The organism is Dysosmobacter sp. Marseille-Q4140 (genome assembly GCA_018228705.1).
Taxonomy (GTDB): domain Bacteria; phylum Bacillota; class Clostridia; order Oscillospirales; family Oscillospiraceae; genus Oscillibacter.
In genome coordinates this window covers 2270137-2385479 of sequence record CP073694.1, presented here as the reverse complement: position 1 = coordinate 2385479, position 115343 = coordinate 2270137, and the positions used below count along the sequence as shown (strand labels likewise).

Below are 115343 nucleotides of genomic sequence, written 5' to 3'. Positions count from 1 at the left end.
CGCGACGAGATGCGCTTCGACTCCCTGGACGCCCTGAAGGCCCGGATCGCCGCCGACGCGGAGACCACCCGGCGCTATTTTGAACACGCATAAAGCCGCAGGAGGCCGGTCCTTTCGGACCGGCCTCCTGTTTTTTGGTCTGTTCAGATCAGGGCCACCGTCAGCCACGCCAGGCCGATGCCGCCCGCGCCCAGCAGCGTGTACACCGCCGGGTTCAGCCGCCACAGGCGGCTGAACTTCCCGTGCTCGCCGCCCGCGTAGTTCCGGGCCACCCGCTTGGCCTCCTCCACCAGCTCCCGGGCGCTGACGCCCTCGCCGGCGGCGTCGTTGCGCACAATGAAGATCGCCTGTTCAAAATACCGCTGGTCCGGGGAGTCCAGCACCACGACCCGTCTGGAAATACCTTTCACCATCCGCTCTCAAGCCTCCTGTTTGCTCACAGTTTTGATGATTCCAGTTTGCCGCGGCGGCAGGAGAATTATACCGCTGTCACACCTTTTTTACAGCGCCCTCCTTCGCCCGGTACAGCACCTGGATGCCGCAGTCGTCCTGGAGGCCCTCCCGGCGGACGCTTTCGCTGAGGATCAGCCCAGCCAATACCTGGGGGTCCTCCCCTTCCCAGCCGGCCAGCAGGTCCATGAGCCACTCGTCCCGGCCCGGGTCCGCCACGCCGTCGCTGATGAGCACCGCAAAGCCGCCGGGCTCCAGTGTCGCCCGGGTCACGTCCGGCACCGCCGGTGATCCCCGCAGCCCCGCCGGCAGGGTGCCGCCGGTGACCCGACGGACCACGCCGCCCTTTTTCAGGTAGCTGGGGGCGGCGCCGTACTTGTAGAACACCGCCTCCCCGGTCTCCGGGCGGCAGGTGAGCAGGTCGATGGTGGTGAAGCTGCCGGTGTCCGCCCCCCGGAGGGCCATGGCGGAGTTGAGGGTCTTGAGGGCCGCCTCCGGCTCAATGCCTGCCTCCAGGAACTGCTCCACCAGGCGGCAGGTCAGGGCCGACTCCTTCCGGGCGGCCTCGCCGCTGCCCATGCCGTCGGCCAGCAGCAGGCACAAAAGGCCCGTCCCCGTGCGGAAGGACACCACCGTGTCCCCGCACACCAGCTCCCCCTCCTTGGGCCGCAGGGCCGCGCCGATACGGCAGGCGGCCTCCGCCTCGCCGGAGACAGGTACCTCCCCCAGTCCCGCGGCGGTGGCGGTCAGCAGCTCGCTGAGCTGGGCGTACTGGCCCCGGGCGCTGCGGCGGGTCTCCTCCAGCTGCCGCCGGTACTGCCGCCGCAGCAGAAAGGCCGAGAGCTCCCCGTTGACGGCGGTGAGAAAGTCCGGCAGATGGACGCAGCGGTCGGCAAAGTAGCCGGGGAAGTCCTTGGGCAGGGCCCGTCCCCGCTCCAGGAGGAAGGGCGTGGCGTCGTTGAGGGCGTTGAAGGTGCCGGTGTACTCCCGCTGCCAGCACAGCTCGCACAGGGCACAGCCACGGCACACCTTCTCCGCCGCCCGGTCGAAGATGATGGCGGGGTTTTCCTCCGTGGAGACCGGGGTCCCCCGGCCCATGCTGTCATACAGGTCCCGCAGCACCGCCGCCGTCCGGGTCAGCTGCTGCTTCATCCGCTCCAGAGGGGCCGGTCCCCCCTCCGCCGCCTCAGGCCGCTTGACCCGCTTGCCGCCGAACACCCGGCCCGGCAGCAGCAAAAAGAGCGCCGTGCCCACGGCGGACTCCAGCAGCAGCGGCACGGCCAGGGCGTCGTGCACCGGCAGCAGCGCCGCCAGCACCGCCCCCAGAAAGGCCAGGGCCGCCCCGCCCCGGCGATGTCCGGTCCGGCTGCCCGCCGCCATGCCCGCAAGACCGTAGGCCGCGCCGAAGAGGACGCTGCCGCCGCCGGAGAGGAAGTCCGCGGTGAGCCCTGCGCCCAGACCCGCCGCCGCGCCGGCCAGGGTGCCCCGCTGGTAGGCGGTATACAGCAGCAGGGCGCACAGCAGCGCCCGGCCCACGGAGAGCCCCACCAGCTCCAGGTCCGTCAGGGCCAGCACCACGGACCCGGCCAGAAACAGCAGGCTGTCCGGCTCCAGCCGCTCCCGCCCCGGCCACAGCAGGGGCTGGTCGTACCACGCCGAAAGCCCCACCAGCACCGCTGCCGCCACGCAGGGGCTCAGGTCCTCCAGCGGCGCCAGGGACTGGAGCACATAGATGCCGCTGACCGACAAGAACAGCCCCGCCGCCGTCAGGGGCAAAAACCACTTTGTCTCCAGCAGCCTCAGGTCCCGGAAGGCGGTGGCGGCGGAGAGGATCAGCACCCCCGCCGCCAGGAACGGCAGCGCCTGGGCGAAGTCCATGAACAGCGCCGCCCCCACCACGCAGCCCACCAGTGCCGCGCCGCCCATGGATCCCGGCCCTGACGCAGCCACACAGCCCAGGGCGAAGGGGGCGTAGCCCCCCGGCGTCTGGCTGGCGCTCAGAGCCGCCGCCAGGAAAAACCGGATGCCCCAGGACAGCAGTCTGGCCGACTGCTCCCCCTCCAACTTGATCTGACCGTGCCGCACAGCAAATTCCTCCTGCCTTCGCCGCGTCGCCGCGGCCTCCTTGGTTGTTTTCCATCATTTTACAGCCCTCGCCGGTAAAATCTCGTCGGGAAAGGAGGAAGGCCGGAATTTTTGCCAAAAGGGGCCGCAGGGATTCCCCTGTGGACTTTTTTTGCGGGATATGGTATAGTATATGGGCATTTCAGCGGAAAAGGAGGGACGCTTTTGCGGATCGGAAATGTTGAGATCGACTCCCGGCTGGTCCTGGCGCCCATGGCTGGCGTCACGGACACGGCCTTCCGCCAGATCTGTTCGGAGCTGGGAGCGGGCTACACCGTCACAGAGCTGATCTCCTCCAAAGCCCTGTGCTACCGCGATAAAAAGACCTTCTCCCTGCTGACGCAATTTCCCGGGGAGCACCCCGCCGCCGTGCAGATCTTCGGCAGCGACCCGGTGTGCATGGCAGAGGCCGCCCAGATCGCCCTGGAGGCCACCGGGGCCGACATCATCGACCTGAACATGGGCTGCCCCATGGGCAAGATCGTGAACAACGGCGACGGCGCCGCGCTGATGAAGGACCCGGAGAAGGCCGCCCGCATCGCCGAAGCGGTGGTGAAGGCGGTGTCCGTCCCCGTCACCGCCAAATTCCGCCGGGGCTGGGATATGGGCAGCTGCAACTGTGTGGAGTTCGCCCGGGGTCTGGAGCAGGCCGGCGTCAGCGCCGTGGCGGTCCACGGCCGGACCCGGGCCCAGGTATACAGCGGACAGGCGGACTGGACCTGCATCCGGCAGGTAAAGGAGGCGGTGTCCATCCCGGTCATGGCCAACGGCGACATCTGGAAGCCGGAGGACGCCGTGCGCATCCTGCAGCACACCAAGGCGGACATGGCCATGATCGGCCGGGGGTGCTTCGGCAACCCCTGGCTGTTCCAGCAGGCGAAAGCGGCCCTGGAGGGGCTGCCCATCCCGCCGCTGCCGCCCCTTGCGGAGCGGTGCGACACCGCCGTGCGCCAGTTTGAGCTGGCGGCCCGGTACAAGGGCGAGCGGGTGGCGGTGCTGGAGGCCCGTCGCCACTACTGCTGGTATCTCAAGGGCGTGCCCCACTCCAATTACTACAAGGAACAGATCGTGCAGATGAGCACCCTGGAGGATGTGTACCGGGTGACCAAGGGCATCAAGAGGGATCTGACATGACGGATACGACACAAGAACAACGGCTGGTGGACGCCGCCCGGCAGGGGGACGAGGGGGCCTTCGAGTCCCTGGTGCGCCTGTATGAGAAGCGGGTGTTCGCCCTGGCCGTGCGGATGTGCGGCAACCAGGAGGACGCCGCCGAGGCCGCCCAGGAGGCCTTTCTCGCCGCCTGGCAGGGGCTGCGGTTCTTCCGGGGAGACTCCAGCTTCTCCACCTGGCTGTACCGGCTGACGTCCAACGCCTGCGTGGACCTTCTGCGGCGGGAGGGCCGCCACCGCGCCGCGGCGGGCCCCTCCCTGGACGACGAGGAGCTCAACTGCGATGTGCCAGACGCCGCCCCCTCCCCCCAGGAGGAGGCGGAGCGCCGGGAGCTGCGCGCCCAGATCGAGGAGGGCCTCCGGGCACTGTCCCCGGAGCACCGACAGGTGCTGGTCCTGCGGGAGATGCACCAGCTCAGCTACGACGAGATCGCGGACACGTTGGACCTGGACGTGGGCACCGTGAAATCCCGGATCAGCCGGGGGCGGAAACAGCTGCGAAACTTTTTGCTGCGCAGCGGGAACTTTTTGGCGGCGCCTCCGTCCAAAGAGACAGGAAAGGAGGGCTGCCAATGAAATACTGCGAGGACTACGCGGCCCTGCTGGATCCGTATATCGACGGCGAGCTGCCGCCGGAGGATGCCGCCCGCGTCCGGGAGCACCTGACGGTGTGCGGCGGCTGCCGGGCCTACGTCCAGGCGGCGCTGCTGCTGCGGGAGAACTTCCCGGAGATCGAAGAGACCGAAGTCCCGGACGGCTTTGCCGCGTCCGTCATGGGTGCCATCCGCTCCGGCGCAGCGCCGCGCAAAAAGCGCAGGACCCCCTGGCTCAAGGTGCTGGCGCCCCTGGCCGCCTGCTGCGCCATCGTGATCTTGGTAAAAAGCCTGCCCATGGACGCAGCCACGGCAGACACCGCCTCCGCCGGTATCGTGGCAGAGGAGACTGTCCCGGAGACCGCACAGACCCGGGACGACACGGCCGCCGCCCGGAACTCTGAACCGGAGGCAGCGGAGACAGAGGAACCCCCCGTGGCCGAGGCCAGCACTCCCGCCGCAGAAACCGCCGGAGAACCGCCGGAGATGGGGATGAAGACGGGGACGGCCGCAGACGCGGTCCAGCCCCACGCCTACACCGCCCAGACCAACGGGCAGGAGGACGCCGGAGCCATCGCCGAAGAGGACACCGGGGCCATTGCCCAGGAGGGTACTGAGGCCGTCACTGAGGGCGCCGGAGCGATTACGGAAGACGGGGCGGGCACAGAGAACGCCGGAGCCGCCGCCGAGGATGCCGCTCAGCCGGAGACGCCAAGCGAAAACAGCGTCGCTGCCGCCACCACCAGCGCGGCGGACAGCTGGGTGGAAAACGGCAACGTGGTATTTTCCTTCACGGTATTTCTGTCGAAAGATACCGTGGCAGACGCTCTGGACGGTTACGAGGGCAAGCCTTATTCCAACGCCAATTTCCCTGACAAGGGCGTGATCGGAACAGGCTACGCCATGACGGTGGAGGAGGCGGAGCACATCCTCTACGACGTGCTGGACACGCCCCTTGGACCGGCGGAGAATCCGGAACGCACCACGGAACTCTGCTGTATCGTGGTGACGGAGGAGGAAATTTCCTCTTCCTCCATAGGCAAATAGTCCAAAAAAGCGGAAGCCGATGGCTTCCGCTTTTTCTTGCCTTTCCCTTGGACATATGATATACTGCTTTCCGACAGGTGCCATCTCCCTGTCCAAGCGCCCCGGCGGGGCGTTCGTTCGGCGGTTTCCCGGTCTGTCGGGCCCGTCGTTCTCTAAACAAAAAAATGGAGGCGGCGCGGGCCTGAATTCCCGCGTGTTTTCCTGCCCGCCGGCAGTCAACAGGCCTCCCACACTTCACAAGGAGGTCTTTTTTCATGTCCAACTCCCGCTTTACCGTCCGCCAGCTGACCACCGCCGCCGTCATCGCCGCCGTATACACGGTGCTGACCACCCTGCTGCCCATCCCCCAGTACGGGGCCATCCAGCTGCGGGTGGCCGAGGCCATGACCGTGCTGCCCTTCTTCTTCCCGGAGGCCATCCCCGGCCTGGCCGTGGGGTGCTTCCTCTCCAACGTACTGATGTCCCCCATCCCCCTGGACTGGATCTTCGGCACCGCCGCCACGCTGCTGGCGGCCCTGTGGACCCGCCGGATGCCCAACCTGGCACTGGCACCGCTGCCGCCAGTGCTCTGCAACGCCGTCATCGTGGGCGCGGAGATCGCCTGGTTCTCCGTCCAGGACGGCGCGGCCTTCCTGCCGGCCTTTGGCTTCAACGCCCTGACCGTGGGCGCAGGCGAGGCCATCGCCTGCTACGTGCTGGGCTCTTTGCTGCTGCGGGTCCTGCCCAGGATCCCCGTCCTGCGCAAGCGGATGACCCTCCGCCATGAGGCGGCCTAAACGGCAAAAAAAGTCCCGCTCCAGTCGGAGCGGGACTTTTTCGTCTGCCGGGTCTTACTTCGCGGTGAACTCGTCCTTGCCGGCGCCGCACAGGGGGCACACCCAGTCAGCGGGCACGTCCTCCCACTTGGTGCCGGGGGTCACGCCGTTGTCGGGGTCGCCGGCGGCCTCGTCGTAGATATAACCGCAAAGATCGCACTCATACTGCTTCATGATCATTTACCTCCTGTTTTCCGCCTCTTCGGCGGTTCCTCTATTCTGCCCCGCTCCGCGGGGGGTGGTTTCTGTTAGGAAGCATACCACGGTGCCGTGTCAAAAGATGTTGTTTTTGCAACGAAACAGAATTTTTTCTTCTTCAGCGCAGCTTTTTCCGCAGCTTCTCCTTGATCTCCGGGGACAGCACCTTCCCGGCGGCCCGCACCGGCAGGGGCGGCAGCCGGAAAAAGCGCTTGCGGACCTGCTCGAAAGGCTCTGTTGCATAGGCGGCGAAGAAGGCCGCCCGCTCGGCGGGACGCCCGATGGGAGAGGCCAGCCGTGGATTGCCCGCCACGGCCCGCTCCGGCGGGAACACCTGCTTGCCCAGCAGCAGCTGGTCGAAGAGGTGGCTGCCGTGGGGGGTGTTGACCATGAGGAGGCTGACGCCCTTCTCCTGCTGCTCCGGCAGCTCGTCGTCCCGCAGGCCCCAGAAGTCGCCCAGGGTCAGGTCGCCCACCCGGGCCATGGTGGTATAGGGACAGGCGTAGCAGCTGGGCCGCAGGAACAGCGCCCGGCCGAAGGCCCGGCCGTACTCCGTGGAAAAGAGGGGCGCCGTGTCCACGGTGCCGTCGTCGTAGACGGTGGTGAAGTGGCTGTCCTTCCAGCCGGTGACCTTGTTGCGGAAGCGCACCGCCTGGAGATCCTTGCGCCGGCGGCGCTCGATGGACCGGGCCATGTCCTCCCACACGCCGGGGGAGGGCACGCCGTGGCACACCAGGTCGCAGGTGGTGAGGTTCTCCGGCCGTCCGCCCAGGAAGCGGTACAGCCCCTCCACCTGACAGGGGGTACCGGAGAAGAGCACCTGCCGGGTCTCCAGGGCAATCTTGATCTCCCGGAAGGTCTGGCCCAGATCGCCCAGGTCGCTCTGGACGTACTTGGCCCCCCGCAGGCGCCACAGGTCCTCCTTGCGGAAGCAGGCGATGTGGCGCAGGTGCTGGTGGGCGTCAAAGGCGGCGCCGAACACCACGCCGCCCCCCTCCAGCACATACTCCGCCACCAGGGAGAACACGCCGCCGGAGGTGGAGTCCTTTCGGATGGCGTCGTCCTTGTTCCAGGCGGCGAACACCGCCGGGACGCCGCTGCGCTCCTTGGGGTTCAGGATGGGGCACACGGCGGTGCAGCGGCCGCAGCGGACGCAGCGCTCCGGGTCCACGGCCGGATAGGCAAAGCCCTCCTTGTCCCGCTTCATGGCGATGGCGTCTTTGGGGCAGACAGCAGCGCAGGCGGAGCAGCCGGTACAGCGGGTGCGGTCGGCCAGGACGGGACCGGCGGAGGCCGGCGGCTCCACGTGGGCGGGCGCCTCCTCCCGGGGGGCACCGGTCATGGCGGCCCACAGGTAGTCCAGGGAGGCCTGGCGCTCCGCCTCCAGCCGCTCCCCGGCGGCGGCCCAATCCACGGGGTCGCCGGGTCCGGCGGAGGTGCCGGTGCCGATGATCCGGTCCTGGAGGCCCAGGCGGCTCAAAAGGCTGAAGGTCCGGGAGCTCTCCGGCGCCGCCAGCTCCGCCGGAGACACAGCGGTGAAGAAGGGCACCTGGAACTGGAGGGAGAACACCGTGCCGTGGAAGGAGTTGGTACACACGGCGGCGGCGTTGGCAAAGAGGCTCAGGAATTCCGCCGGGCCCGCGTCCAGCACGCAGCGGGCCTTGGGGTGGACCTTCTGGCGGATGCCGCACAGCTGCACCACCGGCAGCCCGGTCTCGGCCGCCAGGCGCCGGATGTAGGGCTCCAGGGCGCCGGGGCGGCTGATGCAGTAGCAAAGGAGGTAGCCGCCCTTTGGCAGGGCGTTCCGGCCGGTGAACAGCGTGTCGGAGGCCATGGCCTTCCACTGCTCCGCCGTCAGCAGCAGTGTGGGATCCAGCACCACCTCCACCTCCCGGCCCGTCAGGTCCCGGACGATCCGCCGGCCCTGCCGCTCCCGGACGGAGAGGTGGGAGAACTGCTCCAGATAGCCCCGCAGCTCCTCCTCCATCTCCTCCGGGATCCGGGGGATGCCGAAGGAGGGGGCGTAGGCGATCTTCCGCCGGTCCGTGAAGGCGCCGAAGAACACCGGGTCAAAGTGTCCGTCCGGGAAGATCTTCGGGTTCCAGATCTGGTCGCTGCCGGAGAGGATCAGGTCGTAGGGCAGCTCCGCCGAGCGCAGCTCCTCCAGGCTCTCAAAGCGGTGGGGGGAGATGCGCAGGTGCTGACGGGCAAAGGCCTCGAACCGGCCGTACCGGGCCTTGAGCGGCCCGTAGTGCAGGGCGGTATGGGCGTCGTGGGCGGCGCTGCCCAGGCCTTTGGGGGCCTGGAAGAGCGCGTTGTTCTGATTGACGTAGTAGTCGATGATCTCGCACTGGCCCCCCAGGGCCTCCACCGCCCGCTCCGTGGCGCAGGCCTGGAGCAGAGCGCCGTAATGGTGGATATGGTAAAAGGTCACAAGTCCGATCTTCAAACCGCAGGCTTCCTTTCTCTCACATCTGGTCCAGAATGGCATCCGGGTCCCGGGGCACCAGCAGGTCGTCCTCGTGGACCCACTGCTCCACGTCCACCACGTCGAACTCCGTGGGAGTCCGGCGGATCACCACCCGGGCCAGGCCCGCATTGATGACCAGGCGGCGGCACATGGGGCAGGAGGTGGCGTCGGAGAGCAGCTCTCCGGTGCGGGCGTCCCGGCCCACCAGATACAGCGTGCCGCCCACCATGTCCCGCCGGGCGGCGGAGATGATGGCGTTGGCCTCGGCGTGGACGCTGCGGCACAGCTCGTACCGCTCGCCCCGGGGCACCTTCTGGGCCTCCCGGGAGCAGTAGCCCATGTCCACGCAGTTGGCCCGGCCCCGGGGAGCGCCGTTGTAGCCGGTGGCAATGATCTCATCGTTCTTCACAATGATGGCGCCGTACACCCGCCGCAGGCAGGTAGCCCGCTCCAGAACGGTCTGGGCGATGTCCAGGTAGTAGTTCTCCTTGCTGATGCGGTTCATAGGCTTCCCCTCCGTCGTGATGATCTGCCGGTCCCCTTGGGCGGCCATTTTGTCAGGATTTATTGTACCATGGCCCCGGCCCCCAATGCAAGCAGACAGCCCTCCCAATGGGAGGGCTGCCGGGGAAATTTTCCCGCTTTTTCTCAGGGCTTCACGCCCGCCCGGACGGCGATCATCTCCGCCGCCACGGAAATGGCGATCTCCGCCGGGGTCTCCGCCCCGATGGCAAGGCCGATGGGGGCGTGGACGCAGGCGTATTCCGCCTCGGTAAAGCCGGCGGCGAGCAGCTTGTCCCGGCAAAGTGCCAGCTTCTTCCGGGAGCCGATGCACCCGATGTACCGGGCGCCGCTGCGCAGGACCTGAGTGAGCACCTCGTAGTCCGCCTGGTGACCCCGGGTCATGATGACCACGCAGTCGTCCGGCGTCACCGTGACGTGCCGGGACAACTCCAGGAAGCTGCCGCAGAGGGTCTGCTCCGCGCCGGGAAACAGGGCCGGGTCGGCAAACTCCGGCCGGTCGTCGTACACCACCGGGCGGAAGTCCAGCCCCGCCAGCACCGGCACCAGGGCCTGGGACACATGGCCGCCGCCGAAGATATAGGTCCGTCCGGCCTTCACCACCGGCACCGCGAACCACTGCCCGTCATAGACCGCCCGGGGACCCAGCAGGTCCGGCAAATTCTCCGGCGGGGCCTCCAGATGGCGTACCGCATCCCGCCCTGCGGTGCCCATGGCGGTGACGCGGCCGTCCTCGATCCGCCGCACCAGCCACAGGTCCGCACTGTGGGCGCAGGCCTCCTTCATCTCCCGCAGGACGGTGAGGACGGCCTCGTCCGCCGGGGACAGATACTGGAACTGGACCTCCACATCGCCGCCGCAGACCATGCCGAGACTGGCGGCCTCGCCCTGGATGAAGCGGAAGCGGCACAGGTCCTCCCCGCCGGTTTTCAGCAGGGCCGCGGCATGTTTCTGAGACTCGAACTCAGCGCTGCCGCCGCCCACGGTACCGACGGCGCGGCCATCGGGGAACACGGCCATCATGGCCCCGGCGCCCCGGGGGGTGGAGCCGCTGGCGCGGACCACGCTGACCAGCTCCACCGGCCGCCCAGCCTCCAGAGCGTGAAGGATCTCTCTGAAAAATTCCCGCATCTCAGCCAATGCCTCCCTTGATGGCGCCCATGACCAGAACGATCACCGTCACGCCGCAGAATGCGTATTTTGCCAGGGGGTAGAACCAGCTTCCCAGGGGCTTACGACGGGCCAGGTTCACCTGGGACAGGCAGTCCGCCTTCCCCCAGACCCAGAAGAAGAACACGCCCGCCAGTAATGCCCCCACGGGGCAGGCGTAGATGGAGCACACGTCCATCCACGGGGACACGATCCCCTGGATGGCCAGGCTGGCCGCGAGGCCCACGGCACCCACCGCGCCCACGGCGGCCAGGCGGCTCAGGCGAAACTTCTCCTGGACCGTGGCGATGGGGGCCTCGAAGAGGTTGATGAGGGAGGTCATACCGGCAAAGAGGGCCGCCACGAAAAATACCGCCATGATGACCGGCCCGCCGGGCATCTCCCGGAAGAGGTTGGGCAGGAAGATGAACAGGAGGCCCGGGCCGCTGCGGCTGAGGGTCTCCCCGGCGGTAGCCATGGCGGGGATGATGACCAGCGCCGCCAGCATGGCGGCCAGGGTGTCAAACAGGGCCACGGTCCGGGCGGAGGCGGGCACGTCCGCCTCCCGGGACAGATACGATCCGTAGATCAGCGTGCCGTTGCCAGCCACGGACAGCGAGAAAAAGGCCTGGCCCAGGGCATAGACCCACACCATGGGGTCCAGCAGCCCCGCCGGGTCCATGAGGAACATATAGCGGTAGCCCGCCCCGGCGCCGGGCAGGGTGGAGATGTACACCGCCAGGCCCAGGAAGAGGCAGAAGAACAGGGGCATCATCACCTTATTGGCCTTTTCGATGCCCCCGCCGATGCCCAGGGCCATGATGGCCATGGCGATCACCACCGCCGCGGTCTGCCAGAGGTTGTTGCCCCAGGCGGAGGCGGCGGAGGAGAAGGCCGCGTCGAAGGCCTCCACGCCCCGGTTTTCCAGCCAGGCGCCGGTCAGGGCGTCGGCGGCGTATTTCAGCAGCCAGCCCACCACCACGGAGTAGCCGATGGCCATGGCCAGGGAGCCCGCCACCGGCACCAGGCCCAGGGCCTCGCCCCAGCGGCGGCTGCCGGTGCGGCGCCGGGCCGCCTCGCCGAAGGCCACGATGGGCCCGCCCCCGGCCGCCCGGCCGAAGGCCATCTCCCCGATGACGCCGGTGGAGGCGATCAGGGCCACGAACAGAATATAGGGCAGCAGGAACACCGCCCCGTAGGCCGACACCCGGGAGGGGAACATCCAGATGTTCCCCATGCCCACGGCGGAGCCGATGCAGGCCAGCTTGAAGCCCCAGCGGGAGCGGAAGGCGTCCCGCCCGCCGGAGGTCGGATGGTTTTTCATGTCAGGTCCTCCCGTCGTCGTTGTGAGGGATACGGCCCAGCCGCCCCAGCTCCTGGCCCAGCAGGCGCACCGCCTCGTCCAGATAGAACTGCATGGGCTGGACCGGGCCCACCGCCAGGCGGATACCGCAGCGCTGGGAGGGCAGCAGGATCTTCGCCGCGGCGCTCTCCCCCACGGCCTCCGCCATCCGGGGCGTCACCTCTCCCAACAGTCCGTTGGGAATGGCGATCCCCACGGGGCCCAGGATCACGTCCGCCCGGGCGGCATTCACCGCCACGGCGTTCTCGCCGGTGGCGCCGTCGTCGGCCCCGGCCCGCAGCATGGCGGCGGTGGCCAGGGCGTTGGTGCCCAGGGCCCGGACCCGCAGGTCCGGCCAGGCCCGCTTCACGGCCTCCACCAGTCCCCGGCCCATGCCGCCTCCCTGGCCGTCCACCACAGCCACCAGCACGTCCCGCTCCCCCACGGTCATCCCTCCTCTTTTTGTTTCTCCCAGAATACCCATCTTCCCGGCCCTTGTCAAGGTGCGCCTTGACGGCGGCCGGGCGGCACGGTATAATGAATTTCTACGGGGGATCAGAAGGTCCCCGCCCGGCGCCCAGGGCGCCGATCCTCTCTGTCCGCTCCGCCGGAGGCGGAGCCTGTTCAGCGATGCCAGAAGGCATACCCCGGCCGGGGTATGCCCTTTTTTGTTTCGGAGGTGACGGCGATGGATCTTCCATCCTTCTTTCAGCAGCATCCCAGAGGGCTCCTGGCCCTCTCCGGCGGCGTGGACTCCGCCCTGCTGGCCTGGGCGGCGGGCAAATACGGCGCCGGCTGGAGGGCCTGCTTTGTCCAGACACCCTTCCAGCCCGCCCATGAGCGGGCAGACGCCGAGACCCTGGCGGACCTGTGCGGTCTGCCCCTGACGGTGCTGGAGGCGGACGTGCTGGCGGACCCGCAGGTGGCCGCCAACCCGCCCCGGCGGTGCTACTTCTGCAAGCGGGCCCTGTTCCGGGCCATCCTGGACCACGCGGCGGCAGAGGGCCTTCCCCTGGTGGCCGACGGCACCAACGCCTCCGACGACGCCGGCGACCGCCCCGGCATGGCGGCCCTGGCGGAGCTGGGAGTCCGGTCCCCCCTCCGGGAGTGCGGGCTGACCAAGGCCGACGTCCGGCGCCTGAGCCGGGAGGCGGGCCTCCCCACCTGGGACAAGCCCGCCTATGCCTGCCTCGCCACCCGGGTCCCCGCCGGCACGCCCCTGACGGCGGCGGCGCTGAAGAAGGTGGAGCAGGGCGAGGCGGTGCTGGCGGCCCTGGGCTTCCGGGACTTCCGATTGCGGCAGCGGGGGGACGGCGCCCTGGTGCAGGTCACGGCCGCCCAGATGCCCCTGGCGCTGGAGCGGCGGGCGGAGATCCTGGCGGGTCTTGCGCCGCTGTTTGCCGCCGTCCATCTGGACCTCACGGCCCGAACGCCGTCGAATTGAAGGGAGTTGTCGTATATCATGTCTGAAAAGAATGATATCTTGCACATTTTGCAGCAGGTCCAGGCTGGCGAACTGACCCCGGAGGGGGCGCTGCTGCGGCTGAAGCTGGCCCCCTTCCAGGACCTGGGCTACGCCAAGGTGGACCACCACCGCGCCCTGCGCCAGGGGTCCGCGGAGGTGATCTACGGCCAGTCCAAGACGCCGGAGCAGATCGCCGGGATCCTGGAGGCCATGGGCGGCCGGGGAGCGGAAAACGTCCTGGTGTCCCGGATCGCCCCGGAGACGGCGGAGATCCTCCAGGCCCGGTTCCCCCTGCGCTACGATCCCCTGTCCCGCCTGGCGGTGGCCTTCCCCAAAGCGGTGACGGGCCGGGGCAGCGTGGTGGTGGCCACCGGCGGCACCAGCGACCTGCCCGTGGCGGAGGAGGCGGCTCTCACCGCCGAGGCCCTGGGCAGCGCCGTGACCCGGCTCTACGACGTGGGCGTGGCGGGGCTGCACCGGCTCCTTTCCAACCTGGAGCCTCTGATGAGCGCCCGGGCGGTGGTGGCCGTGGCGGGCATGGAGGGGGCCCTTGCCAGCGTAGTCGGGGGCCTGGTGGACTGCCCCGTCATCGCCGTGCCCACCAGCGTGGGCTACGGGGCCTCCTTCGGCGGGCTCAGCGCCCTGCTGTCCATGCTGAACGCCTGCGCCAGCGGCATCAGCGTGGTGAACATCGACAACGGCTTCGGCGCGGGATTTCTCGCCAGCCGCATCAATCTCATGGAGGGGATCCGGGAATGAAAACGCTGTATCTCGAGTGCAACATGGGCGCCGCAGGCGATATGCTGACGGCGGCCCTGTATGAGCTGCTGGACCGGCAGCAGAAGGAGGACTTCCTGCGCACCATGAACGGCCTCCTGCCCGGCGTGACCGTGGCGGCAGTCCCTGCCGTCACCTGCGGCATCGCCGGGACGCGGATGGAGGTGACGGTCCACGGCCAGGAGGAGGTCAGTCACGACCTGCCCCTGGGCACCGCTGCGCCGGAGGTCCACGAGCACCCTCACGACCACGAACATCCCCATGAGCACGACCATCACCATGACCACGACCATCCCCACGACCACGAGCACTCCCATGAGCACGGCCACCATCACCACGCGGCTCCGGCGGACATCGACCGCATTCTGGACCATCTGCCGGTGCCGGAGGCGGTGCGGGAGAACGCCAAAGCCGTCTACCGCCGCATCGCCGACGCCGAGGCCGCGGCCCACGGCGTTCCGGTGACAGAGGTCCATTTCCACGAGGTGGGCGCCCTGGACGCGGTGGCGGACGTGACCGGCGTGTGCCTGGCGCTGCACCTGCTGGGCGCGGAGCGGATCACGGCCTCCCCGGTCCATGTGGGCAGCGGTCAGGTCCGCTGCGCCCACGGCATTATGCCGGTGCCCGCCCCCGCCACCGCCTACCTGCTGCGGGGCGTCCCCTGCTACGGCGGCGAGATCCGGGGAGAGCTGTGCACCCCCACCGGCGCGGCCCTGCTGGCCCACTTTGCCGCCTCCTTCGGCCCCCAGCCCCTGATGACCCTGGAGGCCACCGGCGTGGGCGTGGGCCGCAAGGAGTTCCCCGCCGCCAACTGCGTCCGCGCCCTGCTGGGCGAGAGCGGCCAGGCGGGCCGGGAGGAGATCACGGAGCTGGTCTGCCACATCGACGACTCCACGGCGGAGGCCCTGGCCTACGCCTGCGAGACCCTGATGGCCCAGGGGGCCCTGGACGTAACCACCGCCCCCATCGTCATGAAAAAGGGCCGTGCCGCCGCGGCGCTGACGGTGCTGTGCCGTCCCGCCGACGAGGAGCGCCTGGCCCGGGCCGTGCTGCGGGAGACCTCTACCCTGGGGGTCCGGGCCCGGCGGTGCGCCCGCTATGTGCTCACCCCCTCCTGCCGCACGGTGGAGACGGCCTTTGGCCCCATCGCCATGAAGCGGGGGGAGGGCTTCGGCATCTGTAAGGAAAAGCCGGAGTACGGCGACGCGGCAGCCGCCGCCCGGCGCTGCGGCGTCCCCTTTCAGACCGTGTGGGAGGCGGCGGTGAAGGCCGCGGCGGAACAGGAGGCACCCCGTGGATAAAGCCATCTGGGACAAGTGCGCGGCCTTCCACGGCCATACCTGCCCGGGCCTGGCCCTGGGCGTGCGTCTGTGCGAGTACGTCCGGGACCGGCTGGGCTGGGGCTTCTCCCCCGACGAGGAGCTGGTGTGCATCGCCGAGACCGACGCCTGCCCGGTGGACGCTGTCCAGGTGCTGCTGGGCTGCACCTTCGGCAAGGGCAATCTCCTTTACACCCCCACCGGCAAGAGCGCCTACACCTTTTACAGCCGGGCCACGGGAAAGGGCGTCCGGGTGGTGGCCCTGCGCAATCAGTCGGACATGACCCGGGAGGAGCGGATGCGGTGGATCCTGGAGGCCCCGCTGGAGGACCTCTTCACCACCACGGCTCCCAGAGTCCCCCTGCCGGAAAAGGCCCAGCTCTTCCGCACCTGCACCTGCGCGATCTGCGGGGAGACCATGGCGGAGCACATGGCCCGTCTCCAGGACGGGAAGGTGGTGTGCCTGCACTGCTTCCGCCCCTATGACCGCTGACCCCCATCAAGGAAAGGAACCTGCATGAGACGACTGTTTTCTCTGCTTTTGACCCTGCTGGCCCTGGCGGGCCTCACCGCCTGCGGCGGCGGGGCTGGCGGCGGTGATGATCCCGCCGCGGATACCGCCGTCCGCACCGTGACGGACAGCTACTGCCGGACCGTGGAGATTCCGGAGACCGTGGAGACGGTGGTGTGCACCGGCTCCGGCGCGCTGCGGATGGTGTGCTATCTCCAGTGCACCGACCGCCTCGCCGGCGTGGAGGACACCGACAAAACCTACGGGACCTCCCCCCTCCGGGACTACGCCTATGTCTACCACGACCTTCTGGAGCGCCTTCCCTCCATCGGCAAGGGCGGCGGCACCGCCAACACCGCCTATGTGGAGGAGCTCATCACCCTCCAGCCGGACGTGATCCTCTCCGGCTACACCCAGGAGGCCCTGGAGGATCTCCAGGCCGCCACCGGCATCCCCTGCGTATCCGTCCGGGCCCAGAGCATCAACTTCATCGATGAGAGCTTCTACACCGCCATGACCGTGGCCGCCCAGGTGCTGGGGGCCCGGGAGCGGTGTGAGGCGGTTTTGGATTACATCGACGGCTGCAAGGCGGATCTGGCCGCCCGGACGGCGGACATTCCGGAATCGGACAAGCCCGCCTGCTACGCCGGGGCCGTCACTTTCTCCGGGGCCCACGGCTTCACCGGCACCTACTCCCGCTTCGGCCCCTTCCTGGCCATCGGCGCCCGGAACGTGGCCGACGAGGCGGACCAGGAGGGCTACTACGACGCCGATCCGGAGAAGCTCCTCACCTGGGACCCGGACGTGATCTTTCTGGACCCGGGCAGCCTGGAGCTGGTCAACGGGGAATACGACGCCAACCCCGGCTTCTTCGACGCTCTGACGGCGGTGCGGCAGGGACAGGTCTACGCCTGCGTGTCCTACAACAACTACTCCACCAACGTGGGCTATGCCCTGGCCGACGCCTACTACGCCGGGTCCGTCCTGTATCCGGAGCGGTTTGCTGACGTGGATATGGCGGAAACGACCGACGAGATCCTGGAATTCCTGCTGGGTCGGGGCTATTACGCCGAGATGGCGGCGGAGGGTCTGGGCTTTGGTCCCCTGGTGATCGGCCATGGGACGTGAGCGGACCATGCCGGCGGCATACGGCCGCCTCCTCCGGCGCAGATGGCTGACCCTGGCGGTGCTGGCGCTGCTGGTGGGGGCTCTGGTCCTGGTCTCCCTGACCACCGGTTCCTCCGCCCTGACGGCGGGCGATCTGCTGGAGGCCCTGCTGGGCCGGGGCACCGACCAGACCCGGGCCATCCTCTTCCGGGTGCGGCTGCCCCGGACGGCGGCGGCCACCGTGGTGGGCGCCGCCCTGGCCCTGTCCGGCTGCGTGATGCAGTGCGTGCTCCGCAATCCCCTGGCCTCTGCCTCCACACTGGGGGTATCTCAGGGGGCGGCCTTCGGCGCGGCGGCGGCCATCATCGGCCTGGACGCCGGGGTCCAGAACGCCGCCAACGCTGCTTCCGCCGTCACCATCTCCTCCCCCGCCGCCGTGACGGTGTGCGCCTTTTTAGGCGGTATGGCCACCACGGTATTCGTGCTGGCACTGTCCCGGCTGCGGGGCGCCGCGCCCTCCTCCATGATCCTGGCGGGGGTGGCATTGAGCTCCCTGTTCACCGGCGGCACCACCCTGCTGCAATACTTTGCCGACGACGTCCAGGTAGCCACGGTGGTCTACTGGACCTTCGGGGACCTGGGCCGGCCCGGCTGGAGCGAGATCGGCCTCATCGCCGCCTGCACGGCGGCGGCCCTGCTCTTTTTCCTGTGGAACCGCTGGAACTACAACGCCCTCTCCGGCGGCGGAGACACCGCACGAAGCCTGGGCGTCAACGTGGGCGTCCTGACCTGCGCCAGCATGGCGCTGTGTACCCTCATCGCCGCCGTCAGCGTGGCCTTCGTGGGGGTGGTCAGCTTTGTGGGGCTGGTGGCGCCCCACATGCTGCGCCGCTTCACCGGCGCCGACCACCGTTTTCTGATCCCCGCCTCCGCCCTGGGCGGCGCGGCGCTGCTGCTGCTGGGCGATCTGGCGGCCAGGGAACTGCTGTCTCCGGCGGTGCTGCCCATCGGGGCCATCACCTCCTTTTTGGGGGCGCCTATGTTTCTCTATCTGCTGTTTCGAAGGGGGGACCGCCTGTGCTGAATGTGGAATGCCTCTCCTTCTCCTATCCCTGCGGGCGGGAGATCCTGCGGGACATCTCTTTTTCCGTGGAACCGGGCTCCTTTCTGGCGGTCCTGGGCAACAACGGTGCCGGAAAGTCCACCCTGCTCAAATGCCTGGGCGGCATCCTGCGCCCCAGAGCCGGGCGGGCAATGCTGGACGGTACGGACCTCACGGCCCTCTCCCCCGGCGCGCTGGCCCGGCAGGCGGCCTTCGTGGCCCAGGAGAACACCGCCGCGGCGCTGACGGTTTACGATACGGTGCTGCTGGGCCGCAAGCCCTATCTGCGCTGGGGCGTTTCCGGTGAGGACCGGCGGGCGGTGGAGGCCGTCCTGCGCCGCCTGGACCTGGAGACGCTGGCGGACCGGGAGCTTGACCGGCTCTCCGGCGGCGAGCGGCAGAAGGTGTTGCTGGGCCGGGCCCTGGCCCAGCGGCCGAAGCTCCTGCTGCTGGACGAGCCCACCAGCAATCTGGACCTGCGCAACCAGTACGAGGTGCTGGATCTGGTGCGCCGGATCTGCCGGGAGGAACGGCTCACCGCCGTGGCGGTGCTCCACGACCTCACCCAGGCGCTGCGCTTCTGCGACCGCTTTTTGCTGCTCCGGGGCGGCGCCGTCCACGCCGCCGGGGACGCCTCCGTGGTGACGCCGGAGGCCCTGGCCGCGGTCTACGGAGTGGAGGCCGCCGTGACCCATGCCGCCGGAGAGCCGGCGGTGGTGGTCCGGGGCATTCGCCGGAACTGAGCGCTCTCTCCCCTGCCGGAGCCTGGCCGGGGAGAGAATTTTCATTTTTTTGAAGAAATCCGGGACGCTGTCTCGTATGATAAACGACGGAGCAAGAGAGGAGGCGGCGGCGCGGCGTGGCAGTCATGACAAGTGAGAGCTTTTCCCAGCTGGTACGGCAGTACGAGCGGCTGGTGTACACCATCTGCTTCCAGCTGGTCCGGGACGGCGCCGCGGCAGAGGATCTGACCCAGGAGACCTTCCTCTCCGCCTATCTTCACCGGGACACCATCCCTGCCGGCTACGAACGGCAGTGGCTGGGGCGGGTGGCGGCCAACAAGGCCAAGGACCACCTGCAAAGCGCCTGGAGCCGCCGCACGGTGCTGCCGGGGGAGGAGGAGCTTCCCCCGGGCCTGTCTCCCCCAGCGGAGGAGATCGCCCTGAGCCGGGCCTCCGCCGGAGAGATCGCGGATCTGGTGACGGCCCTGCGGGAGCCCTACCGCTCCGTGTGCAAGCTGTGCCTGCTGAAGGAGCGGACGCCGGAGGAGGCGGCCCTGGCCCTGGGCCGGCCGGTGAAAACCATTCATACACAGCTCTCCCGGGGCAAACGGCTGCTGCGGGAGGAATTGGAAAGGAGGCGGCGGAATGGAGATCTTTGACAGTCACGGACACCTGACGGATCAAGCCCTGGAGGCACTGACCGGCGGAGCCCCGCTGGACGAACTCCACCGGCTGGAGATCGCAGAGCACCTGGCCTTCTGCGACCGGTGCCTCCAGCGCTATACGGAGCGTCTGACCGATGAGGCGCTGCTGGCCCCCACCCCGGCCTGCCGGGAGGGCCTGGGCCGCCGCATCCGGCGGCGGGTGATCCGGCTGGTCACCAGCCGCTACGCCACAGCGGCCGCCGCCGTGGCCCTGGCGCTGACGCTGCTGTGGGGCGGCATAAGCCCGGAGCGGCAGGACCGGCCCCGCCCCCTGGCGGAGGCGGGCACCGCCATGACGGAGTGGGCCGCCGACTGGCCCCAAAATTTTCAGGACGCCTTTTCCGGCCTGGCCGGATGGTTCGACTCGCTCGGCGGTGAGCCGGGCACCACACAAGGAGGAACCCACCCATGAAACAACCACACGGATTTTTGCTCTTTCTCACCTCTTGCCTGTGCGGCTGCGGCCAGATGTACCAGGGGTACATGAAGCGAGGCCTCTCTCTGCTGCTGGGCGTTTTTACCCTGATCGCCGCGGCGGGCTTTCTGAGGCTGGGGCCCCTGGCCTTCTTCGCGCCGGTGATCTGGCTGTATGCCTTCTTTGACAGCTACAACCTCCGCCGCCAGATCGACCAGGGCACCGCGCCGGAGGACGCCTACCTCTTCGGCCTGTCGGATATGGACGCCCGTCAGATGACCGCCCTGCTGCAAAAGCGCCACAGCGTCATCGGCTGGGTACTGGTGATCGTGGGCATGTATCTGCTCTACGACACGCTGATCCGCCGTCTGGGCGGGATCCTCTGGGACTGGCTGTACTACTTCCTGTGCTACGACCTGCCCCGGGTGGTGATGACGGTGCTGGTGATCGCGCTGGGCCTGTGGTTCATCCGGGGCCCCAAGGTCCGGGCCGTGCCGGAGGACGACATCCCGCCCTTCACCCCGCCGGTCTCCGGCGGAGCGGAGCCGGAGGACAGCCCGGAGCCGGAGGCGGCAGAGCCTTTGGAAACGGAACAATCTGCGGAGTCGGAGAACGAGGAGGATATCCATGGAGAACCGTGAGCAGACACCGATGCGTCCTTCCCGGCGGGTGGGCACTTTCACCTTCGGCGTGACCCTGGTGGTTTTCGGCCTTTGGATGCTGGCCTCCCTCCTCCTGCCGGAGGCGGACCTGCTGTGGCTTTTGAAGCTGAGCCCCCTGGTGCTGGTGCTGCTGGGCGCAGAGGTGCTGCTGGCGGCCCGGAACAGCAGCGCCGTCAAATACGACTGGGTGGGGATGCTGCTGTGCACCGTGATCGTCCTCACCGCCCTGTCGCTGTTCGCCGCCGCCTGGTGGGTGATGCATATGCCGGAGAGCGTGTTGGGCGCCGCGGCCTGGGCCATGTGATCCGCCGCGGAGATCCGCGGGTCTGTCCCGAAACCCCTCTGCTCCGGGCAGAGGGCACCGGCCCGGCAGAGGCAGGGTTCGGAGGCGGCCCTGCGTCCCCTTCCCGCTTTCATCTCCCGCCGGCAGGCGATGCTGAGAGCCCGACTCCCGTGGGGAGTCGGGCTCTTTTTCGAAGGGCCGGCCTTTGCACCTCCGGTTTTTTTGGTTTTCTTTTTCCGCCCGGTCCGGTATAATGGGAGCGATCTACATACCACACAAGGGAGGCCCTCTCATGGCGGATACCTTTTCCATGCGGCCCATTGCCCGCATCCACAGCGAATTCGGCTCCAAGTTCGGCGTGCCTCGGCAGAGCGGTCTGGTGGAGGCTCTCTCCGCCACCGTGGTCTTTGAGCCGGAGTTCCGCAATCCCGACGCCCTGCGGGGCCTGGAGGGCTTTTCCCACATCTGGCTGATCTGGGCCTTTGACCAGTCCCTCCGGCAGGGCTGGTCCCCCACCGTACGGCCGCCGCGGCTGGGCGGCAACGCCAGAATGGGCGTATTCGCCACCCGCTCCCCCTTCCGGCCCAATCCCATCGGCCTTTCCTGCGTGGCGCTGGAGGCCGTGGAGACCACGGCCCATGACGGCACGGTGCTGCGCGTCCGGGGTGCGGACCTGATGGACGGGACCCCCATTCTGGACATCAAGCCCTACCTCCCCTACGGGGACTGCCGTCCGGAGGCCACCGGCGGCTTTGCCAGCGCCCCGGCGGCGCCGGCGCTGACGGTGGACATCCCGCCCCATCTGCTGGAGCGGGTGCCGCCGGAGCGGCGGGAGGCCCTGACCGGTGTACTGGCCCTGGACCCCCGGCCCCACTACCAGGACGACCCGGAGCGGGTCTATGGCTTCGTGTTCGCCGGGCTGGAGGTCCGCTTCTCTGTGGCGGGCGACCGCCTGACGGTGCGAGAGATCGGTCCCGCGGCCCCTTAAACCCATCAGAAAAAACGGCCGTCCCATACGGGACGGCCGTTTTGCTTGTTCTCCGCAGAGCACTCAGGCAGCCAGCAGGCCGGGCAGCCAGGTAACCACAGGCGGGAAGACCGCGCACAGGGCGGTCACAATGCAGATGATGATGATAAAGGGAATGACGCCCTTGTAGACCTCCTGGATCTTGATGTTGTCCGGCAGGATGCCCTTGACATAGAACAGAGCGAAGCCGAAGGGCGGGGTCATGAAGCAGGTCTGCAGCAGCGTGGCGCTGACGGCCACCAGCCACAGACGGTCGAAGCCGAACTGATCCATAATGGGCAGGAAGATGGGGAACACGATCATGACGATGCCCAGCCAGTCGATGAACATGCCCAGGATGAACATGATGATCATCATGATGGCAAAGGCGCCCCACTTGCCGATGCCCATGCCCAGCACCCAGTTGGAGATGATCTGGTCGCCGTCCAGAGACATGAACACGCCGGTGAAGGCGGCCGCGCCGAAGAGGATGATGAACACCATGGCGGTGGTCTTGGCGGTATCCATCAGGGACTCATAGAGCATCTTCCAGCTGAACTGCTTGTAGCAGATGGCCAGGATCAGGGCGAAGAAGGCGCCCACACCGGCAGCCTCCGTGGGGGTGGCGATGCCGCCGAAGATGGAGCCCAGCACGGCGATGATCAGCAGCAGCGGGGGGACCAGGTTCACCAGGGAGCCGGTGATGCGCTTCCGCAGGGGCATCTCCGCCAGCTCCTCAGCGCTCATGGCCGGGCCCCAGTCGGGGTGGATATGGCAGACCACCATCAGATAGATGATGTAGCACAGAGACAGGCACAGGCCGGGAACGATGGCGGCAAAGAAGATCTTGCCGACGGAGACCTCCGCGTAGGAGCCCATGGACACCAGCATGATGGAGGGCGGGATCAGAATGCCCAGAGAGCCGCCGGCGCACACCATGCCGCAGGCCAGAGAGGGCTTATAGCCGCTGCGCAGCAGCACGGGCAGGGACAGCATGCCCATGGTGACCACGGAGGCGCCCACGATACCGGTGGTGGCGGCGAACACGGTGGAAACCAGGATCACGGCCAGGCCCAGACCGCCCTTCAGGGGGCCCAGCAGGTAGCGGATGGACTCGAACAGGCCGTCCGCCACCTTGGAGTAGGTCAGGAAATTGGCCATCAGCACGAACATGGGGATAGCCACCATGGAGTAGCTTTGCATCTGGTCATAGATCTTGGTCATGGCGATGGTGACGCCGGGATCACCCCAGGCCAGCCAGCCAACCAGCACGCCGACGCCGCCCAGAACGAAGGCCAGCTCCTGGCCCAGGACCAGGCCCACCAGCATCAAACCGAACAGCAGCGCGATCATGACAACGGCCAGGTCGCTGGCCACGATTCCGGAGGAGGCTACAAGCCCCTGTAAATAATCCATCAAAGCAGTCATTTCTGCGCCTCCTTCCCATCCTTGGGCAGTTTCTTAGCAGTGACATCCTCGATGATGCCGCGCACCTGCTTGAGGATCTCGGAAACAGACTGGACAGCCAGCAGCAGCAGGCCGAAGAACAGGCAGAACTTCACAGGCCAGGTAGGCGCGGCCCACACAGAGTAGGTCTGCTCGCCGGTGGTATAGGCCTTCAGGAAGAAGTTCCAGCTCACGGGCAGCATGGACACCACGAAGGGTACCAGGAAGATCAGATAGGTGACCGTGTGGAGGATGTGCTGGGCCAGCATGGGCAGCTGGGCAAACAGCACGTCCACCGCCACGAAGGCCTTCTTCTGAAAGCCGTAGGCGCAGATCAGGATGATATAGCTGGCAAACAGCATAACGATCAGATCCTGGGTCCAGATCTGGGGGCTGTTGAAGATGCGCCGCAGCACGACCTCACACAAAATGACGCCCAGAATGCCCAGAACCAGCAGGGAAAACACCTTGCCAAGGATGTCGTTCACCTTGTCGATGACCCCGCAGATAGCATCGATTACTTTCATTTTTACACCTCTCTCAAGATTTTCTCTTTTTCAAGAGGCGCTTTACGCTTCGCGGTTGAAGCCGAAGCCGTAGTCACCGGTCCAGTCGCGATAGTTGTCGGCAGTCGCACGATACGCCTGCATGGAATCATAGACCATCTTGAAATTGGGGTTGATCTCGCACTCCTCCAGATAGGTCTCCAGGCAGGTCTGACGGATCAGCTCCATGTCCTCGTCGGACAGGTGGGTGACGGTGATGCCCTGCTCGTCGATCATCTGGTTGGTGACGGTCATGTCGTTGTAGATGTAGCGGGACAGCTGCTCGCCGCAGCACAGGCGGGCCGCGGTCTCAAAGGCCACCTGATACTCCTCGGGCAGCTTGTTCCAGGCGTCCAGGTTGACCATGACGCCGTTGACGCCGGCGGACTGATACCAGGCGGGAGCGCACCAGTAGGGAGCGACCTCCTGCAGCTTCAGGGAGTCGTCAGCCTTGGGGCCGGAGAACTCGCCGCCGTCGATCACGCCGCGCTGCAGGGACTCATACAGCTCGGAAGCGGCCACAGTGGTGATGTTGATGCCCAGCTTCTGAGCCGCCTTACCGGCCATAACGCCGCCCAGACGGATCTTCATGTGCTGCATATCCTCAATGGAGGTAATGGGCTTCACGGAGCGGATACCGGACTCAGAGGGGTTGGTGACCAGGGGGAAGTACTCCATGTTGTACTGGCCGTACATCTCTTTGTAGCACTCCATACCGCCGGCCTCATAGATCCAGGTGTAGTAATCCAGCGCGGTGAAGTCGTCCATGATGGTGGACAGCAGCTCGAAAGCGGTGTCCTTGCCGGACCAGTAGCCGCCCCAGTCGCCGCCGCACTCGATGGTGCCCTGGCTGACATAGTCGAACAGCTGGCTGGCGGAGCACAGCTCGCCGTCGGCGTAGTTGGTGACCGTGAAGCGGCCGCCGGTCAGCTGGCTGAGGATCTCGCTGAACCGCTGATCCACGGTGAAGTGGACGTTGCCGGCACCCCAGGTGGAGCCCATCTTCCAGGTGACCACCGGCAGGTCGCTGTTGCCGCCGGAGACAGCGTTGGCGTTGGCCTGGTCCATGACCCCGCTGTCAGCGGTTCCGCAGCCGCTTAACAGGCCCAGGGACATTGCGGCCGCCATCAGCAGCGCAAAAATTTTCTTCTTCATGTGTTTCTTTCTCCCTTCCAAAATAGCTTGCTGTTTATCAATCAGGCAAACCCGGTCCATCAGACAAAATTTGCCGTGATTTTTTTAACAAGTCAGCCCGCAACGGAGGCCCGGCGTTTCTTCTGGAAACGCCGGACCTCCGGCTGTTGTTTTTCGCTCAGCTCTGCGTTGCAGAGCAGCGGATTTCCCGGCAGTACCTTACTTGGCAGCCTTGGCGGCCTTGATGGCCTCGATCAGCATGGGAGTGACCTTGAACAGGTCGCCGCAGATGCCGTAGTCGGCGATCTCGAAGATGGGAGCGGTGTCGTTCTTGTTCACCGCGATGATGCACTCGGAGTCCTGCATGCCGGCCTTGTGCTGGATGGCGCCGGAAATGCCCAGAGCGATGTACACCTTCGGATGCACGGTCTTGCCGGTCTGGCCCACCTGATGGTCGGCGGACAGCCAGCCGGAGTCGATGGTGGCACGGGAGCCGCCCACGACGCCGCCCAGCACCTCAGCCAGCTCCTCAGCCAGCTTGATGCCGCCCTCGACATCCTTGCTGATGCCGCGGCCAACGGACACGATGTAGTCGGCGCCGATCAGGTCCACCAGCTTCTTGGCGGCCTTGACCACCTCGGTGACCTCGGTGTGGATGTCGGCCTCGGTCAGGGAGAAGGCGGGCTTGACGATCTCGCAGGCGTCGGCCTTGGCCTGGTCAAAGGGGTTCTTCTTCATGACGCCCGGACGCACCGTCGCCATGCAGGGACGGAAGCGGGGGCAGATGATGGTGGCCATCAGGTGACCGCCGAAAGCGGGACGGGTCATCTTCAGGTTCCGGTCCTCCATGTCCCACTTGGTGTTGTCCACGTCCAGGGTGGAGGACTCACGCAGGAACTGGATGTAGTTGGCCACATCCACGTCCAGGTGGGTGCAGTCAGCGCACAGGCCGGTGTGCAGACGGGCGGCGCAGCGGGGGCCCAGGTCACGGCCGATGTTGGTGGCGCCGATCAGGAAGGCCTCGGGCTTCATCTCCTCGATGACGTCGCAGATGACCTTGGCATAGGCGTCGGTGTTGTACACGGCCAGCAGCGGGCTCTCGCACACGATCACCTTGTCGGCGCCGTAGCCGCCCAGCTCCTTGGCAACGTTCTCGATCCCCTCGCCGCCCAGCAGCAGGCCGCACAGGTTCACGCCCAGCTCGTTGGCCAGGTCGCGGCCCTTGGAGATCAGCTCGAAATCGGTGGGCATCAGCTTGCCCTCGCGCTGCTCACAGAACACCCATACGTCCTTGAAAGCAGCGATATCCGCGCTATTGAAGTTAGACATAGTCGTATGTTCCCCTTTCTCAGATGATGTGCTTGTCGGCCAGAATACCGGCCAGCTTCTCGCAGGTCTCCTTGCCGTTGCCCTCCAGCATCATGCCGACGCCCTTGGCAGGCGGGGTGAAGCTCTTGAAGATGTTGGTGGGAGAGCCCTTGAGGCCGATGGTGGTGGCGTCGATCAGGGGATGATCCTTCAGCTTCTCATAGTCAAAGGTCTCCAGAGGCTTGTTGTAGGTGGCATAGATGCCGCCGATGCTCATGTAGCGGGGCTGGTTGAGCTCCTTGATGCAGGTGATGAGGCAGGGGGTCTGGACCTTGATGGTCATGTAGCCGTCCTCCAGCATACGCTTGACGGTGACGGTGTCGCCGTCCTTGGTGATGTCGGCGGCATAGGTGACCTGGGGCAGGTGCAGCTTCTCGGCGATCTGGGGACCGACCTGAGCGGTGTCGCCGTCGATGGCCTGCCGGCCGCACATGACGATATCGTCCTTCTCCACGCCGATGGTGGAAATGGCGGCGGCCAGGATCTGGGAGGTGGCGTAGGTATCGGAGCCGCCGAACTCGCGGGCGGACACCAGAACGCCCTCGTCGGCGCCCATGGCCATCAGCTCACGCAGCATGCCGGCTGCCGGCGGGGGACCCATGGTGATAACGATGACCTTGCAGCCGGTGGCGTCCTTCAGCTTCAGGGCGGCCTCCACGGCGTTCATGTCGTCGGGGTTGGTGATGGTCTGCATGGATGCACGGTTCAGGGTGCCGTCGGGATTGACAGCCACCTTGCCGGAGGTATCGGGTACCTGCTTGACGCAAACAATGATCTTCATAGTCGTTTCTTCCTCCTCTTACAGACCCATGTTGGCGGAGATGACGATGCGCTGGACCTCGGAGGTGCCCTCGTAGATCTCGGTGATCTTGGCGTCGCGCATCATGCGCTCCATGGGATAGTCCTTGGTGTAGCCGTAGCCGCCGAACATCTGCAGCGCCTTGGTGGTGGTCTTCATGGCGTGCTCAGAGGTGAACAGCTTGGCCATGGCGGCCTCCTTGGTGTAGCGCTTGCCCTCGCCCTTGAGGATGGCGGCCTGATAGGTCAGCAGACGGCCGGCCTCGCAGCCCAGCTCCATGTCGGCGAAGGTGAACTGGGTGTTCTGGAACTTGCTGATGGGCTTGCCGAACTGGACGCGGCCCTTGGTGTAGTTCTTGGCCTCCTCCAGGGCGCCCTCGGCGATGCCCAGGCCCTGGGCAGCGATGCCGATACGGCCGCCGTCGAGGGTCTGCATGGCGATGTTGAAGCCCTTGCCTTCCTTGCCCAGCAGGTTCTCCTTGGGAACGATACAGTCGGTGAACACGATCTCAGCGGTGGGAGAGCCGTGCAGGCCCATCTTCACCTCGTGCTTGCCCACGGAGAAGCCGGGGAAGCTGCTCTCCACGATGAAGGCGGAGATGCCCTTGGTGCCCTTGGTCTTGTCGGTCATGGCGAACACCACGAACACGTCGGCCACATAGCCGTTGGTGATGAAGATCTTGGAGCCGTTCATCACATAGTGGTCGCCCTCCAGCTTGGCCTCGGTCTGGCCCTTGGAGGCGTCGGAACCGGCGTTGGGCTCGGTCAGGCAGAAAGCGCCGACCTTGTGGCCGGTGGTCAGCATGGGCAGATACTTGGCCTTCTGCTCCTCAGTGCCGTGGGTCAGGATGGGATCGCAGCACAGGCCGTTGTGGGTGGCGACGATGTCGCCGGTGGAGGCGCAGGCCTTGGACAGCTCCTCGATGCAGATGGCGCTGGCCAGAGGATCGGCGCCGGCGCCGCCGTACTCCTTGGGCACGCACATGCCCATGACGCCCAGGTCGAACAGCTTCTCGATGTTCTCCCGGGGGTACTCGCTGTTGAGGTCGGTCTCGGCGGCGATGGGCTTGACTTCATTCTCGGTGAAGTCCGCCATCATCTTCCGGATCAGCTGGTGCTCACGGCTCAGATTGAAATCCATGATGTTGTCTCCTTATATCAAATTTTGGTCGCGCAATGTGAAAAGGGGTCCCCCGTCCGTTCCGGACAGGCTCTGCCTGTCCGGAACACCACTGCCCGCGCCATTGGGCGCGGCTCCTCCGCCGTGCGGAGGAGAGGGGGGTATCGAAGCCATTGTGCCGCCGCAGGCGGCGCGGTGGCTTCGTATCCAGGGGGGACATCGTCCCCCCTGGACGGATTACTTGATGCCCGCGATGTCCTTGGCCAGCTGCTTCTTGCCCTGGATGTTGCCCTGGCGGGCGATCATGATGCGCTGGGCCTGGGGAGAGCCGGCGCCGTGCATGGACTCGGTACGGTAGCCAACGGCGGCCGCGCCCAGGCACAGGTTCTCGATGAAGCGCATGATGCGCTGGCGGTCCTCAGTCTTGACACCCTCGCGGGCGGCGAAGAACTTGTTGCAGATCTCGCCGATGGTCTCGCCGTTGCGGCCCACCACGGTGTCGGAGTTGAAGTCGGTCTGAGAGGGCATGGTGACCACCAGGCCGCCGGCGATGTCCTCGGCCAGACGGACGATCTCATAGGGGAAGCGGGTGACGTTCTGCTTGCAGACGTTGGCCAGCAGCAGGTCGATCTGATAGTTGCCCGCCTTGGTCTTGAAGCCCTGGGCGGAGCAGGCGATGCCGCAGCAGAACAGGGTCTCGTTCAGGTGGGTCATCTCGATCAGCTTGTCCTTGACAGCGCTGGCCTTCTCCACGCCGTTGTACTCGGCGGCAAGGGCCGCGGCGCCGATCAGGGTGTCGCCCACGCCGACCTTGCAGCCGCCATAGCTCTGGCGGTGATAGCCGGCGAAGCGCTCCACGATCATGCCGGCGAACTCATACTCGCCGTTGAGGAAGATGTACTCGTTGGGGATGAACACGTGGTCCAGGACCACCAGGGCCTCCTGGCCGCCGAACTTGGCGTTGCCCACGTCGATGGAGGCGTTCTCCTCCAGCTTCCGGGTGTCGCAGGACTGACGGCCGTAGATCATGTACATGCCCTCGGCGTCGGTGGGGCAGGCGAAGCTCACAGCCCAGTCCTTGTCGGCCTCGCCCATGGAGATGGTGGGCATGAAGATGTGCCAGTGGGAGTTGATGGAGCCGGTCTGGTGGCACTTGGCGCCGCAGACCACGATGCCGTCGGGCCGGCGCTCCACGACATGGACATACATGTCGGGGTCGGCCTGCTGGCTGGGGGCCTTGGACCGGTCGCCCTTGGGGTCGGTCATGGCGCCGTCCACGGTCAGGTCGTTGTCCTGGACCATGGTCAGGAACTTCTTGAAGTTATCGTGATAGTGGGTGCCGTACTTCTCGTCGATCTCATAGGTGGTGGAGAACACGGCGTTGAAGGCGTCCATGCCCACGCAGCGCTGGAAGCAGCTGGCGGTCTTCTGGCCCAGCAGGCGCTGCATCTTCACCTTGTTCATCAGGTCCTCGGTGGACTGATGCAGGTGGGTGAAGCGGTTGATGGTGTGGCCGGTCAGGCTGGACTTGACGGTCATGAGCTCCGCGTACTGGGGGTCCTGAGCCAGGGCGTAGGTCATGGCGACGCAGTTGATGGAGGGACGGATCATGGGGTGATCCACCCAGTTGTCGATCTTCTCGCCGAACATGTACACCCGGGTGTTCAGCTTGCGCAGGCTCTCAACGTATTCCTGTGCGGTCATTAAAGCCATTCTTTTTTCCTCCTCGATATGGTTGGGGGTTGCGTTAGTCGTTGGCCAGGCCCATCAGCTCATCCTTGAAGATGCGCTCGTCCATGAGCTTGAGGTCCTCGGCGATCTTCGGCATGAACTCCATCTGATCCAGGACCTGGGTCTGGAGGTCAATGCCGGGGGCAATCTCGATCAGGGTCACGCCCTCGGGCCGCAGCTCGAACACGGCGCGCTCGGTGATGTAGAGCACCGGCTGGTGGACCTTGTTGGCGTAGACGCCGGAGAAGGTGATGTGCTCGACCTGGTTGACGAACTTCTTCTTGGCGCCCTCCTGGGTGATGACCAGCTTGCCGTCCTGGCATTCGGTCTTGAGGCCCTTGGCGGTGAAGGTGCCGCAGTAGACCACCTTCTTGGCGTTCTGGGTGATGTCGATGAAGCCGCCGGCGCCGGCCAGGCGGGTGCCGAACTTGGACACGTTCAGGTCGCCGTTGGGCGCGGTCTCGGCCAGGCCCAGGAACGCAACGTCCAGGCCGCCGCCCTGATAGAAGTCAAACTGGACGTTGTGGTCCAGAATGGCCATGGCGTTGGCGGAGGCGCCGAACTGGGTGCCGCCGTAAGGCACGCCGGCGATGCCGCCGGCCTCCACGGTCAGGGTCATCTTGTCGGAGATGCCCTCCTCGGCGGCCACATTGGCGATCTTCTCGGGAGCGCCGGTGCCCAGGTTCACGATGGCGTCCTGGGGCAGCTCCATGGCGGCCCGGCGGGCAATGATCTTCTTGGCGTCCAGGGGGATGGGGGGGATGGCGTCCACAGGGATGCGGAACTCGCCGGTCAGGGCGCCGTCATAGGGCATGCCCAGGCACTGCATGTTGTCCTCGATGGAACCCACCACGATGGCGTCCACATAGATGCCGGGGATCTTCACCAGCTTGGGATCCAGAGAACCGCCCTGGACGATCTTCTCCACCTGGACGATGACCTTGCCGCCGGAGTTCTTGGTGGCCTGGGCCTGGGCGGTGACGTCCAGAGGGCCGATCTCGCGGTGGACGGTGACGTTGCCGTACTCATCGGCGTAGGAGCCCCGCAGGAAGCAGACGTTGATGGGGAAGCCCTTGTACAGCAGGCGCTCCTCGCCCTCGATCTCCACCAGCTTCACCAGGTCCTCCTTGGTGGCGGTGTTCAGCTTGCCGCCGCCGTTGCGGGGGTCGGCGAAGGTGTACAGACCCACGTGGGTGATGGTGCCGATGTTGTGGGCGGCGATGTCCCGGTACATATGGGTGATGACGCCCTGGGGCAGGTTGTAGGCCTCGATCTTGTTGGCCAGAGCCAGGTCGCCCAGCTTGGGGGCGCGGTCCCAGTGGCCGCCCACCACGCGCTTGACCATGCCCTCATGGCCGTAGTGGTCGCCGCCGGTGCCGTCCCGGTGGCCCTGACCGGCTGCGAAGAACAGCGTCAGGTCACGGGGATGGCCGGTCTCCAGAAAGCGCTTTTCCAGCGCGATGGACAGCGCCTCGGGGCAGGCGCAGCTGACGAAGCCGCCGGTGGAAATGGTGTCGCCGTCCTGAACCAGCAGGGCCGCTTCCTCAGCGGTCAGTACGCGAACTTTCTTCATGTCGTTTTATCCCTCTTTTTTATATGTATCGGAATTCTCTTACTTGTTCTGGAAGTGCTTTTCCTTGCGCTTTTCCAGGAAGGCGCCCATGCCCTCCTTCTGGTCCTCGGTGGCGAAGCACATGGCAAACAGCTCGTTCTCCAGAGCGATGCCGTCGTCAATGTCCATCTGCATGCCGCGGTCGATGCAGGCCTTGGAGTACTTGACGGCGATGGGAGCGTTGGCGGTGAAGGACTTGGCCATGGCGACGGCGCCGTCCATCAGCTCCTCGGGGGCGTACACGGCGTTGACCAGGCCGATCTCCTTGGCCTCGGCGGCGCCGATGACCTTGCCGGAGAAGATCAGCTCCTTGGCCTTGGCGATACCCACGCGGCGGGGCAGGCGCTGAGTGCCGGAGAAGCCGGGGGTGATGCCCAGGCCCACCTCGGGCTGGCCGAACTTGGCACCGCCCTTGCCCTCGGCGTTGGGACCGGCGGCCAGGATGATGTCACAGGCCATGGCCAGCTCACAGCCGCCGCCCAGGGCGAAGCCGTTCACCGCGGCGATGGTGGGGATCTCCAGCTTCTCGATACGGCGGAAGAGGGCGCTGCCTCTCTGGCCCCACTTGCGGCCCTGGGCCACGTCCATGGGCTTCTGCTCACCGATATCGGCGCCGGCCACGAAGGAGCGGCCCTCGCCGGTGATGATGAAGGCGCCCAGCTCGGCGTCCTTCTCCACCTCGGCGATCACCTGCTCCAGCTCGGAGATAACCGTGGAGTTCAAAGCGTTCAGGGCTTCGGGACGATTGATGGTGGCAATACCGATGTTGCCGTTCTTCTCGTAACGAATGGTCTGATACATTGCAGATCTCCTCCTCATAATTTCATCGGGCCGAGCCCGGTTTTTGCTGTCTAAAATTATAGCAAAATCGATGCCAGTTTTTCAAGGGCATTTTCCCTGCCGCCGCTGCCGCTTTCTGTGCATCTTGGCAGAATTTCCGCAATCGCTTTTTGCAGTTTTGACGAAACGCCATCGGGTTCGCCCTTCACTCTATTCAAAAATGAATAGGAACGGATACGTGGAAGGTCGTTCGGACAAACAGATTTTTTTGTGCGGAGAGAATAATTTGGCCGCTGTTTTCTGTAAAAACCGACAAGGAATTTCTGGAAATTTCCTCTTTCTATTCATTCTTGAATATGCTATACTCAAAAATGAATAGAGCGGCAGCAACCAGCCAGTTTTGTGGAAAGCAGGTGAAAAGTTTGGCGCAGAACACAAATTTTTCAGGCATTTTCGATGAAGATATCAACCTCAAAGGGCTTTTTGATATTTTGAACCCGGAGAATAACCTGGTGCTGGCGGACGACATGATGCTCTCCGACGCCAAAGGCACCATCCTGCGGGTCAGCGAGACCTACGAGCGGAATTTCGGCTTTGCCCACAACTCCATCGTGGGCAAGTCCGCCTTCGACCTGGAGGCCGACGGCACCTTCACCCCCTGCATCACGGCGGAGGTGATCCGCCAGAAGCGCAAGATCACCGCCACCCAGACCATCAACCACACCCACCGCAACGTCATGACCGTGGGCATCCCCCTGTTCGACGACAACGGGGAGCTGAAATACGCCGTGTGCTTCAACACCGTGTCCATGGAGCAGATCAACACCATTCAGCGCAACTACCGCCATTTGCAGGACTCTCTGCAGCAGTACTCCCAGGAGATCGCGGAGCTGCGGACCCGGGCCACCTCCACCACCCTGGTATTCAAGAGCCACTCCATGCAGCGGCTGTGGACGCTGATCCAGAATACCGCCAACACCAAGGCCAACATCCTCATCACCGGTGAGACCGGCGTGGGCAAGAGCGCTGTGGCCAAGGCCATCCACGCCATGAGCAACCGCTCGGAGGGACCCTTCATTGAGGTCAACTGCGCGGTGCTCCACGAGAACCTCATTGAGTCGGAGCTCTTCGGCTATGAAAAGGGCGCCTTCACCGGCGCCGCCTCCGGCGGCAAGATCGGCAAAATCGAGCTGGCCAACCACGGCACGCTGTTTCTCGACGAGATCGGCGAACTGCCGCCCCACATCCAGTCCAAACTCCTGCAGCTGATTCAGGAGAAGACCATTGAGCGCCTCTCCGGAACCCGGAAGATCGAGTTGGATTTCCGTCTGATCGTGGCCACCAACCGCAATCTGGAGGAGGAGGTCCAGCGGGGACTGTTCCGCTCCGACCTCTTCTACCGGCTCAATGTCATCCGCATCCACATCCCGCCCCTGCGGCAGCGCAAGGAGGACATCTTCCCCCTGGCCCACCAGTTCCTGGCCCGGTTCTGCGGGGAGTACGGGAAGAACCTCACCTTCAGTCCCCGCTTTCTGAACTTCCTGGAGCGCTATGAGTGGCCCGGCAACGTGCGCCAGCTGGAAAACCTCATCGAGCGGCTGGTCATCATCGTCCAGGATCCCATCATCGACGTGACCGCCCTGCCCCAGGAGTACACCGGCCAGGAGGAGCCCCTGCCCGCCGTTTTGCCGGAGCGGTCCGGCACGCTGGCGGAGCGGATGGACGCCTATGAGCGCCAGATCATCCGGGAGTCCTACCGCCGCTGCGGCACCACCGTAGCCGTGGCAAGGGACCTGGGCATCTCCCAGGCCACCGCCGCCCGGAAGATCGCCAAGTATGTCAGCGCCGCAGAGCGAGGAGGCGTCTCATGAGCCTGGTCACGCTGAAAGCGGAGCTGCGGCAGGAGCTGAAGCTGACGCCGCAGCTGCTCCAGTCCATGGAGATTTTGCAGATGAACTCCCAGGAGCTGCTGGAGTACCTGGGCAAAATCAGTGAGGAGAACCCCCTGGTGGAACAGGAGGATGCCCCGTCCCTGCGCAGCGCCTACGAGGAACTGCGCCAGAAGGCCAGCTGGATCGACGGCGGCCTCCACGGCGGCACCTTTGTCCACGAGGACACAGCTGCCCCGGAGCGGGGCGCCCTGGACCGGGAGACGGAGAGTCTTTCCGCCTTTCTCCGGGACCAGCTGGACCGGCGGCGGCTTCCCAAGCCCCTGCTGGCTCTGTGCCGGTATCTGGCGGAGCTGGTGGACGAGGACGGATATCTGGCCCAGGAGGACCTGGACGGACTGGAGAACATGAAGGTGCCCCGCCCTCTGCTGGACGAGGCCCTGGCCACCATCCAGAGTCTGGACCCGGCGGGCGTGGGCGCCCGGAACCTGTCGGAGTGCCTGCTGCTGCAGCTGTCCCGGCAGAAGCATCCCTCCCCGGCGGTCATGGACATCGTGGCCCGGTTCCTGCCGGAGCTGGGCCGGAGGCACTACGGGCCCATTGCCCGGGAGCTGGGCCTGACTACGGCGGAGATCCAGGCAGCGGAAAAGACCATCGCCGCCCTGGAACCCCACCCCGGCCGGGCCTTCCAGCCGGCAGAGCCCACAGTGTACGTCCGGCCGGACGTGTTCATCGTGGAGCTGGACGGGGAACTCCAGGTGGTGCTGAACGAGTACTATCTGCCCCGGGTCACCATCAGCGACTACTATGCCCGGCTCTTGAAGGAATCCGACGAAAAGGAGACCCGGGCTTACTTACAGCAGAAGATGCAGCAGGCCAAGTGGCTGCTCAACAGTCTGGAGCGGCGGGGCGGCACCCTGCGCCGCTGCGCCGAGGCCATCCTGGAGGCCCAGCGCCCCTTCTTCTCCGGAAAGACCGGCGAGCTGGCCCCCATGAGCCTGCTGACCCTGGCGGAGCAGCTGGAGGTCCACCCCTCCACCGTATCCCGGGCAGTCCGGGGCAAGTACCTCCAGTGCCGCCAGGGAACCTATCCCCTGCGCTACTTCTTCAGCCATGCCGTGGGTCAGGCCGGCCCCTCTCAGCAGGCGGTAAAGCGGCGGATGCTGGAGCTGGTGCGCCAGGAGGACCCCGCCCATCCCCTCAGCGACCAGACGCTGGTGGAGCTGCTGTCCGGGGAGGGCGTCCGTCTGGCCCGGCGGACCGTAGCCAAGTACCGCATGGAGCTGGGTCTCCCCTCCTCCACCGGCCGCCGGCACCGGAGTTAGCGCACCCGTGGCGGCCGCATTGACAGGGGCCGCCGCCACGGGTATAATGAGGGCCATACAGGTACCTCTTACGGTATGGAGGGATGTTTATGAGGCAGTGCATGGACGCGGAGAACCTGCACCGCAGGCTGAAGAAGATCATCGGGCAGGTCCAGGCCATCGACCGGATGGTGGACGAGGACGTGCCCTGCGAGGATATCCTGGCCCAGATCAACGCGGCCAAGTCCGCCCTTCACGGCTGCGGCAAGGTGGTGCTGGAGGGGCATATCAAGCACTGCGTCCGGGACGGCATCCAGCACGGCGACGCCGATAAGACCATCGAGAGCTTCACCAAGGCGGTGGAGCGGTTCTCCAATATGGGATAAGTGCAAAAAGCAGCCGGGACCGGCTGCTTTTTCCCTTGACAGAATATACCCCCATGGGTATAATTTACCCATACCCCCTACGGTATGGAAGAGAGGCTGTTTTATGAACGCACGGATGGAACGACTGGAGCATCTGCTGGAGCTGGGCGGGATCAAAAAGGACGTGACGCTGCTGGTTCTCTCGGGGGCGGCGGTGCTGGCCAGCCTGCTGGACTTCCGGCCCCTCCCCTTCGACATGGCCTGGGCGGCCATCGTGCTGTGCGGTGTGCCCATCATTCTGGAAGCCCTCATCGGCCTGGTCACCGCCTTCGATATCAAGGCAGACGTGCTGGTGTCCCTGGCGCTGATCGCGTCGGTGTGCATCGGAGAGTACTTCGCCGCCGGCGAGGTGGCCTTCATCATGCAGCTGGGCGCCCTGCTGGAAGAGCTGACCGTAGCCAAGGCCCGGGCCGGCATCGAAAAGCTGGTGCACCTGACACCCCGGACCGCCCGGCGTCTGACGGCGGAGGGCGAGGAGATCGTGGCGGCGGAGGCGGTCCGGGTGGGCGAGCATCTGCGGGTGCTGCCGGGAGAGACGGTGCCGGTGGACGGGGTCATCCTCTCCGGCCAGACCTCCGTCAACCAGGCGGTCATGACCGGCGAGTCCCTGCCGGTGGACAAGGGGCCGGGGGACGCCGTGTCCTCCGGCACGGTGAACCAGTTCGGCGCCTTTGAGATGGAGGCCACGCGGGTGGGCGAGGACAGCTCCATCCAGCGGATGATCCGTCTGGTCCAGTCCGCCGACGCGGGCAAGGCAAAGATCGTGGGGCTGGCGGACCGGTGGGCCACCTGGATCGTGGTGGTCGCCCTCAGCGCCGCCGCGCTGACCTGGCTCATCACCGGCGAGATCATCCGGGCAGTCACCATCCTGGTGGTGTTCTGCCCCTGTGCTCTGGTGCTGGCCACCCCCACCGCCATCATGGCGGCCATCGGCAACGCCACCCGCCACGGCTTCCTGGTCCGCCAGGGCGACGCCCTGGAGCGGCTGGCCCAGGTGCAGGTGGTCACCTTTGACAAAACCGGCACCCTGACCTGCGGCACGCCCCAGGTGGTAGAGGCCGGCAGCGTCCTCCCGGGCCTGGACGAGCGGAGCCTCCGGCGTCTGGCGGCGGCGGCCGAGCAGCTGTCCGAGCACCCCCTGGGCAAGGCCATCGTCAGCGGCTGGAAACAGGCGGAGGGCGGCGGCCTCCCCGCCGCCGGGAACTTCCGCATGATCCCCGGCCGGGGCGTGGCTGCGGAGGTGGAGGGCCGGTCCGTCCTGGCGGGCAGCCCGGAACTGCTGGAGGAGCAGGGCGTGGCCTTCTGCCCGCCGCCGGAGGCGGAGGCGGCTCTGGACCGGGGCTGCACTGTCACCTATCTGGCGGTGGACGGGGCCTTCGCCGGCTTTCTGGCCCTGGCGGACACCCTCCGGCCCGAGAGCGCGGACATGGTGGCCCGCCTCTCCTCCCTGGGCGTCCGGCCGGTGCTGCTGACCGGCGACCACGAAAGCGCCGCCCGGACCATCGCCGCGGCGCTGAACATCCGGGAGGTCCGCTCCGGCTGTCTGCCGGAGGACAAGCTGAACTACATCGACGCCTGCCAGCGCTCCGGCGAGCCCGTGTGCATGATGGGCGACGGCATCAACGACGCCCCGGCGCTGAAGCGTGCCCAGGTGGGCATCGCCATGGGCGGCGTCGGCAGCGACATCGCCGTGGACGCGGCGGACATCGCCCTGGTGGACGACGAGGTGAAGGAGCTGCCCCATCTGCTGGCCCTGTCCCGGCGGATGATGACCACCATTAAGCTGAACATGACCTTTTCCATGGCGCTGAACTTCCTGGCCATCACCCTGGCCATCACCGGCATCTTAAACCCCGTAGTGGGCGCCCTGGTCCACAACGCCGGGTCTGTGCTGGTGATCTCCAACTCGGCCCTGCTGCTGAGCTGGCGGCGGCGATAATTCCCAGGAAATCCCCAGGAACGAAAAGTCCTTGACGGAGCCGTTAAGATTTTGTAAAATAACATGGTGATCTGCAACAGGCCGGACTCTGGAATACGAGGCCGGCCTGTTCAGCGCCATAAAAAATTCTGCAAGAGAAAGGAATTGGGTATCGTGGAAGAAAACAAATTTCGACCCTATATCCCCGCGGACAAGGTCATGCCCGAATTCACGGTGGTCTCCATCGTACTGGGCGCTATCCTGGCCATTGTCTTTGGCGGTGCCAACGCCTACCTGGGCCTCCGGGTGGGCATGACGGTGTCCGCCTCCATCCCCGCGGCGGTCATCTCCATGGGCGTCATCCGCAAGATCCTGCGGCGGGATTCCATTCTGGAGAACAACATGGTCCAGACCATCGGCTCCGCCGGTGAGTCCGTGGCCGCCGGCGCCATCTTCACCCTGCCGGCCCTGTTCATGTGGGCCAAGGATGGCCTGTGCGACGTGCCCTCCCTGGTGGAGATCGGCCTGATCGCCCTGTGCGGCGGCGTGCTGGGCGTGCTCATGATGATCCCTCTGCGCAGCGCTCTGATCGTCAAGGAGCACGGCGTGCTGGCCTATCCCGAGGGCCAGGCCTGCGCCGAGGTGCTCATCGCCGGCGAGGAGGGCGGCGCCAAGGCGTCCACCGTGTTCTCAGGTCTTGGCATCGCGGCGCTGTACAAGTTCATTGCCGACGGACTGAAGGTGTTCCCCAGCGAGATCACCTACGACGTGCCCGGCTACAAGGGCGCCGGCATCGGCATCGACGTGCTGCCGGCCCTGGCCGGCGTGGGCTACATCTGCGGCGTGAAGGTGTCCTCTTACCTGTTCGCCGGCGGCGTGCTGGGCTGGTTCGTGATCCTGCCCCTGATGGCCCTGTTCGGCGGCGACACCATCATGTTCCCTGTCACGGACATGACCATCAGTGAGCTGATTGCCAAGAAGGGTGTCTCCGCCCTGTGGAGCAACTACCTGCGCTACATCGGCGCCGGCGCCGTGGCCTGCGGCGGCGTGCTGAGCCTCATCAAGTCCCTGCCCCTGATCATCCGCACCTTCCGTGACGCCATGGGCGACTACGGTAAGGGCCGCACCGCCGGCACCCTGCGCACCGAGCAGGATATGCCCATGACGGTGGTGCTGCTGGGCGTGCTGATCGTGGCCGTGGTGCTGTGGCTGGTGCCCGCCATCCCCCTGAACCTGTTCACCGCCCTGATCGTCATTGTCTTCGGCTTCTTCTTCGCCACCGTCTCCTCCCGCATGGTGGGCCTGATCGGCTCGTCCAACAACCCCGTCTCCGGTATGGCCATCGCCACGCTGCTGATCTCCACCCTGCTGCTCAAGGCCACCGGCACTGACGGCATCGAGGGCATGACCGCCGCCATCGTCATCGGCGGCGTGATCTGCGTGGTGGCCGCCATCGCCGGCGACACCTCCCAGGACCTCAAGACCGGTTTCCTGGTGGGCGCCACGCCCCGCAAGCAGCAGATCGGCGAGCTGATCGGCGTGGCGGTCTCCGCCGTGGCCATCGGCGCCATTTTGTATCTGCTGAGCATGGCCTGGGGCGGCTACGGCTCCAACGACCTGCCCGCTCCCCAGGCGATCTTGATGAAGATGATCGTCGAGGGCGTCATGGGCGGCAACCTGCCCTGGAACCTGGTGCTCTCCGGCGTGTTCATCGCCATCGTGGTGGAGGTGCTGGGCATCCCCGTGCTGCCCTTCGCCATCGGCCTTTACCTGCCCATCTATCTGTCCGTGCCCATGATGCTGGGCGGTCTGCTGCGCTGGTTCCTGGAAAAGCGCAAGTACAGCAGCGACAAGGTCAAGGACAACGTGGTCCAGTCCGGCGTGCTCTACTCCTCCGGCCTGATCGCCGGCGAGGGCATCGTGGGCATTTTGCTGGCGGTTCTCGCCATCATCCCCATCGGTGTAGACGAAAAGGGCGCCACCCTCTACGTCAGCAACGCCATCGACTTCAGCGAAAAGTTCAGCATCGGCCAGATTGGCGGCCTCATCTGCTTCGCCGTCATCCTGCTGACCATCTTCCTCTTTGCCACCAAGGAGCAGAAGAAGGCAAACTAACGATTGCATTCCCAAAAGCCGGGCTGTATACTTTGGTATGCAGCCCGGCTTGGGCTATTACCCGCAAGGAGCAGCGATATGGCAAAAAACAAACAAGACAACTATCTGGACCTGGTCCCGGTGAAAAATCCCCGCAACGGCTGGGATGCGGACGCGGACGGCTCTGTCACCATCCACATGGTCCACCGGGGCTTCTACGCCGCCATCGCCCAGAAGTTCTTCCACACCCCCCGGGTCAGCCACATCCGGCTGGACGCGTACGGCAGCTTCCTGTGGAAGGAGATCGACGGGACAAAGAGCGTGGGCGACCTGGCCCAGGGGATGAAGGCGCAGTTCGGCGCGCAGGCGGAGCCGCTGTACGACCGGCTGGTGAAGTATATGCAGATCCTGCGCAACAACCGCTTCATCCTCTTCCGGGGAAGGGACAAGGTGGCGCCGTGAGCACTGGACAGATGATCCTGGGTATCCTGGGCTTCGCCCTGGTGACGGCGATCCTGTACGTGTGGGGCCTGCGCCGGAGCATGACCCAGAGCGCCGACCTGGAGCGGATCCTGCTGAGCAAAAGCGCCGGAAAAGTGGTACACTATCTGAAGGGACACGACCAGATCGATCTTGCCCAGATGGCCCAGCTGTGCGCCGGCGTGAAGGCGGGGCAGTTCTGGTCCCGGCGGCGGGTGGCGGTGCAGGACTCCAGGGCCTTCGCCCCCCGGCTGGCCCGCTACATGGTGGACCAGCAGCTGCTGGAGGAGCTCTCCGGCGGCCGCTACCGGCTCAAGCCGTGATATCAGCGATCTTTCAACGAGAGGAGTTTTCAGCTATGAGCGTTTTGGAGCATTTGGAACCCCGCAGCGTGTTCCGGTTTTTCGAGGAGATGTGCGCCATTCCCCACGGGTCCCGGAACACCAAGGCCATCAGCGACTGGTGCGTGGCCTTTGCCAAAGAGCGGGGCCTGGAGTATCATCAGGACGAGAGCAACAACGTCATCATCATCAAGGAGGCCACCCCGGGCTATGAGGCCGCCAAACCGGTGATCCTCCAGGGGCACCTGGACATGGTGTGCGAAAAGGAGGCCGGCTGCGGCAAGGATATGAGCCGTGAGGGCCTGGATCTGGCCGTGGATGGCGACTACGTCTACGCCAAGGGCACCACGCTGGGCGGCGACGACGGCATCGCCGTGGCCATGGCCCTGGCCATTCTGGACGCCGACGACATCCCCCATCCCCGGCTGGAGGCGGTGTTCACCGTGGACGAGGAGATCGGCCTGCTGGGCGCCACCGCCATGGACGTAACGCCGCTGAAGGGCCGCACCATGCTCAATCTGGACTCCGAGGCGGAGGGCATCTTTACCGTCAGCTGTGCCGGCGGCAACACCACCGCCTGCATCCTGCCGGTGACCCGGACCCCCTTTGACGGCTCCGCCGTAACCGTGAAGGTGGAGGGCCTCACCGGCGGCCACTCCGGCGCAGAGATCGACAAGGGACGGGCCAACGCCAACATGCTGCTGGGCCGGGTGCTGCGTGCCATGGCCCGGGAGACACAGCTGCGGGTGGTCAGCGTCAGCGGCGGCCTCAAGGACAACGCCATTCCCGTGGCGGCGCAGGCGCAGCTTGTGGTCTGTGATCCCGCCGCCGCTGAAAAGGCCGCCGGAGAGATGGAGGCCGTCTTCCAAAACGAGTACCGCACCACCGACGCGGCCCTGACCGTGACGGTGGAGATGTCCGCCGCCGGGGCCGTCCCCATGGACCAGGCCTCCACCGGCAAGGTGTTGTGCCTGCTCAGCTGCCTGCCCAACGGCATCCAGGCCATGAGCGCCGAGATCCCCGGTCTGGTGCAGACCTCGCTGAATCTGGGCATTTTGGTCACGGAGGGAAACGAGGTCCGGGCCTCCTTCAGCGTCCGCAGCAGCGTGGACTCCCAGAAGCAGATGCTCAAGGACCGTCTGGCCTGCCTGACCGAGCAGCTGGGCGGTCATGTGGAGTTCTCCGGCGAGTACACCGGCTGGCAGTATCAGGAGCACTCCCCCCTGCGGGACCTGATGGTGGAGGTCTTTACAGAGCAGTACGGCAAGCCTCCCAAGGTGGAGGCCATCCACGCCGGACTGGAGTGCGGCCTTTTTGCCGGCAAGCTGCCGGGGCTGGACTGCGTGTCCATCGGCCCCGATCTGCTGGAGATCCACACTCCCCGGGAGAAGATGAGCGTCTCCTCCGTGCAGCGGGTATGGGCCTTCCTGCTGGAGGTCCTCAAGCGCTCCAGATGATCCCATCCCAACAGGCCGTCCTCCGGGCGGCGCACAGCAAGAAAGGCACGACGCATGTCGTGCCTTTCTTGCTGTTTTTTTATCCGGCGGCAAGCTGCCGGACGATTTTCGAAAGCACAGCGGCCCATCCGGCGTCAGGCGGGCCGCCTTGCACCCTCCTGCCGTCCGGAAGAATGCCCTTCAGGGAGCGGTCCGCTCCGCCGTCCGCCTCGTCAGCAGCAGGCCGCTGGTAATGGCGGTCAGCGGAGCCACCGTCACCAGGCCGAAGGACCCCACCACCGTGTGGACGATCTCCGCCGCCACATACTTATAATTCAGGATAAACTCCACCGGCGTCCCCTGGGCCATAAAGACCATCAAAAGCGCCACATAGCTGCCGGAATAGGCCAACAGCAGCGTGGTCGTCGTGGATCCGCAGGCCGCCCGTCCCACGGCAAAGCCGGAGGCGATGGCCTCTCTGGGGCCGATATCCGGCCGCTTTTCCACCACTTCATGCACGGCGGAGCAGATATCCACCGACAGATCCATCACCGCACCGGAGGACCCCAGGAAAATGGAGGCCATGAAGATCAGGGTGAGGTCCAGGTTCTGATACCCGGCATAGAGCAGGCTCTCGCTGGACTCCATCACAGCGCCATGGATGCGGAACAGGTCCGTAAAGATCACACCCAGCACCGCTGTGACGGCGATGGCCAGCGCCGCGCCGGAGACAGCCGCCAGACACCGGCGGTCAAAGCCGTAGATCAGGCTGAGAATCAGCGCCGTCAGGACCAGTACCAGCCCCAGCGCCACCCAGACGGGGTTCCAGCCCCGCAGCAGGCAGGGCACCAGCACCTTCCACATCAGCAAAATGGTATCCACGAAGGACAAGATGGCCCGCAGACCGGTTCCTCCGGCAAACAGCACCAGCAGCAGCAAAAAGGCGCCCGCCAGCAGTGCCTCCTTGTCCAGCCGGTAATGGTCCGTCATGGAGACCACGGAGATGGCGCCGCCGCTGTGGCTGACCGTCACAAAGGCGATATCGCCGGGAGAAAACAGCTTGTCCTGGGCCAGGGAGCCGTTGAGCCGGTTCACCGCTTCCACGGTCTGTCCCCGGAACCGGCCGCCCAGCAGCGTCACTGTGCACCGCTGCTCTCCGGTGCGGATCAGACCGGTGTCCACGATGTCGCTTTCATCGGTGGCCAGCACCTCTGCCCGGACCCGGTCGGCGTTCTGATAGGTCAGATTTCCCTCAAAGCCCGTGGGCAGCACCAGCAGCACCGCCAGCAGGAGCAGAGCGGCCAGCACAGGTCCGTGGGTCTTTCTGGAAAATCGGAATACAGGGATCTTCATACTGCCTCCTGAAACAGCGGCACAGGGAGCGGCTGCGCCGCCCCCTGCTTCCGCGGAAGATACGGGTCTTACCGGACCTTGAGCATATTGGCCAGCTTGGTATAGATGGCGGTGTTGTCATAATAGCCGCCGAAGCTCTCCGCTCCGGTGCCCTCAGCGAATACCGCCACAGGCAGTCCGGTGTGAGAATAGCTGGTAAAATCAATGCCGGACTTGTTGTTCAGAATGTGGGTGACCGTGACGGAGAAGGGGTTATAGGTGCCATAGAGCACGTACTGCTCCTGGGTGTAGGCGTCGGAATCGTAGTCGCTCATGGCCAGCGCGTAGGCATCCTTCAGCCGCTGGACCTCATAGGCGGTCAGCACCAGCCGGTCGTTGGCGCTGCCCTTGAGCTTCAGGCCGAACAGCTCCTCCACATCCTTCATCGCGTCCGCAAAGGAGGTCTTTTCCGCCTTGTACCGAGCCACATACTGCTCGTCGAACTGGGCGTAGGAGATCTTCTGGCTGGTCAGATTGGTGAGATAGGTGTCGTAGTCCGTACCGGCATAGCCGATGGTCAGTCCGCCGGTCTCATGGTCGCCCGTCACCAGGATCAGGGTATCCCGGGAATGCTTTTTGGCAAAGTCCACAGCCACCTGCACCGCGTCGGCCAGCGCCAGGGTGTCGCTGACGGTGGAGCCGGCGTCATTGGCGTGGCAGGCCCAGTCGATCTTGCCGCCCTCGCACATCATGAAGAAGCCCTTGTCGTTGTCCAGGACCTCAATGCCCTTTTCCACATAATCGGCCAGAGCCCACTCGCCCTCCACGCGGTCCAATTCGTAGTCCATGGCGTCGTCGTCGGCAAGATGCTCGTCAATGAGAATGACCTTTTCATCCTGCGCGGTAACCTTGGCCGCATCGGCCTGGGTGGTCGTCACCTTGTATCCGGCCTCCGCAGCCAGCTCATACAGATCCCTCTGGGTGCCGTCGTTGCCGGTGGGCTTTTTCAGGGCGCCGCCGGCAAAATACTCAAAGCCGGACTCCACCATCTCCACGCCGATCTCATAGTAATTGTTGCGGCTGGCCTGGTGGGCATAGAACGCAGCGGGCGTGGCGTGGTTGAGGTTGACGGAGGAAATGACGCCCACCTTCCAGCCCTTCTGCTCATGGAGCTTTTCGGCGATGGTCTCATAGGTCTTTGTACCGGTTTCATCTGTGTTGATCATGCCGGAATAGGTCTTGTAGCCGGTGGCGATGGAGGTTGCGGTAGAGGCGGAATCCGGCGCAAAGCTGCAGGAATCGTAGGTGACGGCGGAGCCGGCCACTTCAAAGTCCATGAAGTTCAGCGCCTGAGGGCCGTTCAGCTTGGCGCCCTGACGGTCCTTCACGCTGGGCAGGGCATTGGTATAGTCAGGATCCGCCACAGCGCCCAAATAGTCCGCCGCGGCCTGGAACTGAGGATAGCTCATGCCGTCGCCGATAAACAAAAACACATATTTGGGTGCGCGCCCCGTCCACTGGGAATCATTTTGCACAGAGGCAGCCGCAAGGGTGCCGTCCAGCGATGCAGCCATCGGCTCTGCCTGTGCGCCGGGCTGCTGAGCGGCTGCGCCGCAGGCGGCCAGTCCCAGTACAGTGGCTCCGGCCAGCAGGCCCGCAAGAAGTCGTCTCATCATGGGGAGTTCCTCTCTTTTCTCAAAATATCGTGATCTCCGGGATCGCGCTCAGTATAAGCCAGGGCTGTGTAAAGCCGCTACCGCGGCCATGCAAAGAGTTGGTAAAATATCATCCCCCTGTCCGGCGCCGCCGGGCAGGGGGATGATACAAAGGCCGCCGGCGCCGGGCCGTCACGCCTGCACGGAGGGCTGGATCTTCCGGCGCAGATAGCCCTCCCGGACGCCGTAGTGGCTGACGGTGATGTCCTCCACGCCGTAGCGCTCCGCCAGGAACCGCAGCACCATGACCCCGGGGACCAGGGTGTGGATGCGCTCGGGCTCACAGCGCAGGATCAGATCCGCCGTGTCCTTTCCCGTCCCCCGCAGCTGCCTGTCCAGAGCCTCCAGCTGGGAGCGGGTAAAGGTCCGGCTGTCCTCCGGCAGACCGAAGAGCCTGCGGCAAAGGCGCAGGGAGGCACGGGCCGTTCCCCCCACACAGACCAGGTGTGCCCGCTGCGGGAAGTCCCGGAGGTCGTCGCCTTCAAAGGCGGTCCGGACGGCCGCCTCGATCCGCCGCCGGGATTCCTTGCCCGGCAGGATCTTTTTCACGCACTCCCGGTAGAGCTTCAGGGATCCCACCGGCACGCTTGCGGCCTTTCGGACCTGTCCGCCGCCAAAGAGCACCAGCTCCGCGCTGGCGCCGCCCACGTCCGCAAACAGTCCGTCGGCGATCCGGATATCACAGGTGGCCCCCTGGAAGCCGTATTCCGCCTCGGCCTCCCCGGAGAGTACCTCCACCGGGATACCCGTGGCGCGGAAGATCTGCTCCACCGCCTGGGCGGTGTTGGAGATATTGCGCAGCGACGCCGTGGCAAAGACCGCCAGATTCCCGATCTGAAGCAGGTCCAGGGTCTGACGGAACTCCCGGAGGCTCTGGCAGGCACACTCGATGCCATCCCCGCTCAGCCGCCCGTGCTCCACGTATCCGGCAAGGCCCGCCATGATCTTCTCCCGGAACAGGATCTTAAATGCCGTCTGGTCCACGTCGTAGACCGTCAGCCGGATGCTGTTGGAGCCCATATCGATCAGTGCGTACTTCATTCCCGATTCCTCCGTTTCGCAGCTTTTATCAAGATATTCCCGCCTTTGCGCGAAACCATTCACCAAAGGAGCGGGGGCGTCTGCGCGGTGCCGGGGCGGCCTGCTGGGGCTCCGGCTGCTCGGCTGCGCGCTCATATGCCTGCCGGTAAAAATACTCCTGGGCATTGAGCGCATCCTCCTGGGCGTGCAGGCGCACGTATTCCCCCGTGGGGCGCAGCTCCCGGGCCTGCTGGTTGTCCCGCAGCATGGTCTGAAACATCTCATTGACACGGCGGCGCAGGTCCCCGTCCAGGATCGGAGCCGCTACCTCCACCCGCCGCAGGGTGTTGCGGGTCATGAAATCGGCGGAGGCCAAATACGCCGTCTGCCGCTCCTCCGGGCCGAAGAGGTAGATCCGGGAGTGCTCCAGGAAGCGCCCCACGATGCTGATGACCCGGATATGGTCCGTGAGCCCAGGGATGCCGGGCAGCAGGCAGCAGATACCCCGGACGATCAGGTCGATCTGCACGCCGGCCCGGGACGCCTCGATCAGCCGGTCGATGATGGCCTTGTCGGTCAGGGAGTTGATCTTGACGCCGATATAGGCCCGCTGGCCCCGCCGGGCGAAGTCGGCCTCCCGGTCGATCAGCTCCAGCACCCGGTTTTGCAGGCACCGGGGCGCCACCAGCAGCTGACGGGAGGACTCCACCGTCTCCCCCTTGGCCAGGGCCTGGAACACCATGGCCGCCTCCAGCCCGATATCCGGGTCCGCCGTCATCAAAGAGAGGTCCGTGTACATCCGGGCGGTCTTTTCGTTGTAGTTGCCGGTGCCTACCTGGGTGAAATACTCGGTATGCCCCTTTTCCCGGCGAGTCACCAGGCACAGCTTGCTGTGGACCTTATAGCCCTCCAGACCGTAGATGACCTGGCAGCCCGCCTCTTCCAAACGGCGGGACCACTCGATGTTGTTCTCCTCATCAAAGCGGGCCTTCAGCTCCACCAGCACCAGCACGTTCTTCCCGTTTTCCGCGGCCTCGATCAGCGCCTCCACCACCTTGCTGCGCCGGGCCACCCGGTACAGCGTCATCTTGATGGACACTACGGCCGGGTCCCCGGCCGCCTCCTGCAAAAAGTCCAGGAAGGGCTTCATGCTCTCGTAGGGATAGGAGAGCAGCTTGTCCTTCTCCCGGATCTGGGCAAAGATCGGGCGGTCGGCGCGGAACTGAGGCGAGCGCTGGGGAAAGCGCTTTTCAAAAAACAGCTCCGGCCGCTGGCGCAGGGTGTCCTGGATCTGGGAGAGGAAGCTCAGCTCCAGGGGCGAACGGCAGCGGAACACCGCCTCGGGCTTGACCTCCGTATAGGCGCACAGTGTCTTGACGATGTCCCCGTCCAGCTCCCGGGACAGCTCCAGCCGCACGGGAGCCAGCCGCCGCCGGCGCTTGATGAGCTTGGCCATGAACTCCCGGTAGTCCAATCCCTCGTCGTAAAGCGTGTCGGCGTCGATGTCCGCGTTCCGGGTCATCCGGAGCAGGGACTTCGCCACCACCCGGTTCCCTCCGAACACCTTGGGCAGGAAGTGGAGGATCAGCTCCTCGGACAGCATATAGGCCCCCGGGCGGCCCGGGACAGAGATCAGCCGGGGGATCACGCCGGTGCCGCAGGGAATGATGCCCAGCTTCTCCTTCCCGCTCTTCCCCACCAGAACGCCCACGGCATAGATCTCCCGGTTCTGCAGAAAGGGGAAGGGCTGCCGCCGGGTCACCAGGGTGGGAGAGAGCAGCGGCGCGATCTCTGCGTCGAAATACCGCTCCAGCTCCCGGCTCTCCTGCCCCTCCAGCTTTTTGAAATTCACCAGCCGGACGCCGCAGTCCTCCAGGCGGCTCATCAGCGTGGCATAGACCGCGTCCTTGCGCCGGTTCAGCCGGGCCACGTCCTTCAAGACCGCCCGGATCTGCTCCTCTGCGGTCATGTGGGTCTTGCTGTCCCGCAGGTTTTTGGACAGCAGCATCCGGTCTGCCAGAGAGCCCACCCGCACCATGAAGAACTCATCCAGATTGTTCTGATAGATGGACGCGAAGCTCAGCCGCTCGCACAGCGGCACGCTCTCGCTCTCCGCCTCCTCCAAAACCCGCTCGTTAAATTTCAGCCAGGACAGCTCCCGGTTCCAATATGCATTCATCCCGCACCCACGCCTTCCCGTTCGACACGTTTCTTTTCAGTCTTTTTAGTATAGGAAAGCTGGAGAAAATCCGACACCGCGTTTGTGAAAAAGCTATGTGAAATCTCAGTAAAATGTTCCGGTGCCGGAAATGCCTGACAGTTTACGGTTTTTTTACCGTTTTTTCAGTGGCAGAGGCGGCGGATTTCGGGTATAATCAGAAAAACACCATCCACCGGCGGCAGGCGCCCCGCCCCGATATCGTCCCCGGGGGCCGGCCCAGGCGGCATCGTCTTAGGAGGAGCACATGGAACATACACTTGACTTCAACCAAAAGCGCGGCTTTATCTGCGATATGGACGGCGTGATCTATCACGGCAATCAGGTCCTGCCCGGCGTGGCGGAATTCATCCGGTGGCTCCACGAGGAGCACAAGGAGTTCCTCTTTCTCACCAACAACAGCGGCTACACGCCCCGGGAGCTGCAGCAGAAGCTGGCCCGCCTGGGTCTGGACGTCTCTGAGGAGCACTTTTACACCAGCGCCCTGGCCACCGCGGCCTTTTTGAAGGAGCAGGCCCCCGGCTGCTCCGCCTTCGTCATCGGCGAGGCGGGCCTTCTCAACGCCCTCTACGACGCGGGCATCACCATGAACGACGTGAACCCGGATTATGTGGTGGTGGGCGAGGGCCGGTCCTACTCTCTGGACTCCCTGACCAAGGCCACCAACCTGGTCCTGGCCGGCGCCAAGCTGATCGGCGCCAACTCCGACGTCTCCGGTCCCATTGAGCACGGCATCGCCCCGGCGTGCCGGGCCCTGGTGGCCCCCATTGAAATGGCCACCGGCACCCAGGCCTACTTCTGCGGAAAGCCCAACCCCCTGATGATGCGGACGGGTCTGCGGATGCTGAACTGTCACTCCGCGGACGCCGTCATGGTGGGCGACCGGATGGACACGGACGTGATCTCCGGGCTGGAGAGCGGCATGTCCACCGTTCTGGTGCTCTCCGGCGTATCCACCAGAGACACCCTGAAAACCTACGCCTACCGGCCCACCGCCGTTTTGAACGGCGTGGGCGACATTGTGGAGCTGGCCCGCGCCGCCTCCCGGTGACGCTCATTAACGCGGCAAAAAAAGACGGCGGACACATGGGTGTCCGCCGTCGCAGAGTGTCGAAAAATTTTTCGCCGCTCTGCGCAAGTTTTTTGATCCTTTCAAAAGGTTCAAAAAACTTATGATTAAAAACAAAAGACACCCCTCCTGGGTTTCTTTCGTAACTATCTTCCTTCCCGGCGCGCAAGAATTGCGCCTTTTCCGGCAGGCTGAAACGGCGGACACCCATGTGTCCGCCGTCTCTTTTTCCGTTTCTTCCGTCCGGAGGCGCGCTCACTGAAACAGCGCGTTGAATTCATCCACGATCTGGTCGCAGTCCTCGTGGACCACCATCATCACGTAATTCCCGTTGGACACCACCCGGCTGGAGTTGGTCCACAGCTCCGTGGGTCCGGGGTACCAGGCGCCGGTCTCCGCCATATAATCGATGCGTCCCTGCAGGATCCCCTTCACGGTGTCCACGTCCGCCGCATCCGTCACTTCCACCAGACAGAATTCGCCGTTGTTCATGCTGAGCATCGTCCCCATGATCAGGCATTGCTTGGCAGCGACGCCGCTCATGCCGGGGTAATAGGCGTCCAGGACCTCTCCGGTGAATTCCTCCAGCGTCTGGAAGGTGTGCTTTGCCGTGGTATCCTGATAAAACGCGGACAGGTCCACGCTCTCATCCGCCGGTTTCTCCGCAGGCTTCTCGGCAGGGTCATCCGCCGCCTCCGCGGGCTCGTCCGCCGGCTGCTCCTCCGCCGTCCAGCGGCACCAGACCACGCAGGTGCGGCTCTCCGAGCCGCTGGTGACGGTGATGACCGCCTTGCCGGGCGATACCGCGGTGACGGTTCCGTCGCCGCCGACGGCTGCCACCTTGGGATCGCTGCTGGTATACGTGCAGGCCCCATCCGCCCCGGCGGCGGTAAGGCGGTAGCTGCTGCCGGCCTGGAACAGCGTGAAATCCGTTCTGCTGAGCGTCATACCGCTCTCCTCCGGCGCAGAGGGAGGCGCCTCTTCCGCGGCGGCCTCCTCCCCGTCGGCCGGATCCTCCCCGGCTTCTTCGGGTTCCTGGGGAGGTGTTTCGGGCTGCTGGTCATTCTCTTCTGCAATGGGCTGCTCCGCCTGCACGGAATTATCCGGGGCGTCTCCGTTCTCAGTTCCGCCGCAGCCCGCCAGGGCCAGCAGCAGCGTCAGCGCCGCCAGCAGCGCCGGCAGCTTTTTCAGGTAGGGTTTGGTCATAGACTGCGTTCTCCTTTTTTCGGGCCGTCTGCCCGTTTACCGCCTTAGACGCAGCGGCAGGGAAAAAGGTTCCTGCCGCGAAGCGCTATTTCACGGTCTGGATCTCCCGCAGCATGATGCTGCCGGAGGGCTGGTCAAAGGTCAGCGTGATCTGGGTGATCCGACCCAGATCCACGCCGGAAAACGCCGCCGTATCCAGCCGCAGCGTGCCCAGCGGCGTAAACGTGCTGTACTGGAGCAGGTCCTCCCGCCCCGCCACCGGGATCCGTTCCACAGTCCCCTCCTGCCAGGCAAGAGCCGGCGTGCCCGCCTCCGCTTTCACAGAGGCCTCCCGCCCTCCCGCGTCCCGCAGCGTCACCGTCAGGCTCTGGTCGGTCCGGCGGTTGCGCTGGTCTCCGCTGTCCTGAGCCAGATCCATCTGCAGATAGGCCGCCTGACGCAGATCTGCCGATACCGGAATCCGCACGGAAGCAGCGGCGCTGTCCCAGCTCAAGCGGGTCAGATCATAGCGCAGGAAAGATCCCGGGATGCGGAACGCCTCCGCCGTGTGATCCAGCGTGCTGCACGCATTCTCCGCCTCTGCCGCAACGCCGCTGGTTTCAAGTGCTCTTACGGAATCCCCGGACGCCTGGTAGAGCACCGTCCCACCGGCATCCACCCGGAGCATGACCGGGAAGTCTCCGTACATCCCCTCCAGAGTGGGCTCCGCCTCCAGCGGGGTTTTTCCCGTCTCCAGAACAGACTCCAGAAAATCCAGCACATAGGCGCCAAAAAACGCCTGCTGCCTCTCCGGCTCCATCACCAGCGGCAGCGTCTCCCGATCTGCAAAGGGATCCGGGCGCACCAGAGCGGTGCTGAATCCGCCGTGGTTGCCGTTTTTCAAGTAGATCAGATCCGTGCCGCTGCTCCGCTGCGGCGCATGCTCCAGCTGGTCGAAAAGGGTGCCGCCGTCCAGACTGGTCACGTCTCCGTCATACTGGGGAATGATGATCCCCACAGGCACATCCGCCAGCTCGCAGGACAGCGGGCTCACCAGCGCCGGAGCTGCCGACACAAGTCCCTGAACACCAAGGCCCTCCGCGCGGGCGGCCACCTCAAAGATATCATAGCCCGCCCGGGAATGGCCCACCAGGATCACCCGGTCCAGATCGCCCTTGTTCTTCAGATCGCAGGGAAAAATCCCCGTCTCCCCCTCAATGGCGCGCCGGAGAAGATCGCTCTGCTGCTCCACCACCTGTACCGTGCGCTCACAGCCCATGGGCTCTCCGTTTTCAAAGGAGTAATTGATGCCCACGTTCATGGACAGCGCCAGATATCCCGCGTCCGCCAGCTGGTCCACCAGATAGGAAAACCCAAGGTCATAGCGGTTTTCCGCCGCCGAACGAATGGGGTGAGCGCCGTGGAGGAGGATCACCACCGGACGGTCCTCCCCCTCCGGCACACCGATCACGCCCTGCATCCGGTAAGGGATCTCCCGCTTTCCTTGTGTCAGCACTCCCTCCCCCAGGTCGTAGCAGTACACATTGTCCCGGGGCTCATCGGTGACGACGACCGCCGTGTTGGTCGCGCCGTCCCAGTCCGCGGCGACACCCTCTACATAGTCAAACAGCTCAGCCGACACATAGGTGACTCCGTCCAGCACCACCGCCGCGGGGTCTGTCCAGAGTCGGGCTCCTTTCAGCGTCAGGTCTCCGGTGGCGGGGTCCAGCAGATACTCCCCGGAACCCTCCGCGGAAAAAACCGCGCCTCGGGCCCGGGCATCCCAGTCCACGGCATATCCGGCCTGCTCCAGGATGTTCCGCAGCGGCAGCAGGACGCCCCCCTCCAGATAGCGGGGCAGGGCCCCCTCCTCCACGGCCCGGCCATCCACCAGGAGACGGGTGGGATAGGCGGACAGGTCCGGCAGGGGGTCCAGGGCCGGTTCCAGAGCCTGGGCTGCCGAGCCCAGCATGCATATCGCTGCGGCGCACGACAGCAAACGACGGACTTTTTTCATAGTGCACCTCCTGTAGGTTTTGATAATAAGACGGAGAATCCCCCTGAAAAGTTCCCGGCATACAACAGTCCCCCGGAGCCCCTTAAAGGCTCCGGGGGACTGTGCTTATACGGCAGTGTTTGCAAAGCGGCCGGAAGGGCAATCAAAGCCCGGTCTGCTGGCGGATATACGATCTTGCCATTTTGGCAAAATGGAGCGCGCTCGGAGACGGCAGGTACTGCTCTGCCTCTACCAGCATCCAGCCCTCATAGTTGTGCTTGGCAAGGATCTCAAACACCGTCTGGAAGTCCACGGCCCCGTCATCGCCGGGCACAGTGAAGATCCCGAGCTTGACGGCATTGTTGAAGTCGATGCCGAACTCACGAACGACCTGAAGGACAAGCGGACGGATGTTCTTCAGATGGACATACTTGATGCGGTCAGCAAAATGATCATAGAACTCCGGAATGTTCACGCCGCAGAAGCACAGGTGCCCTGTGTCCGCCAGCAGATTCACATACTCCGGATCCGTCATGTCGCACAGCTTCTGCGTCTCATCAAACGTCTCGACGCAGGTGCCCGTATGCACATGATAGACGAGGGTGAGGCCGTTGTCCTTGCAGAAGCGCCCAGCCATGTTCAGTCCGTCGGTGAAGAGCTTCCACTCCTCTTCATTCAGCTTCTGAACGCCTTTCGCCGCACGGTACTCTCTGGGATCCCAGCAGGAGGAACCCGTTCCCTCTGCGGCGATCACGTACTTTGCGCCCATGTCCAGGAAGAATTTTGCCTTCTCCTTCAGCCCTTCAAAATATTCATCGCGCAGCTCCTTGCAGGCGAACATGGTGTCGCACCAGCCGGAGGTCAGTTCCAGGCCCCGCTTGTCAAATTCAGGCTTCAGGACCTTCGCGTCGCGGGGGAATTTCCGGCTGTTTTCGATCCCCGCGTATCCCGCTTCCGCCGCCTGGTCGATGATATCATAAAATGAGTATCCATCTCCCAGCAGGGGATCTGTCATATCATCGTTGCACCAGTTGATGGGGTGCACACCAATCCGTACGTTTTTCATCTGGACCATTACAAGCTCTCCTCATTCCTGCAAGCAGGCACGCACAAAATCCGTCACCTTTTTAATGTAGATCTTTTCGTCCTGCTCACCTTCATACTCAATAGACAAGGTACCATCATATCCGCTCTGCGTCAATACCTCCAGGATCAGCGGCAGATCATACACCGTGTCGTGTCCGTCCTCCGCCACCTGATTGACCTTCAGGTGGACATGCTTTTTCACCAGATGCGTGGTGGCGCGGATGCCGTCGATCCCATCCACATAATTGCCTGTATCCAGCAGCAGGCTCAAATTATCCCGCTTCACCTCATCAAACAGGCGCAGCACGTCTTTGGACGCAGAGAGGAACCCGCCGTGGTTGTGGTTCTCAATCACAATGGAGAGGCCCATGTCCTTTCCGTAATCACACAGCTCCTGCACACATTCCACCATTTCCGCCCATGCGGTCTCCGGCTTTTGAACGGCGGGCCCTTTTTTGTGGATCTCCGGGTCCGGTCCGCCCATCCAACCGGCAAACAGACGGAAATTAGGGCTGCCCAGTGCCTTACCAATCGGCATCCATTCCTTTGCCCGGTCAATCTGCGCCCGGTTCTGCTGGGCGGTCGGATATCCAAAGCTGCAGTCGAACGCGATGTTGCACACTTTCAGGTTCTTTTTGTCAAAGTATGCCTTGAGTTCGGCCACATAGGCGGGGTCCGTAGAGGCAAAGTGCTTGTCCTCCACCTCAATGTATGTAACGCCAAGCAAAGGTCTGGCAAGCGGGCGGCTGGTGGCGACGGACTCCACCCACGTGAAGGCAAACGCGTCCCCGGCCTCGGAGCACCTGGTGGAGGCGGTGCAGAAGCCGGGGGCGTATTGGGAGCGGCTGGACGCGTATGAGGAAGAAGCGCTGGAGGAACTGGACCGGAGGACCCAGGCGGGAAAGACGGGCAGGAAACGGAGGCAGAAGGGACGGAGCAGGCAGGTCAAAAGCCCTCTTCGGTACGACCGGAAATGGGCCAGCCGCACGGATCCGGAGTCGGGGCACTTGAACCGTCCCGGAAAGCCAAAGGGGCCCCATTATCTGTCTCATCAGACGGTGGACTGCGATCACGGCATCATCCTGGATGTGGCGGTGACCTCCGGGGAAGTGAACGACGCGGTGCCATATCTGAGGCAGATCGAGCATATCCATCGGGAGATCCTCCCCGTCCGGGCGGCCGTGGCGGATGCGGCCTACGATCTTCCGCTGTTCCACCGGGTGCTGCGGGACCACGGCATCCGCTTTTATGTCCGGCCCATGCCCCGCTCCGCGGCGGCCCTGGGCGGAGCTCCCGGGTCTCCCTTTCTCTACGATGAGGAGAACGATCTCTATACCTGTCCCGGCGGAAAGGCGCTGCGGCTGCGGAACCTCAACCGCAGCGTGGGCGGACTGCACTGGGTGTATTTCGCGGACAGGAGCGACTGCGCCGCCTGTCCCTTGAAAGAGCAATGCGTGGGAAAGGGACGGGCCAAACGCCTGGAACGCAGCTACTTCTGGAGAGAGATCCGGGAGGATCTGAGGGAGTTGGACAGCCCGACGTACCAGAGGGCCTTGCGCAAGCGGCAGATCTGGAGCGAGGGGACTTTTGCAGCACAGAAGTGGGGGCACAGGTTGGGGCGGCTCCTGCGGCGAGGACGAGAGGCAGCGGAAGACCACTGCCTCTTGTCAGCGACCGCATTGAACCTGAAGCGGATGATCAAATGGACCGTGTGACGCCGTGAGGCGTCTTTTTTGCTATCACTGCCTGCTTCCGTTGCTCTGGGGGATCTACTTTGTCAACAGGTCGAAAATTTACGGGACAGTAAACAATATGAGCTACCCTCTTATTCCACCCCCGCAATTGCCGCGGCCTCATTCTGCCGCTCCTTCGCAGCCTCCAGGTCGTCGAAATCCCCCAGCGCCCGCAGATCCACATGGGAGGCGTCCACCCCCGCCCCCGGATTCGACTCCTGCTGGGCCAGGGTGATGGGGTAGTTCCCCTCCAGTTGCCCCCGAATGCTCTCAGAGCGCAGGCGGCACACCTCCAGCAGCGTGTCCACCGCCAGCAGATGATCCTCATAGGAGCAGAAGGCGGTGGGATCGACCTCCACATAGGGAGCGATCATGACCTGTGCCTGCCGGATGACTGCCTCATACCGGCCGCTCTCGAAATACTCCGAGAGCAGTTGGCCGAAATAGGCGTGGTACCGGGCAAAATAGTCTCTGTTTTTCATCAGATTGTGATACAGAGGCCGCTCCAGCATGACCTCCCCCCGGGCGGGGGTGTTCACCGGCCAGTTGATCAGCACGTCAGGGTCCCGGACGGGATTGGTCATGCCCAGGGCATAGGTGCCGAAGGCTAAGTTGTAATCCCAGGGCAGGATGGAGAGTACCCCGTCCTCCTCGTAGAGGAAGTAGTTGTGGCCGGTATGGCCCAGGTAACTGTCCCAGTTCATCACAAAGACCTGCACTGTAAAGTATCGCAGCACCTCGTTCACGTTGACCGCCGTCTCCAGATTTTCGCCGGTAGACAGCACCCGCAGGGCCTGGATCAGCCGCTCCCGGTCCGCCCCGTCCGTGTCAAACTTGGCGTTGTCAAAGATGTTGGGGTAGCGGTCTGGGTCATCGCCAATGTACCGCAGGGCCACGTCGGCGTTCTCCGCGTTCAGGGAGCGGTAGTCCGGCTTATAGAGCGCTCCGTGATCCGGGCCGAAATTCCGCCGGGCAAAGGCCTCCTCCGGCTCCTCGATGGCCAGAAACAGCCCCCAAGGCTGACCGTTCACCGTCACCCAGGCGTAGCTACACAAGGGCGCCGGTACCTCCATATAGTCCATCATGTCGTAGACCAGGTACGTTTTGAGATAACTGTTGTCCTGAAAGGAGGCGTCCAGGGAGAACTTGTCCAGGCCATGGTAGTTGCCCCCGTCCACATAGTGGTCGAATTCCAGCTTCAGACTGTACCGGGACAGGCCGTACTCCTCCGTCAGCCGGAGGGAGTTGTTCCCCTTGGCCCGCAGGCCCACCTGGTAAAACTCCTCCCCGTCGATGACCGCGGTGCAGGGGATATACTCCTCCGCCGGGGCGTTTTCGAGGAAAGCCGCCCAGTCCTCCACCCGCAGGTCCACGGTGTGGACCCGGCCATCGTCAAAGAGGCGGGAGGCGTACCCGGGCGCGGCGCTGGCGGGCCGGAGGCCCAGAGCCTCCCCGAAGCAGAGCAGACCGGTGAGGACCAGGGCCAATAGGATGACCCCGCCGCAGATAAGATCGATATGCCGGTGGCGGATCATGGCCTCACCCCATGTAGTCCCCGTTGTAGGAGACCAGCACCACGTTACCCACGCCCTCCATGGCCCCCAGCTCATTGACGAACTCCGTGTCGGCATCCCGCAGGCGCACCTCGTAGTTCAGCTCGATCTGGCCCGGGGCCACGCTCTTGCTCTTCAGATTCAGCCGCCGCACCCGGGCCTCCACCAGGGCGCGCACCTGCCCCTCCACATCCTGGTCGGCGCAGTGGACCACCAGGATGTAGGGGGACTCCCCGTTCTTCTGTCGGGAGAACACCAGCAGCACCACCCCCACAAATAGGCTGCCCACCACCGCCAGGGGGATCAGCCCCGCCGCCAGCACGATGCCCGCCGCGATAGCCCAGAACAGGAAGGCGATATCCATGGGCTCCTTGATGGCGGTGCGGAAGCGGACGATGGACAGGGCGCCCACCATGCCCAGGGAGAGGACGATGTTGCTGGTCACCGCCAGGATCAGCAGGGTGGTGATGAGGGTGAGGGCGATGAGGGTCACCCCGAAGCTGGGGGCGTACATGACCCCGGCGTAGCATTTTTTATAGACCAGGAAGATGAACAGGCCCAGGCAGAAGGCCAGCGCCAGGGCGATGGCGGCGTCCGGCAGGGAGACCGCGTCCAGCCGCTCCAGAAAGCTGGATTTGAAGATGTCCTGAAAGGTGAACGTGGGCATGGCAGCCACACCTCTTTTCTTCGTTCTCAGTCAAACCGCCGGCACAGGGCGTATTTGGAACAGGCCCCCGCCCGGCGGTCCGGCGTCTGGACGGCCAGACGCACCAGGTCGGGGAGAAAGGCGTCGTACTTGACCTCCAGCACGGTCACCCCGTCCAGCGGCTTGAGGGGGAACCCGCCGGGGGAGAGGAAGCCGGCGCTGTCCCCGCAGGTGCGCAGGTTCCGGTCCAGGGTCACCCGGACGTTTCCGGGGGCGTACAGGAAGGCCTCCCGGTCGTAGCACACCACCGTCCTGGGCCGCAGCAGCGTCCCACGCAGCTTGTGGTACAGCTCAGCCAGCAGCGGGTCCCCCCGCTCCAGCAGGAAGGCGTCCTCTCCGGCCAGCAGCCGCTCCGCCTCCTGCAGGGTCAGACGGGCGGAGCGCTTGCCGCACAGTCCGTTTACCTTGTACTTTTTTTCCAGCTTGAGAAATGCGGGGCTGGCTCCGTAGTACCGCAGGCGGAATTTCTCCCGCCGGTCCACCCCGTCCAGCTTTTTCCGGAGGGCGGTGTCGTAGGGCGTGTCGAAATACAGGCTGGTCACCCGGTAGGAGCCGTCCGCCCCGGCGTGGCTGTCCCGGGGAAAGAGCTTTCTCAGCCGGTGGGTAAGCACCAGATCCTCCTGGGGAGCGATCTGGTGCTTGAGCTCGTGGCGCAGGCGGAGGGGCTCAGTCGTCCCAGCCGTCATCATCGTCGTCATCATCGTCCCGGTCGTCATCGTAGTCGGTGATGCCGTCGGCGTTGGGGCCGTAGTCGGTGTCGTCGTAATCGGTGATGCCGTCGGCATTGGGACCGTAATCGGTATCATCGTAATCGGTGACGCCGTCGGCGTTGGGGCCGTAGTCGGTGTCGTCGTAGTCGGTGACGCCGTCGGCGTTGGGGCCGTAGTCGGTGTCGTCGTAATCGGTGACGCCGTCGGCGTTGGGGCCATAGTCCGTGTCGTCATAGTCGGTGATCCCGTCGGCATTGGGGCCGTAGTCGGTGTCGTCGTAGTCGGTGATTCCATCATTGTTGGGGCCATAGTCCGTGTCGTCATAGTCGGTGATCCCGTCGGCATTGGGGCCGTAGTCGGTGTCGTCGTAGTCAGTCACGCCGTAATCGGTGATCCCGTCGCTGCCCGGGCCATAGTCGGTGTCGTCATAGTCCTGGAACTCCGCGTCCATCTCGGTGACCTTGCCGGTGTAGGCGTTCACCTCATACTCGTACTCCACGCCGTCCAGGATAAACTCCACCTCGTACTCCCCGTCATCCAGGTCGTATTCCTTCTCCACAAACTGGATGTCATCCCGGCCCAGCTGGGTGGAGAGGATGCTCTGGGCGGCGGAGGCATTGATATAGCCCTTGTCGCCGTACGCGTCGTCGTAGTCGTCCTGGTCCAGGGTCACCGCCTGGGAGCCGATCTGGTCGGTCTCCACCACCAGCCGGACCGCCTCGGCCAGTTCGTTCAGGAACTGGTCGTTGGGGTAGGCGGAGCCCCGCTCCAGCTTCAGGACGATGTTCTTCTCATGGCCGCCCACGGTGGCGTCAAAGTAGCCGCCGTCGTGGATCTGGTCCACCAGCTCCCCCACCACGGTGGTGCAGGGCTTCCCCTCATAGCCGGTGTAGCCGGCCAGCACTGCCCGACCGTCATCGTTCAGGGCGTTCAGAGCAACCACGTTGCCGTCATCGTCATAGTCCATCTCGATCTCCGGGTTCACGCTCAGAAGTACGGTGCCGATGCTGCCGCTGTTCTCCTCCTGAAGAGAGGCGGTCTGATTGGGGGACTCTGGGAGGGAAGATACTCCGACGCTGTTCCCGCAGGCAGTCAGAGTGGTCAGAGCCAGGGCGGCAGTCAGCGTCAGGCCAAACAGTTTGGTGTGGAAGTTCTTTTTCATCTCTTTCATCTCCTTGAAAAATAGTAGTTGTGGTTTGTGTTCTGATATTAGATTACGAAGCTGCTGTTGAAAAACTGGGGTCACTAAAATACTTTTTTCATTTTCTTTTTGGTTTACACAGGGAGGATACGGTGGTCGGCCTTGAAAACCGGGGCCGCGGGGGAAATTTTTTCTTGATTTAATCGTCCTCATCCTGGTCGTCGTCGTCCACGTCATCTTCCAGGTGATCATCGTCGTCCGGAGCATCGTCAGCCTGATCGTCGTCCCGGTCCTCGTAGTCGGTGACGCCGTCACTGTAAGAGCTGTCGTTGGGAGGCGCATCGTTGGGGATGTCGTCCGCGTCCGGGCCATAATCGGTATCCTGATAGCCGGTCACCACATCGCTGCCGGGATCGTAGTCCGTGTCATTTGTGACGATAGGCGGAACCGTCTGCTCCTGAGAGGGCTCCGGTACAGGCTCCGGCGTTGGCTCCTGGGTGGATTCCGGCGGCGTCACAGGAATCACCACCTCAGTGGCCGGCGGTTCCTTTGGCGCAGAGCCGATCTGGATCACGATGGTCTCCCCGTACCGCTGCTCCAGAGCATCCCGGGCCTCCTGCTCCTCCCGGACCTGCCAGTCGGTGTCGGCGCTGGAGACGGTGATGGACACCGTCTCCCCGTCGGAGAGGTAGCCCAGATCAATGGCCCGCTCCACCAGCTCTTCGGTCACGTCCTCCCGGTCCTTGCCGCCATAGTCGTAGCCTTCAATCAGGACCTGACCGTCCTCGTTGAGCCCCTCCAGCTCCAGCACCCGGTCGGTGCGGCTGAGGGTGAGCTCCACATCCGGGTTGATCTGGATGCGCAGCGCGCCGTAGGGCGTAAAATTGGGCTGGTAATAGCCAAAGAACACCAGGCAGAGGCAGGCAGCCAGTCCGGCCAAGCCGGACAGGGGCTTCCACAGGGTGGGACGCTTCTCCTGCGGCCTGCGCAGCTCCACGACATCCTGCACCGTATCCCCCACCTGATAGTGGAGGTTGGCGGTTTTCAGGAAGCGCCCCTCCTCGTCCAGTACCACCGCATAGGCCGGGTGCACCTCCATCACCAGATAGTTCATTTCATGCTCCCTCCCTTCGCCGGGGCGATCTGGCACAGGTGGCCCCGGATGATCTCATAGCCGTTGGTGAAGGCCAGCAGGATGGCCACCAGGTACTTCCGGTGCCGCTCCATGGTCTTCTTGTCGGTGCCGGAGCCGGCGGACAGCTCCCCCATGGGCAGCTTGCCCGTGTCCTCCACCCGTTTCAGCAGCTCCGGCTGGGTCCGGGCGAAGTCCAGCACCCGGCGGCAGGCGGCGAAGGTCCGCTCCTGCCGGGGGCAGTTGTCCGCCACATCGGAGAAGGTCAGGCCGAACTGGGCCAGCTTCTCGGAAAACTCCTGGATCTCCCGCCGGCTGGCGGTGCGCACCGCATAGTCCCCGGCGTGGTCCACGGTGTCGGGGATGGTGTCCAGCAGCTCGCCGCCGTCCTCCTCCCCGCCCAGGGGGGTGTGGAGGGAGATCACGTTGCCGTGGCGCTTCTCCGTCCGGTAGTGGTCGATGAGCCGGTTTTTAATAGCACGGGCGGCGTAGGGCAGAAAAGCGCCCCGGCTCTTCTCATAGGCCAGCACCGCCTCATAGAAGGCCAGCATGGCGATGCTCAGTTCGTCCTCATGGCCGTTTTCCGGGGCGGTATGAAGAAACTTCACCGTCTCCGAGCGGATAAAGCCCATGTACTGACGGATGAGGGCGTCCGCCGCCTCCGAGTCTGTCTTGGCCGATCGTACCTGGGAAACGATGTCGTGCTCTGTGCGCACCATTGCCATCCCTCCATCCCCTCCGGCAGTAGGATACGGACACGCCGCCGGATTTTCGGGGTCACAGCAGAAATTTTCAAAGGGTAGAAAACACTATTGTAAAGTTTAGCGGCTGCGAAACGGAGGCGCGACCGTCTGGATGTCAAATCTTTGTCAAATGTATGTAAAGAAACGGATGGGGCGGTTTTGTGTTCCCTTGGATGGGTTGCGCGCCAGGGTTCTTCGTGGTAGGATGGAGGCACGCACACAGAAAGGAGCGCGCGGGATGAAACAGATCTTTTCTTTCGGTTTGACAGCGGCGCTTTTGCTGGCCTGCCTGACCGGCTGCGGCGGACAGGCGGGCGGCGCCGCGCCCGGCGGGACGGCCCCCTCCGGCGGCCAGACTCCCCCGGCGTCCTCCGTTCCGGAAACGCCCGCCGGCCAGGGGCAGACGCCGCCTGTGTCCCCCGCCCCGGAGAGGGGAGTCGCCGCCGGGGAGATCAGCCGGGAGGAGGCCCTGGCCATCGCCCTGGACAATGCGGACGTGCCGGAGGGCGACGCCTACAACATCAAAAACGAGACCGACAGCGACAATGGCATCCCCATCTATGACATCGAGTTCGAGACCGACTACGGCGACTACGACTTTGAGGTGGCCATGGCCGACGGTCGCATCGTTGGTGCGGACTACGAGGTGGACGAGGAGTGGCTGGACGCTCTGGACGGCAGCCCTGTCACAGCGGAGGAGGCCACTTCCATCGTGGCCGGCAAGGTTTCCGGCGCCAGTGCGGCGGACGTATCTGTCTGGGAAGAGTCCGGCGACGGCCGGGGACGTTACGAAGGGGAGCTGTTCCTGGACGGCATGAAGTACGAGTTTGAACTGGACCCCCGGACGGGGCGGATCTTCGACTGGACCGCCGATCTGAGGGACTGACCGGCACAGAAAAGCAGCGGGGAGAAGGCACATCTGCCTACTCCCCGCTGCTTTATTTTGCTGATGTTTAGAATGGCTCCTTGGGCGAGAGTCCCAGTTTGGCCTCCAGTTCCCGCGTTTTGGTCTCCATCTCGTACAGCGCCATGGAGGGCGTTTTTTCCTGCCTGGTCACCATCTTGACCAGGAGCTCGCTCAGGATGGACGCATTCGTCCGCTCCAGCAGCTCCATCGCCCGCTCCAACGTTTGCCCGGAGAATCCGACCTTTTCCAGCTTCCGGCGTTCCTTATCCAAACGCTTCATGGTCTTCACACCCCAATTCGCCTGGTTATTTGGTGAATTGGGACAGGGCCAGCAGCGCCTGGGCAGTCTGCACCCGAGTGGCTGCCTGGCCGGGGGCCAGCGTGTCCAAGGAGGTCGCGGTGAGCACGCCGGCCTCCACCGCCCAGGTCATGGCCTCCGCAGCGTAGCCGGCGATCTGGTCATAGTCGGCGAACTCCCGGACGGCCATGCCGCCCTGGGCGGTGTCATAGCCCTCATGCCGGGCGTAGCGGTAGAGCATGACCGCCAGCTGCTCCCGGGTGATGGGATCGTCCGGGCCGAACAGGCCGCCGCCGTAGCCGCCGGCGATCCCCTCGGAGGCGGCCCAGCGGACGGCCTCGCCATAGGAGGCCGCCGGGTCCACATCGGAGAAGTCCATCAGATCATTCACCACCGGGCGGCCCTCCAGCGCCCACAGGGCCGTGACCGCCTCGCCCCGGGTCAGCGTCCCATTGGGCTCAAAGCGGTCCGCGCTGACGCCGGCCATCAGGCCGCTGACACAGACATAGCGCACCGCCTGGGCATCCCGGGCCTCCACATCGGTGAAGGGCAGGACGGACAGGGGCTCGCCGCCCACCTGATAGACAGCCACCGTGCCGGATACCTCACAGGCTGCCAGCAGCAGGGCCTCTCCGGTGGGGCTGACGGCATCACTCAGGAACAGCAGACCCTCGGGGGCCACATCGCCGCCGGTGACCCACTTGTCCAGCTCCCCGTCCTCATACTCCTCGGAGCCCTCCACTATGGAGGCGAAATCCCGGGTGTTAATGTAGTTCACGTACTGGGCGGAGGCAGGCTCGGTCACGTCATAGACCATGACGCCGCCGGTGCGCTCCAGGGCCACGAAGGCATAGGTGCGGCCGTCCACCGTACCAACCGTGACGCTCTCCGCCTCCGGTCCCTTCTTGCCAGAGCGGTCATCCACCACGGTGTTGTCGTTGGAGCAGTTGTAGTAATCGGTCAGGTACCGGGCGGTGAGGGTCTCAAAGTCGTTGCCGCTGGTGAACACCTCGGTGACGCCGTTCTCCCCGGCCTCATAAATGGTAAAGGTGCGGCCGCCGAAGAGGTAGTCCTTGCCGCTGTCCAAGCCGTCAAAGTCCTCCACCTTGAAGAAGACCACCTTGCCCTCCAGGCCGGAGTTCTCCCCGGTGATGGCTCCAGTGGGGGAGGTCACGCCCTCCTCGCCGAAGTCCTGCTCGTCCTCGCTGAGGTAGAAGGTGCCCAGATCCTCGTCGCCCCACTCTCGGGCGTCGCCCTCGTTGGCGGTGACCAGATAGGTTTTGCCGTCCACCTGGAAGGCGGCGATGCCGTCGGGCATCCGGATGCCCATGAGGCTGCCGTAGGTCCTGGGCGCATAGGCGTCATCCTTCTTGTCGATATCAATGGGGGTGACGCTGTAGTCCTCAAAACCTGTGGAGTAGATCCCGTCAAAGGTACGGGAGGCCAGATCCAGCACGGCGATGGCATTGTTCTCCTGCAGGGTGACATAGGCCTTGCCGCCGGATACGGCGATATACTCCGGCTCCAGGTCCGTGGAGGGATCGACTCCCTTCTTCAGCACGATCCCGGCTGAGGCCAGCTCGTCACGGCGGGCGTCGAAAGCGTCAAAGCCCACCACCTCGCTGGTGAGGGTTGACACATCTGCCACAGTGACCGAGCCCCTGGGATCAACGATTCCGTCGCCGTAGCCCTCCCGAGGCTCCCCCTCGTCGGCGGTGAGGACGGTGCTGCTGCCGGCAAAGGTCACCATATCCGGCTGCACACCGGTTTCCACCAGTCCCCTCAGGGTCAAGGAGCCGTCGGCATTGCAGGCGAACAGGGCTACCCGGCCGGCGTCATGATATCCCTCCGCCTGGAGGGCGGCGGCCAGGATGGTGTTGTCCGGAGAGATGGCCACGGAGGTCATGTCCCCATAGCGGAATGAGCTGTCCGCCGCCTCCACCAGGGCCTTCACGTCGATGTCCGTGCCGCTGAGCCGGGCGACGGAGATCCCGGCGGTGAGATCCCCCAGGGGGATTGCCGCCAGCAGGCCGCTCTGGCCGTTGATGGCGTAAGCATAGCCATTGCTCTGGCTGTAGGCCACGATCTCCATGACGCCGCCGTCCACGTTGTACTGGCCGGAGGCGTACCGGGCAATCAGGTTCAGATTCAGGGGGGAATTGCCGTTTTCATACCCAGCGGTCGAGTTGATGCCCGCTGCCGCCGCTGGCACCACAGTGCCCAGCTGAAGCGCCAGGGCGAGGGCCATGGCAATGGCTGCCGGCCGTCTTGCTTTTCTCATGCTGTTTCCTCCTGCGATTTTGTTTTGGAAAGGGAGCGGTACGTTCTCCCTATTTGATTTAGTATAATCCCACGACTGTAAAATCCGAAAGAGGGAATGTGTAAATTTCTTGTAGGCAGAGGAGGTCTGGAACGAAACCGGGTTCATAGCAAACGCGCTTCACATGGATTTGACGGTTTCTTTACTGAAATACCGTCGCACGCTGGGAAAGGCGTCTGCTATACTGAACACAGATGCGGTAGGCATCGGTTGGGAGCGGCAGTATGGAGTACGGTTTCAGACAGCCCGATCAAAATCGACAGAGTATGATCAGCGCCGGTTTGCGCCCTTACAGGGCGGACCGGCGCTGTTTTTGTGGATGCCGCGCCCAATGGTCATAAGACAGCAAAGAAGAAAGGCAGGCGCAACGTATGCAGAAGACCTATGTGCTGGACGCCAATGTCCTCCTCCAGGCCCCCTACGCTCTGGAGTCCTTCGAGGACAACTACATCGTGCTGCCACTGGCGGTGCTGGAGGAGTTGGATGATCGGAAGGGGGCTGACGGTGAAGCGGGAAACAACGCCCGACATGTGCTCCGCTTCCTGGAGAGATTACGGCTCCAAGGAGACCTGGTAAAAGGCGTGACCCTGCCCAGTGGAGGCACCGTGCGCCTGGAGGTCAACCATGTGGACGCGGCCCTTCCCCAAGGGATAGAACCCGGCAGCCGGGCGGGAAGGGTGCTGAGGGTGTGTCGGGGCCTCATGGACGAGGGAGCGCCGGTGACGCTGGTGAGCCGGGACATGGTCGCCCGCATCCGGGCCCAGATGATGGAGGTGCCGGCGGAGGACTTCACCACCGACCGGCTGCCGGATGGAGCCCAGCCCTACACCGGCCGGGCGGAGGTCTACATCTCGGACAGCCTGCTCACAGCGTTCAAGAAAAAGGGAGCTCCGGCGGAAGAACTCTATACCGTGGACGGCGCGGGGGAGCGGAAGCCGGTTTCCTTGACCGAGAACCAGTTTGTCCTTCTGCACTCGGATACCGAGCCGAAAAAGACCATGCTGGGCCGTTTCCGGGAGGGGAAGGTCACCGCCCTGCGCTTTGGCGGCGTCCGCCCATTCGGCGTCAAGCCCCGGAGCGTGGGGCAGCAATTCCTGCAGGAGGCCCTGCTGCTGCCGGTGGCGGAGGCGCCCCTGGCCATCATCCAAGGGCCGGCGGGCACCGCCAAGACCTTTTACGCCCTGGCCGCAGGGCTGGAGCAGGTGCTGGAGGCGGAGGAACGGCCCTATCGGAAGATTCTGGTGTGCCGCCCCAATGCCCAGTTTGACGCGGACATCGGTTTTCTCCCGGGCAGTGAGCAGGAAAAGATCTCCCCCCTCATGCGGCCCATTGTGGACAACCTGGAGATCCTGCTGGACCTGGAGGGGAAGAAAAAGGAGCGGCGCAGCGAGGAGGAGCTGCGGGGGCGCATTGACTACCTCTTTGACACCGGCGTCATCGCTGCCGAGGCCATGAACTTCATGCGGGGCCGCTCCATCACCGATACCTGGCTCATCATCGACGAGGCCCAGAACCTCACCCCCCGGCAGGTCAAGGGCATCATCACCCGGGTGGGAAAGGGCACCAAGGTAGTGCTGCTGGGGGACCCGGCCCAGATCGACCACCCCCTGCTGGACACCCGGAGCAACGGATTGACCTATGCCAGCGCCCGCATGAAGGGCAGTCCCCTGTGCGTCCAGCTGACCATGCTCCCTGACGAGTGCGAGCGTTCCTCTTTGGCTCTGGACGCGGCGATGCGGATGTAAATGAGGGCAGAACTTTCGTAACATGATATGAAAGAAAATTTATTTACATTTTACAGGACTTTGGGGGAAGAATTTACATCCCAGTGGTACACTGTGCCTGTGTGAGCGAGAAACACACCATCATAGGGAGGAAAATATGCTATGAGTATCGCACAGAAGCAGACTGCCACACAGTCCCAGAAGCTGATGATCTTTGTCCTGTCCATGTCCCTGTACGGGCTGGCCACCCTGTTCACGGAGCTGATCCCCAAGTTCCAGGTGGGGGTCGTGGAGTTCTCCGTGGAGTACTTCCTGTTCATTCCCCTGACCCTGGCCATGCTGTTCGACCCCCTGTCCGCCGCCCTGGGCGCCGCCACCGGCGAGCTGGTGTTCAGCGAGATCATGCTGGGCCAGTTCGGCGGCCTGGGCGAGCTGGAGAAGTTCCTCACCGTCACCATCGGCGTGTATATCGCCGGCCGGCTGGTGAAGGACCCCAGGAACCGCGCCCTGGTGGGCGTGGCCGCCATCACCGGCACCGCCGCCCAACTGCTGATGGGAACCGTGGTGGACATTCTGAAGGTCCAGCTGGCGGTAGAGGACTTCGAGGCCGTGGCCGGCCTGCCTGAGAGCGTGTTTGCCACCGAGGGCTTTGCCTTCCTCAATGACCTGCTGTTCTCCGGCATCCTGTTCTGCCTTCTGCCCACTCTGTACCTGGTGCCCAAGCTGTACGGCAAGATCGAGCCCCTGCTGGGCATGGCTCCCCGCACCCCGGACAGCGCCGTCAGCGGCATCAGCCCCAAGGCCCTGGCCGTGTGCGCCGTCGGCTTTGTGTGCGCCATCGTGGCCGAGCTGGCCGCCACCGCCGGCATGTCCCTCATCGACTGGGAGGCCGAGTGGGCGGAGAGCGGCACCGCCATGGCCGTGGGCATGGTAGCGGCCGCCGCGGTGGCCATCATCGCCCTGCTGGTCATCAAAAAGAACGCGGGAAAAAAGGCCGCGGTGAACTGAGATGAACGCGGTTGAGATCGACGGCCTGACCTATACCTACCCAGGCGCCCCTCAGCCCACCCTGAAAGAGATCTCCCTTCAGATCGAGAAAGGGGACTTCCTGGCGGTCGTTGGCAACAACGGCTGCGGGAAGTCCACTTTGTGTAAGGTCCTCAACGGCCTGATCCCCCACTTTATCACGGGGACCATGGAGGGAAGCGTGCGGGTGGAGGGGCTTGACACCCGGGAGAGCGACGTGGGCGTCCTGGCCCAGAAGGTGGGCTATGTATATCAGGACTTTGAAAACCAGATCGTCCGGCCCACCGTGCTGGACGACGCCTCCTATGCCTGCCTGAACTACGCCTTCCCCGACTACCTGGAGCGGGGCAGGACTGCTTTGCGGCAGTGCGGTCTGGAGGGCAGGGAGGAGGAATATGTCTGGCAGCTCTCCGGCGGCCAGACCCACCTGCTGGCCCTGGCCGGCGCGGTGTCCCTCCAGCCGGACATTCTGATCCTGGACGAGCCCATCGCCCAGTTGGACCCCATGCACGCCGACCGGATCTATGAGGTCCTCCGGGACTTGAATGAGAACCACGGCAAGACCATCCTCGTCATTGAACACCATACCGAGTACATCGCCGACTACTGCAAGCATGTGATGCTCATGAGGGACGGCCAGGTGCGCTGGATACTGCCCACGGAGGAGGCCCTCCAGCGGGTGGAGGAGCTGGAGGAATGCAACATCTTCCCGCCCCAGGTGACCCAGGCGGCCCACCGGCTGCGGAGGGCAGGCCGTCTCCCGGCGGACATCCTCCTGCCCACCACCGTGGAGGGAGGAAAAACCGCCTTCGCCGGACTGCATTATATCTCCCGGGAACGTCCGGCGCCAGCTGTCCCAGACGGAGAGAGCGCAGTCTCCTTCCAGGACGTATCTTTGGCCTACCGCTCGGTAAAGGGGGAGCCCCACACCGTGTTCGACGGCCTGAACCTGAACATACGGAAAGGGGAAAAGGTGGCCCTCATCGGCTCCAACGGGGCGGGCAAGTCCACCCTCATGAAGCTGATGGTGGGTCTGCTGAAGCCCAATTCCGGCACAGTTTCCCTCTTTGAGGAGGCCATTGGGGACAAAAAGGCCGAGGATCTGTCCCGGCAGATCTCCCTGGTGTATCAAAACCCGGAGGAGATGTTCATCAAGGACTCCATCCGCGCCGACATCGCCTACGCCATGGAGGTGCGGAACGTCCCGGAGTGGGAGAAACGCACCGGGGAGCTGCTGGAGCGGTTCCGGCTGACAGAGCTGGCAGACCGGGACGGTCGCCTCATGTCCGGCGGGCAGATGCGCCGGGCCAGCCTGGCCATCGGGATCGCTTTGAATCCCGGCATTCTGCTGCTGGACGAGCCCACCGCCAACCTGGACATCGCCACCCGGCGGGAGATCATGGACGTTCTGGACGACATGAAGGACATCATTCAGACCGCCGTCATCGCAACCCACGATATGCAGCTGGTGTGCCAGTGGGCAGAGCGGATCATCGTGCTGCGGGGCGGGCGTGTGGTGGCTGACGGCGCCCGGGACGAGATCTTTGCCCGGAGCGGCATCGTGGAGCAGGTGGGCATCCGCCCGCCGGAGATCTTCTCCATGGCGCAGGCCTTAGACAGACGGGCCATGTGCTATACCATAGACGAATTCCTGTCATCCTTTCAGGAGGTGTGACCGCTGTGGAAAAATTGACCGCCAAACTCTCAGAGAGCATCCTGGACAAATTCTCCATGGATTTTCTCCGCAATCAGGTGCTGAAGAACGCCTACGGCAACGACGACACCGTGATCGCCGCCCTGGACCCCCGGATTCTGCTGGCCTGGTACCTGTTCTTCGGCCTTATCCCCTGGTTTGTTAGCGACATCCCCTTCCTGCTGGGATGCTTTCTGCTGGTGATGGCCACCACCCTTCTGGCCCGGGTGGCGGGGCTGGTGCTGTTCCTCTTTGCCCTGGGGGTCTTCTCCCAGACGGGGTATCTCTTCGTGGTGACCCTTCTCTTTGGCGGGGACGCCTCCGCCGTGGCGCCCCTGCTCATCCTCACCCTGAAGGTGGCCACAATCTCCCTGGCCTCGGTGACCGTGTTCTCCGGCCTGGACCCGGATAAGCTGTCCAACGGCCTCATGTGGTACGGCTGCCCGGAGAGGCTGAGCTTCTCCATCTCCTACGCCTACCGGATGCTGCCCATGCTGATGGAGGAGTTTCAGAACGTGCTCCTCTCCTACCGGCTCCGGGGCAATCCCCCCGCCCACGAGACCCTGGGGGGCAAGATCAGGTACCTGATCTATCAGGTGAAGATCATCATGCAGTCCTTCTACCCCCTGATGCTCAACACCGCCAAGCGCTCCCGCACCACGGTGGAGGCCCTGGAGCTACGGGGCTACCGCTACGCGGCGGTGAACAAGTCGGTAAAGAAGATCAAGCTGGCAGCCCTGAAGGTCACCTATAACGATGGACTGTTTCTGGCCATCTCCTTCCTGGCGGTGGCGGTGGCTGTCCTGATCTCCACACTGCTGTAAGAAAGAAGGTTATTTCTCTTGCGTCTGGATTTTCACACCCATGGGAAGCTGGCCAAAAAGCTCCCATTTTCCACCGCCTACACAGACTGGCTCTTCGGCGAGGCCCGACGGGCCGGCCTGGACACTTTGTGCCTGACGGAACACTTCAACACCCTCCAGTTTGCCGATGTGTACGGCTACATCGCCTCTGTGAGCCAGAGAACCGGGGACGCTCTGGAACTGGAGAATGGCCTGCGCATTTTCCCCGGCATGGAGACCGATGTGGCCGAGGGGGGGCACATCCTGTCCATCGGGCCGCTGGAGACCATCCTGGAACTGAACCGGCGGCTGGAGCCCCACAAGGAGAAGGGGAATTTCCTTCCCTTCGCCCAACTGATGGATTTGTTTGAGGAGTACCCGGTGGTAGTGGGCTGCGGCCACCCCTTCCGTGCCGGCGGCCATGTGCCCGAGCTGCCGGAGGAGCAGCTCCGCCGCCTGAAATTTCTGGATCTGAACGGGAAAGACCTGGCTCTTGACCGGGAGAGGACGGAGCGGCTCACCCATGACCTGGGGAAAAAGCTGGGCATCCCGGTGGTGTCCGGCAGCGACACCCACCAGGCGGTGCAGTACGGCTGCGTCACCACGGTCTTTGAACGGGAGGTGGACACCGTCCCCGCCCTCTATGGGGAGATGACAGCCGGCCGCTACGCCATTGCTCTCTCCGACACCGCCACCTTCCAGGTGCGCACCGCCTGTCTGCTGAAGCGGTCCTTGAAGGAGATCTATGCCCTGGGAGGCGACTATGTGGCCATTCTGACCCGGGAGGCCATCGCATGACCGCCCTGACGGATTCCCTGGCGGAGGGGGCCGTCCAGACGGTATTGGAGGCGGGGGAACTGCTGACCGATCCCGCCGCCGTTCAGAGCATCCGCTCCAAGGGCGAAACGGACTATGTGACCAATGTGGACGTGGCGGTACAGGCGTTTCTGCGGAAGCGTCTGGCCGCCCTGGCCCCGGATGTCCAGTTTATGGGAGAGGAGCAGGACAATACGGGGCTGGACTGGAGCCGCCCCTGCTGGATCCTGGATCCGGTGGACGGCACCACCAACCTGATCCATCAATTCCAGCACAGTGCGATTTCCCTGGCCTTAGCGGAGGGTGGACAAATCGTCTTCGGTGTGGTATACAATCCTTATATGGAGGAGTGTTTCACCGCCCGCCGGGGCGGCGGAGCATTCCGAAACGGGGTTCCCATTCAGGTCAGCGCCGTCTCCCGGCTGGCGGACAGCCTCCTGTCTGCGGGCACCGTTCCCGGCCGGCGGGAGCTGGCGGACATGGCGTTTCGCCAGATGCGGGCGCTGTATGACCGGTGCCAGGACATCCGGCGGACGGGCTGTGCCAGCCTGGAACTGTGCGATGTGGCCTGCGGACGGCTGGAGGGCTATGTGGAGCTGTCTCTCCAGCCCTGGGACTACGCCGCTGGAATGCTCATCGTGGCGGAGGCCGGGGGACAGGTTACCGCTCCGGGCGGCGCCCCCCTCTCTCTGGCGGAGGGTGGGCCTCTGCTGGCCTCCAATGGGCGGCTCCACGGCGCGCTGCAAACAATTTTGAAAGAATGAGGGTTTCGTCATGGACCTGCGCCTTCCCGCCGCCGCTGGGGAACTAACCCGGGCGGAGCAGAAGATCCTGGATTATATCAACACCAACACAGATACCTTCCTGTTTTCGTCCATTGGGCAGCTGGCGGAGCGGCTGGAGCTCTCCGACGCCACGGTCTCCCGCTTCGCCCGCCATGTGGGCTGCCGGGACTTCAAGGCGCTGAAATCTCTGGTGCTGGAGCAGTCTCCGGGCCCGGCGGTAAAGCTGGCGGCCACACTCAGTCAGGGAGCGCGTTTTTCCCCACAGGCCTGGCTGGAGCGGCAGCGGGCGTACCTGGAGACGACCATACAGCAGCTCTCCACCGGGGAATTTGACCGGGCGGTGGAGGCCCTCTGTTCCGCCCAGCGGGTATTCGTCCACGGGAAAAACGCCTCCGCCTCCCTGGCCCAGCTGCTCCACTTCCGCCTGCGGCGGCTGGGCTTACAGGTATCTCTCCTGCCCTCCGGCGGCTCTGAACTGCTGGAAGGGCTCTCGCAAGCGGCGGAGAACGATCTGGTGGTGCTGTTCAGCTTTTCCAAACTGTCCCGGGAGGGACGCATCCTCCTGGAGCACAGTCGGGCCGCCGGTTACCGGACGCTGGCCTTTGTGGGACGCACCTGCCTGCCCGCGGAGGAGCGGGCGGACGTCAGTCTGTTCGCCTACCGCGGCACCGAAAAGGAGTACCACTCCATGGCTGCCCCCGCCGCCCTGCTGGACGCCCTGGCCGTCGCTGCGGCGGAGCGGTTAGGAGCCGAAAGCGCGGAACGCCTTCAGTCGCTGCACCAGATGAAAAAAGACTACTTTCCGGATGGATGAACGCATCCCCCATGCGTGTGTACACATGGGGGATGCGTTCATTTTCCAGGATAACACACGGATTTTACACGCATTTTACTGCACCGCGGTAGTGGGCATCCACCGGATGTGATATGGTAAATTAGGTTTATTTTATATATTCCTCTATGTGCAGGTCCTTGCTGCCTGTGCACCGTATCAGGAAAGGAAGGGTCTACTGCTATGAAACGTGCAGTTTTATCCGCATGTATCCTGGCATTTGCATTGCTTTTGACAGCCTGTGGCCCGGCATCGTCTGACAGCACCGCCTCCGCCAGCGATCCCGCCAGTGGAGAGCAGGCTTTCCACTACGGCGGAGATGTGACGCTGCGCATCCTCTCCGGCTCGGAGAACCAGGAGCTGGAGGGCATCCTGGATGACTTCGCCCGGGAACGGGGCGTGAACATCGAGATGGAGTACCAGGGCTCCCTGGATATCATGCGGACCCTCCAGGGGGAAACGGTGGACTATGATGCGGTGTGGCCGGCCAGCAGCCTGTGGCTCACCGCCGGAGACACCCAGTACCGGGTAAAGCACGCCCAGTCCATTTCCATCACCCCGGTGGTATTCGGAATCCGCCAGGGGTTAGCCGAGGAGCTGGGTTTCGTGGGCACGGAGGTGTCGGTCAGCGACCTGCTCTCCGCCATCCAGTCTGGGAAGCTGAACTTCTGCATGACCTCCGCCACCCAGTCCAACTCCGGGTGCAGCGCCTACATCGGCTTTCTCTATGCCCTGCTGGGCAATCCAGATGTGATCACATCGGAGAGCCTCCAGACTCCCGGTCTCTCGGAACAGATCACCCAACTGCTCTCCGGCGTAGACCGGTCCTCCGGCAGCTCCGACTGGCTGAAGGACCTATTTCTCACCGGCGGCTATGACGCCATGGTGAACTATGAGTGCCTCATCATCAGTGCCAACCAGGAGCTGGAGGCACGAGGCGAGGAGACCCTGTATGCCGTCTACCCCTATGACGGCCTCTCTATCGCGGACTCCCCCCTGGGCTATGTGGACAACGGGGATACTGAGAAGGAGCAGGCTTTTCTGGATCTGCAGGAATACCTGCTTTCCGACGAGGTTCAAAACGAGATCCAGCGCACAGGCCGCCGCACCGGGTACGAGGGGGTATCCGAGGAGAACCGGGATGTGTTCCGTACCGACTGGGGCATCCAGCCAGACCGGGTGCTCTCTCCCATTCGGATGCCCTCCACCGACGTGTTGATGGAGGGCCTGAACCTGTACCAGACGGAATTCCGCAAGCCCTCCCTCACCGTATATTGTCTGGACTACTCCGGAAGTATGGAGGGAACAGGCCGGGAGCAGATGGTGGAGGCCATGAGCCAGATCCTCATTCAGGAGAACGCGGAGAAGAATCTGCTCCAGGCCTCGGCGCATGAGGTCAATATCCTCATCCCCTTCGAGGGCTACCCCCGGGACGTCTATGCTGCTGTTGGAAATGGCAGCGAGCTGGAAGCTCTCTATACACAGGTGGAGGCAGAAACGGCCACAGGCGGTACGGATATTTACTCCGCAGCCATGGAGGGCCTGCGGCAGCTGGGAAACTACGACCTGAGCCAGTACACCCCCGCCATCATCCTGCTGACGGACGGAGTGTCCGATGGCAGCATCGACGCTTTCCAAACCGCCTATGAGGCATTCGGAGCAGACGTACCGGTGTTCTCCATCATGTTCGGCTCCGCCGATCCCACCCAGCTGGAAGAACTGGCGGAACTGACCCACGCCCGGGTCTTCGACGGACGGGAGGATCTGATCGGGGCCTTCCGCAGTGTGAAGGGGTACAACTGAGATGAAGAAGGGACAGTTGCGGCAGCTGGTACTGTCGCTGGGCGGGGGGATCGCGGTCTTTCTGGTTCTGGCCCTGGCCCTCCGATGGAACTTCCTCTTCAGCGCCGTGCTGGGGGTGGGAATCTATCTGGGAGTGTGGTTCCTGCTGACCCCCAAGGCGGACCCCGTCACCCTCTATTTCGCCAAGCGACCGGACGGCGGCGAGATGCAGGCCCTGATGGAGGAGGCGGAGCGGGATCTGAGAGCCATCCGGTCGGCCGCCGGCCGCATCACAGACGTCCGGACCCATGAGGACGCCCTGGCCCTCACGGAGACGGGGGATCGCCTCTACCGGTATCTCCGGGAGCATCCGGAGAAGATCCCGTCGGCTAACCGCTTTCTCACCTACTATCTGGACACGGTGGGCCGGATCCTGGGGCAGTATGTGAAGTTCCAGGAGGCCGGGCTGGGGACTTCCGAGGTGCGGGAGTTCCAGCGGAAGGTGCGGGCCATCCTGCCCAAGCTGAAAACTGGATTCGAGGCACAGCTCAGTCAGCTGATGGCCTCGGAGCGGTTTGACGCGGAGGCGGATATGAAGGTCATGGAGGGCCTGCTGAACACGGAGGGATTCCAATGGGAAGCAAATCAAAATGGATCGGTCTGATCATCCTGCTGGCCGTCATCGGGGCGGCGGCGGTCTATCTGTTGCTGGGAGGCGGCCCCCAGCCGGAGCCCGCTGTCCTGCGGGGCTATGTGGGGGGCGAGAAGATCGGCCTGCTGGAGGACGAGGCGGTACAGGACATCCTGGAGCGGAACTACGGGCTCACCCTGGACTATGCCAAGGCAGGTTCCCTGGACATGGTAACGGCGGATCACGAGGGCCGGAATTTCCTCTTTCCCTCCAGCCAGACCGCCCTGGAGTATTACCAGCAGCTCTACGGCGCGCCGGACAGGAGCCAGATCGTGTTCAACACCCCCATCGTCCTCTATACCCACCGGCCCATCCTGGAGGCGTTCCAGAAAGAGGGGCTGGTGACGGAGCGGGATGGGGTGTACTATATGGATATGGCCGGCCTGGTGGCGGAGATCGAGGCGGGCACCGCCTGGGCGGACCTGGGGCTCCCGGAGCTCTACGGCACCGTGGCTGTCAACACTACCGACCCCGTGCGCTCCAACTCCGGGAATATGTTCGCGGGGCTGCTGGCCAATGTGCTGTGCGGCGGGGTGGCGGATGAGGACAGCGTGGAGGCGGTGTTGCCCCGCTTGCAGGCCATCTTCGAGAAGTTGGGCTATATGGAGGCGTCCTCCTCCGACCTCTTCGACCAGTTCCTCAAGACCGGCATGGGGGCCAAGCCTGTGATCGCCGGCTATGAAAACCAACTGCTGGAGTTCGCCGTGGAGAACCCGGAGGACTGGGAACAGCTGAAGGATGACATCGTGCTGATCTATCCCACACCCACCGTCTGGTCCTCCCATATCTACATCGCCCTGGACGAGGCGGGGGAGGCGGGCATCGACGCCCTGATGGACGAGGAGATCCAGCGCCTGGCCTGGGAAAACCACGGTTTCCGTACCGAGGTATCCGGGACGGGCGCCGACGAAGACCACTTCGGCGTCCCCCACCTGGCCGCGGAGATCACCCAGGTGGCCGCCATGCCCAGCTACGCCGCCATGGAGAAGATCATTGCCGCGCTGTCGTAGAGGCGGCCTGCATAGCGCTCCCAGCCATGGCGAATAAAAACCCCACCCTGTCCACTCAGAAGATATCTGAGCTGTACGGAATGGGGTTTTGCTGTTATTGATCTGTCCATCGTGCGAGTGTGCTGATGAGTATACCTCAAGATTTCGATCTGTTGACAAAGTAGCCCACCGGCGAAAACCATGGTAAAATGGAATCGGAGGTGGGGTGGATGCAACTGAAGCTGCACATGGTGACCATCGAGGACCTGGTGCCCCAGGAACACTTCCTTCGAAAATTGGAGGCGGCACTGGACCTTTCCTTCCTATATCGTGAGACGGAAAAGCTGTACAGCCGCCGGTACGGCCGGCCACCCATCGACCCGGTGATGCTGGTAAAGTACCTGCTGGTGGGATACCTGTACGGCATCCCGTCGGAGCGGCAGATCGAGCAGCGCATCCAGACCGATGTGGCCCTGCGGTGGTATCTGGGACTGGATCTGCTGGATCGGGTTCCGGATCACAGCACCATCTCGCAGCTTCGCAGACGGAAACCATCCTTCCGGAAGGTGTTCCGGCGGCTGTTTGAGGAAGTGGTGGAGCAGTGCGTGAGCAAAGGTCTGGCAAGCGGGCGGCTGGTGGCGACGGACTCCACCCACGTGAAGGCAAACGCGTCCCCGGCCTCGGAGCACCTGGTGGAGGCGGTGCAGAAGCCGGGGGCGTATTGGGAGCGGCTGGACGCGTATGAGGAAGAAGCGCTGGAGGAACTGGACCGGAGGACCCAGGCGGGAAAGACGGGCAGGAAACGGAGACAGAAGGGACGGAGCAGGCAGGTCAAAAGCCCTCTTCGGTACGACCGGAAATGGGCCAGCCGCACGGATCCGGAGTCGGGGCACTTGAACCGTCCCGGAAAGCCAAAGGGGCCCCATTATCTGTCTCATCAGACGGTGGACTGCGATCACGGCATCATCCTGGATGTGGCGGTGACCTCCGGGGAAGTGAACGACGCGGTGCCATATCTGAGGCAGATCGAGCATATCCATCGGGAGATCCTCCCCGTCCGGGCGGCCGTGGCGGATGCGGCCTACGATCTTCCGCTGTTCCACCGGGTGCTGCGGGACCACGGCATCCGCTTTTATGTCCGGCCCATGCCCCGCTCCGCGGCGGCCCTGGGCGGAGCTCCCGGGTCTCCCTTTCTCTACGATGAGGAGAACGATCTCTATACCTGTCCCGGCGGAAAGGCGCTGCGGCTGCGGAACCTCAACCGCAGCGTGGGCGGACTGCACTGGGTGTATTTCGCGGACAGGAGCGACTGCGCCGCCTGTCCCTTGAAAGAGCAATGCGTGGGAAAGGGACGGGCCAAACGCCTGGAACGCAGCTACTTCTGGAGAGAGATCCGGGAGGATCTGAGGGAGTTGGACAGCCCGACGTACCAGAGGGCCTTGCGCAAGCGGCAGATCTGGAGCGAGGGGACTTTTGCAGCACAGAAGTGGGGGCACAGGTTGGGGCGGCTCCTGCGGCGAGGACGAGAGGCAGCGGAAGACCACTGCCTCTTGTCAGCGACCGCATTGAACCTGAAGCGGATGATCAAATGGACCGTGTGACGCCGTGAGGCGTCTTTTTTGCTATCACTGCCTGCTTCCGTTGCTCTGGGGGATCTACTTTGTCAACAGGTCGAAGATTTGCGGGGCTGTAAACAATGAGAGTGCCTACCTATCGCTATGTTCCAAAAGTGTCCCTCAAATCTCTTACAACGGGCTGTTCTCATACACAGAGGATGCAATCTTTCAGTTCCATGGCATTGAAAGCAAGCACTGTGCTCTTCTGATTCAAAGGCAGTTCATCCCCGTCCACCGTGAAGATCGCGCCGCCGGCCTCCTCAAGAATGATCCGCGCGGCATTGTGATCCCAGGGGGATGAGCGCATGGTGACAAACAGATCCGCCCGACCTGCGGCCACCTCACACAATTCCAAGGCCACGGAACCCAGGCATCGGACGCCCCGAACCTTCCGGGAGAGCCGAATCATCCGCTCTTGGTACGGATGAGGCTCCAGAAAGGTATATTGCAGGCCTGGCGTTGTCAGCAGCAGTTCCGAAAGCTCCCGCCGGCCGGAGGTATGGATCTGCGTCTGATCCTGCCATGCGCCTCCTCCGCGCTTTGCCCAGTAGAGCGTCTCACGTTCCACATCCAGCACCAGGCCGAACAGCGGGGTACTTCCCTCCCAGCACCCCACGGAGATGGCGTAGTTCTGATGCTGATTGATGAAATTCGTGGTCCCGTCGATGGGATCAATATACCAAGTCATCGACCCGGTGCGATGCGCCTCCGGCGGATACTCCTCACCCACGATGGAGTCCTGGGGGAAGGCTGTCAGTATTTCATTTCGCAATAACTGCTCGATTTTCCGGTCCCAATGAGTAACCAGATCTTGGTGCCCCGTCTTCTGGCAGATCTCTGACTCTTCCAGACGGCACTGCCGCAGAAGATCTCCGGCATTTTGAACAACATCCACAGCAACATTGAATCTGTCCATCCTCCACCTTCTTTCCTCTGTCTGATTTATAAAACCACATTCCTTGTGGCTTGTCAAGAACGCTTCACCAGATCACCCGCATCTCCACGTTATGCAACTGAGGCATCGGGCTGTGGGTCTGGATGTAGCGGGCGGTGAGATCCGGCATTTCTGTGCCCCCGCGCCACAGGACGGGACACTCCCTCAAGATCTCGTATCCACCCGTGCCCGTGGCCCGGTAGTTGCTGGTGCACAGGCGGAAGGTCCCTCCTCCCAGCGGGGAGCCGTCCAGTTTTGCCAGGCGGATCACCCGGCTGCCCACGGGCCGGCGCAGATCGAAGGTGTAGGAGAGCCCGGCATAGAAGTCGTAGTTGTAGTGCTCCACTTTGGGCAGCAGGAACTCCTCCGAAATCTGGGGCTGGCCATCAACCAGGGTGAAGTAGGCGGCGCACCGCTCCAGAGTCTGTCTCAGCACCTCCTCCGTTACCTCCAGCACCACCAGGGTGTTTGCAAAAAGGTAGGCCGCTGTCACCCCCCGCATAGTCACCGGAGAGGCCAGGCCAACCGGGTCGTTGCCCAGGCTGGTGCAGGAGAAGTCCGCCCCGGTCTCTGTCAGCTGCACCTGATTGAACAGGGCAGCCACCTGGCTGCCGTAGAGAGCCGCTTCCAATTTCCCCTCCGGCGGGATGGTGCGATCCAACTCCCCGATAGGCTGGTCCAGCCAGTCCTGTACGGCATTCTCCAGTGGAAGCAGACTCTGATAAGGCTCTGCTGGGTGGCCTGCGCCCACCGCCGTCAATCTGGATCGAAAGGAACTGCGTGTTCCCTTCCACTTGCCGGAAATATGGAGAAACTGCCCCGCATTGGCGGGGGGCTGAACGGCGTAGGTGCCGGACAGATTCACTCCCTCCACCGCCATGTGCTGGTGGCCGGTGAGGAGCAGGTCGAAGTCCAGCTCCCGGGCAATTTTACAGGCCAGATTCTCACCGCTGTCCGAGAGCGCCCGCCCTGTCTCCAGCTCCTCCTCAAAGCCGCCATGGTAGATGCACACGCAGACATCGCACTGTTCCCGGAGGGCGGCGCAAGTCGCCCGGGCGGCCTGAAAGGCGTCGGTAACCCGAATCCGCTCCAAGTTCTGTGGCTGCTCCCACACGTTTACGAAGTCGGTGACCACGCCGGTGATCCCTACCCGCAGGCCGTTGGCCAGGGTGTGCACCGCCCAGGGACGGATGCGCAGCTCTCCCCCCAAGTCCTCTACATTCGTACACAGGCAAACTCCGTCCATGGCATTCAGATAATCCCGGAGGGCTCCATAGCCGAAGTTGAAGTCGTGGTTGCCCAGGGTGAAGTAGTCCAGCCCCATGGCGTTGAAGGCCGCGGCCACCGGATGAATGGGCCACTGGCCCCGGTGTTCCAAGTAATATTGGGTCAGGGGCGTCCCCTGCAGGGAATCCCCGCCGTCCAGCACCAGGGTGTTCCCGTCCTTTTCCACCTGGGCGGCCAGATTCAGCAGTCCGGAGTCCTCCGGGCAGTTCGAGGCATAGTTCACCGGGAAGATATGGCCGTGGGTGTCTGAAGTATAATAGATTTGAAACGTCTTTTCCATGATTACCCCCTGGCCAGCTTGACCCGGATTTTGGTGGAGATCCACTCCACAATCAGCACCAGCACGATGAGGCCCGCCAGGATGGCGCCGGCCTCCTCCCAGCGGTAGGCGTTCATGGCGAAGATCAGCGGCGCGCCGATGCCGCCGGCTCCCACCAGGCCCAGCACGGTGGCGTCCCGCAGGTTGATGTCAAAGCGGTAAATGGCGGTGGAGGCGAAATTGGGCATCAGCTGGGGCAGGATGCCGTAGCGGATCTTCTGCCAGGTGGTGCAGCCCGCCGCGTCCAGGGACTCCAGCACCCGCACATCCAGATCCTCGATGGCCTCGATATACATTTTGCTCACCATGCCAACCGAACACAGGGACATGGTCAAAAGGCCCGCAAAGGCGCCGGGGCCGGTGACCCGGATAAACATGAGCCCATAGACAAAGGCGGGGACTGTGCGGATCGCCATAATGATGATCCGCCCAAGGAAAGCCACCGGCTTGGGCGTCAAATTGGAGGCGGAGAGGAAGGCCAGAGGGATGGAGATGATCGCCCCCACGATGGTACCCAGGAAGGCAATGCAGATGGTCTCCAGCAGCAAATAGGGCACACCCTGGGTGGTGAAATTGAACAGCAGACCTGTATCCGGGTGGAAGATACCGGCCAGGATGTTCCAGGCAATCGTGGCACCGCTCTGGGTGGTACCCGCCGTCTCCACCGCAGTACCGCTCCAAATCAACAGGGCAGCTACCACCAGCGCCACGGCCAGCTCAAACACCCAGCGGCGGGGCCGCTGCTCATAGGCCGCTTCAATTCGATTGTTCATAGCAGCCCCTCCTTATACCAGCCGCTTCCGGGCGGCGCGGCTGATCGTCTCAATGATGAACACGGTGACAAACAGGGCCAGCAGGATCATACCCACGCTGGCATACTCCCGCCAGCCGATCTTCTCATTCAGGATCAGGCCAAGGCCTCCGGCGCCCACATAGCCCAGAATGGAGGCGTAGCGCACGTTGCCCTCAAAGCAGAACAGGCAGTTGGAGAGATAGGAGGGCAGCACCTGGGGAACAACGGCGCTGATGAAGGAGCGCACCTTGGTAGCCCCCATAGCCTCCATGGCCTCGAAGGGACCCATGTCCACGGTCTCGATCTCCTCATAGAGGATCTTGCCGATGTAGGCGAAGGTAAAGATGGCAATGGCTGTGGTGCCTGCCAGAGTGCCCAGGCCGAAGATGTAGGTGGCGATTAGGGCGGAGACCAGGGTGGGCAGGGTGCGGATGATGCTCAGCAGCAGCCGCATAGCCGCCACGATGACCCGGCTGTGGATGATATTGGTGGAGGCCAGCATGGCAAAGGGCACCACCAGAATCGAGCCAATGAAGGAGCCCAGCAGGGACATTTTGATGGTGTCAAACAAGGGCTGCCAGATCTGGGGCATATAGTCCCACTCCGGCGGGATCATCTCCCCCAGAATCACAAAAAACTCTTTGATCCGGCTGACCAAAACCCCCATGTCAAAGCCGGTAACCTCCACAGAGAGGATCGTCAAGGCCAGCAGAATCACCGCCGCCAGGGGCGCTCGGGAATGGGGCTTGCGCACCTGCTTCCCATTGGGGAGGGTCAGCACCCTGGGTGGGAAGATCTTGTCATACATGTTCATGCCGGCTCCTCCTGCTTCCCCTGGTAGATGGCATCCAGAACCGCCTGGTCCACCTGGTCTGCCGGGCCGTCGTAGACGATCTCACCGGCCCGGATTCCCACCACCCGGGTGGCGTATTGGAGGGCCAGCTCCACATGGTGGATGTTGATGAGGACGGTAATGTGCATCTCCCGGTTGATGCGCTGGAAGTCGTCCATCACCTGCTTGGCCGTCACCGGGTCCAGAGAGGCCACCGGCTCGTCCGCCAGGATGATCTGGGGATTCTGAGCCAGAGTCCGGGCCAGGGCCACCCGCTGCTGCTGTCCGCCGGAGAGCTGGTCCGCCCGGACAAAGGCCTTGTCCAGAATGCCCATCTGATCCAAAGCCTCCAGGGCTTTCATCTTCTCTTCCTTTGTGAAGATGCCGAAGGTCGCCCGCCACCCAGGCAGGTCAGGGACAAAGGCGGTGAGTACATTTTTGATGACCGTGGTGCGGGTAATCAGATTGAAGGACTGGAAAATCATGCCGATTTTCCGCCGGAACCTTCGCAGGCTCTTCCCGTGGAGGGTCATCACGTCGGTGCCGTCCACCGTCAGCTGTCCCTGGGTGATGTCGTGCATCCGGTTGATGGTGCGGATCAGAGTGGACTTGCCCGCGCCGGACAGGCCGATGATGGCCACGAACTCCCCCTGGTCAATGGTCAGGTTGATGTGTTTCAGGGCTTCATATCCATTGGGGTAGCGCTTCTCTACCTCTTTGAACTCAATCATAATATCTCTCTCCATTTCAAAAGGAGGGAGGAAAGCCGCGGCCTCCCTCCCTCGTTTGTCGTCCATGTTTGATTGGGTTTAACCCGCGCTGTTCAGAGACTGGATCATCTCCTGAGCGGCCCGCTCAGAGTCATAGTCAGAGGACTTCGCCCACTGATAGCCGTTGTGGCTGTAGATGGCAATGACCTCCTTGCCCTCCTCGGTGTTGCCGATATTGATGAAAGCCTGGCCCAGTGCCTGCTTGAAATCGTCATCCATGATGGGAGAGGTCTTGCTGACGCTGATGGTGTCGTTGTAGATGGCGGGAGTGACGCCCACCACAGCGGTGTCGTCCCAGATGCTGTTGGTCATGCCGTACTCGCCGGTCCACTCGTCCTCATAGTCCCGGCGGGCGTCGGCGTAGGTGCAGACGATGTCCACCTGGCCGGATGCCAGACGAGCGAAGGCGCTGCCATAGGAGTCAGACTGCACTGCGTGGGGCAGGTCGGTGATGTTCTTCCCAAAGTTCTCCTGGAGCCACAGGGAGGGGTAGATGTACCCGGCGGGGGAGGAAGAGTTTGCCACGCTCCAGTTGGCGCTGCTCACATCTTCCCAAGTAAGTTCCTCACCGGCGTTGACCTTGGCGGCCAGCTCCTTGCCCTTCTCAGAGGGGCCGGCGATCATCAGGGCCCGGTAGCTGGTGACCTGCTCAGTGGTGGGCTCGGTGGGGGCGTTATCGTTCCAATCCTTGGCGTTGTCGGAATCGATGGACAGGCCATCCCGGGTGGCGGTGAGCAGCACATCACAGCCGTCGTCGTAGAGCACGTAGGTGCCGCCGGGGATCAGGCCCACATCGGCAGTGCCGGCGGCCAGGGCCTCGCCAACCGCCTCGTAGCTGGTACCCACGGTGATGTCCACCTCGCCCACGTCGTAGCCCAGCTTAGCCAGCTCATCGGTGAGCATCTGCTTCAGGGGTTCGGTGGCGGTGATGATCTCCTCCGGCTCCCGAGAGGGGACAAAGGCGATGCGCAGGGTATCGATAGTCTTGTTCCCGCTCTCCTGGGTGCTGCTGGTGTCCGGCGTGCTGCCGGAGCCCTGGGTGTCCTCCGTGTTCTGACCGCCGCAGCCGGCCAACAGGCCAATGCACATCACGCCGGCCAGCAGGAGAGAAAGTGCTTTTTTCATACTTTAATCCTCCTCGATGTTTGCTGTATTTTGCCTTTGATTTAGAATGTATCTGTTACAGAGGAAATTCCTCTTATAACCATTGTAGGAGATCAGGCGGTGTCGCCGATCTTCAGGTGGGTAGGCACTGTGACGGTGACCGCCTGAGAGCGGCGCTGGCTGATTCGCCCGAACAGCAGCTCCAGGGCGTTTTCCCACACATAGTCCGGGAACATCTCCAGACAGGTGCCGGTGGGCCACTTGCTCTCCAAAGTCTGAATATCCTGATAAATAATGACCGCCACATCTTTCGGCACACGGATGCCCAGCTCCCGGAAAGCCTCCAGAGCGCCCTCAGCCACCTCGTCGCTGCCCAGCAGTATGGCCTCAGCCAGAGCATGTTCCTCCACGGCCTTCTTGGCCAGTGCATAGCCGCTCTCCCGGCTGATCTCCCCCACATGGAAGGTGCGGGGATCGTACTGGCCGCGCTCCTCCAGGATACGCTGGATGGCTGCCAGGCGGTGGGCACCGATGCGGCCATTGGGCCCGTCGTAGATGCCGCCGATATACCCCAGGCCGGTGTACCGCTTCTGATCCAGCAGATAGGACACCATCTGCTCCTGACCCCGGTCAAAGTCCACCTGCACTTGGTCGAACTCATAGTTGTGCTGATTGGAGTTCACGAAAACGATAGCAAAGGACAGAGAGCGGAGAAAGTCGATCTCTTTCTCGCTGAACACACCCAGGGCAATGATGCCGTCCACTTTCTGGGGCTCCCCAAAGGTCAGCCGCACAAAGGAGACCTCATACTGGTCCGTCATCATCTGCACCAGGCAGGACAGAGAGGACAGCCGCACATTGGGCCGATCCGGGCGTATGATTCGCCAGTCCGCCACCCCGATGACCAGATGAGTCTTGTGCTCCGCCGCCTTCCGCTGCCGTGGGGACACATAGCCCAGGGCGTGAGCCGCCTGAAAAATCCGGGCCCGCACCTCCGGCGTGACAGAGATATTGTCATCCTTATTTAGAACTCGGGAAACCGCGGCAGCCGAGACCTGGGCGGCCTGGGCTACATCTTTAATTGTTGCCATGAAGTTCCCCCTTTTATGTCGTTCTAAACCCATTATATTTCTGATGCTGTCGAAGTCAATAAATTTTACTAAAATTTTACTAAATAATAAATCGCCTATAACAGACAAGCGCCCTCAAATCCTGCTGGGGAATAAAACAAAGAAAAACCTCCACCATTTACAGAAAGCCCGCGCTTCGCTATACTGAAGGCAGAAAAAGAATGGAGGTACGGCAATGGCGGGCAGGCGGATCTGTGCTGGGTACTACCGGCGGTACGATGGCAAGGTGGTCTATGTGATTTCCACGGCCACCGATGCCGACACCGGAGAGGAGACCGTCATCTGGACTTCCTATCCTTTCGCGGATGTCCCCAGGTACTGCACCTCCAGCAAAAAATCCTTCTGCGCCTTCGTAAAAGTGGATGGAGAGCGGAAGGCCAAGTACAAGCGGCAGATAAACATGAAGATCTCAGCGGCTGCCATCGAAAGACTGGAAGATGAGGGCTTCCGGGGGCCGGTGCGCAAACGGCATCGGCGGCAGTTGGATGAAGAATACGACTCCCGAGAGTATCAGCAGTCTCTCACCTACCACGCATACGCCAAGGAACTCTGCGAGAACTACACCTTCGACTGGAACAAATACCACCTTTGCGTGAAAGAAAAAAGATATGCGGCCATCACACGAAGTGATTTCGCCAAGCTGAAAGAGGATCTGCAGTTTCTGGACAACGCTCTGAAAACCATCCTGTCAGAATACCGGGACTATTTCCGGGAGCGGTTTGTAGACGGCCTGTCCATCCGCAAGTACGCAGAGGCCCATCAGCTCAACCGGGGCAGCGTGGACTATCTGCAAAAGAAGTTTTTCTCTGCCCTGGCTCGTCTGCTGAAGGAGCGGGACGAAGCAGATGGAAAATGCCGTCTGCGGAAACCGGCGCAAAACTGAATCGACCCAACACTGAGCGGAGCGTCTGCTGACCAAGCAGGCGCTCCGCTTTTCTGTCAGAAATATGTCAAAAGGATATTATTTCCCCAATACATAGTGAGGGGGTTAAAAGAAGCACAGGTGTGTCAATTCTATGTCACTTCAGAAATGTCCTCGGGTAAAGTAGTAGAGGGGGTAATCAAAATGAAAGAGTCTGCCTACAAAAATTATGAGGAGCTGCCGCTGTTTCTCAACTCAAAAACAGTGGCGAAGGTATTGGGCGTCTCACCGTCCAGCGGATATGAACTGATGCACGAGCCGGGCTTCCCGGTACTGCGCATCGGCAACAGGATGGTGGTACCCAAGGAGCAGTTCATCCAGTGGGTGAAGGAACACACAGGAGGCGGCACATGAAGTACGGAAATTATCGGGACGGTTTCTTCCTGCCCAACGAGTTGTTCCAGCTGGGACTGGACTATGGCGAGCTGGCGGTGTACAGTTTCCTGAAACGGTGCGAAAATCGAAAGACGCATCAGTGCTGGCCCAGCATCAAAACCATCGGCGAAGCAGTGGGCATGAGTGAAAATATTGTCCGCAAGTACATCCGTCAACTGGAGGAGCGTGGTCTCATCACCACCGAACCCACCGAGGTCATTACCAAGTCCAGCGGCAGGCGCATCGGAAATCTGCTGTTTACTCTCCGGCCTATCGGAGAGGTGATTGACCAGCACTACGACCGCCAACTGGCGGAATTGGAGTTAGCCACAGAACGCCAGCGAGTGGCGAAACTCCTGCGGGCGCGGGAAAGCCCAACGTGACCGCCTGTGGGCCACTGTGTGCCCCGATTGCGGGAGGGGCAGAGTCCCTGCCCCTCTCGGCGGGTTTCAGTCCAGTGTGGGCCGGTTGTGGGAGGCGTTGCGGTACAAGGCTTCCGGCCCTTTTGGAGCGGAACCTACCGGTTGAAAGTATAGCAGGATAAACGCCGGGGTCGCCGGTGGCGCCTTCGGCCGGTCACAACTGCCCGCAGTGCGGGCAGTTACGGGAGTTTTGGGTGTATCAAAAGTGGGGTCAAAAACAGGCGGCGGGGATCACGTTTGTGGTCACAATCCCCGAACTCCTACTGCCATAACGAAAAAATAGGGGTCATGCCCCGGAAAGGAGCAGTTTATGGGCAAAAAAGAGAGATTTGCTTTCTATCTCACCCCAGAGAAGAAAGCCATCCTGGAGCGCCGGTATCAGGAGGACGGAAGCCGGAGCATGACCGCCTTCGTCGAGCGGGCGGTGGACTTTTACCTGGACTACCTCAGCGCCAACTACGCTGGTTTGTTCCTCCCCACCTCCATCAAGTCTTACCTGGACGGGCGGCTGGGACAACTGGAGGAGCGGCTGTCCTCCCTGGCCTTCCGGCAGGCGGTGGAGCAGGACATGGTGGCCGGTATCCTCGCCGACGCCTATCAATTCAGCGACGAGGATCTCCGCCGCCGGAGATCGGAGAGCGTGCAAAATGTGAAAAAGACCAACGGCCGTGTCTCGCTGGAGCAGCGGGTACGTGGGGCTTGGGAGGAGGGCGATGAGTGGCAAGACTGATGCCAGTCCAGCGGTGCCAATACTGCGGGAGCGACGATCTGGGCCTGGGCTGGCAGCACGGCGAGGCGCTTGTGACCTACAAGAAACACGGACTCCTGGGCAGCCGGCTTCGGTATCTGATCTGCCGCCGCTGTGGGGCCGTGGTGTATCAATGGGTAGCGGAGCCTCACAAATATCCGCCTATCAAGTGAGCCACCCAAAAATTGCATCGCAAATCAAAGATAAAAATCTCGGAGGTGACGGAAATGGCAAAGCGAAGACCATCCGGCGACGGCATGGTTCGTAAACGGGAGGACGGCCGGTGGGAGGGCCGCATCGTGGTGGGCCACAAGGAAAACGGTGATTCCATCTTCCGCTATGTCTACGCAGATACCCAAAAGGAATTGACCACCAAACTCCGGCAGAACATCGACGCCTATCAGGGAGTGGACCTGACGGAGGAGAGCAGAATGACGCTGTCAGAGTGGCTGGACCGGTGGCTGGAGCAAAAGCAACTAAGCGAGGGGTTGTTTTTTGCCACTCTCGGCTGGCTTATAGCTGTGCTAATCGGGTATCCATTGGGAATAACTCTTTTTACATAAAACTCTGCGAAGAAGGGAAAGACTATGGATTCGACATTCAACAGCATCGTTCTTAATACCCCCGCGGAGCCACAACCTAGATGATATAACTGTGACAGCATTCTAAGTCCGAGTTTTGTTTCCACATGCCAATACATTTACAAAGCATCTCCCAGCGGATAATGGGCAAAGTATCAACAAAAAATAACAAACAAAGTCCCACCCTCAGCAGAAGAGACAATGGACCTTGCACTGAAAATCGAATCATGAAAATCTTGCAAAAGATTTGCCGTTCATGCTCTCAGTTTTTAAGATGACACAAGCTCTCAGGAGTCCTATGTCCGGGCACACACGTTGAACTGGCGGGCGTTCCCACCTCGGCATGTCGAGAAAAGTTGGTTCCTGCCTCAAACATAGCGGCGCAGACTGCATACAGTCTGCGCCGCTGGTTTTTCTTTATCACGATTCACGCAGCCAGGCAGCATAGTCCTCCGGGGTCAGCTTTCCCGCTTCGCACTCCGCTTTTTTCTCCCTGGCACGTTCGCCCCATGCGTAGAGTTCCTCCGGTTTCAGCTTTCCTGCCTTCATGCGGGCAAAGCGCTTTTTGTACTCTCTGCGGTAGTCCCGGAACAAGGTATCTCCGCTCTTCCGTTTCGTCCACAAGGCAATGGCGCCCACTTCCCGGCAGGTGCGGCCTTTCTCATCAAAGGGCCGGCTGCAATATTCGGTGTTGGTGCGGCCCGTCAAGGCAAAGTATTTCCCGCAGTTTTTGCACACCCGCATCTTCACTTCCCGCTTGATGCACTCCCGCAGGTGGCAGTCGATGAGGTCATAGACTACCTCCGGCTCCAAAACCTCTGCAAACACTTCATCGTCAATGAGCTCAAAGCTGACCGGCTGCGCACAGAACCGAAAGGCACGGTCTCCTGCTGCCTTGTAGTAAGAAACCATTTTCTGTGGGACCGTTTCCTCGGACTCCTGATCCGTGTCTAATACATGTTGGATCAGCTCCAGGATCTGAGCCTGCATCTGCCGAAGTTTCTCCGGCAGATGATACAGATACGCCCGGGGCAGCACGCCCTCTGTATAGCTATTAAATAGCTTGGCATGGGTAAGACGGCAATTCATATCCAGCCGAAACTGCTGGAAATAGATGTGGCGCGAAGCCAAGTCATCCAGCAGCGCAAGCGCGTTCTGGTGATGCTGATCTTTTTTCGTCGCTGCCAGTTTCCAGAACTCATCATTCAGCTGTTGAATGATGGCCTCTATGGGATCCAGGTCCATATAGAGCAGCGACATCAAGCTTTCCGGGAACGGGACTGTCTCAGAAAACGCGACCGCTTCGCCAAGTGTCTGCTCGCTGTAAAGATAGTGCTCCTGCTCATGGGCGATATAGGTTTTGAATGTGTATCTCGTCAAAGCAATGCACCTCAAACTAGACTAATTTACAAACTGTTCATTAATTGGTCTTGACGCAAGGAACGTGGTTTGTTACACTCAAGTCAGGCGACCAATAAATTTATGTATCTAAAATTAAGTCTAGACTAGATGATTAGAAAAGTCAAGATTTTTATCTAGCCGCGATTGTACCTCGACAACAGCTAAAAGTGGCTATGGCGGAATGCCAGGGACTGGACGTCAGCAGAGAGGCAGACGAATACACCGTGGCTACCTGGCTGCGGACCTGGTATGAGCTCTATGCTAAGCCCAATGTACGAACTGCCACCGCCAACCGCTACCAACTCATTATCGAGACCTACACCATTCCCCGAATTGGCAGCATCAAATTAAAAAAACTCACCACCCGGCACCCGCAAAAGCTCTACAAAGAGTTATTAGAGAGTGGAAGAATACATCTAGGAAAGGAGCAAAGCGCCGGACTCAGTACCACCACCGTACGCTGTGCCCACCTGATGCTCCATGCCGCTTTGGAACGGGCTGTGAAAGAGCGGCTGATCCCCAGAAATCCAACGGAAGACTGCATCGCACCCAAACCTCGAAAAATTGAAATGCAGATTCTTCCCTCTGAAGATATACACGCTTACCTGGAAGCTGCCAAAGCAAGAGACCTGCTTCCCATGTTCTATCTGGAACTGGTCAGCGGACTGCGGAAAGGAGAGCTGGTGGCCTTGCGATGGGACGACCTGGATATCCAAAATAAAACCATCTCCGTCAGCAAGCAGTATGTCCGTAACCCGGACGGCTCCCTGGAGCTCACCCGTCCCAAGACAGAAAACTCTGTGCGGCTGGTATCCATACCGCAGGCAGCGGTGGATCTGCTGATCCAGGAACATGACAAGCACCCGAACAGCCCTTACATGTTCCCCTCTCCCATCACTGGAGAGATGTACCATCCGGACTCCGTGGTAAACCTCCATAAGAAAATTCTGAAAGACGCCGGACTCCCTCACATCAGGTTCCATGATCTGCGTCATACCTTCGCCACTACAGCTCTACAAAATGGCGTGGATGTGAAGACCGTGTCCAGCATGCTGGGCCATTACGATGCCGGATTCACCCTCCGCACCTATACCCACGCTACGAGGCAGAAGCAGGACGAGGCTGCCCAAACCATGGGCGCCTTTATGGAGCAAGTCATGTAAAAAAAGACACCAAAACGAGAAAGCGCACTGGGTAGGAAGCAAAACTTCCTATCCAGTGCGCTTCAAACCTTTCCGGACGTTTCGGCGTGTGGGTCGCGGTGTGGGTCGCGACTTTTTCGGCATGCCAAAAACTCATTTCTTGCAACAAAAAACACCCGAAATCCGAAGATTTCAGGTGTTTTCTGGAGCTGCTGGGCGGATTCGAACCGCCGACCTCATCCTTACCAAGGATGCGCTCTACCGACTGAGCTACAGCAGCATAAAAATGGCGACCCGGAACGGGCTCGAACCGTCGACCTCTAGCGTGACAGGCTAGCGTTCTAACCAACTGAACTACCGGGCCATTTATTAGGCTCGACCTAGGTAACTATATCACATACAACCCATGTTGTAAAGACTTTTATGGCAGGGGCAGAAGGATTCGAACCCTCGGCACGCGGTTTTGGAGACCGCTGCTCTACCAGCTGAGCTATACCCCTATTTCGCTTGCGGTATCCCGTCAGGCGAACGACCATAGTGGTGGGCCTTCAGGGATTCGAACCCGGGACCGGCCGGTTATGAGCCAGCTGCTCTAACCAACTGAGCTAAAGGCCCGTATCGATTCTCTTAAAGAGAAGTACTGCCGCCACCGCAGTGGCGGCAGTACGCTGGCTCCCCCTGTAGGACTCGAACCTACGACAGCGCGGTTAACAGCCGCGTGCTCTACCAACTGAGCTAAGGAGGAATATGTCAGGCTCTGAAAATCAGAGCCTGTGTTGGCGCTACCTATTTTCCCGGGCCGTCGCCAGCCAAGTATTGTCGGCAGGAACGAGCTTAACTACCGTGTTCGGAATGGGAACGGGTGGACCCTCGCCCTAATCAGCACCAACTTCTGTCTTCCGGTCTTGCCGGAGAACATCCTGTATTATATTGTCTTTTGCTCTCTTTGTCAAGAAGAGTTTGGTGACCCGTACCGGATTCGAACCGATGTTAACGGCGTGAGAGGCCGCTGTCTTAACCACTTGACCAACGGGCCATGGTGCACCTTCACGGACTCGAACCGGGGACCCACTGATTAAGAGTCAGTTGCTCTACCAACTGAGCTAAAGGTGCATACTCTTCTTTTCACGAGCGTGCGCTTTTCGCTGCACCCTCAAAACCGAACAATGTGACATCCATTCCTTCAGGCCGCCTGCTTTCTTCTTGTAGGTCAAGCCCTCGGGCTATTAGTACCGGTCAGCTGCATGCATTACTGCACTTCCACCTCCGGCCTATCAACCAGGTAGTCCTCCTGGGCCCTTACCCTCTTTCGAGGTGAGAGATCTCATCTTAGGGGGAGTTTCACGCTTAGATGCTTTCAGCGTTTATCTCGTCCGTACTTAGCTACCCAGCTATGCCCTTGGCAGAACAACTGGTGCACCAGAGGTACGTCCATCCCGGTCCTCTCGTACTAAGGACAGCTCCCTTCAAATCTCTTACGCCCGCAACAGATAGGGACCGAACTGTCTCACGACGTTCTGAACCCAGCTCGCGTGCCACTTTAATCGGCGAACAGCCGAACCCTTGGGACCGAATTCAGCCCCAGGATGTGACGAGCCGACATCGAGGTGCCAAACCTCCCCGTCGCTGTGGACGCTTGGGGGAGATCAGCCTGTTATCCCCAGGGTAGCTTTTATCCGTTGAGCGATGGCATTTCCACTCACATACCACCGGATCACTAACTCCAACTTTCGTTACTGCTCGACCCGTCGGTCTCGCAGTTAGGCTGGCTTCTGCGTTTACACTCACTGCACGATTTCCGTCCGTGCTGAGCCAACCTTTGAGCGCCTCCGTTACACTTTAGGAGGCGACCGCCCCAGTCAAACTGCCCGCCTAACAGTGTCCCCCGACCGGATTCACGGCCGCAGGTTAGAAAATCAGCAATCCAAGAGTGGTATCCCACCGGCGACTCCACCCAAGCTGACGCCCGGGCTTCCATGTCTCCCACCTATCCTGTACATGAATTACCGATTTCCAGTATTAAGCTGCAGTAAAGCTCCATGGGGTCTTTCCGTCTAGTTGCGGGTAACCGGCATCTTCACCGGTACTACAATTTCGCCGGGCGGGCTGTTGAGACAGTGCCCAAATCATTACGCCTTTCGTGCGGGTCAGAACTTACCTGACAAGGAATTTCGCTACCTTAGGACCGTTATAGTTACGGCCGCCGTTTACCGGGGCTTCAATTCAATGCTTCACCTTGCGGCTGACATCTCCTCTTAACCTTCCGGCACCGGGCAGGCGTCAGCCCATATACGTCATCTTTCGATTTAGCATAGACCTGTGTTTTTGGTAAACAGTTGCTTGGGCCTTTTCACTGCGGCCTCTTTCGAGGCTCCCCTTATTCCGAAGTTACGGGGTCAACTTGCCGAGTTCCTTAACAACCCTTCTCCCGTTGGCCTTAGGATTCTCTCCTCATCTACCTGTGTCGGTTTGCGGTACGGGCACCTTAGTATACCCCAGAGCTTTTCTCGCCTCCAAGCATCGCCGACTTCGCTACTATATTTCGCTCCCTTTCGCCCGGGTCAACCAACGCCCGGGTTCGGCTATCTCAAAGTGTCCCTCTGGCTTAAAGTTCGGTGGTTACGGAATTTCTACCGTATGTGCATCGACTACGCCGTTCGGCCTCGCCTTAGCTCCCGACTTACCTTGGGCGGACGAACCTTCCCCAAGAAACCTTAGATTTTCGGCCATTATGATTCCCACATAATTCTCGCTACTCATTCCGGCATTCTCACTTCTGTACAGTCCACCGCTGCTCCCGCTGCGACTTCGCCCCGTACAGAACGCTCCCCTACCACTGTCTTGCGACAATCCCAAGCTTCGGTTATACGCTTAGCCCCGTTACATTTTCCGCGCAGAGTCACTCGACCAGTGAGCTATTACGCACTCTTTTAATGAGTGGCTGCTTCTAAGCCAACATCCTGGTTGTTTTCGCAATTCCACATCGTTTTCCACTTAGCGTATATTGGGGACCTTAGCTGTGGGTCTGGGCTGTTTCCCTTTTGACAATGAAACTTATCTCACACTGTCTGACTGCTATGCATCAATTAGCCGGCATTCTTAGTTTGATAGGCGTCGGTAACTTTATCAGCCCCTAAACCATTCAGTGCTTTACCTCCGGTAATCTAACATAACGCTAGCCCTAAAGCTATTTCGGGGAGAACCAGCTATCTCCGAGTTCGATTGGAATTTCACCGCTACCCACAAGTCATCCGCCACCATTGCAACGGGGGTCGGTTCGGTCCTCCATGGGGTTTCACCCCCACTTCAACCTGCTCATGGGTAGGTCACCCGGTTTCGGGTCTATGGCAACGAACTTTACACGCCCTATTCAGACTTGCTCTCGCTTCGCCTCCGGTACTGAATACCTTAAGCTTGCTCGTTACTATAACTCGCCGGACCGTTCTACAAAAAGTACGCCATCACACTTTAACGTGCTTTGACTGCTTGTAAGCACAAGGTTTCAGGTTCTCTTTCACTCCCCTCCCGGGGTCCTTTTCACCTTTCCCTCACGGTACTGCTCCTCTATCGGTCATCAGGTAGTATTTAGGCTTGGATGGTGGTCCACCCGGTTTCCCACGGGGTTTCACGTGTCCCGCGGTACTCTGGATCCGATCGAGTGCACATCGCCTTTCGCCTACGGGGCTCTCACCCTCTGTGGCGGGCCTTCCCAGACCCTTCGGCTAAACTAGTGCACCGTATGATCGTCCGCAACCCCGGAGAATAAATCCTCCGGTTTGGCCTTCTCCGCGTTCGCTCGCCACTACTAGCGGAATCTCGGTTGATGTCTTTTCCTCGCCCTACTTAGATGTTTCAGTTCAGGCGGTTCCCCGCGTACGCCTATTTGATTCAACGCACGCTACACAGGTATTGCCTGTGTGGGTTGCCCCATTCGGAAATCTCCGGATCACAGGATATTTGCTCCTCCCCGAAGCTTATCGCAGCTTATCGCGTCCTTCGTCGGCTCCTGATGCCAAGGCATTCCCCTTGCGCTCTTTCTAGCTTGACCTTTCAGTCAGAGAAATCTTGGTTCTCTTAAGAATTATGCAGGCTTCACAAAGATTGAAATTGTAATCGTTACCCTCATCTTTTCAGATGTGTTCCACAATTAAAATTTGCTTGCCGCGTCTTTTGACGCAGCAACCTCTCTGTTGCCTTACTTCATACATGTCACATTGTTCAGTTTTCAAGGTGCAGCTTTCCAGCCTCGTTTGAAGCCAGATCTCAAAGTCCAATCCCTTGGGCTTTGAGATCCGACAGCAAATGCCGTCTTCTGGTGGGCCCGAGTGGGCTCGAACCACCGACCTTACGATTATCAGTCGTACGCTCTAGCCAGCTGAGCTACGGGCCCGTCTCTCTCAGATCTTCCGATCTGCCGAAAGCGCCTCTTTAAAGTTTTCTTTGCCTACTTTCTTTTTCAAAAGAAAGTATGGTGGAGATAGTCGGGATCGAACCGGCGACCTCCTGCTTGCAAGGCAGGCGCTCTCCCAGCTGAGCTATATCCCCTCGTATCCCCTAGGGCGTGTACCCTCTAAATTAAACAACGTAACTACTTCGTCCCCAGACGTCTGACCAGGATGTTACGACCAGATATCTCACTGATCGAGGTCTCCTTAGAAAGGAGGTGATCCAGCCGCACCTTCCGATACGGCTACCTTGTTACGACTTCACCCCAATTATCGAACCCACCTTCGGCCGCGCCCCCCTTGCGGTTAGGCTACGGACTTCGGGTGTTCCCGACTCTCATGGTGTGACGGGCGGTGTGTACAAGGCCCGGGAACGTATTCACCGCGGCATGCTGATCCGCGATTACTAGCGATTCCGACTTCACGCAGGCGGGTTGCAGCCTGCGATCCGAACTGGGACGGCTTTTAGGGGTTCGCTCTGCCTCGCGGCTTTGCCTCCCTCTGTTGACCGCCATTGTATTACGTGTGTAGCCCAGGACATAAGGGGCATGATGATTTGACGTCGTCCCCACCTTCCTCCGTTTTGTCAACGGCAGTCTCGCTAGAGTGCTCTTGCGTAGCAACTAACAATAGGGGTTGCGCTCGTTGCGGGACTTAACCCAACATCTCACGACACGAGCTGACGACAACCATGCACCACCTGTCTCTGCTTTCCCCGAAGGGCACCTGATGTATCTCTACTTCGTTAGCAGGATGTCAAGCCCTGGTAAGGTTCTTCGCGTTGCTTCGAATTAAACCACATAATCCACCGCTTGTGCGGGCCCCCGTCAATTCCTTTGAGTTTCAACCTTGCGATCGTACTCCCCAGGTGCAATACTTATTGTGTTAACTGCGGCACGCAGGGGGTCAGTCCCCGCACACCTAGTATTGATCGTTTACAGCGTGGACTACCAGGGTATCTAATCCTGTTTGCTCCCCACGCTTTCGCGCCTCACCGTCAGTTGTCGTCCAGTAACCCGCCTTCGCCACTGGTGTTCTTCCTAATATCTACGCATTTCACCGCTACACTAGGAATTCCGGTTACCTCTCCGATACTCAAGACCGACAGTTTCAAATGCAGTTTGGAGGTTGAGCCTCCAGATTTCACATCTGACTTATCAGCCCGGCTACACGCCCTTTACACCCAGTAAATCCGGACAACGCTTGCCACCTACGTATTACCGCGGCTGCTGGCACGTAGTTAGCCGTGGCTTATTCGTCAGGTACCCTCTTCTACTGTTCCCTGACAAAAGAAGTTTACAACCCGAAAGCCTTCTTCCTTCACGCGGCGTTGCTGGGTCAGACTTGCGTCCATTGCCCAATATTCCCCACTGCTGCCTCCCGTAGGAGTCTGGGCCGTATCTCAGTCCCAATGTGGCCGGTCAACCTCTCAGTCCGGCTACTGATCGTCGCCTAGGTGGGCCGTTACCCCGCCTACTAGCTAATCAGACGCGAGGCCATCTTCCAGCGATAAATCTTTGGCATGTCCGGGATGCCCCGATCATGCGTCATGCGGTATTAGCAGTCGTTTCCAACTGTTGTCCCCCTCTGGAAGGCAGGTTCCTCACGCGTTACTCACCAGTCCGCCACTAAGCATTCCCTTCACTTGGCCGAAACCTCGATCAGGGGTGCTCCGTTCGACTTGCATGTGTTAAGCACGCCGCCAGCGTTCGTCCTGAGCCAGGATCAAACTCTCTATAAAATGGTATCAACACGAGCCGTAGCTCGAGCTAATCTTTCATAGAGCTATTTTCCATAGCTTCATCTTTTGCCTCCGTGACCGGTAATTGACTCAACCCGGTCCTTCGGCTTCTTTGGTTCTTCTTCCGTGATCTCTCACAAAAGAAGCGTCCGTCTGGTGCTTTCTTTTCGTTACGTTGTTTAATTTACAAGGTGCACGCCGCTCCCGGCGGAACATTGCTATTATATCAGGTCTCTCTTCATTTGTCAACCACTTTTTTCTTCTTTTTTTCGAAGTTTTTGTGGCTCACATCCGGTCGTCCCGAACAGCTTGCTTAGAATACCACTCCTGCCACCACTTGTCAACACCTTTTTCGCAATTTCTTTGATTTTTTTATAACCGCCATTATACACGCTTATTACATAGGCCGTTTCTGCCATCGGGACAGAAAACACTCTGGGCAAAACAGGGGGCGCAGTGCTATAATGAACCAAAACCTTGAATTTTATGTATAAGGAGGGATCCTTCTGCTGATCCGCCGTATGACTGCCACCTTCGGCCAGCTCCAGGGCCGCACTCTGGAGCTGCAGGAGGGGCTGAATATCCTGCAATCCCCCAACGAGAGCGGCAAGTCCACCTGGTGCGCCTTCCTGGCCTCCATGCTGTACGGCATCAACAGCCGGGAGCGGGACCGGGCGGGCTTCATCGCCGACAAGAACCGTTATACCCCCTGGTCCGGCGCCGCCATGAGCGGGCGGCTGGACTGCGGCACGGACCTGGGGGAGCTGACCCTGACCCGGACCACCCGCCGCCAGACCAGCCCCATGGGGGAATTCTCTGCCGTTTATGCAGGCACCGGAGACGCCGTGCCGGACCTGACCGGCCGCACCTGTGGGGAGACCCTGCTGGGCGTCAGCCGGGAGGTGTTTGAGCGCAGCGCCTTTATCCGTCAGAGCGGCCTGGCCGTCACCCAGGACGCGGGACTGGAGCGGCGGATCGCCGCCCTGATCTCCGCCGGGGAGGAGGACACCTCCTATACGGAGGCGGCGGACGCCCTGAAAAAGCAGCTGAACCGCCGCCGCCACAACAAAACCGGACTGCTGCCCGCCCTGGAGGCAGAGCTGGCGGAGACGGAGCGGCAGCTGTCGGAGATCGGCGAGTTAGAGGGTCAGCTGTCCCAGGCCCGGGCCCAGGCGGAGGAGCTGGCCGCCCGGGAGGCCTCTCTCTCAGAGGAGCTGGCCGCCCACAACCGCTGGGAGGCCGCCCAGAGGCGGCAGGCCCTGTCCGGCGCCGAGACCGCTGCCCGGGAAGCAGCCGAGCGGGCCTCCGCCCTGCGGCGCCGGGCGGAGGAGGAGCGGCTGCCGGAAAACGACACCATCGCCCGGCTCCGGGGGGCCATCGTGAACCTCCAGACCGTGCGCAGGAGCGTGGAGAAGGCCCGGGCGGAGCGGGACGAGGCCATGAAGGCCCTGTTGAAGGCCGAGGCCAACCTGGGTGAGAGTCCCTTTGCCGGGCAGACGCCGGACAGCGCCCGGAAGGAGGCCCAGCAGGCGGCCCCGAGCGATAAGGTCCCCGGCGCCGTGGCAGTCCGGGAACTGGCCATCTTCTTTTTGTTTCTGGCGGCGGCAGGCGGCGTCTTTGCCCTGCTGTATGCCCGTACCTCCACACTGGACCTGCCGCTGATACGGATGGTGCCCTGGCTCCTGCCGGGAGCCGCGGCCGCCGTAGTCGCCGGGGCGGGCACCTATATTTCCCGCCTGTATCGAACGCATACGCTGGAAGCCATGCGGCACACCGCGCTGACCAAGCGGTTCGGCACCGCCGATCCGGACGCCATCGCAGACATGGCCGACACCTATTGTAAATTGTATGAAGCCCGGGAGGCGGCCCAGGAGGCGGTCAACGCCAAGACCGCCGCCGCGGACACTTTATATAGCTCCCTCAGCTCTAATGAGCAGGGTATTTTGCTGGAGGTCCGCCGCTTCGCCCCCGCCGCCTTCGACATTCCCACGGCGGACAGCCTGCTGCGCCAGTGCGCCGTGCGCCGGAGGGAGCTGGCGGAGGCAGAGACCGCCGCCCGGGACGCCCGGCTGCGGTGGGAGGTCCAGTCCCAGCAGCTGCCCCAGGCGGAGGAGGCAGAACTCCCCGCCCCGCCCGTGCGGAGCCGGGAGGCGGTGACGGCGGAGCTGGAGGGCACCCGGGAGGCTCTGGCCGCCGCCAAGTCCGCGGCGGACCGGCTCACCGGCCGTCTCCACGCCGTAGGCGACCCGGCGGTGCTGGTCTCCGTCCGGGAGGAACAGCTGGCACAAAAGGAGCAGCTGGAGGGCGAATACGCCGCCCTCCAGCTGGCCCTGGAGGCCCTGGACACCGCCAACACCACCCTGCAAAACCGCTTTTCCCCGGAGCTGGGCCGCAGGGCGGCGGAGATCTTCTCCGGCCTCACCGGCGGGCGGTACGGCGGCGTGGTGCTGGACCGGAGTTTCCGCCTGTCGGCGGAGCCCGCGGGTGAAGGCGTGTACCGGGAGGCGGAGTTGCTGTCCGCCGGAGCTCTGGACCAGCTGTATCTGGCGGTGCGGCTGGCCATCTGCGACCTGGTGCTGCCGCCGGAGAAAACCGTGCCCATCGTGCTGGACGACGCCCTGGCCAATTTCGACGACAGCCGCTGCGCCGCCGCCCTGCGCTATCTGAAGGAGGCGGCCCGGGGCCGCCAGATCCTGCTCTTCACCTGTCACAGCCGGGAGGCGGACTTTTTCACCGGAGACGATGAAGTTTCCGTCCAGCGGTTGACGGCGGGGGCAGATCGGGTATAAGATGGGAGATATCTCCGGGAAAACCGGAGCAAACGAGCAAAATGACCGCGCCAAAGCGCGGAAAAAGGAGATTTCGTATCATGAGCGAGTGCACCCACGATTGCTCCACCTGCGGCGAGAGCTGCGCGGAGCGGCAGGCGCCCCAGTCCCTGCTGAAGGAGCACAATCCCGCCGCCCGGGTGGGCAAGGTATTCGGGATCGTGTCCGGCAAGGGCGGCGTCGGCAAGTCCATGGTCACCAGCCAGCTGGCGGTCACCATGCGGCGGCGGGGCTATCAGGTCGGCATCCTGGACGCCGACGTCACCGGCCCCTCCATCCCCAAGGCCTTCGGCGTCCACGGCCAGGCCATGGGCAGCCAGGAGGGCCTGTATCCCATGACCTCCCGTACCGGCATCCAGATCATGTCCACCAACCTGCTGCTGCCCAATGAGACGGACCCGGTCATCTGGCGGGGTCCGGTCATCTCCGGCGTGGTCCAGCAGTTCTGGACCGACGTGCTGTGGAACTGCGACTATCTGTTCGTGGATATGCCGCCGGGAACCGGCGACGTGTCTCTCTCCGTGTTCCAGTCCATCCCTCTGGATGGGCTGATCATCGTGGCCTCTCCCCAGGAGCTGGTCAGCATGGTGGTGGAGAAGGCCGTGAAGATGGCGGAGATGATGGAGGTCCCCACCCTGGGTCTGGTGGAGAACATGAGCTACGTGGCCTGCCCGGACTGCGGAAAGAAGATCTATCTCTTCGGCCAGGGCAAGACCGCCGAGGCCGCCGCCCGGCATCATCTGCCGGTGCTGGCGGAAATGCCCATCGACCCCGCCCTGGCGGCTCTCACCGACGCCGGGGACATCGAGTCCTTCCAGGGCACCTGGCTGGACGGCGCCGCCGATCGCCTGGAAAAAGCATAACGCCCGCGACCCGCTCCGTGTTCCATACGGGGCGGGCCGTTTTGCCTTTCCACAAACAAGCGGCGCGAAAAACCTTCCTTTTTGTCGGAAAAACAGTTGCAAAAACTGTCGAAATCCGGGATAATAGGACCCATAGCGCAGCGTTCATAAAACCCGGGCTGAAGCCCAATACTTTAATAGATAGAAATTGAGGGGGAAATACGTATGCAGGAACTGAAAGACCGTATCGTCAAAGAGGGCAAGGTGCTGCCCGGCAACATCATCAAGGTGGACGGCTTTTTGAACCACCGCATCGACACGGAGCTGATGACCCACATCGCCGATGAGTTCGGCAAGCACTTCAACATGGACGAGGTCACCATGATCCTCACTGCCGAGGCCAGCGGCATTGCCCTGTCCGCCATTGTGGCCCAGCGCTTCCACAAGCCCATGCTCTTTGCCAAGAAGGCCAAGAGCGACAACATTGAGGGCGGTCTTTATCAGAGCGATATTTTCTCCTACACCTACAAGAAGAAGGTCACCCTGCTGGTGGCCAAGGACTGGCTCAGTGCCGACGACAAGGTGCTGATCATTGACGACTTCATGGCCAACGGCGAGGCCATGCGTGGTCTGTGTGACATCGTGGAAGCCGCCGGCGCCACCCTGGTGGGCATCGGCTGCGCCGTGGAAAAGGGCTTCCAGGGCGGCGGCGACCGCCTGCGGGAAGCCGGCGTGAACCTCAAGTCCCTGGCCATTATCGAGTCCGCCGAGCCCGGCCACATCGTCTTCCGGGACGAGATGTGACCCCTCACACCCGGCCCGGTGGGGCCGGGTGTCCCTGTTTTTCCGGTGGCCCGGAGCGAGGTCCCTTTCTGTCTTTTTGCGGATACCTCAAAGGAGGCGCACGTTATGAAGCCATACCGGAAGATCCTGCTGCCGTTGATCCTGCTGCTGATCCTGCTTCTGGCCCTGTTGGCCCTGCTGCCCCACTCCGGGGCAGACAGCGGGGAGGACGACTGCGGAACGCTCCTGGCCAAGCCCGTTCTCTACCTCTACCCGGAGGCGGAGACGGAGGTCACCGTCACGCTGGACTGCGGCGGCGGACCGACCTGCTCCTACCCCGCCTATGGGGACGGCTGGACCGTCACCGCCGCCCCGGACGGCACGTTGACCGACGAAGCCGGCCAGACTTACAGCTACCTCTACTGGGAGGGCCTCTCCCAGGCGGACTTCGATTTTTCCGAGGGCTTCTGCGTCCCCGGCGAGGACACCGCCGTCTTTTTGGAAACGGCCCTCAGCGCGCTGGGCCTGACCCGGCGGGAGGCCAACGAGTGCATTGTCTACTGGCTGCCCCTGATGGAGGCCAACGCCTACAACCTGATCGCCTTCCAGGGCGCAGCCTACACGAACCAGGCCCGGCTGACCGTCACACCGGAGCCCGACAGCGTGCTGCGGGTGTTCTTCGCCTGGCAGGCGCTGGACGCCCCGGTGGAGGTGCCCGCCCAGGAGCTGCGCCCCTTTGACCGCACCGGCTTCACGGTGGTGGAGTGGGGCGGCTGCCGGGTCTCATAAACCCTTAATCTACCTTTGAAGGAGGAATCCCCCTTGTCCCATCAGACTGTCATCGTCCTGGACTTCGGCGGCCAGTACAACCAGCTGATCGCCCGCCGGGTCCGGGAGTGCGGCGTCTACTGCGAGGTCAAGCCCTACACCACCTCTCTGGACGCCATCCGCGCCATGGCCCCCATCGGCATCATCTTCACCGGCGGCCCCAACAGCGTCTATGACCCCGCCTCTCCCCAGGCGGACCCGGGCCTGTTCACCCTGGGCGTGCCCATCCTTGGCATCTGCTACGGCTGCCAGCTGATCGCCCACAACCTGGGCGGCCGTGTCACCGCCGCCACCGCCGACTCCGCCCGGGAGTACGGCAAGACCGAGACCTATTTCGACACCGCCTGCAAGCTCTTCAAGGGTCTGCCCGCCCAGGGCGTCACCTGGATGAGCCACGGCGACTATATGGAAAGGGTGCCCGAGGGCTTCACCCTGGTGGCCCACTCCGACGCCTGCCCCAATGTGGCCATCTGCGACGAGGCCCGGGGCTTCTACGGTGTCCAGTACCATCCGGAGGTGAACCACACCGAACACGGCACCGATATGATCCGCAACTTCCTCTACGAGGTCTGCGGCGCCAAGGGCGACTGGACCATGGGCGACTATAAGGCCACCGCCATCCAGGCCGTCCGGGAGAAGGTGGGCGACGGCAAGGTCCTGCTGGCCCTCTCCGGCGGCGTGGACTCCTCCGTGGCCGCGGCCCTGGTGGCCGAGGCCGTGGGCAGCCAGCTGACCTGCGTGTTCGTGGATCATGGCCTCATGCGCCTCAACGAGGGCGACGAGGTGGAGCAGGCCTTCGCCAAGTGGGACATCAACTTCGTCCGGGTCAACGCCGAGAACCAGTTCCTCATCAAGCTGGCCGGCGAAAACGAGCCGGAGCGCAAGCGCAAGATCATCGGCGAGGAGTTCATCCGGGTCTTTGAGGCGGAGGCCAAGAAGATCGGCAAGGTGGACTATCTGGTCCAGGGCACCATCTATCCCGACGTGATCGAGTCCGGCGCTGGCAACGCCGCCGTCATCAAGAGCCACCACAACGTGGGAGGCCTTCCCGACTACGTGGACTTCAAGGAGATCATCGAGCCGCTGCGGATGCTGTTCAAGGACGAGGTCCGCCAGCTGGGCCGGGAGCTGGGGCTGCCCGAGTACCTGGTCATGCGCCAGCCCTTCCCGGGTCCGGGCCTGGCCATCCGCTGCCTGGGCGATATCACCAAGGAGAAGCTGGACATGCTGCGCCTGGCGGATTTCATCTTCCGGGACGAGATCGCCAAGGCGGGGCTGGAGGGCACCATGAACCAGTACTTCGCGGTGCTGACCAACATGCGCTCCGTGGGCGTTCAGGGCGACGGCCGCACTTACGACTACGCCCTGGCCCTGCGTTCTGTCACCACCAGCGACTTCATGACCGCCGACTGGACCCGCATCCCCTACGAGGTGCTGGACCGAGTCAGCGTCCGGGTGGTCAACGAGGTGCCCCACATCAACCGGGTCCTCTACGACATCACCAGCAAGCCCCCTGCCACCATCGAATTCGAGTAAACCGAAGCCCGCCGGCCCCCATGGGGACCGGCGGGCGTTTATTTTCCTGCATATCCAACTTCTCCCGTTGCCCGCTGTCGGCCGAGACGGCCCCGCCTCTTTCCCCGACATGCGCAAAAAAAGAGCGCCGGCTTCCGCCGGCGCTCTTTTGTTTTCTTAATGGAACGGAGCGTGCTCAGAACTCCAGGTTCTTGCCGTCCTTGTCGAACACATGGCAGGCGCTTCCGCGGAAGGTAAACGCCAGGTCCCGTCCCGGAGCAAAGGTCTCGGTATAGCTGCCGTTCAGATCCATGGTGGGGACGATGATCACTACGTCTCTGCCCTCGGCGGTAACGTGGAGGTGGATCTCATTGCCCATCATCTCAAACACGTCCATCTTGGCGGGAACGCTGTCTCCCTGCTGGTCCAGAACGATGTGATTGGGCCGCACGCCCAGGGTGATGCTCTGGCTGCCCACGCCCTTCTTGGCGAGATTAGCGCACTTGGCCTCGGACAGCTGCACCTGATAGCCGCCCACGGACACCAGGTACTTCTCACCGTCCTTCTTCAGCTCCGCGTCGAAGAAGTTCATCTGGGGCATGCCGATGAAGCCCGCCACGAAGAGGTTGGCCGGATGGTCAAATACCTCCTGGGGGGTGCCGATCTGCTGGATGAAGCCGTCCTTCATAATGACGATCCGGTCGCCCAGGGTCATGGCCTCGGTCTGGTCGTGGGTCACGTACAGGAAGGTGGTATCGATCTTCTGGCGCAGCTTGATGATTTCCGCCCGCATCTGGTTGCGCAGCTTGGCGTCCAGGTTGCTGAGCGGCTCATCCATCAGCAGGATCTTGGGCTCCCGGACGATGGCGCGGCCGATGGCCACGCGCTGGCGCTGGCCGCCGGACAGGGCCTTGGGCTTGCGCTCTAAGTACTGGGTGATGTCCAGGATCTCCGCCGCCTCTTTCACCCGGCGGTCGATCTCATCCTTGGGGACCTTGCGCAGTTTCAGGGGGAAGGCCATGTTCTCATACACGGTCATATGGGGATAGAGGGCGTAGTTCTGGAACACCATGGCGATATCCCGGTCCTTGGGGGCCACGTCGTTCATCAGCTTGCCGTCGATGTACAGCTCGCCGCTGCTGATCTCCTCCAGGCCGGCCACCATGCGCAGCGTGGTGGATTTGCCGCAGCCCGAGGGGCCCACCAGCACGATGAACTCCTTGTCGGCCACCTCCAGGTTGAACTCCTGAACGGCCACGACGCCGTCCGCGGTCACCTGCAGATTGACCTTTTTCTCCTCCTGCTGTTCGCCCTTCTTGGCCTTCTGGGCCTTTTTCTGGTCGTTGGAGGGGGGATAGACCTTCTTGATGTTGACGAGAGATACTCCTGCCATCTTTCTCCGGCTTTAGCCATGCGGCATCCGCGCGCATCGCCTCACACCCCGCCGCTGGGACGGCGGTGCTTTGCGACAGGTCTCCAACACTGCCGCACCGTAAGCCGCAACGGTTGTTTTTTCCTCCTTTTCAGGTCCCCGCGCAGCTGGAAGATGGAGAGCGTACGCGGGCCTATTGATTCATCGGCGTATACCGACAAGTTTAGTTTACGATGTTTTTCTCCCGGGGAAAAGCCCGCAATATGGCCAAATTTTTCCCCTGTTTCTTGGCGGATCTATTGAAAATCCCCGCGTCAGGCCTGCTCAATGGCCCGGGCAACAGCAGCCAGGGCACCGCTTTCGGTGCTGTCAAAAAGATGGGTGTAAATGTTGCTGGTGACCGCCAGGGAGCTGTGGCCCAGGGTCCGGGAGATGTCGAACATGGGAACCCCCTGGCTGTTGGCCACGGAGGCGAAGCTGTGGCGCAGGCCGTGGAGGCTGATGGGCGGCAGGCCCCGCCGCCGGACCAGCCGCCGCAGATCCCGGGTCAGCTGGTCGGGATCCGGGGCCCGGCCGTCCTCCCGCAGCACCACCCAGGCTCGCGGGTCCGCGCTGGGCCGCCGTTCCCGTGCCCGGGCCAGCACCTCCCGCAGATCCCGCAGACCGGCGATCCCCAGGCGCCGGACGGAGCTGCGGGTCTTGGGCTCCTTCAGCACCACCTCGCCGCCCACCTCCGTGCGCACCTCCCGGACAGACAGCAGTCCCGCCTCCAGATCCACGTCCTGCCACCGCAGGCCGCAGATCTCGCTGCGCCGCAGCCCCAGGTAAGCCGCCAGCTTTACCGGCAGCTCCAGCATGGTACCCTCCGCTGCGGAAAAGAGCATCTGCAGCTGCTCCGGCGAGTAAAAGCGGTAATGGCTCTCCTGCCGCTTGGGCGGCGTCACCCGGTCCAGAGGACTGCGGTCCAGCACCTCCAGCCGCACCGCCAGACCCAGAGCCGTGGTCAGCAGTACATAGTGCTTGATGACCGTGTTGGGCGACAGCCCCCGCTCCATCCGCTCGAACAGATAATTCTGAACCTGATAGGGCGTCAGCTCCCGCAGCGGCACCTCTCCCAGCGCCGGCAGCAGATGGCACCGGGCCATGTTCCGGTAGGCGTACAGCGTGCTTACCGCCCGGTCCCGGGCTGCCACCTCTTCCAGCCAGAAGGTCAGCCACTGACCAAGGGTGCAGTTTCGCCCCGGAAGGCACTGCCGCTCCTCCCTCTGTTTTTCCAGCGCCGCCTCGGCCTCCGCCAGCGTGCGGTAGGTACGGGTGCGGCGGCGCCCATCCCTCTGGAACACGGCGTAGTAGAGACGGCGCTCCGTATCATAGGACAGGTTCTTCTGAATGTTCTTTCTTGCCATAGCTGCCTCATTCTCTCTTTCTTTCAGTCTGCCTCCGCCAGCTCCCGGCCGGGCCAGAAACGCGGGGGATCTTTTGATTTTATCTCATCTCACTTGGGACGCCCATAGGTTTCCCCGGAAGCCGTTAGAAATTTTCCTTACATTTTTTTAAGAAAATATGGTAAACTGTAAAGGGAGAATACGGCCCCTGGCAGGGGCCTGGTACCAGGGCCGCCGTTCCGGAAGGAACGGCGGCCCGCCGGAGCAAGGAGGCTCATTGATGTATCAAACAGGGGAACTGGTCGTCTACGGCACCACCGGCGTGTGCCGGGTGGAGGGCGTTACCTTCCCGGAGATGCCCGGGGAGGACCGAAGCAGGCGGTATTATCTGCTCAAGCCGCTCCACCAGGACGGCATCATCTACACCCCGGCAGACAGCGGCAAGGTCCCCATGCGGCCGGTGATCTCTGCCCGGGAGGCGGAGGCGCTGATCGACCTGATCCCCACCATCCAGGCGGAGGCGGTGTACAGCCCCACCCTCCAGGCCCTGGCCCAGCACTACCAGTCCGTGCTGCGAACCAGTGACTGTGCAGATCTGCTGCGGCTGACCATGTCCATCTACTGCAAACAGCAGGCAGCCCAGGCAAAAAAGAAGCGGCTGGGCATGGTGGATGAACGGTATATGAAGCAGGCGGAGCGCCTGCTTTACGGGGAGCTGTCGGCGGCGCTGGGGATTCCTTTGGAGGCGGTGCAGCCCTATATTGCACGCCGGGTGGCCGGGGCGCCCGCCGGCTCCGCCCGGGAGCGGCTGGCCCAGTGACCTTTAAAACGTAAAACAGCGCCCGGCCTTTTGGCCGGGCGCTGTTTTGTCTGTTCCATGTGGGGGATCCGTTACGGCAGGTAGTTCAGCGGGTTCTTGGCCACGCCGTTGTAGCGGACCTCAAAGTGGCAATGGTTGCCGGTGGAGTTGCCGGTGGAGCCCATGCGGGCAATCTGCTGGCCCTTGTAGACGTGCTGTCCCACGGACACCAGCAGACTGGAGTTGTGGCCGTAATAGGTCACATAGCCGTTGCCGTGGTTGATCTGGACCAGATAGCCGTAGCCGCCCATCCACCCGGCGTAGGTGACCGTGCCGCCGTCGGCGGCGTAAATGGCCGTGCCGTAGCCGTTGGCGATGTCGATGCCCTTGTGGTTGGTGGAGCCGATGCCGCCGGGGGAGGCCCGTCCGCCGAAGGTGGAGGTGATCCGGCCGGAGGTGGGCCAGCGGAAGGTACCGGTGGGCAGCCAGGTGGGCCGCTCCTTGGTGCCCCGGAGTTGCTGCTCCGTCACAGGCTCTTTCAGCGTCACAGAGGAGAGCACCGTCCGGGCGGTTTCCTCGCCGTTGACATAGGTGACGTTGGCCACCACGTCGGCGGCGCCGTACTCGCCCTTGGAGGTCACTTGATAGTCGCCCTGATAGAGATTGGCGGTATCGGTATACTCGATGTCGTACATGACGTCCTCCACGTAGTGCTCCCGCTGAACCACAGTCATGGTCAGGTAGGGCACGGCGGCGGACAGGGTCAGCACTTCACCGATCTGGATCTTGTTGATATCATAGCCGGGGTTCATGGCCAGCAGTTCCTTGGAGGTCATGCCGTGGTCCTCGGCGATCTCGGACCAGGTGTCGCCCTTGACGACGGTATAGGTGACCTCCTCCTGCTTGGTGCTGTACAGAGTCTCGGCCAGGTAGCCCAGATTCACGATCTGGTCGGAGGGGACCAGCTCCTGCTTGATCTCCACATCCTCGGCAAAGGTGCAGGAGATGGTGTTCTCATCCGTCGCGGCGCCCCGGAGCTGACTGAGCAGTTCATCCAGCGCCCCCTCATAGGGCGTGGCGCCGACCAGCTCGCCGTTTACATACAGGCAGTACGCGGAGGTGACCACACCCAGTTCCTGAGACAGGTCCTCCTCCAGAGTGGTCTGGTCCACCATCTCCTGGCGGGAGACCAGACCGTCGGAAAACTGCAGCAGGGAATCGTCGATGGTATAGGTCTGACCCAGGGTCCGGGCGGTGACCTGCTCCAGATCGGAGCGGACCTCCTGCGCGGTGGCCTGGGAATCCACCACGGCCACCACCTCGCCGTCGTAGCTGACAGTGGTGCCAAAAGTGTAGAAGGAGAAGAACAGCACCACTGCGGCCACGCAGCAGGCACCGCCCAAAAACACGGCAGGATGGAACCGGTGCGGATCCAGCCAGCGGCCCATGCGGTTCATGCGCTCATGGACGCGCTTGCGGCGGGCCAGGGACCATTCGCCCAGCAGCCCCGCCGCCATGGGCACCAAACTCCAGAAAAACAGCAGCAGCGCCAGCAGCGGCCGGTCGGACTCCGGGAAACGCTTGGCTCTCTTCTCCCGCACAATGTGGCGCCAGCGGCGCCGGGCCAGGCGGTACTCCGTGGAGAGGATCTCCCACAAAATAATGAAGGGGCTCTCGGAGCCCTCCTCCGCCCGCAGGTAGTGCCAGAAGCCGTCCCGATGCTGCTCACCGGTCTCCGGCCCCTCCTGGGGCAGCGGCTCCTCCGCCCAGGCGGGAATGGCGGCCTGAACCACAGGCTTGGCCTGCTCCGGCTCCTGGCGGAGGCGGTGGGCCTCCCGCCGTGCCGGCTGCGTGGAAACCGCCGCCCGACGGGGGCGGCGTCCGCTCTTACCGGTCTCGTTTTTCTCGTCCAGGCAGATAGTGGTTTCTTTCATATTACGCATATCGTCTCCTGTGACAACGTCCAAGAAAAAAGTTACAATTTGTTACCGTTTCATGATACCTTCTTTTCCCTGGTTCGTCAAGCCCTGTCTTGGTAAAAAAGTGCCGAATTTTCGGTTCTTTTCCTGTTTTTTTGTACCATGCCCGCCAATGCGGCGCCAATTCCTTCCAAACGGCGGGGCGGAGTGAAAAGAATCTGCAAATTTTTGTGCCGGGAATTCTATTTTTTAATTGACCCGGCGGACCAGTGGTGTATAATGAAACCGGTATAATTCAGACCCAAACCCATACATTTTTGGAGGAAACGCACATGTTTGAATTTCTCATCAAAAAGCTGAAGGCCCATCCCCGGAAGATCGTGTTCACCGAGGGCACCGATCCCCGTATTCTGGAGGCTTCCGCCCGCCTGCTGTCCGGTACCTTCCTGACCCCCGTGCTGGTGGGCAACGCCGAGGAGATCCAGGCCGCCGCCGAGGAGATCGGCTTCAACATCCGCGGTGCCGAGATCGTCGATCCCGCCACCTTTGCCGACATGGACAAGATGGTTGCCGCCATGGTGGAGCTGCGCAAGGGCAAGATGACCGAGGAGCAGTGCCGCGCCGCCCTGCAGCAGGCCAACTACTTCGGCACCATGCTGGTGAAGATGGGCTACGCCGACGCCCTGCTGGGCGGCGCCACCTACTCCACCGCCGACACCGTCCGTCCCGCCCTGCAGATCATCAAGACCAAGCCCGGCAACAAGATCGTCTCCTCCTGCTTCATTCTGGTCCGTCCCTCCGCCACCGGCGAGAACGAGGTCCTGGCCATGGGCGACTGCGCCATCAACATCAAGCCCACTGAGGACGAGCTGGTGGAGATCGCCCTGGAGACCGCTGCCACCGCCAAGGTGTTCGGCATCGATCCCAAGATCGCCTTCCTGAGCTATTCCACCCTGGGCTCCGGCAAGGGTGAGGACGTGGACAAGATGCGCAACGCCTGCGCCAAGGCCAAGGCCGCCGCGCCGGATCTGGCCATGGACGGCGAGCTGCAGTTCGACGCCGCCGTCGCTCCCCGCGTGGCCCACACCAAGTGCCCCGATTCCCCCGTGGCCGGCCATGCCAACACCTTCATCTTCCCCGACATCAACGCCGGCAACATCGGCTACAAGATCGCCCAGCGCATGGGCTCCTTCGACGCGTACGGCCCCATCCTGCAGGGCCTGAACGCCCCCATCAACGACCTCAGCCGCGGCTGCAACGCCCTGGAGGTCTACTCCATGGCCATCATCACCGCCGGCCTGTGCCAGGACTGATCCTCGTACATTAACATAAAAAAAGCGGACGCCCTGAGAGCGTCCGCTTTTCTTGTATATCTCTTTCTTATAGAGCTGCATCTTCCCCCGCGGGCGGCAGAGGCGGGTCCACCGGCCGCAGGTCCCGGAAGAACCGTCCGGTTTTCCACAGCATCACCAGGTGCGCGATGGCGCAGCCCGCCAGCACCAGCGCCGCCACCAGCGCGCCCAGGAGCAGCAGGAGCGCAAAACCAAAACTGCTCCGCACGATCAGCGCCAGCACGATCAGCCCCACCAGAGCGCCCAGGCTCCAGAAGATGCACTTGCGCAGCAGCAGCCAGCTCTTCGCCAGGCTCTGCCCGGTCCCGGGCCGGAAGAGCGTGGGGCCGTCCCGGTCCGCCTGGGGCGGATCGCTCTGCTCCAGCTCCTCCGCCATGGCCCCGCAAAACTGATACGTCGCCACCATCCCCATCACCGTCACCGCCAGCGCGCCGACGAGGCCCAGTCCGATGGAAATGCCCAACACGCTCATGAGATCCGACACCGCCGGGCCGGACGCCGCACGGAACAGCGCGGGCAGCATCGCCGCGATGGCCGCCACGCCCACGATCTGGGTGGCCAGCTGCAGCCGCCACACCAGCCGCAGCCGCCCCGACAGGACCGACAGCTTCCAGTAGGCCACCAGGGCCGCGATCCCCAGGCCCAGGCTCACCGCGCTGAGGGCCAGAGAGAGCCACTGGCTCAGGGGCAGCCGGTCCGCCAGGTTCAGCGCCATACTCACAAGGCTCAGCCAGAACAGCACCGGCAGCCATTTCTCCAGGACTGGCGTCCGCCGGACCAGACCCGCCCGCCAGTCCGCCTGCCGCTTCTGCTCCTCCTGCTCCCACTGCTGCCGCAGCCGCTCCATGTCCTCCGGCTTGGGGCACTCCTGGCGGGAAGGACACTCGCCGCAGTTCTGCATTCCCTGGCTGTGGCAGCAGGCCGTCACCCGGCAGCCGCCCCACACGGGATTGCCTCCCGTCTCCAGACATCCCCGGCAGCCATACCGCTGCCGGTCCTCACAGCCCATACAGTCCCTTCCGCACACACCGGCCATGGAAATGCCTCCTTTTTCAGCGTTATCCGCTTTTTTCAGCATATCACATTTCGGCGCTCCCGTTCCTTACAAAAAGGTTACAACTGCGTCCCTTGCAAAGCCTCCGGCGGGGTGCTACACTGGTCCAAAACAGCAAGGAGGCGGGTGTATGTTCGACTATCTCATCCAAAACGCCGCCGTTCTGGACGGCTCCGGTGCCGCGGCGGTCTCCGCCGACGTGGCCCTCTCCGGCGGGTCCATCGCCGCCGTGGGAGACCTGCACGGCGCGGAGGCCCGGACGGTGATCGACGCCGCCGGGCGGTATCTGACCCCCGGCTTCATCGACATCCACCGCCACGGCGACGCCGTCATGCTGGCGGCGGACCACGGCCGGGCGGAGCTGGCCCAGGGCCTGACCACGATCCTGAACGGCAACTGCGGGCTGTCCCTGGCCCCGGTGGCGGGGCCCAACCAACAGGCGGTGCTGGACTATCTGGCCCCCATCACCGGTCCGGGGAAGGCCTTTCCCACTCTGGCGGACTACCGGGCCCGGCTCACCGCCGTCCGGCCCGCCCTCAGCGCCGGGATGCTGGTGGGCATGGGGACCCTCCGCGCCTGCGCCGCGGGCTTCGGGGCCGGCCCCCTCTCCGATGAGGCGTACCGGGCCATTCACGCCGCCCTGGAGCGGGCCCTGGCGGACGGCGCCCTGGGGGTATCACTGGGCCTTGGGTACGCGCCGGAGTGCTTTTACGACACAGAGGGCCTGATCCGGGCCCTGGCGCCCCTGCGCCGGTCCGGCCGGGTCGTCACCGTCCACATGCGCCAGGAGGGCGACGGCGTGGAGGCCGCCCTGGAGGAGATGCTGACGGCGGCAAAGGCCCTGGAGACGCCGGTGGAGATCAGCCATCTCAAGGCCATCGGCCAGCGCAACTGGCGCAGCGTCGTGCCCCGGATGCTCGCGCGAATCGCCGCGGCACGGGAGGAGGGCCTGGACGTAAGCTGCGATGTGTACCCCTACCCCGCCGGGTCCACCCAGCTGATCCACGTGCTGCCGCCGGAGTTCCTCTCGGGCGGCACGGCGGCCCTGACCGCCGCCCTCCGGGACCCGGAGCAGCGGCGGCAGATGCGGCGGCGGATGGAGACCGGCCGGGACTTTGAGAACATCGCGGATCTGGCGGGCTTTGACAACATCCTGGCCGCCTCTCTGAAGCGGCCGGAGCACCGGGCCTTTGAGGGCAGGTCCATCGCCTATATCGCCGGCGCCCAGGGGAAGGATCCCTTTGACGCATTGTTCGACCTGCTGGTGGCGGAGGACTGCGGCCCCTCCATGATCGACTTCATCGCCCACGAGGACGACATCGCGGACATTCTCCGCGCCCCCTTTTCCGGCGTGATCTCCGACGCCACCTATCCCGCCGGGCTCCTGCACCCCCGGGTGTATGGCACCTTCCCCCGGCTGCTGGAGACCTATGTGGCCCAAAGGGGCGTGCTGACACTGCCCCAGGCCGTCCACAAGATCACCCGGCAGGCGGCGGACCGCTTCGGCCTCACGAAAAAGGGCCGGATCGAGGCGGGCGCCGACGCGGACCTGTGCCTGTTCTCTCTGGAGCACATCCACGAGACGGGCACCTGGGCCGATCCGGAGCAGCTGGCGCAGGGCATGGACTACGTGTTCGTGAACGGCGTCCCCGCCGTGGCGGAGGGCCGCTTTACCGGCGCGCGGAGCGGAAAGGCCCTGTAAACCGCCGGTGCAAAGACTCTTTGCGTGACAATCCCGGTCCCTCTGCCGTACAATGGAGCCGGAAAAGGAGGGGGTGAGCCCATGCGGGACATTGGAAAAAACATCCGCGCTCTGCGGACCCGGCGGGGCCTGAGCCAGGATCAGCTGGCGGAGGCCCTCCACGTCACCCGGCAGACGGTCTCCAACTACGAGACCGGCCGATCCCGGCCGGACGTGGAGATGCTGACGGCCCTGGCGGAGGCCCTGGGCGCCGACGTGACGGAGGTCCTCTACGGTCCGGCGCAGACGGACCGGACCGCCCGGCTGCGGCGTGTGGCGGCGGGAGCAGTGGTGAGCGCGCTGCTGCTGGCCCTGGTCTGGTGGGGCGGGCGGCAGGCCGCAGACCTCTTTGAGCGGACGAACATCTCCGCTCCCTTCTTCCTGTGCAAGCTGATCCTGCTGCCCCTGTCCCTGGTGGCCCTGGGGTGGACGGCGGCCCAGGGCGCCCTGGCGCTGCTGAACGCCCGTCCCCCGGACCGTCCCTGGGCGGCGTGGACCCGCCGGGGTATCCTGGCGGTGCTGGCGGTATGGCTGCTGGCCATGCTGCCGCTGACGGTATCCCTGATCCAGGGCACGCTGGAGCTGCTGGCGCTGCGGAGCGCCGGGGGCGGGTATTCCTTCAGTCAGGAGATCCCCGCCAATCCCATCTCCCTGTTCACCGTCCGTCACACGGGCCTGCTGCCGCCCCTTTCGTTTCTGGCGGGAGTCGTACTGGGTCTGCTGGGCTTTCCCGGGCGGAGAAAGCCGCCGGAGCAATAAACAAACAGCGGGAGAGGCGTTTGCCTCTCCCGCTGCTCTTTCCTTTTTATACAGACAGCGACTCCGCCAGAACCAGGCCGGGGTTGTGCTTGGTCAGGAAGCCCACGGACCACTCGCCGCCGAAGGCGATCAGCAGCCGGCCCTTGAAGTCCTCCAGCAGCGCCGCGCCGGTGCAGAGGACCAGGTCGGCGGGCTCGCAGGGGCACTCGGTCACCACCCGCAGGTGGTCGAAGGGCAATCCCTCCATCCGCAGCTCCACGCCGTACTCGCTGCGCATGCGGTACTGGAACACGTCAAACTGCAGCGTGCCCACCACGCCCACGATGACCTCCTCCAGACCGGCGCCGGGGACCTTGAAGATCTGGATGGCGCCCTCCTGGGCGATCTGCTCCGTGCCCTTGATGAACTGCTTGCGCTTCATGGTGTCCATGGGGCTGACCCGCATGAAGTGCTCCGGCTCGAAGGTGGGGATGCCGGAGAAGCGGAACTTCTTGCCGGGCACGGTGATGGTGTCGCCGATGGAAAAAAGGCCCGGGTCGAACACGCCGATGATGTCCCCGGCGTAGGCCTCGTCCACGATCTCCCGCTCCGCGGCCATCATCTGCTGGGGCTGGGAAAGGCGCAGCTTCTTGCCGCTTTGCACGTGGTAGTACTCCGTCTCCCGCTTGAACTTGCCGGAGCAGATCCGCATGAAGGCCAGCCGGTCCCGGTGGGCCTTGTTCATGTTGGCCTGGATCTTGAACACGAAGGCGGAGAAGTCCTCGGAGAACACGTCCACCTCCCCCTGGTCGCTGACCCGGGGCAGGGGCGGCGTGGTCATCTGGAGGAAGGCCTCCAGGAAGGGCTCCACACCGAAGTTGGTGAGTGCGGAGCCGAAGAACACCGGGGAGAGGGTGCCGTTGCGCACGGCCTTGAGGTCGAACTCCCGTCCGGCCCCCAGCAGCTCCACTTCCTCCCGCAGGGCGGCAGCCCGGGTCTCGCCGATGGTGTGGTCCACCACCTCGTCCTCCAGGTCCACCTCCATGGCGGCGGCCTTTTTGGCGTGGCCCTCGCCGGAGAAGAAGAGGATGTGCTTTTTCTGGCGGTCGTAGACGCCCTGGAACTCCCGGCCGCAGCCGATGGGCCAGTTGACGGGATAGGTGTCGATACCCAGCTCCCGCTCCACCTCTTCGCACAGCTCCAGA

Annotated in this window: 101 protein-coding genes, 9 tRNA genes, 3 rRNA genes and 2 pseudogenes (2 of these 115 only partly in view); 55 read left to right on the top strand and 60 right to left on the bottom strand. The window is 63.0% G+C overall.

Annotated elements, in window-relative coordinates; genetic code table 11:
- Window positions 1-93: the 3' end of a riboflavin biosynthesis protein RibF gene (gene ribF, locus KFE19_11845; GenBank protein QUO39619.1), read on the top strand. 810 nt of this gene lie to the left of the window's left edge; 93 of the gene's 903 nt are visible here — the last part of the coding sequence; its start codon lies off the left edge, out of view; its stop codon occupies window positions 91-93.
- Between the two features lie 50 nt (window positions 94-143).
- Here ribF and KFE19_11840 read toward each other — a convergent pair whose 3' ends face one another.
- The gene (locus KFE19_11840) at window positions 144-413 is read right to left on the bottom strand and encodes a hypothetical protein (protein QUO37075.1); all 270 of its coding nucleotides are present in this window, start codon (window positions 411-413) and stop codon (window positions 144-146) included.
- 76 nt (window positions 414-489) lie between these two features.
- A complete protein-coding gene (locus tag KFE19_11835) occupies window positions 490-2535 on the bottom strand; it encodes a SpoIIE family protein phosphatase (GenBank protein QUO37074.1) in 2046 nt (681 codons plus the stop codon).
- A gap of 204 nt (window positions 2536-2739) precedes the next feature.
- On the opposite strand from KFE19_11835, the gene dusB reads away from it, so the two are divergent.
- The 4 genes from dusB to KFE19_11815 all read left to right on the top strand — a co-directional run bounded on the left by dusB (window position 2740) and on the right by KFE19_11815 (window position 6162).
- On the top strand, window positions 2740-3708 hold the full coding sequence (dusB, locus tag KFE19_11830; protein QUO37073.1) for a tRNA dihydrouridine synthase DusB: 969 nt from the start codon (window positions 2740-2742) through the stop codon (window positions 3706-3708).
- Window positions 3705-4322, top strand: a complete 618-nt coding sequence (locus KFE19_11825) for a sigma-70 family RNA polymerase sigma factor (protein QUO37072.1) — start codon at window positions 3705-3707, stop codon at window positions 4320-4322. The genes dusB and KFE19_11825 overlap by 4 nt, the downstream gene beginning before the upstream one ends.
- Window positions 4319-5386 carry a zf-HC2 domain-containing protein gene (locus KFE19_11820; GenBank protein QUO37071.1) on the top strand — a complete coding sequence of 356 codons (1068 nt, stop codon included), beginning with the start codon at window positions 4319-4321 and terminating at the stop codon, window positions 5384-5386. Before KFE19_11825 ends, KFE19_11820 begins: the two co-directional genes overlap by 4 nt.
- 254 nt (window positions 5387-5640) lie before the next feature.
- Entirely contained in the window at window positions 5641-6162 is a 522-nt protein-coding gene (locus tag KFE19_11815; protein ID QUO37070.1) for a QueT transporter family protein, read from the top strand.
- Window positions 6163-6216: 54 nt separating this feature from the next.
- Here the strand turns inward: KFE19_11815 and KFE19_11810 are convergent, their stop codons facing one another.
- The 6 genes from KFE19_11810 to KFE19_11785 all read right to left on the bottom strand — a co-directional run bounded on the left by KFE19_11810 (window position 6217) and on the right by KFE19_11785 (window position 12312).
- Window positions 6217-6375, bottom strand: a complete 159-nt coding sequence (locus KFE19_11810; protein QUO37069.1) for a rubredoxin — start codon at window positions 6373-6375, stop codon at window positions 6217-6219.
- Window positions 6376-6517: 142 nt separating this feature from the next.
- Window positions 6518-8848 carry a Coenzyme F420 hydrogenase/dehydrogenase, beta subunit C-terminal domain gene (locus KFE19_11805; GenBank protein ID QUO37068.1) on the bottom strand — a complete coding sequence of 777 codons (2331 nt, stop codon included), beginning with the start codon at window positions 8846-8848 and terminating at the stop codon, window positions 6518-6520.
- A 19-nt stretch (window positions 8849-8867) separates the two neighbouring features.
- Entirely contained in the window at window positions 8868-9374 is a 507-nt protein-coding gene (locus KFE19_11800; GenBank protein ID QUO37067.1) for a cytidine deaminase, read from the bottom strand.
- 143 nt (window positions 9375-9517) lie between these two features.
- A complete protein-coding gene (locus KFE19_11795) occupies window positions 9518-10522 on the bottom strand; it encodes an XdhC family protein (GenBank protein QUO37066.1) in 1005 nt (334 codons plus the stop codon).
- A 1-nt stretch (window position 10523) separates the two neighbouring features.
- Window positions 10524-11864 carry a sodium-dependent transporter gene (locus tag KFE19_11790; protein ID QUO37065.1) on the bottom strand — a complete coding sequence of 447 codons (1341 nt, stop codon included), beginning with the start codon at window positions 11862-11864 and terminating at the stop codon, window positions 10524-10526.
- Between the two features lies 1 nt (window position 11865).
- Window positions 11866-12312 carry a DUF3842 family protein gene (locus KFE19_11785; protein ID QUO39618.1) on the bottom strand — a complete coding sequence of 149 codons (447 nt, stop codon included), beginning with the start codon at window positions 12310-12312 and terminating at the stop codon, window positions 11866-11868.
- Between the two features lie 258 nt (window positions 12313-12570).
- On the opposite strand from KFE19_11785, the gene larE reads away from it, so the two are divergent.
- The 12 genes from larE to tsaA all read left to right on the top strand — a co-directional run bounded on the left by larE (window position 12571) and on the right by tsaA (window position 21937).
- Entirely contained in the window at window positions 12571-13326 is a 756-nt protein-coding gene (gene larE / locus KFE19_11780) for an ATP-dependent sacrificial sulfur transferase LarE (GenBank protein QUO37064.1), read from the top strand.
- Window positions 13327-13344: 18 nt separating this feature from the next.
- Window positions 13345-14106 (top strand): nickel pincer cofactor biosynthesis protein LarB, encoded by a 762-nt coding sequence (larB, locus tag KFE19_11775; GenBank protein QUO37063.1) that lies wholly within the window; start codon window positions 13345-13347, stop codon window positions 14104-14106.
- Window positions 14103-15425 (top strand): nickel pincer cofactor biosynthesis protein LarC, encoded by a 1323-nt coding sequence (gene larC / locus KFE19_11770; protein QUO37062.1) that lies wholly within the window; start codon window positions 14103-14105, stop codon window positions 15423-15425. The genes larB and larC overlap by 4 nt, the downstream gene beginning before the upstream one ends.
- Window positions 15418-15936, top strand: a complete 519-nt coding sequence (locus KFE19_11765; GenBank protein ID QUO37061.1) for a TraR/DksA C4-type zinc finger protein — start codon at window positions 15418-15420, stop codon at window positions 15934-15936. The genes larC and KFE19_11765 overlap by 8 nt, the downstream gene beginning before the upstream one ends.
- A gap of 24 nt (window positions 15937-15960) precedes the next feature.
- Window positions 15961-17082 carry an iron ABC transporter substrate-binding protein gene (locus KFE19_11760; GenBank protein ID QUO37060.1) on the top strand — a complete coding sequence of 374 codons (1122 nt, stop codon included), beginning with the start codon at window positions 15961-15963 and terminating at the stop codon, window positions 17080-17082.
- The gene (locus KFE19_11755; GenBank protein ID QUO37059.1) at window positions 17072-18145 is read left to right on the top strand and encodes an iron ABC transporter permease; all 1074 of its coding nucleotides are present in this window, start codon (window positions 17072-17074) and stop codon (window positions 18143-18145) included. The genes KFE19_11760 and KFE19_11755 overlap by 11 nt, the downstream gene beginning before the upstream one ends.
- Window positions 18139-18906, top strand: coding sequence for an ABC transporter ATP-binding protein (locus tag KFE19_11750; GenBank protein ID QUO37058.1), 768 nt, complete (start codon window positions 18139-18141; stop codon window positions 18904-18906). Before KFE19_11755 ends, KFE19_11750 begins: the two co-directional genes overlap by 7 nt.
- Before the next feature lie 125 nt (window positions 18907-19031).
- Window positions 19032-19544 (top strand): sigma-70 family RNA polymerase sigma factor, encoded by a 513-nt coding sequence (locus KFE19_11745; protein QUO39617.1) that lies wholly within the window; start codon window positions 19032-19034, stop codon window positions 19542-19544.
- On the top strand, window positions 19531-20001 hold the full coding sequence (locus KFE19_11740) for a hypothetical protein (protein ID QUO37057.1): 471 nt from the start codon (window positions 19531-19533) through the stop codon (window positions 19999-20001). Before KFE19_11745 ends, KFE19_11740 begins: the two co-directional genes overlap by 14 nt.
- On the top strand, window positions 19998-20645 hold the full coding sequence (locus KFE19_11735; GenBank protein ID QUO37056.1) for a hypothetical protein: 648 nt from the start codon (window positions 19998-20000) through the stop codon (window positions 20643-20645). Before KFE19_11740 ends, KFE19_11735 begins: the two co-directional genes overlap by 4 nt.
- Window positions 20632-20970, top strand: coding sequence for a hypothetical protein (locus KFE19_11730; protein QUO37055.1), 339 nt, complete (start codon window positions 20632-20634; stop codon window positions 20968-20970). Before KFE19_11735 ends, KFE19_11730 begins: the two co-directional genes overlap by 14 nt.
- A gap of 289 nt (window positions 20971-21259) precedes the next feature.
- A complete protein-coding gene (gene tsaA, locus KFE19_11725) occupies window positions 21260-21937 on the top strand; it encodes a tRNA (N6-threonylcarbamoyladenosine(37)-N6)-methyltransferase TrmO (protein ID QUO39616.1) in 678 nt (225 codons plus the stop codon).
- Window positions 21938-22000: 63 nt separating this feature from the next.
- Here tsaA and KFE19_11720 read toward each other — a convergent pair whose 3' ends face one another.
- From KFE19_11720 to KFE19_11675, 10 genes are all read right to left on the bottom strand, one after another.
- A complete protein-coding gene (locus KFE19_11720) occupies window positions 22001-23371 on the bottom strand; it encodes a TRAP transporter large permease subunit (GenBank protein QUO37054.1) in 1371 nt (456 codons plus the stop codon).
- A gap of 8 nt (window positions 23372-23379) precedes the next feature.
- A complete protein-coding gene (locus KFE19_11715; protein ID QUO37053.1) occupies window positions 23380-23928 on the bottom strand; it encodes a TRAP transporter small permease subunit in 549 nt (182 codons plus the stop codon).
- Window positions 23929-23970: 42 nt separating this feature from the next.
- A complete protein-coding gene (gene dctP / locus KFE19_11710) occupies window positions 23971-25101 on the bottom strand; it encodes a TRAP transporter substrate-binding protein DctP (GenBank protein ID QUO37052.1) in 1131 nt (376 codons plus the stop codon).
- A 198-nt stretch (window positions 25102-25299) separates the two neighbouring features.
- On the bottom strand, window positions 25300-26409 hold the full coding sequence (locus KFE19_11705; GenBank protein QUO37051.1) for an electron transfer flavoprotein subunit alpha/FixB family protein: 1110 nt from the start codon (window positions 26407-26409) through the stop codon (window positions 25300-25302).
- 19 nt (window positions 26410-26428) lie between these two features.
- Window positions 26429-27229, bottom strand: coding sequence for an electron transfer flavoprotein subunit beta/FixA family protein (locus tag KFE19_11700; protein QUO37050.1), 801 nt, complete (start codon window positions 27227-27229; stop codon window positions 26429-26431).
- An 18-nt stretch (window positions 27230-27247) separates the two neighbouring features.
- On the bottom strand, window positions 27248-28387 hold the full coding sequence (locus KFE19_11695) for an acyl-CoA dehydrogenase (protein ID QUO37049.1): 1140 nt from the start codon (window positions 28385-28387) through the stop codon (window positions 27248-27250).
- A gap of 216 nt (window positions 28388-28603) precedes the next feature.
- A complete protein-coding gene (locus KFE19_11690) occupies window positions 28604-30079 on the bottom strand; it encodes a 4-hydroxybutyryl-CoA dehydratase (GenBank protein QUO37048.1) in 1476 nt (491 codons plus the stop codon).
- 34 nt (window positions 30080-30113) lie between these two features.
- On the bottom strand, window positions 30114-31670 hold the full coding sequence (locus tag KFE19_11685; GenBank protein ID QUO37047.1) for a 3-oxoacid CoA-transferase: 1557 nt from the start codon (window positions 31668-31670) through the stop codon (window positions 30114-30116).
- 39 nt (window positions 31671-31709) lie between these two features.
- Entirely contained in the window at window positions 31710-32510 is an 801-nt protein-coding gene (locus tag KFE19_11680) for an enoyl-CoA hydratase/isomerase family protein (GenBank protein ID QUO37046.1), read from the bottom strand.
- A 56-nt stretch (window positions 32511-32566) separates the two neighbouring features.
- Entirely contained in the window at window positions 32567-32707 is a 141-nt protein-coding gene (locus tag KFE19_11675; GenBank protein ID QUO37045.1) for a hypothetical protein, read from the bottom strand.
- A 273-nt stretch (window positions 32708-32980) separates the two neighbouring features.
- Between KFE19_11675 and KFE19_11670 the strand changes: the two genes are divergently transcribed.
- From KFE19_11670 to KFE19_11635, 8 genes are all read left to right on the top strand, one after another.
- Window positions 32981-34360, top strand: a complete 1380-nt coding sequence (locus KFE19_11670) for a sigma 54-interacting transcriptional regulator (GenBank protein ID QUO37044.1) — start codon at window positions 32981-32983, stop codon at window positions 34358-34360.
- Entirely contained in the window at window positions 34357-35703 is a 1347-nt protein-coding gene (gene rpoN / locus KFE19_11665) for an RNA polymerase factor sigma-54 (protein ID QUO37043.1), read from the top strand. The genes KFE19_11670 and rpoN overlap by 4 nt, the downstream gene beginning before the upstream one ends.
- Before the next feature lie 89 nt (window positions 35704-35792).
- A complete protein-coding gene (locus tag KFE19_11660) occupies window positions 35793-36068 on the top strand; it encodes a metal-sensing transcriptional repressor (protein ID QUO37042.1) in 276 nt (91 codons plus the stop codon).
- Between the two features lie 103 nt (window positions 36069-36171).
- Window positions 36172-38046: a cation-translocating P-type ATPase gene (locus KFE19_11655; GenBank protein ID QUO37041.1), complete on the top strand. Its 1875-nt coding sequence runs from the start codon at window positions 36172-36174 to the stop codon at window positions 38044-38046.
- Between the two features lie 153 nt (window positions 38047-38199).
- On the top strand, window positions 38200-40140 hold the full coding sequence (locus KFE19_11650; protein QUO37040.1) for an oligopeptide transporter, OPT family: 1941 nt from the start codon (window positions 38200-38202) through the stop codon (window positions 40138-40140).
- A 78-nt stretch (window positions 40141-40218) separates the two neighbouring features.
- Window positions 40219-40581: a PqqD family protein gene (locus tag KFE19_11645; protein QUO37039.1), complete on the top strand. Its 363-nt coding sequence runs from the start codon at window positions 40219-40221 to the stop codon at window positions 40579-40581.
- The gene (locus KFE19_11640; GenBank protein ID QUO37038.1) at window positions 40578-40922 is read left to right on the top strand and encodes a hypothetical protein; all 345 of its coding nucleotides are present in this window, start codon (window positions 40578-40580) and stop codon (window positions 40920-40922) included. The genes KFE19_11645 and KFE19_11640 overlap by 4 nt, the downstream gene beginning before the upstream one ends.
- A gap of 35 nt (window positions 40923-40957) precedes the next feature.
- The gene (locus KFE19_11635) at window positions 40958-42397 is read left to right on the top strand and encodes an aminoacyl-histidine dipeptidase (GenBank protein QUO37037.1); all 1440 of its coding nucleotides are present in this window, start codon (window positions 40958-40960) and stop codon (window positions 42395-42397) included.
- A gap of 180 nt (window positions 42398-42577) precedes the next feature.
- On the opposite strand, the gene KFE19_11630 is transcribed toward KFE19_11635, so the two are convergent.
- The 4 genes from KFE19_11630 to ppk1 all read right to left on the bottom strand — a co-directional run bounded on the left by KFE19_11630 (window position 42578) and on the right by ppk1 (window position 48622).
- On the bottom strand, window positions 42578-43729 hold the full coding sequence (locus KFE19_11630) for a YibE/F family protein (GenBank protein QUO37036.1): 1152 nt from the start codon (window positions 43727-43729) through the stop codon (window positions 42578-42580).
- Between the two features lie 68 nt (window positions 43730-43797).
- A complete protein-coding gene (locus tag KFE19_11625; protein QUO39615.1) occupies window positions 43798-45381 on the bottom strand; it encodes an alkaline phosphatase in 1584 nt (527 codons plus the stop codon).
- Window positions 45382-45555: 174 nt separating this feature from the next.
- Window positions 45556-46464, bottom strand: coding sequence for a hypothetical protein (locus KFE19_11620; GenBank protein QUO37035.1), 909 nt, complete (start codon window positions 46462-46464; stop codon window positions 45556-45558).
- A gap of 28 nt (window positions 46465-46492) precedes the next feature.
- The gene (gene ppk1 / locus KFE19_11615) at window positions 46493-48622 is read right to left on the bottom strand and encodes a polyphosphate kinase 1 (protein QUO37034.1); all 2130 of its coding nucleotides are present in this window, start codon (window positions 48620-48622) and stop codon (window positions 46493-46495) included.
- A gap of 334 nt (window positions 48623-48956) precedes the next feature.
- On the opposite strand from ppk1, the gene KFE19_11610 reads away from it, so the two are divergent.
- On the top strand, window positions 48957-49712 hold the full coding sequence (locus tag KFE19_11610) for an HAD family hydrolase (protein ID QUO39614.1): 756 nt from the start codon (window positions 48957-48959) through the stop codon (window positions 49710-49712).
- A gap of 273 nt (window positions 49713-49985) precedes the next feature.
- On the opposite strand, the gene KFE19_11605 is transcribed toward KFE19_11610, so the two are convergent.
- The 4 genes from KFE19_11605 to KFE19_11590 all read right to left on the bottom strand — a co-directional run bounded on the left by KFE19_11605 (window position 49986) and on the right by KFE19_11590 (window position 54724).
- Entirely contained in the window at window positions 49986-50936 is a 951-nt protein-coding gene (locus tag KFE19_11605; GenBank protein ID QUO37033.1) for an Ig-like domain-containing protein, read from the bottom strand.
- 85 nt (window positions 50937-51021) lie between these two features.
- A complete protein-coding gene (locus tag KFE19_11600) occupies window positions 51022-52932 on the bottom strand; it encodes a copper amine oxidase N-terminal domain-containing protein (protein ID QUO37032.1) in 1911 nt (636 codons plus the stop codon).
- 142 nt (window positions 52933-53074) lie between these two features.
- The gene (iolE, locus tag KFE19_11595) at window positions 53075-53986 is read right to left on the bottom strand and encodes a myo-inosose-2 dehydratase (protein ID QUO37031.1); all 912 of its coding nucleotides are present in this window, start codon (window positions 53984-53986) and stop codon (window positions 53075-53077) included.
- 12 nt (window positions 53987-53998) lie between these two features.
- Window positions 53999-54724, bottom strand: a complete 726-nt coding sequence (locus KFE19_11590) for a sugar phosphate isomerase/epimerase (protein ID QUO37030.1) — start codon at window positions 54722-54724, stop codon at window positions 53999-54001.
- Between KFE19_11590 and KFE19_11585 the strand changes: the two genes are divergently transcribed.
- A complete protein-coding gene (locus KFE19_11585) occupies window positions 54705-55712 on the top strand; it encodes a transposase (protein QUO37029.1) in 1008 nt (335 codons plus the stop codon). The two genes, KFE19_11590 and KFE19_11585, sit on opposite strands and share 20 nt — an antisense overlap.
- Window positions 55713-55822: 110 nt before the next feature.
- Here the strand turns inward: KFE19_11585 and KFE19_11580 are convergent, their stop codons facing one another.
- The 6 genes from KFE19_11580 to KFE19_11555 form a co-directional block, all read right to left on the bottom strand.
- A complete protein-coding gene (locus tag KFE19_11580) occupies window positions 55823-57265 on the bottom strand; it encodes a CotH kinase family protein (protein ID QUO37028.1) in 1443 nt (480 codons plus the stop codon).
- 4 nt (window positions 57266-57269) lie between these two features.
- On the bottom strand, window positions 57270-57950 hold the full coding sequence (locus KFE19_11575; protein QUO37027.1) for a DUF4956 domain-containing protein: 681 nt from the start codon (window positions 57948-57950) through the stop codon (window positions 57270-57272).
- Window positions 57951-57976: 26 nt separating this feature from the next.
- Window positions 57977-58675, bottom strand: a complete 699-nt coding sequence (locus KFE19_11570; protein QUO39613.1) for a polyphosphate polymerase domain-containing protein — start codon at window positions 58673-58675, stop codon at window positions 57977-57979.
- A complete protein-coding gene (locus tag KFE19_11565) occupies window positions 58656-59861 on the bottom strand; it encodes a PepSY domain-containing protein (protein QUO37026.1) in 1206 nt (401 codons plus the stop codon). Before KFE19_11565 ends, KFE19_11570 begins: the two co-directional genes overlap by 20 nt.
- A gap of 178 nt (window positions 59862-60039) precedes the next feature.
- Window positions 60040-60954, bottom strand: a complete 915-nt coding sequence (locus tag KFE19_11560) for a hypothetical protein (GenBank protein ID QUO37025.1) — start codon at window positions 60952-60954, stop codon at window positions 60040-60042.
- Window positions 60951-61691: an RNA polymerase subunit sigma gene (locus KFE19_11555; protein ID QUO39612.1), complete on the bottom strand. Its 741-nt coding sequence runs from the start codon at window positions 61689-61691 to the stop codon at window positions 60951-60953. The genes KFE19_11560 and KFE19_11555 overlap by 4 nt, the downstream gene beginning before the upstream one ends.
- A gap of 262 nt (window positions 61692-61953) precedes the next feature.
- Between KFE19_11555 and KFE19_11550 the strand changes: the two genes are divergently transcribed.
- Window positions 61954-62601, top strand: coding sequence for a PepSY domain-containing protein (locus KFE19_11550; protein ID QUO37024.1), 648 nt, complete (start codon window positions 61954-61956; stop codon window positions 62599-62601).
- A 67-nt stretch (window positions 62602-62668) separates the two neighbouring features.
- On the opposite strand, the gene KFE19_11545 is transcribed toward KFE19_11550, so the two are convergent.
- Window positions 62669-62902: a hypothetical protein gene (locus tag KFE19_11545; GenBank protein QUO37023.1), complete on the bottom strand. Its 234-nt coding sequence runs from the start codon at window positions 62900-62902 to the stop codon at window positions 62669-62671.
- 25 nt (window positions 62903-62927) lie between these two features.
- On the bottom strand, window positions 62928-65201 hold the full coding sequence (locus tag KFE19_11540; protein ID QUO37022.1) for an S-layer homology domain-containing protein: 2274 nt from the start codon (window positions 65199-65201) through the stop codon (window positions 62928-62930).
- 410 nt (window positions 65202-65611) lie between these two features.
- On the opposite strand from KFE19_11540, the gene KFE19_11535 reads away from it, so the two are divergent.
- The 11 genes from KFE19_11535 (at window position 65612) to KFE19_11485 (ending at window position 78021) form a co-directional block, all read left to right on the top strand.
- Window positions 65612-66985, top strand: a complete 1374-nt coding sequence (locus KFE19_11535) for a PhoH family protein (GenBank protein QUO37021.1) — start codon at window positions 65612-65614, stop codon at window positions 66983-66985.
- Window positions 66986-67126: 141 nt separating this feature from the next.
- Window positions 67127-67972: a cell division protein FtsQ gene (locus KFE19_11530; protein QUO37020.1), complete on the top strand. Its 846-nt coding sequence runs from the start codon at window positions 67127-67129 to the stop codon at window positions 67970-67972.
- A gap of 1 nt (window position 67973) precedes the next feature.
- Entirely contained in the window at window positions 67974-69665 is a 1692-nt protein-coding gene (locus tag KFE19_11525; GenBank protein QUO37019.1) for an ABC transporter ATP-binding protein, read from the top strand.
- Between the two features lie 5 nt (window positions 69666-69670).
- The gene (locus KFE19_11520; GenBank protein QUO37018.1) at window positions 69671-70507 is read left to right on the top strand and encodes an energy-coupling factor transporter transmembrane protein EcfT; all 837 of its coding nucleotides are present in this window, start codon (window positions 69671-69673) and stop codon (window positions 70505-70507) included.
- Between the two features lie 18 nt (window positions 70508-70525).
- Window positions 70526-71323 carry a hypothetical protein gene (locus KFE19_11515; protein QUO37017.1) on the top strand — a complete coding sequence of 266 codons (798 nt, stop codon included), beginning with the start codon at window positions 70526-70528 and terminating at the stop codon, window positions 71321-71323.
- Window positions 71320-72105, top strand: a complete 786-nt coding sequence (locus tag KFE19_11510) for an inositol monophosphatase (protein ID QUO37016.1) — start codon at window positions 71320-71322, stop codon at window positions 72103-72105. Before KFE19_11515 ends, KFE19_11510 begins: the two co-directional genes overlap by 4 nt.
- Window positions 72106-72115: 10 nt before the next feature.
- Window positions 72116-72940 (top strand): MurR/RpiR family transcriptional regulator, encoded by an 825-nt coding sequence (locus KFE19_11505; GenBank protein ID QUO37015.1) that lies wholly within the window; start codon window positions 72116-72118, stop codon window positions 72938-72940.
- A 201-nt stretch (window positions 72941-73141) separates the two neighbouring features.
- Window positions 73142-74761, top strand: a complete 1620-nt coding sequence (locus KFE19_11500; protein ID QUO37014.1) for a VWA domain-containing protein — start codon at window positions 73142-73144, stop codon at window positions 74759-74761.
- Between the two features lies 1 nt (window position 74762).
- Window positions 74763-75404 (top strand): 5-bromo-4-chloroindolyl phosphate hydrolysis family protein, encoded by a 642-nt coding sequence (locus KFE19_11495; GenBank protein ID QUO37013.1) that lies wholly within the window; start codon window positions 74763-74765, stop codon window positions 75402-75404.
- Window positions 75374-76441: a hypothetical protein gene (locus KFE19_11490; GenBank protein ID QUO37012.1), complete on the top strand. Its 1068-nt coding sequence runs from the start codon at window positions 75374-75376 to the stop codon at window positions 76439-76441. The genes KFE19_11495 and KFE19_11490 overlap by 31 nt, the downstream gene beginning before the upstream one ends.
- 188 nt (window positions 76442-76629) lie before the next feature.
- Window positions 76630-78021, top strand: a complete 1392-nt coding sequence (locus tag KFE19_11485; protein QUO37011.1) for an IS1182 family transposase — start codon at window positions 76630-76632, stop codon at window positions 78019-78021.
- A 160-nt stretch (window positions 78022-78181) separates the two neighbouring features.
- Here the strand turns inward: KFE19_11485 and KFE19_11480 are convergent, their stop codons facing one another.
- From KFE19_11480 to KFE19_11450, 7 genes are all read right to left on the bottom strand, one after another.
- Window positions 78182-78952, bottom strand: a complete 771-nt coding sequence (locus KFE19_11480; protein ID QUO37010.1) for an inositol monophosphatase — start codon at window positions 78950-78952, stop codon at window positions 78182-78184.
- A gap of 64 nt (window positions 78953-79016) precedes the next feature.
- Window positions 79017-80537, bottom strand: a complete 1521-nt coding sequence (locus KFE19_11475) for a bifunctional metallophosphatase/5'-nucleotidase (GenBank protein ID QUO37009.1) — start codon at window positions 80535-80537, stop codon at window positions 79017-79019.
- 2 nt (window positions 80538-80539) lie between these two features.
- Window positions 80540-81349: a phosphonate ABC transporter, permease protein PhnE gene (gene phnE / locus KFE19_11470; protein QUO37008.1), complete on the bottom strand. Its 810-nt coding sequence runs from the start codon at window positions 81347-81349 to the stop codon at window positions 80540-80542.
- Window positions 81350-81361: 12 nt separating this feature from the next.
- Window positions 81362-82183 (bottom strand): phosphonate ABC transporter, permease protein PhnE, encoded by an 822-nt coding sequence (gene phnE, locus KFE19_11465; protein QUO37007.1) that lies wholly within the window; start codon window positions 82181-82183, stop codon window positions 81362-81364.
- Window positions 82180-82932 carry a phosphonate ABC transporter ATP-binding protein gene (gene phnC, locus KFE19_11460; GenBank protein QUO37006.1) on the bottom strand — a complete coding sequence of 251 codons (753 nt, stop codon included), beginning with the start codon at window positions 82930-82932 and terminating at the stop codon, window positions 82180-82182. Before phnC ends, phnE (KFE19_11465) begins: the two co-directional genes overlap by 4 nt.
- A gap of 78 nt (window positions 82933-83010) precedes the next feature.
- The gene (locus KFE19_11455; protein ID QUO37005.1) at window positions 83011-84096 is read right to left on the bottom strand and encodes a PhnD/SsuA/transferrin family substrate-binding protein; all 1086 of its coding nucleotides are present in this window, start codon (window positions 84094-84096) and stop codon (window positions 83011-83013) included.
- Window positions 84097-84188: 92 nt separating this feature from the next.
- A complete protein-coding gene (locus tag KFE19_11450; protein QUO37004.1) occupies window positions 84189-85166 on the bottom strand; it encodes a LacI family DNA-binding transcriptional regulator in 978 nt (325 codons plus the stop codon).
- 214 nt (window positions 85167-85380) lie between these two features.
- Between KFE19_11450 and KFE19_11445 the strand changes: the two genes are divergently transcribed.
- The 6 genes and pseudogenes from KFE19_11445 (at window position 85381) to KFE19_11420 (ending at window position 88139) form a co-directional block, all read left to right on the top strand.
- Window positions 85381-86088, top strand: a complete 708-nt coding sequence (locus KFE19_11445) for a hypothetical protein (protein ID QUO37003.1) — start codon at window positions 85381-85383, stop codon at window positions 86086-86088.
- 183 nt (window positions 86089-86271) lie between these two features.
- Window positions 86272-86481, top strand: a complete 210-nt coding sequence (locus KFE19_11440) for a helix-turn-helix domain-containing protein (GenBank protein QUO37002.1) — start codon at window positions 86272-86274, stop codon at window positions 86479-86481.
- On the top strand, window positions 86478-86885 hold the full coding sequence (locus KFE19_11435; GenBank protein QUO37001.1) for a helix-turn-helix domain-containing protein: 408 nt from the start codon (window positions 86478-86480) through the stop codon (window positions 86883-86885). Before KFE19_11440 ends, KFE19_11435 begins: the two co-directional genes overlap by 4 nt.
- A gap of 349 nt (window positions 86886-87234) precedes the next feature.
- Window positions 87235-87654, top strand: a complete 420-nt coding sequence (locus tag KFE19_11430) for a hypothetical protein (GenBank protein ID QUO37000.1) — start codon at window positions 87235-87237, stop codon at window positions 87652-87654.
- Entirely contained in the window at window positions 87642-87845 is a 204-nt protein-coding gene (locus KFE19_11425) for a hypothetical protein (protein ID QUO36999.1), read from the top strand. Before KFE19_11430 ends, KFE19_11425 begins: the two co-directional genes overlap by 13 nt.
- A gap of 54 nt (window positions 87846-87899) precedes the next feature.
- Window positions 87900-88139: pseudogene (locus KFE19_11420) on the top strand (site-specific integrase).
- A gap of 534 nt (window positions 88140-88673) precedes the next feature.
- Here KFE19_11420 and KFE19_11415 read toward each other — a convergent pair.
- Window positions 88674-89165 carry a hypothetical protein gene (locus tag KFE19_11415; GenBank protein ID QUO39611.1) on the bottom strand — a complete coding sequence of 164 codons (492 nt, stop codon included), beginning with the start codon at window positions 89163-89165 and terminating at the stop codon, window positions 88674-88676.
- A gap of 641 nt (window positions 89166-89806) precedes the next feature.
- Between KFE19_11415 and KFE19_11410 the strand changes: the two are divergent.
- A pseudogene (locus tag KFE19_11410) lies at window positions 89807-90817 on the top strand (site-specific integrase).
- Between the two features lie 183 nt (window positions 90818-91000).
- Here the strand turns inward: KFE19_11410 and KFE19_11405 are convergent.
- The 13 genes from KFE19_11405 to KFE19_11345 all read right to left on the bottom strand — a co-directional run bounded on the left by KFE19_11405 (window position 91001) and on the right by KFE19_11345 (window position 97455).
- Window positions 91001-91076: transfer RNA gene (locus tag KFE19_11405), tRNA-Thr, on the bottom strand.
- Window positions 91077-91083: 7 nt separating this feature from the next.
- Window positions 91084-91160: transfer RNA gene (locus KFE19_11400), tRNA-Asp, on the bottom strand.
- Window positions 91161-91220: 60 nt separating this feature from the next.
- Window positions 91221-91296: transfer RNA gene (locus tag KFE19_11395), tRNA-Trp, on the bottom strand.
- A 38-nt stretch (window positions 91297-91334) separates the two neighbouring features.
- Window positions 91335-91411, bottom strand: a tRNA-Ile gene (locus KFE19_11390).
- A gap of 54 nt (window positions 91412-91465) precedes the next feature.
- A tRNA-Asn gene (locus KFE19_11385) sits at window positions 91466-91541 on the bottom strand.
- A 29-nt stretch (window positions 91542-91570) separates the two neighbouring features.
- Window positions 91571-91686: ribosomal RNA gene (gene rrf, locus KFE19_11380) — 5S ribosomal RNA — on the bottom strand.
- Window positions 91687-91757: 71 nt separating this feature from the next.
- A tRNA-Glu gene (locus tag KFE19_11375) sits at window positions 91758-91832 on the bottom strand.
- A gap of 1 nt (window position 91833) precedes the next feature.
- Window positions 91834-91909, bottom strand: a tRNA-Lys gene (locus KFE19_11370).
- 93 nt (window positions 91910-92002) lie between these two features.
- Window positions 92003-94844: ribosomal RNA gene (locus tag KFE19_11365) — 23S ribosomal RNA — on the bottom strand.
- A 265-nt stretch (window positions 94845-95109) separates the two neighbouring features.
- Window positions 95110-95186: transfer RNA gene (locus tag KFE19_11360), tRNA-Ile, on the bottom strand.
- A gap of 79 nt (window positions 95187-95265) precedes the next feature.
- Window positions 95266-95341 (bottom strand) — tRNA-Ala (locus KFE19_11355).
- A gap of 111 nt (window positions 95342-95452) precedes the next feature.
- Window positions 95453-96982, bottom strand: a 16S ribosomal RNA gene (locus KFE19_11350).
- The 16S, 23S and 5S rRNA genes sit together here with 9 tRNA genes alongside, the layout of an rRNA operon.
- A 245-nt stretch (window positions 96983-97227) precedes the next feature.
- Entirely contained in the window at window positions 97228-97455 is a 228-nt protein-coding gene (locus KFE19_11345) for a hypothetical protein (protein QUO36998.1), read from the bottom strand.
- 33 nt (window positions 97456-97488) lie between these two features.
- On the opposite strand from KFE19_11345, the gene KFE19_11340 reads away from it, so the two are divergent.
- From KFE19_11340 to guaA, 5 genes are all read left to right on the top strand, one after another.
- Entirely contained in the window at window positions 97489-99771 is a 2283-nt protein-coding gene (locus tag KFE19_11340) for an AAA family ATPase (protein QUO39610.1), read from the top strand.
- Window positions 99772-99851: 80 nt separating this feature from the next.
- On the top strand, window positions 99852-100673 hold the full coding sequence (locus KFE19_11335) for an Mrp/NBP35 family ATP-binding protein (GenBank protein QUO36997.1): 822 nt from the start codon (window positions 99852-99854) through the stop codon (window positions 100671-100673).
- 204 nt (window positions 100674-100877) lie between these two features.
- Entirely contained in the window at window positions 100878-101456 is a 579-nt protein-coding gene (locus KFE19_11330) for a xanthine phosphoribosyltransferase (GenBank protein QUO36996.1), read from the top strand.
- A gap of 552 nt (window positions 101457-102008) precedes the next feature.
- Window positions 102009-102224 (top strand): hypothetical protein, encoded by a 216-nt coding sequence (locus KFE19_11325; protein ID QUO39609.1) that lies wholly within the window; start codon window positions 102009-102011, stop codon window positions 102222-102224.
- Window positions 102225-102257: 33 nt separating this feature from the next.
- Entirely contained in the window at window positions 102258-103799 is a 1542-nt protein-coding gene (guaA, locus tag KFE19_11320) for a glutamine-hydrolyzing GMP synthase (GenBank protein QUO36995.1), read from the top strand.
- Between the two features lie 175 nt (window positions 103800-103974).
- Here guaA and ugpC read toward each other — a convergent pair whose 3' ends face one another.
- The gene (gene ugpC / locus KFE19_11315; GenBank protein ID QUO36994.1) at window positions 103975-105171 is read right to left on the bottom strand and encodes a sn-glycerol-3-phosphate ABC transporter ATP-binding protein UgpC; all 1197 of its coding nucleotides are present in this window, start codon (window positions 105169-105171) and stop codon (window positions 103975-103977) included.
- A gap of 293 nt (window positions 105172-105464) precedes the next feature.
- Window positions 105465-106556, bottom strand: coding sequence for a tyrosine-type recombinase/integrase (locus tag KFE19_11310; protein QUO36993.1), 1092 nt, complete (start codon window positions 106554-106556; stop codon window positions 105465-105467).
- Between the two features lie 259 nt (window positions 106557-106815).
- Here KFE19_11310 and KFE19_11305 point away from each other — a divergent pair, with 259 nt between their 5' ends.
- Window positions 106816-107355, top strand: coding sequence for a CarD family transcriptional regulator (locus tag KFE19_11305; GenBank protein ID QUO36992.1), 540 nt, complete (start codon window positions 106816-106818; stop codon window positions 107353-107355).
- Window positions 107356-107426: 71 nt separating this feature from the next.
- On the opposite strand, the gene KFE19_11300 is transcribed toward KFE19_11305, so the two are convergent.
- Window positions 107427-109127, bottom strand: coding sequence for a peptidoglycan DD-metalloendopeptidase family protein (locus KFE19_11300; GenBank protein ID QUO39608.1), 1701 nt, complete (start codon window positions 109125-109127; stop codon window positions 107427-107429).
- A 458-nt stretch (window positions 109128-109585) separates the two neighbouring features.
- Here KFE19_11300 and pta point away from each other — a divergent pair, with 458 nt between their 5' ends.
- Entirely contained in the window at window positions 109586-110566 is a 981-nt protein-coding gene (pta, locus tag KFE19_11295; protein QUO36991.1) for a phosphate acetyltransferase, read from the top strand.
- A gap of 67 nt (window positions 110567-110633) precedes the next feature.
- Here pta and KFE19_11290 read toward each other — a convergent pair whose 3' ends face one another.
- On the bottom strand, window positions 110634-111641 hold the full coding sequence (locus tag KFE19_11290; GenBank protein QUO36990.1) for a DUF3795 domain-containing protein: 1008 nt from the start codon (window positions 111639-111641) through the stop codon (window positions 110634-110636).
- A 148-nt stretch (window positions 111642-111789) separates the two neighbouring features.
- Between KFE19_11290 and KFE19_11285 the strand changes: the two genes are divergently transcribed.
- Window positions 111790-113361: an amidohydrolase family protein gene (locus KFE19_11285; GenBank protein ID QUO36989.1), complete on the top strand. Its 1572-nt coding sequence runs from the start codon at window positions 111790-111792 to the stop codon at window positions 113359-113361.
- Window positions 113362-113442: 81 nt separating this feature from the next.
- A complete protein-coding gene (locus KFE19_11280; protein ID QUO36988.1) occupies window positions 113443-114159 on the top strand; it encodes a helix-turn-helix transcriptional regulator in 717 nt (238 codons plus the stop codon).
- 46 nt (window positions 114160-114205) lie between these two features.
- Here the strand turns inward: KFE19_11280 and KFE19_11275 are convergent, their stop codons facing one another.
- Window positions 114206-115343, bottom strand: partial view of a peptide chain release factor 3 gene (locus tag KFE19_11275; protein QUO36987.1) — the 3' portion only. Its footprint extends 443 nt past the window's final position; only the last 1138 of its 1581 coding nucleotides appear in the window; its start codon lies off the right edge, out of view; it ends in the stop codon at window positions 114206-114208.

Excerpts from the sequence above, each read along its gene's own strand:
- KFE19_11840 (QUO37075.1), bottom strand. The coding sequence starts at position 413 with ATGGTGAAAGGTATTTCCAGACGGGTCGTGGTGCTGGACTCCCCGGAC.
- KFE19_11825 (QUO37072.1), top strand. The coding sequence starts at position 3,705 with ATGACGGATACGACACAAGAACAACGGCTGGTGGACGCCGCCCGGCAG.
- KFE19_11820 (QUO37071.1), top strand. The coding sequence starts at position 4,319 with ATGAAATACTGCGAGGACTACGCGGCCCTGCTGGATCCGTATATCGAC.
- KFE19_11815 (QUO37070.1), top strand. The coding sequence starts at position 5,641 with ATGTCCAACTCCCGCTTTACCGTCCGCCAGCTGACCACCGCCGCCGTC.
- KFE19_11810 (QUO37069.1), bottom strand. The coding sequence starts at position 6,375 with ATGAAGCAGTATGAGTGCGATCTTTGCGGTTATATCTACGACGAGGCC.
- KFE19_11800 (QUO37067.1), bottom strand. The coding sequence starts at position 9,374 with ATGAACCGCATCAGCAAGGAGAACTACTACCTGGACATCGCCCAGACC.
- KFE19_11795 (QUO37066.1), bottom strand. The coding sequence starts at position 10,522 with ATGCGGGAATTTTTCAGAGAGATCCTTCACGCTCTGGAGGCTGGGCGG.
- KFE19_11790 (QUO37065.1), bottom strand. The coding sequence starts at position 11,864 with ATGAAAAACCATCCGACCTCCGGCGGGCGGGACGCCTTCCGCTCCCGC.
- larE (QUO37064.1), top strand. The coding sequence starts at position 12,571 with ATGGATCTTCCATCCTTCTTTCAGCAGCATCCCAGAGGGCTCCTGGCC.
- larB (QUO37063.1), top strand. The coding sequence starts at position 13,345 with ATGTCTGAAAAGAATGATATCTTGCACATTTTGCAGCAGGTCCAGGCT.
- larC (QUO37062.1), top strand. The coding sequence starts at position 14,103 with ATGAAAACGCTGTATCTCGAGTGCAACATGGGCGCCGCAGGCGATATG.
- KFE19_11760 (QUO37060.1), top strand. The coding sequence starts at position 15,961 with ATGAGACGACTGTTTTCTCTGCTTTTGACCCTGCTGGCCCTGGCGGGC.
- KFE19_11755 (QUO37059.1), top strand. The coding sequence starts at position 17,072 with ATGGGACGTGAGCGGACCATGCCGGCGGCATACGGCCGCCTCCTCCGG.
- KFE19_11745 (QUO39617.1), top strand. The coding sequence starts at position 19,032 with ATGACAAGTGAGAGCTTTTCCCAGCTGGTACGGCAGTACGAGCGGCTG.
- KFE19_11740 (QUO37057.1), top strand. The coding sequence starts at position 19,531 with ATGGAGATCTTTGACAGTCACGGACACCTGACGGATCAAGCCCTGGAG.
- KFE19_11735 (QUO37056.1), top strand. The coding sequence starts at position 19,998 with ATGAAACAACCACACGGATTTTTGCTCTTTCTCACCTCTTGCCTGTGC.
- KFE19_11730 (QUO37055.1), top strand. The coding sequence starts at position 20,632 with ATGGAGAACCGTGAGCAGACACCGATGCGTCCTTCCCGGCGGGTGGGC.
- tsaA (QUO39616.1), top strand. The coding sequence starts at position 21,260 with ATGCGGCCCATTGCCCGCATCCACAGCGAATTCGGCTCCAAGTTCGGC.
- KFE19_11720 (QUO37054.1), bottom strand. The coding sequence starts at position 23,371 with ATGGATTATTTACAGGGGCTTGTAGCCTCCTCCGGAATCGTGGCCAGC.
- KFE19_11715 (QUO37053.1), bottom strand. The coding sequence starts at position 23,928 with ATGAAAGTAATCGATGCTATCTGCGGGGTCATCGACAAGGTGAACGAC.
- dctP (QUO37052.1), bottom strand. The coding sequence starts at position 25,101 with ATGAAGAAGAAAATTTTTGCGCTGCTGATGGCGGCCGCAATGTCCCTG.
- KFE19_11705 (QUO37051.1), bottom strand. The coding sequence starts at position 26,409 with ATGTCTAACTTCAATAGCGCGGATATCGCTGCTTTCAAGGACGTATGG.
- KFE19_11700 (QUO37050.1), bottom strand. The coding sequence starts at position 27,229 with ATGAAGATCATTGTTTGCGTCAAGCAGGTACCCGATACCTCCGGCAAG.
- KFE19_11695 (QUO37049.1), bottom strand. The coding sequence starts at position 28,387 with ATGGATTTCAATCTGAGCCGTGAGCACCAGCTGATCCGGAAGATGATG.
- KFE19_11690 (QUO37048.1), bottom strand. The coding sequence starts at position 30,079 with ATGGCTTTAATGACCGCACAGGAATACGTTGAGAGCCTGCGCAAGCTG.
- KFE19_11685 (QUO37047.1), bottom strand. The coding sequence starts at position 31,670 with ATGAAGAAAGTTCGCGTACTGACCGCTGAGGAAGCGGCCCTGCTGGTT.
- KFE19_11680 (QUO37046.1), bottom strand. The coding sequence starts at position 32,510 with ATGTATCAGACCATTCGTTACGAGAAGAACGGCAACATCGGTATTGCC.
- rpoN (QUO37043.1), top strand. The coding sequence starts at position 34,357 with ATGAGCCTGGTCACGCTGAAAGCGGAGCTGCGGCAGGAGCTGAAGCTG.
- KFE19_11660 (QUO37042.1), top strand. The coding sequence starts at position 35,793 with ATGAGGCAGTGCATGGACGCGGAGAACCTGCACCGCAGGCTGAAGAAG.
- KFE19_11655 (QUO37041.1), top strand. The coding sequence starts at position 36,172 with ATGAACGCACGGATGGAACGACTGGAGCATCTGCTGGAGCTGGGCGGG.
- KFE19_11645 (QUO37039.1), top strand. The coding sequence starts at position 40,219 with ATGGCAAAAAACAAACAAGACAACTATCTGGACCTGGTCCCGGTGAAA.
- KFE19_11635 (QUO37037.1), top strand. The coding sequence starts at position 40,958 with ATGAGCGTTTTGGAGCATTTGGAACCCCGCAGCGTGTTCCGGTTTTTC.
- KFE19_11630 (QUO37036.1), bottom strand. The coding sequence starts at position 43,729 with ATGAAGATCCCTGTATTCCGATTTTCCAGAAAGACCCACGGACCTGTG.
- KFE19_11625 (QUO39615.1), bottom strand. The coding sequence starts at position 45,381 with ATGAGACGACTTCTTGCGGGCCTGCTGGCCGGAGCCACTGTACTGGGA.
- KFE19_11620 (QUO37035.1), bottom strand. The coding sequence starts at position 46,464 with ATGAAGTACGCACTGATCGATATGGGCTCCAACAGCATCCGGCTGACG.
- ppk1 (QUO37034.1), bottom strand. The coding sequence starts at position 48,622 with ATGAATGCATATTGGAACCGGGAGCTGTCCTGGCTGAAATTTAACGAG.
- KFE19_11610 (QUO39614.1), top strand. The coding sequence starts at position 48,957 with ATGGACGGCGTGATCTATCACGGCAATCAGGTCCTGCCCGGCGTGGCG.
- KFE19_11605 (QUO37033.1), bottom strand. The coding sequence starts at position 50,936 with ATGACCAAACCCTACCTGAAAAAGCTGCCGGCGCTGCTGGCGGCGCTG.
- KFE19_11600 (QUO37032.1), bottom strand. The coding sequence starts at position 52,932 with ATGAAAAAAGTCCGTCGTTTGCTGTCGTGCGCCGCAGCGATATGCATG.
- iolE (QUO37031.1), bottom strand. The coding sequence starts at position 53,986 with ATGGTCCAGATGAAAAACGTACGGATTGGTGTGCACCCCATCAACTGG.
- KFE19_11585 (QUO37029.1), top strand. The coding sequence starts at position 54,705 with ATGTATGTAACGCCAAGCAAAGGTCTGGCAAGCGGGCGGCTGGTGGCG.
- KFE19_11580 (QUO37028.1), bottom strand. The coding sequence starts at position 57,265 with ATGATCCGCCACCGGCATATCGATCTTATCTGCGGCGGGGTCATCCTA.
- KFE19_11575 (QUO37027.1), bottom strand. The coding sequence starts at position 57,950 with ATGCCCACGTTCACCTTTCAGGACATCTTCAAATCCAGCTTTCTGGAG.
- KFE19_11570 (QUO39613.1), bottom strand. The coding sequence starts at position 58,675 with ATGACGGCTGGGACGACTGAGCCCCTCCGCCTGCGCCACGAGCTCAAG.
- KFE19_11565 (QUO37026.1), bottom strand. The coding sequence starts at position 59,861 with ATGAAAAAGAACTTCCACACCAAACTGTTTGGCCTGACGCTGACTGCC.
- KFE19_11560 (QUO37025.1), bottom strand. The coding sequence starts at position 60,954 with ATGAACTATCTGGTGATGGAGGTGCACCCGGCCTATGCGGTGGTACTG.
- KFE19_11555 (QUO39612.1), bottom strand. The coding sequence starts at position 61,691 with ATGGTGCGCACAGAGCACGACATCGTTTCCCAGGTACGATCGGCCAAG.
- KFE19_11550 (QUO37024.1), top strand. The coding sequence starts at position 61,954 with ATGAAACAGATCTTTTCTTTCGGTTTGACAGCGGCGCTTTTGCTGGCC.
- KFE19_11545 (QUO37023.1), bottom strand. The coding sequence starts at position 62,902 with ATGAAGCGTTTGGATAAGGAACGCCGGAAGCTGGAAAAGGTCGGATTC.
- KFE19_11540 (QUO37022.1), bottom strand. The coding sequence starts at position 65,201 with ATGAGAAAAGCAAGACGGCCGGCAGCCATTGCCATGGCCCTCGCCCTG.
- KFE19_11535 (QUO37021.1), top strand. The coding sequence starts at position 65,612 with ATGCAGAAGACCTATGTGCTGGACGCCAATGTCCTCCTCCAGGCCCCC.
- KFE19_11530 (QUO37020.1), top strand. The coding sequence starts at position 67,127 with ATGAGTATCGCACAGAAGCAGACTGCCACACAGTCCCAGAAGCTGATG.
- KFE19_11525 (QUO37019.1), top strand. The coding sequence starts at position 67,974 with ATGAACGCGGTTGAGATCGACGGCCTGACCTATACCTACCCAGGCGCC.
- KFE19_11510 (QUO37016.1), top strand. The coding sequence starts at position 71,320 with ATGACCGCCCTGACGGATTCCCTGGCGGAGGGGGCCGTCCAGACGGTA.
- KFE19_11505 (QUO37015.1), top strand. The coding sequence starts at position 72,116 with ATGGACCTGCGCCTTCCCGCCGCCGCTGGGGAACTAACCCGGGCGGAG.
- KFE19_11500 (QUO37014.1), top strand. The coding sequence starts at position 73,142 with ATGAAACGTGCAGTTTTATCCGCATGTATCCTGGCATTTGCATTGCTT.
- KFE19_11495 (QUO37013.1), top strand. The coding sequence starts at position 74,763 with ATGAAGAAGGGACAGTTGCGGCAGCTGGTACTGTCGCTGGGCGGGGGG.
- KFE19_11490 (QUO37012.1), top strand. The coding sequence starts at position 75,374 with ATGGGAAGCAAATCAAAATGGATCGGTCTGATCATCCTGCTGGCCGTC.
- KFE19_11485 (QUO37011.1), top strand. The coding sequence starts at position 76,630 with ATGGAATCGGAGGTGGGGTGGATGCAACTGAAGCTGCACATGGTGACC.
- KFE19_11480 (QUO37010.1), bottom strand. The coding sequence starts at position 78,952 with ATGGACAGATTCAATGTTGCTGTGGATGTTGTTCAAAATGCCGGAGAT.
- KFE19_11475 (QUO37009.1), bottom strand. The coding sequence starts at position 80,537 with ATGGAAAAGACGTTTCAAATCTATTATACTTCAGACACCCACGGCCAT.
- phnE (QUO37008.1), bottom strand. The coding sequence starts at position 81,349 with ATGAACAATCGAATTGAAGCGGCCTATGAGCAGCGGCCCCGCCGCTGG.
- phnE (QUO37007.1), bottom strand. The coding sequence starts at position 82,183 with ATGAACATGTATGACAAGATCTTCCCACCCAGGGTGCTGACCCTCCCC.
- phnC (QUO37006.1), bottom strand. The coding sequence starts at position 82,932 with ATGATTGAGTTCAAAGAGGTAGAGAAGCGCTACCCCAATGGATATGAA.
- KFE19_11455 (QUO37005.1), bottom strand. The coding sequence starts at position 84,096 with ATGAAAAAAGCACTTTCTCTCCTGCTGGCCGGCGTGATGTGCATTGGC.
- KFE19_11450 (QUO37004.1), bottom strand. The coding sequence starts at position 85,166 with ATGGCAACAATTAAAGATGTAGCCCAGGCCGCCCAGGTCTCGGCTGCC.
- KFE19_11445 (QUO37003.1), top strand. The coding sequence starts at position 85,381 with ATGGCGGGCAGGCGGATCTGTGCTGGGTACTACCGGCGGTACGATGGC.
- KFE19_11440 (QUO37002.1), top strand. The coding sequence starts at position 86,272 with ATGAAAGAGTCTGCCTACAAAAATTATGAGGAGCTGCCGCTGTTTCTC.
- KFE19_11435 (QUO37001.1), top strand. The coding sequence starts at position 86,478 with ATGAAGTACGGAAATTATCGGGACGGTTTCTTCCTGCCCAACGAGTTG.
- KFE19_11430 (QUO37000.1), top strand. The coding sequence starts at position 87,235 with ATGGGCAAAAAAGAGAGATTTGCTTTCTATCTCACCCCAGAGAAGAAA.
- KFE19_11415 (QUO39611.1), bottom strand. The coding sequence starts at position 89,165 with ATGGTTTCTTACTACAAGGCAGCAGGAGACCGTGCCTTTCGGTTCTGT.
- KFE19_11335 (QUO36997.1), top strand. The coding sequence starts at position 99,852 with ATGAGCGAGTGCACCCACGATTGCTCCACCTGCGGCGAGAGCTGCGCG.
- KFE19_11330 (QUO36996.1), top strand. The coding sequence starts at position 100,878 with ATGCAGGAACTGAAAGACCGTATCGTCAAAGAGGGCAAGGTGCTGCCC.
- KFE19_11325 (QUO39609.1), top strand. The coding sequence starts at position 102,009 with ATGGAGGCCAACGCCTACAACCTGATCGCCTTCCAGGGCGCAGCCTAC.
- ugpC (QUO36994.1), bottom strand. The coding sequence starts at position 105,171 with ATGGCAGGAGTATCTCTCGTCAACATCAAGAAGGTCTATCCCCCCTCC.
- KFE19_11310 (QUO36993.1), bottom strand. The coding sequence starts at position 106,556 with ATGGCAAGAAAGAACATTCAGAAGAACCTGTCCTATGATACGGAGCGC.
- KFE19_11305 (QUO36992.1), top strand. The coding sequence starts at position 106,816 with ATGTATCAAACAGGGGAACTGGTCGTCTACGGCACCACCGGCGTGTGC.
- pta (QUO36991.1), top strand. The coding sequence starts at position 109,586 with ATGTTTGAATTTCTCATCAAAAAGCTGAAGGCCCATCCCCGGAAGATC.
- KFE19_11290 (QUO36990.1), bottom strand. The coding sequence starts at position 111,641 with ATGGCCGGTGTGTGCGGAAGGGACTGTATGGGCTGTGAGGACCGGCAG.
- KFE19_11285 (QUO36989.1), top strand. The coding sequence starts at position 111,790 with ATGTTCGACTATCTCATCCAAAACGCCGCCGTTCTGGACGGCTCCGGT.
- KFE19_11280 (QUO36988.1), top strand. The coding sequence starts at position 113,443 with ATGCGGGACATTGGAAAAAACATCCGCGCTCTGCGGACCCGGCGGGGC.